91 protein-coding genes and 2 pseudogenes (2 of these 93 cut by a window edge) are annotated in these 115,343 nt (G+C 69.4%); 49 read left to right on the top strand and 44 right to left on the bottom strand.

Translation table 11 applies throughout. The features are described from left to right. Positions 1-1,623 carry the 5' portion of a cache domain-containing protein gene (locus tag NBY65_RS18180; protein WP_150041758.1) on the bottom strand. The gene continues 642 nt to the left of window position 1, outside the view, so the window shows 1,623 of its 2,265 coding nt (coding positions 1-1,623); its start codon is at positions 1,621-1,623; its stop codon lies off the left edge, out of view. A 265-nt stretch (positions 1,624-1,888) separates the two neighbouring features. Between NBY65_RS18180 and NBY65_RS18175 the strand changes: the two genes are divergently transcribed. From NBY65_RS18175 to NBY65_RS18165, 3 genes are all read left to right on the top strand, one after another. Next, entirely contained in the window at positions 1,889-3,328 is a 1,440-nt protein-coding gene (locus tag NBY65_RS18175; protein ID WP_239002847.1) for an FAD-binding oxidoreductase, read from the top strand. A 73-nt stretch (positions 3,329-3,401) separates the two neighbouring features. Then, the gene (locus NBY65_RS18170) at positions 3,402-5,009 is read left to right on the top strand and encodes a hypothetical protein (protein ID WP_150041760.1); all 1,608 of its coding nucleotides are present in this window, start codon (positions 3,402-3,404) and stop codon (positions 5,007-5,009) included. Positions 5,010-5,196: 187 nt separating this feature from the next. Beyond that, positions 5,197-5,745 carry a DUF4337 domain-containing protein gene (locus tag NBY65_RS18165; protein WP_162530625.1) on the top strand — a complete coding sequence of 183 codons (549 nt, stop codon included), beginning with the start codon at positions 5,197-5,199 and terminating at the stop codon, positions 5,743-5,745. Between the two features lie 30 nt (positions 5,746-5,775). Here the strand turns inward: NBY65_RS18165 and NBY65_RS18160 are convergent, their stop codons facing one another. From NBY65_RS18160 to NBY65_RS18150, 3 genes are all read right to left on the bottom strand, one after another. Continuing rightward, positions 5,776-6,828 carry a DUF3616 domain-containing protein gene (locus NBY65_RS18160; RefSeq protein WP_150041762.1) on the bottom strand — a complete coding sequence of 351 codons (1,053 nt, stop codon included), beginning with the start codon at positions 6,826-6,828 and terminating at the stop codon, positions 5,776-5,778. 94 nt (positions 6,829-6,922) lie between these two features. Beyond that, entirely contained in the window at positions 6,923-7,246 is a 324-nt protein-coding gene (locus tag NBY65_RS18155; protein ID WP_239002848.1) for a response regulator, read from the bottom strand. Further along, on the bottom strand, positions 7,155-9,113 hold the full coding sequence (locus tag NBY65_RS18150; RefSeq protein WP_150041764.1) for a sensor histidine kinase: 1,959 nt from the start codon (positions 9,111-9,113) through the stop codon (positions 7,155-7,157). Before NBY65_RS18150 ends, NBY65_RS18155 begins: the two co-directional genes overlap by 92 nt. Positions 9,114-9,444: 331 nt before the next feature. Between NBY65_RS18150 and NBY65_RS18145 the strand changes: the two genes are divergently transcribed. Continuing rightward, positions 9,445-10,941 carry a methyl-accepting chemotaxis protein gene (locus tag NBY65_RS18145; protein WP_150041765.1) on the top strand — a complete coding sequence of 499 codons (1,497 nt, stop codon included), beginning with the start codon at positions 9,445-9,447 and terminating at the stop codon, positions 10,939-10,941. 13 nt (positions 10,942-10,954) lie between these two features. Here the strand turns inward: NBY65_RS18145 and NBY65_RS33845 are convergent, their stop codons facing one another. Further along, entirely contained in the window at positions 10,955-12,010 is a 1,056-nt protein-coding gene (locus NBY65_RS33845) for a hypothetical protein (protein WP_284347515.1), read from the bottom strand. Positions 12,011-12,429: 419 nt separating this feature from the next. Between NBY65_RS33845 and NBY65_RS18135 the strand changes: the two genes are divergently transcribed. Together NBY65_RS18135 and NBY65_RS18130 are read left to right on the top strand one after the other, a co-directional pair. Beyond that, complete coding sequence (locus tag NBY65_RS18135; protein WP_162530626.1) at positions 12,430-13,557, top strand: AraC family transcriptional regulator; 1,128 nt, start codon at positions 12,430-12,432, stop codon at positions 13,555-13,557. Between the two features lie 5 nt (positions 13,558-13,562). Continuing rightward, positions 13,563-14,729 carry an OmpA family protein gene (locus NBY65_RS18130; RefSeq protein ID WP_150041768.1) on the top strand — a complete coding sequence of 389 codons (1,167 nt, stop codon included), beginning with the start codon at positions 13,563-13,565 and terminating at the stop codon, positions 14,727-14,729. A 63-nt stretch (positions 14,730-14,792) separates the two neighbouring features. On the opposite strand, the gene NBY65_RS18125 is transcribed toward NBY65_RS18130, so the two are convergent. After that, complete coding sequence (locus NBY65_RS18125) at positions 14,793-18,515, bottom strand: C2 family cysteine protease (RefSeq protein ID WP_203330535.1); 3,723 nt, start codon at positions 18,513-18,515, stop codon at positions 14,793-14,795. 393 nt (positions 18,516-18,908) lie between these two features. Here NBY65_RS18125 and NBY65_RS18120 point away from each other — a divergent pair, with 393 nt between their 5' ends. After that, entirely contained in the window at positions 18,909-19,688 is a 780-nt protein-coding gene (locus tag NBY65_RS18120) for a hypothetical protein (RefSeq protein ID WP_150041769.1), read from the top strand. Between the two features lie 50 nt (positions 19,689-19,738). Then, positions 19,739-20,218: a hypothetical protein gene (locus NBY65_RS18115; RefSeq protein ID WP_150041770.1), complete on the top strand. Its 480-nt coding sequence runs from the start codon at positions 19,739-19,741 to the stop codon at positions 20,216-20,218. A 56-nt stretch (positions 20,219-20,274) separates the two neighbouring features. Here NBY65_RS18115 and NBY65_RS18110 read toward each other — a convergent pair whose 3' ends face one another. Beyond that, positions 20,275-21,771 carry a CoA-acylating methylmalonate-semialdehyde dehydrogenase gene (locus NBY65_RS18110; RefSeq protein WP_150041771.1) on the bottom strand — a complete coding sequence of 499 codons (1,497 nt, stop codon included), beginning with the start codon at positions 21,769-21,771 and terminating at the stop codon, positions 20,275-20,277. 92 nt (positions 21,772-21,863) lie between these two features. Between NBY65_RS18110 and NBY65_RS18105 the strand changes: the two genes are divergently transcribed. Beyond that, a complete protein-coding gene (locus tag NBY65_RS18105) occupies positions 21,864-22,793 on the top strand; it encodes a LysR family transcriptional regulator (RefSeq protein WP_150041772.1) in 930 nt (309 codons plus the stop codon). Between the two features lie 43 nt (positions 22,794-22,836). Here the strand turns inward: NBY65_RS18105 and NBY65_RS18100 are convergent, their stop codons facing one another. Further along, complete coding sequence (locus NBY65_RS18100; protein WP_150041773.1) at positions 22,837-23,706, bottom strand: isocitrate lyase/PEP mutase family protein; 870 nt, start codon at positions 23,704-23,706, stop codon at positions 22,837-22,839. A 207-nt stretch (positions 23,707-23,913) separates the two neighbouring features. On the opposite strand from NBY65_RS18100, the gene NBY65_RS18095 reads away from it, so the two are divergent. Then, positions 23,914-24,204, top strand: coding sequence for a hypothetical protein (locus NBY65_RS18095; RefSeq protein ID WP_150041774.1), 291 nt, complete (start codon positions 23,914-23,916; stop codon positions 24,202-24,204). A gap of 9 nt (positions 24,205-24,213) precedes the next feature. Here the strand turns inward: NBY65_RS18095 and NBY65_RS18090 are convergent, their stop codons facing one another. The 9 genes from NBY65_RS18090 to NBY65_RS18050 all read right to left on the bottom strand — a co-directional run bounded on the left by NBY65_RS18090 (position 24,214) and on the right by NBY65_RS18050 (position 34,140). After that, positions 24,214-25,125 (bottom strand): bestrophin-like domain, encoded by a 912-nt coding sequence (locus tag NBY65_RS18090; RefSeq protein WP_456312632.1) that lies wholly within the window; start codon positions 25,123-25,125, stop codon positions 24,214-24,216. Continuing rightward, positions 25,055-25,738, bottom strand: coding sequence for a DUF3313 domain-containing protein (locus NBY65_RS18085; RefSeq protein WP_150041776.1), 684 nt, complete (start codon positions 25,736-25,738; stop codon positions 25,055-25,057). The genes NBY65_RS18090 and NBY65_RS18085 overlap by 71 nt, the downstream gene beginning before the upstream one ends. Positions 25,739-25,905: 167 nt before the next feature. Beyond that, positions 25,906-26,277: a hypothetical protein gene (locus tag NBY65_RS18080; RefSeq protein WP_150041777.1), complete on the bottom strand. Its 372-nt coding sequence runs from the start codon at positions 26,275-26,277 to the stop codon at positions 25,906-25,908. A gap of 41 nt (positions 26,278-26,318) precedes the next feature. After that, positions 26,319-26,969, bottom strand: a complete 651-nt coding sequence (locus NBY65_RS18075; RefSeq protein ID WP_150041778.1) for a MarC family protein — start codon at positions 26,967-26,969, stop codon at positions 26,319-26,321. Positions 26,970-27,030: 61 nt separating this feature from the next. Next, positions 27,031-27,711, bottom strand: coding sequence for an RNA-binding protein (locus tag NBY65_RS18070; protein ID WP_162530627.1), 681 nt, complete (start codon positions 27,709-27,711; stop codon positions 27,031-27,033). Between the two features lie 13 nt (positions 27,712-27,724). After that, positions 27,725-28,564 carry a DUF2092 domain-containing protein gene (locus NBY65_RS18065; RefSeq protein ID WP_150041779.1) on the bottom strand — a complete coding sequence of 280 codons (840 nt, stop codon included), beginning with the start codon at positions 28,562-28,564 and terminating at the stop codon, positions 27,725-27,727. Between the two features lie 51 nt (positions 28,565-28,615). Then, complete coding sequence (locus NBY65_RS18060; RefSeq protein ID WP_150041780.1) at positions 28,616-31,141, bottom strand: arylsulfatase; 2,526 nt, start codon at positions 31,139-31,141, stop codon at positions 28,616-28,618. A gap of 282 nt (positions 31,142-31,423) precedes the next feature. Continuing rightward, positions 31,424-33,364, bottom strand: coding sequence for a methyl-accepting chemotaxis protein (locus tag NBY65_RS18055; protein WP_275266309.1), 1,941 nt, complete (start codon positions 33,362-33,364; stop codon positions 31,424-31,426). 287 nt (positions 33,365-33,651) lie between these two features. Further along, positions 33,652-34,140: a MarR family winged helix-turn-helix transcriptional regulator gene (locus NBY65_RS18050; protein WP_150041782.1), complete on the bottom strand. Its 489-nt coding sequence runs from the start codon at positions 34,138-34,140 to the stop codon at positions 33,652-33,654. A 176-nt stretch (positions 34,141-34,316) separates the two neighbouring features. Here NBY65_RS18050 and NBY65_RS18045 point away from each other — a divergent pair, with 176 nt between their 5' ends. Beyond that, positions 34,317-35,087 (top strand): hypothetical protein, encoded by a 771-nt coding sequence (locus NBY65_RS18045; RefSeq protein ID WP_250265692.1) that lies wholly within the window; start codon positions 34,317-34,319, stop codon positions 35,085-35,087. Positions 35,088-35,345: 258 nt separating this feature from the next. Here NBY65_RS18045 and NBY65_RS18040 read toward each other — a convergent pair whose 3' ends face one another. Next, positions 35,346-36,791 carry a hypothetical protein gene (locus NBY65_RS18040; protein ID WP_150041784.1) on the bottom strand — a complete coding sequence of 482 codons (1,446 nt, stop codon included), beginning with the start codon at positions 36,789-36,791 and terminating at the stop codon, positions 35,346-35,348. 446 nt (positions 36,792-37,237) lie between these two features. Between NBY65_RS18040 and NBY65_RS18035 the strand changes: the two genes are divergently transcribed. Next, a complete protein-coding gene (locus NBY65_RS18035) occupies positions 37,238-37,705 on the top strand; it encodes a hypothetical protein (RefSeq protein ID WP_150041785.1) in 468 nt (155 codons plus the stop codon). A 107-nt stretch (positions 37,706-37,812) separates the two neighbouring features. Here the strand turns inward: NBY65_RS18035 and NBY65_RS18030 are convergent, their stop codons facing one another. Then, the gene (locus NBY65_RS18030) at positions 37,813-38,304 is read right to left on the bottom strand and encodes a MarR family winged helix-turn-helix transcriptional regulator (protein ID WP_150041786.1); all 492 of its coding nucleotides are present in this window, start codon (positions 38,302-38,304) and stop codon (positions 37,813-37,815) included. A gap of 176 nt (positions 38,305-38,480) precedes the next feature. Between NBY65_RS18030 and NBY65_RS18025 the strand changes: the two genes are divergently transcribed. Then, complete coding sequence (locus NBY65_RS18025) at positions 38,481-38,681, top strand: hypothetical protein (RefSeq protein WP_150041787.1); 201 nt, start codon at positions 38,481-38,483, stop codon at positions 38,679-38,681. Positions 38,682-38,887: 206 nt separating this feature from the next. Beyond that, on the top strand, positions 38,888-39,184 hold the full coding sequence (locus NBY65_RS18020; RefSeq protein WP_150041788.1) for a hypothetical protein: 297 nt from the start codon (positions 38,888-38,890) through the stop codon (positions 39,182-39,184). A gap of 51 nt (positions 39,185-39,235) precedes the next feature. Here NBY65_RS18020 and NBY65_RS18015 read toward each other — a convergent pair whose 3' ends face one another. Genes NBY65_RS18015 through NBY65_RS18005 form a run of 3 tightly spaced genes read right to left on the bottom strand, consistent with a single transcriptional unit; the run spans position 39,236 to position 43,868 of the window. Then, the gene (locus NBY65_RS18015) at positions 39,236-41,200 is read right to left on the bottom strand and encodes a serine/threonine-protein kinase (RefSeq protein WP_150041789.1); all 1,965 of its coding nucleotides are present in this window, start codon (positions 41,198-41,200) and stop codon (positions 39,236-39,238) included. Positions 41,201-41,215: 15 nt separating this feature from the next. Further along, complete coding sequence (locus NBY65_RS18010) at positions 41,216-42,082, bottom strand: PP2C family protein-serine/threonine phosphatase (RefSeq protein WP_239002850.1); 867 nt, start codon at positions 42,080-42,082, stop codon at positions 41,216-41,218. 16 nt (positions 42,083-42,098) lie between these two features. Then, positions 42,099-43,868: a trypsin-like peptidase domain-containing protein gene (locus NBY65_RS18005; RefSeq protein ID WP_150041791.1), complete on the bottom strand. Its 1,770-nt coding sequence runs from the start codon at positions 43,866-43,868 to the stop codon at positions 42,099-42,101. A gap of 487 nt (positions 43,869-44,355) precedes the next feature. On the opposite strand from NBY65_RS18005, the gene NBY65_RS18000 reads away from it, so the two are divergent. The 7 genes from NBY65_RS18000 to NBY65_RS17970 all read left to right on the top strand — a co-directional run bounded on the left by NBY65_RS18000 (position 44,356) and on the right by NBY65_RS17970 (position 65,206). Next, positions 44,356-48,600 carry a PAS domain S-box protein gene (locus NBY65_RS18000; RefSeq protein WP_150041792.1) on the top strand — a complete coding sequence of 1,415 codons (4,245 nt, stop codon included), beginning with the start codon at positions 44,356-44,358 and terminating at the stop codon, positions 48,598-48,600. Between the two features lie 147 nt (positions 48,601-48,747). Continuing rightward, positions 48,748-51,933, top strand: a complete 3,186-nt coding sequence (locus NBY65_RS17995; RefSeq protein WP_150041793.1) for a bifunctional diguanylate cyclase/phosphodiesterase — start codon at positions 48,748-48,750, stop codon at positions 51,931-51,933. A 249-nt stretch (positions 51,934-52,182) separates the two neighbouring features. Further along, on the top strand, positions 52,183-56,748 hold the full coding sequence (locus NBY65_RS17990) for an EAL domain-containing protein (RefSeq protein ID WP_162530628.1): 4,566 nt from the start codon (positions 52,183-52,185) through the stop codon (positions 56,746-56,748). A gap of 98 nt (positions 56,749-56,846) precedes the next feature. Further along, positions 56,847-60,359, top strand: coding sequence for an EAL domain-containing protein (locus tag NBY65_RS17985; protein WP_150041795.1), 3,513 nt, complete (start codon positions 56,847-56,849; stop codon positions 60,357-60,359). A 255-nt stretch (positions 60,360-60,614) separates the two neighbouring features. Further along, the gene (locus NBY65_RS17980) at positions 60,615-64,100 is read left to right on the top strand and encodes a bifunctional diguanylate cyclase/phosphodiesterase (RefSeq protein ID WP_150041796.1); all 3,486 of its coding nucleotides are present in this window, start codon (positions 60,615-60,617) and stop codon (positions 64,098-64,100) included. 240 nt (positions 64,101-64,340) lie between these two features. Next, positions 64,341-64,628, top strand: a complete 288-nt coding sequence (locus tag NBY65_RS17975) for a PepSY domain-containing protein (RefSeq protein ID WP_150043022.1) — start codon at positions 64,341-64,343, stop codon at positions 64,626-64,628. A gap of 8 nt (positions 64,629-64,636) precedes the next feature. Next, the gene (locus NBY65_RS17970; protein ID WP_203330616.1) at positions 64,637-65,206 is read left to right on the top strand and encodes a cytochrome b/b6 domain-containing protein; all 570 of its coding nucleotides are present in this window, start codon (positions 64,637-64,639) and stop codon (positions 65,204-65,206) included. 55 nt (positions 65,207-65,261) lie between these two features. Here the strand turns inward: NBY65_RS17970 and NBY65_RS17965 are convergent, their stop codons facing one another. Together NBY65_RS17965 and NBY65_RS17960 are read right to left on the bottom strand one after the other, a co-directional pair. Continuing rightward, positions 65,262-66,113 carry an alpha/beta fold hydrolase gene (locus NBY65_RS17965; protein WP_150043024.1) on the bottom strand — a complete coding sequence of 284 codons (852 nt, stop codon included), beginning with the start codon at positions 66,111-66,113 and terminating at the stop codon, positions 65,262-65,264. 254 nt (positions 66,114-66,367) lie between these two features. After that, entirely contained in the window at positions 66,368-66,946 is a 579-nt protein-coding gene (locus NBY65_RS17960) for a CGNR zinc finger domain-containing protein (RefSeq protein ID WP_150043025.1), read from the bottom strand. A gap of 218 nt (positions 66,947-67,164) precedes the next feature. On the opposite strand from NBY65_RS17960, the gene NBY65_RS17955 reads away from it, so the two are divergent. Together NBY65_RS17955 and NBY65_RS17950 are read left to right on the top strand one after the other, a co-directional pair. Then, on the top strand, positions 67,165-67,659 hold the full coding sequence (locus NBY65_RS17955) for a CBS domain-containing protein (protein WP_150043026.1): 495 nt from the start codon (positions 67,165-67,167) through the stop codon (positions 67,657-67,659). Between the two features lie 273 nt (positions 67,660-67,932). After that, a complete protein-coding gene (locus tag NBY65_RS17950; protein ID WP_150043027.1) occupies positions 67,933-68,727 on the top strand; it encodes an SDR family oxidoreductase in 795 nt (264 codons plus the stop codon). 19 nt (positions 68,728-68,746) lie between these two features. On the opposite strand, the gene NBY65_RS17945 is transcribed toward NBY65_RS17950, so the two are convergent. From NBY65_RS17945 to NBY65_RS17935, 3 genes are read right to left on the bottom strand one after another with little or no spacing between them, the layout of a single operon-like run. Then, positions 68,747-70,105: a sensor histidine kinase gene (locus NBY65_RS17945; RefSeq protein ID WP_150043028.1), complete on the bottom strand. Its 1,359-nt coding sequence runs from the start codon at positions 70,103-70,105 to the stop codon at positions 68,747-68,749. A gap of 7 nt (positions 70,106-70,112) precedes the next feature. Beyond that, entirely contained in the window at positions 70,113-70,781 is a 669-nt protein-coding gene (locus NBY65_RS17940) for a response regulator (protein ID WP_150043029.1), read from the bottom strand. Next, positions 70,781-71,125: a PepSY domain-containing protein gene (locus NBY65_RS17935; RefSeq protein WP_203330617.1), complete on the bottom strand. Its 345-nt coding sequence runs from the start codon at positions 71,123-71,125 to the stop codon at positions 70,781-70,783. Before NBY65_RS17935 ends, NBY65_RS17940 begins: the two co-directional genes overlap by 1 nt. Positions 71,126-71,291: 166 nt before the next feature. Between NBY65_RS17935 and NBY65_RS17930 the strand changes: the two genes are divergently transcribed. The 7 genes from NBY65_RS17930 (at position 71,292) to NBY65_RS17900 (ending at position 80,061) form a co-directional block, all read left to right on the top strand. Next, entirely contained in the window at positions 71,292-72,014 is a 723-nt protein-coding gene (locus NBY65_RS17930) for a cytochrome b/b6 domain-containing protein (RefSeq protein ID WP_239002942.1), read from the top strand. A gap of 64 nt (positions 72,015-72,078) precedes the next feature. After that, positions 72,079-72,639: a phosphate-starvation-inducible PsiE family protein gene (locus tag NBY65_RS17925; protein WP_203330618.1), complete on the top strand. Its 561-nt coding sequence runs from the start codon at positions 72,079-72,081 to the stop codon at positions 72,637-72,639. Then, positions 72,636-74,822: a PepSY domain-containing protein gene (locus NBY65_RS17920; protein ID WP_150043030.1), complete on the top strand. Its 2,187-nt coding sequence runs from the start codon at positions 72,636-72,638 to the stop codon at positions 74,820-74,822. Before NBY65_RS17925 ends, NBY65_RS17920 begins: the two co-directional genes overlap by 4 nt. A 96-nt stretch (positions 74,823-74,918) precedes the next feature. Continuing rightward, complete coding sequence (locus NBY65_RS17915; protein ID WP_150043031.1) at positions 74,919-75,353, top strand: DUF1924 domain-containing protein; 435 nt, start codon at positions 74,919-74,921, stop codon at positions 75,351-75,353. Between the two features lie 8 nt (positions 75,354-75,361). Then, a complete protein-coding gene (locus NBY65_RS17910) occupies positions 75,362-75,835 on the top strand; it encodes a diheme cytochrome c (RefSeq protein WP_239002943.1) in 474 nt (157 codons plus the stop codon). 349 nt (positions 75,836-76,184) lie between these two features. Further along, positions 76,185-79,721 carry a bifunctional diguanylate cyclase/phosphodiesterase gene (locus NBY65_RS17905; protein ID WP_150043032.1) on the top strand — a complete coding sequence of 1,179 codons (3,537 nt, stop codon included), beginning with the start codon at positions 76,185-76,187 and terminating at the stop codon, positions 79,719-79,721. A 124-nt stretch (positions 79,722-79,845) separates the two neighbouring features. Further along, entirely contained in the window at positions 79,846-80,061 is a 216-nt protein-coding gene (locus tag NBY65_RS17900; RefSeq protein ID WP_150043033.1) for a hypothetical protein, read from the top strand. Positions 80,062-80,070: 9 nt separating this feature from the next. Here NBY65_RS17900 and NBY65_RS17895 read toward each other — a convergent pair whose 3' ends face one another. The 3 genes from NBY65_RS17895 to NBY65_RS17885 form a co-directional block, all read right to left on the bottom strand. Next, positions 80,071-80,394 carry a hypothetical protein gene (locus tag NBY65_RS17895; protein WP_150043034.1) on the bottom strand — a complete coding sequence of 108 codons (324 nt, stop codon included), beginning with the start codon at positions 80,392-80,394 and terminating at the stop codon, positions 80,071-80,073. 758 nt (positions 80,395-81,152) lie between these two features. Beyond that, complete coding sequence (locus NBY65_RS17890; protein ID WP_162530733.1) at positions 81,153-81,500, bottom strand: rhodanese-like domain-containing protein; 348 nt, start codon at positions 81,498-81,500, stop codon at positions 81,153-81,155. Between the two features lie 147 nt (positions 81,501-81,647). Then, positions 81,648-83,222, bottom strand: coding sequence for a DUF4384 domain-containing protein (locus NBY65_RS17885; protein WP_150043036.1), 1,575 nt, complete (start codon positions 83,220-83,222; stop codon positions 81,648-81,650). Between the two features lie 257 nt (positions 83,223-83,479). Between NBY65_RS17885 and NBY65_RS17880 the strand changes: the two genes are divergently transcribed. Then, positions 83,480-84,184: a Crp/Fnr family transcriptional regulator gene (locus tag NBY65_RS17880; RefSeq protein ID WP_162530734.1), complete on the top strand. Its 705-nt coding sequence runs from the start codon at positions 83,480-83,482 to the stop codon at positions 84,182-84,184. A gap of 45 nt (positions 84,185-84,229) precedes the next feature. Here the strand turns inward: NBY65_RS17880 and NBY65_RS17875 are convergent, their stop codons facing one another. Continuing rightward, the gene (locus NBY65_RS17875; RefSeq protein WP_150043038.1) at positions 84,230-84,676 is read right to left on the bottom strand and encodes a hypothetical protein; all 447 of its coding nucleotides are present in this window, start codon (positions 84,674-84,676) and stop codon (positions 84,230-84,232) included. Positions 84,677-84,905: 229 nt separating this feature from the next. On the opposite strand from NBY65_RS17875, the gene NBY65_RS17870 reads away from it, so the two are divergent. From NBY65_RS17870 to NBY65_RS17850, 5 genes are all read left to right on the top strand, one after another. Next, entirely contained in the window at positions 84,906-85,502 is a 597-nt protein-coding gene (locus tag NBY65_RS17870; RefSeq protein ID WP_150043039.1) for a hypothetical protein, read from the top strand. 97 nt (positions 85,503-85,599) lie between these two features. Next, positions 85,600-86,046 carry a hypothetical protein gene (locus tag NBY65_RS17865; protein ID WP_150043040.1) on the top strand — a complete coding sequence of 149 codons (447 nt, stop codon included), beginning with the start codon at positions 85,600-85,602 and terminating at the stop codon, positions 86,044-86,046. 36 nt (positions 86,047-86,082) lie between these two features. Then, entirely contained in the window at positions 86,083-86,448 is a 366-nt protein-coding gene (locus tag NBY65_RS17860; protein WP_150043041.1) for a hypothetical protein, read from the top strand. Positions 86,449-86,495: 47 nt separating this feature from the next. Beyond that, complete coding sequence (locus NBY65_RS17855; RefSeq protein WP_150043042.1) at positions 86,496-87,008, top strand: hypothetical protein; 513 nt, start codon at positions 86,496-86,498, stop codon at positions 87,006-87,008. 324 nt (positions 87,009-87,332) lie between these two features. After that, the gene (locus tag NBY65_RS17850) at positions 87,333-87,968 is read left to right on the top strand and encodes an OmpA family protein (protein ID WP_162530735.1); all 636 of its coding nucleotides are present in this window, start codon (positions 87,333-87,335) and stop codon (positions 87,966-87,968) included. Positions 87,969-88,013: 45 nt separating this feature from the next. Here NBY65_RS17850 and NBY65_RS17845 read toward each other — a convergent pair whose 3' ends face one another. Both NBY65_RS17845 and NBY65_RS17840 read right to left on the bottom strand, forming a co-directional pair. Beyond that, entirely contained in the window at positions 88,014-89,174 is a 1,161-nt protein-coding gene (locus NBY65_RS17845; protein WP_150043044.1) for a DUF4384 domain-containing protein, read from the bottom strand. Positions 89,175-89,340: 166 nt separating this feature from the next. Then, positions 89,341-90,387 (bottom strand): ABC transporter substrate-binding protein, encoded by a 1,047-nt coding sequence (locus tag NBY65_RS17840; RefSeq protein WP_150043045.1) that lies wholly within the window; start codon positions 90,385-90,387, stop codon positions 89,341-89,343. A gap of 355 nt (positions 90,388-90,742) precedes the next feature. On the opposite strand from NBY65_RS17840, the gene NBY65_RS17835 reads away from it, so the two are divergent. Genes NBY65_RS17835 through NBY65_RS17810 form a run of 6 tightly spaced genes read left to right on the top strand, consistent with a single transcriptional unit; the run spans position 90,743 to position 96,658 of the window. After that, complete coding sequence (locus tag NBY65_RS17835) at positions 90,743-90,988, top strand: 4Fe-4S binding protein (RefSeq protein WP_150043046.1); 246 nt, start codon at positions 90,743-90,745, stop codon at positions 90,986-90,988. Positions 90,989-91,017: 29 nt separating this feature from the next. Then, the gene (locus NBY65_RS17830) at positions 91,018-91,692 is read left to right on the top strand and encodes a corrinoid protein (protein ID WP_150043047.1); all 675 of its coding nucleotides are present in this window, start codon (positions 91,018-91,020) and stop codon (positions 91,690-91,692) included. A 26-nt stretch (positions 91,693-91,718) separates the two neighbouring features. Then, positions 91,719-92,753, top strand: coding sequence for a uroporphyrinogen decarboxylase family protein (locus NBY65_RS17825; RefSeq protein WP_150043048.1), 1,035 nt, complete (start codon positions 91,719-91,721; stop codon positions 92,751-92,753). 3 nt (positions 92,754-92,756) lie between these two features. Next, positions 92,757-94,562: an ASKHA domain-containing protein gene (locus NBY65_RS17820; protein ID WP_150043049.1), complete on the top strand. Its 1,806-nt coding sequence runs from the start codon at positions 92,757-92,759 to the stop codon at positions 94,560-94,562. Beyond that, complete coding sequence (locus NBY65_RS17815) at positions 94,483-95,565, top strand: uroporphyrinogen decarboxylase family protein (RefSeq protein WP_150043050.1); 1,083 nt, start codon at positions 94,483-94,485, stop codon at positions 95,563-95,565. Before NBY65_RS17820 ends, NBY65_RS17815 begins: the two co-directional genes overlap by 80 nt. Before the next feature lie 10 nt (positions 95,566-95,575). Further along, positions 95,576-96,658 carry a uroporphyrinogen decarboxylase family protein gene (locus NBY65_RS17810; RefSeq protein ID WP_150043051.1) on the top strand — a complete coding sequence of 361 codons (1,083 nt, stop codon included), beginning with the start codon at positions 95,576-95,578 and terminating at the stop codon, positions 96,656-96,658. An 86-nt stretch (positions 96,659-96,744) separates the two neighbouring features. Here the strand turns inward: NBY65_RS17810 and NBY65_RS17805 are convergent, their stop codons facing one another. The 5 genes from NBY65_RS17805 to NBY65_RS17785 are packed head-to-tail and all read right to left on the bottom strand — an operon-like array spanning position 96,745 to position 103,286. Further along, on the bottom strand, positions 96,745-98,109 hold the full coding sequence (locus NBY65_RS17805) for an LLM class flavin-dependent oxidoreductase (protein WP_150043052.1): 1,365 nt from the start codon (positions 98,107-98,109) through the stop codon (positions 96,745-96,747). Further along, on the bottom strand, positions 98,088-99,824 hold the full coding sequence (locus tag NBY65_RS17800; RefSeq protein ID WP_203330619.1) for a dipeptide ABC transporter ATP-binding protein: 1,737 nt from the start codon (positions 99,822-99,824) through the stop codon (positions 98,088-98,090). Before NBY65_RS17800 ends, NBY65_RS17805 begins: the two co-directional genes overlap by 22 nt. After that, positions 99,821-100,702, bottom strand: coding sequence for an ABC transporter permease (locus NBY65_RS17795; protein ID WP_150043054.1), 882 nt, complete (start codon positions 100,700-100,702; stop codon positions 99,821-99,823). Before NBY65_RS17795 ends, NBY65_RS17800 begins: the two co-directional genes overlap by 4 nt. Then, positions 100,699-101,691, bottom strand: coding sequence for an ABC transporter permease (locus NBY65_RS17790; protein WP_150043055.1), 993 nt, complete (start codon positions 101,689-101,691; stop codon positions 100,699-100,701). The genes NBY65_RS17795 and NBY65_RS17790 overlap by 4 nt, the downstream gene beginning before the upstream one ends. Continuing rightward, entirely contained in the window at positions 101,688-103,286 is a 1,599-nt protein-coding gene (locus NBY65_RS17785) for an ABC transporter substrate-binding protein (protein ID WP_150043056.1), read from the bottom strand. The genes NBY65_RS17790 and NBY65_RS17785 overlap by 4 nt, the downstream gene beginning before the upstream one ends. Positions 103,287-103,698: 412 nt before the next feature. Here NBY65_RS17785 and NBY65_RS17780 point away from each other — a divergent pair, with 412 nt between their 5' ends. Then, positions 103,699-106,368 carry a PAS domain S-box protein gene (locus NBY65_RS17780; RefSeq protein WP_150043057.1) on the top strand — a complete coding sequence of 890 codons (2,670 nt, stop codon included), beginning with the start codon at positions 103,699-103,701 and terminating at the stop codon, positions 106,366-106,368. A 5-nt stretch (positions 106,369-106,373) separates the two neighbouring features. Here NBY65_RS17780 and NBY65_RS17775 read toward each other — a convergent pair whose 3' ends face one another. From NBY65_RS17775 to NBY65_RS34085, 3 genes and pseudogenes are all read right to left on the bottom strand, one after another. Next, complete coding sequence (locus NBY65_RS17775) at positions 106,374-106,910, bottom strand: response regulator (RefSeq protein WP_239002944.1); 537 nt, start codon at positions 106,908-106,910, stop codon at positions 106,374-106,376. Positions 106,911-107,006: 96 nt separating this feature from the next. Continuing rightward, the gene (locus tag NBY65_RS17770) at positions 107,007-107,561 is read right to left on the bottom strand and encodes an EAL domain-containing protein (protein WP_203330620.1); all 555 of its coding nucleotides are present in this window, start codon (positions 107,559-107,561) and stop codon (positions 107,007-107,009) included. Between the two features lie 85 nt (positions 107,562-107,646). Beyond that, a pseudogene (locus NBY65_RS34085) lies at positions 107,647-108,015 on the bottom strand (diguanylate cyclase domain-containing protein); the annotation flags it as partial. 471 nt (positions 108,016-108,486) lie between these two features. Between NBY65_RS34085 and NBY65_RS34080 the strand changes: the two are divergent. The 3 genes and pseudogenes from NBY65_RS34080 to NBY65_RS17750 all read left to right on the top strand — a co-directional run. Then, positions 108,487-108,762, top strand: a pseudogene (locus tag NBY65_RS34080) (diguanylate cyclase domain-containing protein); the annotation flags it as partial. 25 nt (positions 108,763-108,787) lie between these two features. Then, positions 108,788-109,711, top strand: coding sequence for a putative bifunctional diguanylate cyclase/phosphodiesterase (locus NBY65_RS17755; RefSeq protein WP_150043058.1), 924 nt, complete (start codon positions 108,788-108,790; stop codon positions 109,709-109,711). Between the two features lie 540 nt (positions 109,712-110,251). After that, positions 110,252-110,917, top strand: a complete 666-nt coding sequence (locus NBY65_RS17750; RefSeq protein WP_162530736.1) for a response regulator transcription factor — start codon at positions 110,252-110,254, stop codon at positions 110,915-110,917. Positions 110,918-110,932: 15 nt separating this feature from the next. Here NBY65_RS17750 and NBY65_RS17745 read toward each other — a convergent pair whose 3' ends face one another. From NBY65_RS17745 to NBY65_RS17735, 3 genes are all read right to left on the bottom strand, one after another. After that, a complete protein-coding gene (locus NBY65_RS17745; protein ID WP_150043060.1) occupies positions 110,933-112,039 on the bottom strand; it encodes a transporter in 1,107 nt (368 codons plus the stop codon). A gap of 212 nt (positions 112,040-112,251) precedes the next feature. Continuing rightward, on the bottom strand, positions 112,252-112,971 hold the full coding sequence (locus tag NBY65_RS17740) for a C39 family peptidase (RefSeq protein ID WP_150043061.1): 720 nt from the start codon (positions 112,969-112,971) through the stop codon (positions 112,252-112,254). Between the two features lie 133 nt (positions 112,972-113,104). Next, positions 113,105-113,521, bottom strand: coding sequence for a hypothetical protein (locus NBY65_RS17735; protein ID WP_150043062.1), 417 nt, complete (start codon positions 113,519-113,521; stop codon positions 113,105-113,107). Positions 113,522-113,576: 55 nt separating this feature from the next. Here NBY65_RS17735 and NBY65_RS17730 point away from each other — a divergent pair, with 55 nt between their 5' ends. The 3 genes from NBY65_RS17730 to NBY65_RS17720 form a co-directional block, all read left to right on the top strand. Beyond that, a complete protein-coding gene (locus tag NBY65_RS17730) occupies positions 113,577-114,194 on the top strand; it encodes a hypothetical protein (protein ID WP_250265691.1) in 618 nt (205 codons plus the stop codon). A gap of 314 nt (positions 114,195-114,508) precedes the next feature. Then, a complete protein-coding gene (locus NBY65_RS17725) occupies positions 114,509-115,015 on the top strand; it encodes a hypothetical protein (protein ID WP_203330623.1) in 507 nt (168 codons plus the stop codon). Positions 115,016-115,172: 157 nt separating this feature from the next. After that, a protein-coding gene (locus NBY65_RS17720) for a hypothetical protein (RefSeq protein WP_150043063.1) crosses the window boundary here: on the top strand, positions 115,173-115,343 show its 5' portion. It continues 204 nt past the right edge of the window; only the first 171 of its 375 coding nucleotides appear in the window; it begins with the start codon at positions 115,173-115,175; its stop codon lies off the right edge, out of view.

Here is a 115,343-nt window from a genome sequence, read left to right as displayed (position 1 = left end):
GGTGGAATGCGCCGTCTGGCTGGCCAGTTGCTTCACCTCCCCCGCCACCACCGCAAACCCCTTGCCGGCCTCGCCGGCGCGTGCCGCCTCGATAGTGGCGTTCAGCGCCAGCAGGTTGGTGCGGGCGGCGATGTCGGCGATGATGTCGGCGACTTCGCCAATCTGCTGCACCTGCCCGGTCAATGAGGCAATGGCCGCCCGCGCCTCGTCGCCGGCGGCCACCGCCTGCGCCACCACCGTGGTGGAATGGCCGACCTGGCTGCCGATCTCGCGGATCGAGGCGGCAAGTTGCTCGGCGGCGCTGGCGACCGTCTGGGTGTTGGCCAGCGCCTGCACCGCCGTCGCCGCCGCCGCCTGCGCCGAGCGGTCGTTGCGCGCGGCGGAGGTCCCCATCTCCGCCGCCGTCGCCGCCACCGCCTCGGTGCGGCTGGCCACTTCGCCGAGGGCACGGATGGTTTCGCTCTCCACCGTCTCGGCCATGTGCGTCAGTGCCGCGCGCCGCTCTTCCAGTGCCTGGCGCTCGATATCCTTGCGTTCCTCGGCGCGCCGGTGCACGGCGGCGTTGTCGCGGAACACCGCCATCGCCTCTGCCATGCGCCCGACCTCGGCGATGCGCGCGATGGGCAGCTCGACCGCCAGTTCGCCCCGGGCCAGGTGCCCCATCGCGTCGACCATGCGGTCGATCGGCTGGCTGATGGCGCGGGCAAGCCACAGCCCGGCAAGGCTGGCGGCCAGCGCGCCGAACAGCGCGAAGCCGCCGGTCAGCCAGGCGGCATGGCGCTTCAGCGCGGCGTAGTCGCTGGTGTCCATGATGATCTCGATGGCACCGAGCGGCTGGCCGGCGAAGTCGCGCACCGGCCCGAGCAGGGCGGCGGCCGGTGTCGCGCCCAGGTGGCCGGCGCGGATCAGCACATCCCCCGCCTGCGCCGCCCGGTACCCGGCCGCCGCGAAGAAGCCCGGATTCTCCAGCGTGGAGGCGAAGGTCGAAAACCCGGTCTCGCCGCCGAGGTGGAAGATGACATCGACGCCGCGGTCGCGCTTGAACGCCTCGAAGAAGGCGCGGCCGAAGGACAGGCCGAACTCGACGCTGCCGACCGATTGCCCCGCCGACGCCACCGGCACCACGCCGCGCACGCTGAGCCCGGTGACGCCGGATTCCAGCCCCACCGCCGGCTGGTGCGTCGTGTGGACCTGCACGACGGTCTTGCGCACCCGCGACAGGTCGTCGCCGAAGCGCGCCGGCTCGGTGATGCGCAGGAAGGAAATCGCCGGCGGCACGTGGAAATGGAACTGCTCGACCCCGTACCCCGCCCGCAGCGCGGGATAGCCGGGCAGGAACAGCCGCGTCAGCGCCGCCCGGTCGCCCTGGCGCAGCGCCTCGCCGACCTCCGGCATGCCGGCGACCACCGCGGCCATCGCCCCGGCCTGCCGCGCCTCCTGCCGCAGCGCCGCCTGCAGCGCGTCGTAGTGTCCCCGCAATTCCCGCCGGTTGGCCTGCTCCACCAGGTCGCCGATCACCCAGGCGGCGCCGCCCACCACGAACAGCGCGGTCACCAGCGAGGCGGCGGCCAGGGCCGCGGTGATCAGGGCGCGCAATCCCGGCCGGGCGAAAAGGCGCAGCATCGAAGAATCTCCTTCGGGGCAATCCACAGTATAATAATACCTTCCCGCCCCCGACCGACATGTTGAACATGAGCATTTATAATTGCTTTGTTTGATGCGTTAAGTATACGTAACAAAATTGTTGCCTCATTCATGGCAACATTGCTACTGTTCGCATGACGCCGCGCACGAGGCAGGTGCCGATGCGACCGTAATGCTTCGTGCGCTGCACGTCAGCGCCGGTTCCGTAAGATCGGGCCGGGCAACAACAAACGGGGAAATGACCATGCACGCACGACTCCAGGCCCTTCCGGGCGGCACAGTGGACGTGGCCGAGGACGCCATCGCCACCCTGCGCGGCGCACTGCGCGGCAGCCTGACGCTGCCGGGCGAGCCGGGCTACGACGCGGCGCGGGCGATCTGGAACGCCATGATCGATCGCCGCCCCGCCATGATCGTCCAGGCCCTGGGGGCCGCCGACGTGATCCGGACGGTCGACTTCGCCCGCGAGCGCGGCGCGGTGCTCGCGGTGCGCGGCGGCGGGCACGGCATCGCCGGCAACGCGGTCTGCGAGGGCGGCCTGCTGCTCGATCTCTCGCGCATGCGCTCGGTGCAGGTCGATCCCGCCGCGCGCCGCGCCCGCGTCGAGGGCGGCGCCCTGCTCAGCGACGTGGACAAGGAGACGCAGGCCTTCGGGCTGGTGCTGCCGCTCGGCATCAACTCGACCACCGGCATCGCCGGGCTGACCCTGGGCGGCGGCTTCGGCTGGACCAGCCGCAGCCTCGGCCTGACCATCGACAACCTGGAAGCGGTGGACATCGTCACCGCGGACGGCGTGTTCCGCCGCGCCGACGCCACGCAGCATCCCGACCTGTTCTGGGCGGTGCGCGGCGGTGGCGGCAATTTCGGCGTGGTGACCAGCTTCGCGTTCCGCCTGCATCCCCTGCCGACCCAGGTGACCGCCGGCCTGCTGCTGCATCCGCTCGCCGAGGCCCCGGCGCTGATGCGCGAGTACCGGCGCCTGGTCGCCGAGGCCCGCGAACAACTCAGTGCCTGGCTGGTGCTGCGCCGGGCGCCGCCGGCCCCGTTCGTGCCGGCGGAGTGGCAGGGCAAGGAAGTGCTGATCATCGCGCTCTGCCATGCCGGCCCGGTGGCGGAGGGGGAAGCGGCGGCGGCGCCGTTCCGGGCACTGGGCCGGCCGATCGTCGATCTGGTCGGCCCGCACGCCTTCGTCGACTGGCAGGCGGCCTTCGACCCGCTGCTGACGCCGGGGGCGCGCAATTACTGGAAGAGCCACGACTTCGACGCGCTCGGCGACGCCACCTGCGACGTGCTGCTGGAGGCGGTGCGCCGCCTGCCCGGCCCCGAGTGCGAAGTATTCGTCGGGCATCTCGGCGGCGCCATCAACCGCGTCGCGGCGGACGCGACCGCCTATTCCCGCCGTGACGTCGCCTTCGTGCTGAACGTGCACACGCGCTGGCGCGATCCGGCGCAGGACGAAGCCTGCATCGACTGGGCGCGCGGCCTGTTCCACGCGCTGGCGCCGCATGCCATGGGCACGGTGTACGTGAACTTCATGCCGGCGGACGAAGCCGACCGGATCGGCGGCGCCTATGGTCCGAACTACGCGCGGCTGGCCGAGGTGAAGCGCCGCTACGACCCGCTGAACCTGTTCCGCCTGAACCAGAACATCAACACCGCCGGGCCGGCCGGGGCGAGGACATAGAGCAGCATCGGCCGCAGCGGCGGCCGCCTGCGATGTCGCCTGGCAGCCGGACGACCCGGCCGGAGGATCCCCGATGCCCGTCTCCATCCTCACGCAGCACCAGGACAACAACCGCAGCGGCGCCAACCTGGGCGAAACCCTGCTGACACCCGACGTGGTCGCCGGTCCCGGCTTCGGCAGGAAGGGCAGCTACCCCATCCCCGATGCCATCCCAGGGTCCGGCGGCGCCCAGGTCTATGCCCAGCCGCTCTATGTCCCGGGCGTCAGGATCAACGGCCGGACCTTCAATGTCCTCTACGTCGCCACCATGCACAACCACGTCTATGCCTTCGACGCCGACGGGGGCACCACCGCGCCGCTGTGGAGCAGCGGGCAGCTCGCGCCGCCGGTGCGGCTGCCCGACGCCCGTATCGGCGGCGGCAGCGCCTATCACGACATCGCCAACGAGATCGGGATCATCAGCACGCCGGTGATCTCGCCCGGCCACAACGCCATCTACGTGGTGACCTTTTCCAAAAGCGGATCGACCTATTCGCATGATCTGCATGCCCTGGACCTGACCACCGGGCGGGAGCTGTTCGGCGGGCCGCGGCGGATCGATGCCCCGCCCGGCGGCAGCGACTTCCGCAGCGAGTGGGAGAACCAGCGTGCCGCCCTGACGCTGGCCAACGACACCATCTACGTGCCCTTCGCCTCGTACAACGACCAGGGCGACTACCATGGCTGGGTGCTCGGCTTCAGCGCCTCCACGCTGCAGCCGCTGCCTCGGGGCTTCGAGGTGACGCCGGACGGATCGCAAGGCGGGATCTGGCAGGCGGGACAGGGCCTGGCCGTCGACAACCAGGGCAACCTCTATGCGATGACCGGGAACGGCAGCTTCCGGGCCGGGGGCGGCGATCTTTCCGACTGCGTCGTCAAGCTCGGGCCGGACCTGCTGGTGCGCGACTGGTTCTCTCCCTTCAACACCGCCGATCTCGGCGCGCGGGACCTCGACCTTGGTTCCGGGGGCGTGCTGCTGCTGCCCGGAACCAACCTGCTGGTGGGCGGGGGCAAGGAGGGAAAGCTCTATGTGCTCGACCGCGACCATCTGGGCCGGTTCAATCCCGCCGGCGACACCCAGATCGTCCAGTCGTTCCAGGCGACGATGCCGCGCAGCGACCACCCGGAACTGCGGACGGCGCCGATGTCAAGCGGCTACCACCACATCCACGGATCACCGGTCTATTGGGACGGGCCGGCGGAACCGGCGATCTATCTCTGGGGCGAGGCGGACTACCTGCGCCGCTTCGACTTCCATGCCGGTACCGGCAGGTTCGATCCCACGCCCGCCGACAGCTCGCAGAACGGACCGGGGCTGTACGGCCAGCCGCACAACACGCCGCCCGCCAGCATGCCGGGGGCGATGCTCACGCTTTCGGCCAATGGCGACCGGGCCGGAACCGGGATCGTCTGGGCGTCGCATCCCTATGCCGGGGACGCCAACCACGCCGTGGTCCGGGGCATCCTGCGCGCCTATGACGCCTCGAACCTGGGCCGGGAGCTGTGGAACAGCGCCAGGGACCCGGGCGACGTGTTCGCCTTCGCCAAATTCGTCCCGCCCACGGTGGCCAGCGGCAACGTCTACCTCGCCACCTTCTCCGGCGAGATCAACGTCTACTCGACCTCCGGCCACAGCGTCTGACCCGCGTGCGCGGACGGGGCCGCGACCATCGCAGCCGCAGGCAACACCCCCAGGATTCAACTGCTGGATTCGCGGGCAGGCCTGATTTCGCCCGATGCCGCCGGGCCGCATCAAACCAACGTTCCGCCGGCTGACGAGGGCGGCGGAACGGGATATCAGGCGGATCTTTGCGGAACCGGAGACATCCATGCAGGACACCGCCGACGCCATTACCGAGGCACGGGACAACCGCCGGGTCGCGCTGCTGATCGCGGCGATGGCCCTGGTGCTGGCCCTGACGGAGATGGCGGGCGACGACGCCAAGACCGAAGCGCAGTTGAAGAATGTCGAGAGCGCCAATCTCTGGTCGTTCTTCCAGGCCAAGACCGTGCGGCAGACCATGCTGCGCGGCATGTCGGAGATGCTGCCCGTGCTGGCCGCGAGGCCCGGCCGTGAGGCCGAGGCCGGGCAGTTGCCGGAACGCTGGCAGGCCACCATCCAGCGCTGGGAAAGCGAACCCGGGACGAACGAGGGACGGCGCGAACTGATGGCGCGCGCGAAGCAGGCCGAGGCCGAGCGCGACGAGGCGATCCGGCGCGACAGCCGGCTCGACACCGCCTCCGCCGTGTTGCAGGTGGGCATCGTCCTCGCCTCGGCGGCGATCGTCACCGGGACGGGCGCGCTCGTCTGGGCTGCCGCGGGGCTGGGCGCGGGTGGGGCCTTGCTCTCGCTGGTCACCTGCCTCGGCATCGCATAGGCGCCGGCGGCGGTCCCGGGGAAGGCGGCCTCAGGGAAGATCGAGGATGATGCTGCGGAAACGACGCTCCGCCTCCGGCAGGTCCTTGCAGCGCGTGCCGGGACGCAGCCTGCGGTCACCGTCGTCGCTGAGCAGCAGTGCCTGCCGCCCCGAACGATCGACGATGACCGCCTCGGGGGCGAACCACCCGGCCTGGTCGCGCAACGCCGTCAGCACCTGCGTGGCGGCGGCGACCGGCTCGGGCCGGTCCCCGGCGCGTCCCGACCAGCGGAACAGGCCGAAATGATACCGCGCCCCCTCCCCCGGGTCCCCCCGCGGCCCGGCGGCGATGACGTATTCGGAACGTGCCGGCACGTACTCGATGCTGCGGATCCCCAGGCCGCCGAGGTCCAGCAACAGCGGCGCGCCGAGCCGGGGCTCCGCCCCCCGTTCCACCACCGCTTCGGGATTCTCGAAGGGAATCACGATGGCTTTCCCCTCCCGCAGCGGATTGCGCAGGCCGATCAGCAGCGAGGCCCCGTCCGGCCGCGCCGCCAGCCCTTCGATGTTGAGCCCGTGCCGTTCCGGCGCCAGATCCGGGTCGGCGGCGTCCCCGCCGATGGCCTGCGCAAGCCCCGCCCGGGCCAGGGCGGGCCGCAGGTCGCGCGGGGATCCGAACGGCGCCAGCGCCACCGCGCCATCACCGCCGGGCGTGGCAGTGGTGGCAAGGAACACGCTGCGCCCGGCACGGGGCTTGCCCTTGCTGTTCCGCCCGTGCGAGCCGATCCAGTAGATCCGCCCACCCAGCCAGGTTGCGGCTTCCAGGTCGGCTTCCCGCTGCCGCTCCTGCTCCTGCTGGCCCAGGAAGGCGCCGAGATCGCCGCCCAGCAGGCGTGGGGGGGCCTCGTCCCCGTGCGTGTAGATGCGCAGGCGGTTGTCCTCGTCATTGGCGACGATGAAGGTCGTGAAGCCGTCCTCGGGCCAGGCGACCGCCCCCGAGGGGTCGCACATGCCGGCGTGATGCCGGATCTGGGCCTTCGCTGGGCCCCCGCCGAACACCGGCAGCAGGCACAGCCATGCCATCAACGCGCGCATCCTGGACATGGCCGCATCACGCTCCGGCCCCGGTGCGACCGCAAGACAAGATGAAGTGCATGCGCCGCAGGCCCGGGGCGTGGTCCGCCCCGCACCTGCCGGTTCACGCAGCCGGGGGACCGCCGGCCGCCCTGGCCGAATTCTCGATCGCCTTCGACAGGACGCCGATCTGATAGGGCTTGGTCAGCACCGGCACCGCCGCGAAGCGCCCGGGCAGGTCGCCGGCACCGTAGCCGGTGGCGAACATGAAGGGAATGTCGCGCTCGCGCAGGATATCGCCGATCGCGTAGCTGGGCTCTCCGTTCAGGTTGATGTCGAGGATGGCGACATCGCACTCACTCTCGCGTGCAAGGATCACCGCACTTGGGAAGGTCGCAGCCGAGGCAACGACTTCGTGGCCGATCTCGTTCAGGAATTCCTCGAGCATGTCCGCGATCATCGCCTCGTCTTCCACCACGAGGCAGCGCAGCCTGGTCGCCATGGGACTCTCCGTTGCTGGGCTCGACGACACTGGAGTCGACGACGGGGGTGAACCGGAAGCACGCCACCAGTCCCGACGGCTCGAAGCGCCTGGTCACGGCGGCATCATCGCCGAGGTCACGACGAACCAGCTTTTCCATGAGATGGGTGCCGAAACCCTTGCGCGTCGGCGGGCCGGGGACCGGCGGGCCGCCGCGCTCGATCCACTCGACCGAGGCCTGGGCGCCTTCGACATGCGCCCGCACCTCCACGCTCCCCTCGGGCACCGAGAGGGCGCCGTATTTGGTGGCATTGGTGGCGAGTTCGTGAAAGGCCAGCATCAGGGCCTGCGCCTGCCGCGGCGCGATCACCGGCAATGCGGCCTCGGTGAGGATGATCCGTCCGCCCGCCCCGCCGCCCATCCACGGCGCGAGGCCGGCACTGACCACCTTCTCGATGCCGATCGCGTCCCAGGCATGGGCCGTCAACAGGTCATGGGCGGCGGCGAGCGATCCGAGCCGGTCGGAGAACAGCGCGACGAAGCGCCGCGTCTCCTCGCCGAAGCCGGACCGCGCCGTCTGGTAGGCCAGGGCCTGCACCGTGGTGAGCGCGTTCTTGGCGCGGTGATTGAGTTCGCGGATGACCAGTTGCAGCCGCCGCTCGCTTTGCAGCAGCAGGCGCTGGTCCTCTATGCGCTGCCGCGTCTCGAGGAACAGGGCCTTCGCCACCTCATCGGTTTCCGGCAACCCGGTCACGGTCACCGATGGATCCCGGATGATGCGCTCGGGGGCGGTGGCGAAGCGGCGCAGGCGCATCAGCGGCGCGGTGATGCTGTGCGAGACCGCGGTGGCGAGCACCAGCCCCAGCACGAGGAAGGCCAGGGTCCAGGTGACATCCACCGCCGCCGCCCAGAGCGCGGGCAGGATGACATCGCGCCGCGGCACCGCCGCGGTGACGATCCAGGCAGGTTCGCCGAGATGCGCGAAGGCAACGTAGCCCGGGGTCCCGTCCGCCATGTCGGCCTCGAAAATCCCCTCCTGCTGCTGCTGGATCTCCCTTGGCAAAGGCTGGGGCGCCGCCCGTCCGACCAGCCCCTCCAGGGCCGGCACGCGCGAGATCCACACGGCGTTGCCGTCGAGCACCGACAAGGCCCAGCGCTCGTTGGGACGATACCGGCGCAGGCTCGCATCGAAGGACGCCACCTGCTGGCTCATCGCGAGCATCAGCTCGTCGCCGCCGGCGGTGCGGACCGGAATGCCGACATTGAAGATCGCCTTGCGGGAAACGGTGCCGATGATCAGGTCGGAAATCCGTGGCCGGCCCGATTGCAGCACCGCAGTCAGGAAGGCCGTGTTCCGGGTCATCGGCAGGGGCTTGCCCGCCGGCACGGCGGTGTTGACCAGTTGCTGGCCATCGGCGCGGATGACGAAGATGTCGTCCTGGGCGGTGAACCGCTCGCGCACAAGCCGGATGGCCACTTCGCGGAACCGGTCGAAATTCCCGGCACGCAGGAATTCCATCGTGCCCAGCACCTCCAGCACGCCCAGCCGCCCGCGCAGGTCGTTTTCCACCACCGACGCGACCGTGCGGGCGATGTAGAGCGCCTGCTGCCTGGCCTCTGCGCGGTTGCGCTCGAACAACTGCACGGCACCGACCAGGTTGAACAGCAGCAACGGCGCCGAGGTCGCGAAGACGATCAGCGCGACCCGCCGCCGCAGCGTGAAATGCGGCCATGCCGCGGAAAGCCATGAGGCCGCCTGCAGGATCCTGGCTTTTGCGCGCTCCGGTGCGCCGCCAATCCCGAACCGCAAACCAGTCCGGGGTATCGGCCGCATGATTTCCCCCGTCATGAATATTTGCAAAACGCGAAATGATTTCAACGCAGTATTTACTTTATAATGTATAAGACTATCTGGCAAGCACGATCCATGCTTTAGTCTCGGACGCTTTATTATCGGATGCTTTAGTATCTGATGTGCGGCCCGCGCCGGGGCGGGGAATCCCGGTTCATGCGCCCGTCCGCCCGCCGCGGCGACAGGCTTCGGGGACCTCCCGCCAGGTTCCGGATGAAAATGGTCGGTAACGACTTCTTAAGACATCCGGCGCGACGATTACACATCAGAAACGACCTGTCCGATCGTTAAAAAATCCCCAACCGAGGCTCCGATGCTCACTGAATGGTATCGCCCGCGCCGTGCGCAGGACGACCGGGCGAAGCTGCGCGCCCTCGATCGCTCCCAGGCCATGATCGAGTTCGCCCTGGACGGCACGATCCTCTCGGCCAATGACCGCTTCCTTGCCGTGCTCGGCTACACGCTGGCCGAGCTGCAGGGACGCCACCACAGCCTGTTCGTTCCCGCCGGACACCGCGACAGCGGCGAGTACCGGCGGTTCTGGGAGGCGCTCAATCGCGGCGAGTACCAGGCCGGCGAGTTCAAGCGGCTCGCCAAGGGCGGGCGCGAGATCTGGCTGCAGGCCTCCTATAATCCGGTCCTGCGGGGCGACGGCCGTCCCTGCAAGATCATGAAGATCGCCACCGACATCACCGCGGCGAAGCTGCTGAACGCCGATCACGAAGGCCAGATCAACGCCATTGGCCAGACCCAGGCGGTGATCGAGTTCGACCTCGACGGCGGGGTGCTCACCGCCAACCGGAACTTCCTCGCCGCCCTGGGCTACACGCTCGACGAGATCCGGGGCCGCCACCACAGCCTGTTCGTCGCCGCGGAGGACCGCGCGGGCGAGGCGTACCGGCAGTTCTGGGACAGGCTGCGCCGGGGCGAACACCAGGCCGGCGAGTTCCGCCGCATCGGCAAGGGCGGCCGGGAGGTCTGGATCCATGCCACCTGCACGCCGATCCCCGATCCGGACGGCCGTCCCTTCAAGGTGGTGAAATACGCGACCGACATCACTGCCCAGGTCGAGGACCGCCTCCGCCGCGCCCGGCTGAGCCAGGACGTCAGCATGGGGCTTGGGGAAATCACCCGTGCCATTTCCACCGCCACCGACCAGGCGGCCGGGGCGGCGAGCGCCTCGATGGAGACGACGGCAAGCGTGGAGGCGGTCGCGGCGGGGGCGGAGGAACTGGTGTCCTCGGTGGCGGAGATCAGTCGCCAGACCACCGAGGCTTCCCGCGTCTCCTCCCAGGCGGTGGAGGAAGCGGCGCGCACCAGTTCCATCGTCTCGCATCTCTCCGAGGCGGCCGACCGCATCGGGGAAGTGGTGCGGCTGATCAGCGAGATCGCCGGCCAGACCAACCTGCTGGCGCTGAACGCCACCATCGAGGCCGCCCGCGCCGGAGAAGCCGGCCGCGGCTTCGCCGTGGTGGCGGGCGAGGTGAAGACGCTGGCGGCGCAGACCGCGAAGGCGACCGAGGAGATCGCCGGCCAGATCGCCCAGGTGCAGCGCGTCACCGGCGACGCGGTGGCGGCGATCGACACCATCAGCCGCATCATCGCCCGCCTCCACGACATCTCGGCCGCCATCGCCGGGGCGGCCGAACAGCAGAACGCGGTGGTGAAGGACATTTCGTCCAGCATGCATTCCGCCGCCGACGCGGTCGGCGGCATCAGCCGCAACATGGAAGAGATCGCCCAGGCGACCAGGACCGCCGACGCCTTCACCCGCAAGGTCCAGGGCATGTCGGAGGAACTGGCGGCCTGATTCCCGGCAGCCCTTACGGCAGGTCGAGCACGACGCTGCGCAGGTGCCGTCGCGCCGGCGGCAGTTGCCGGCAGCGCAGGCCGGGCCGCATCTCCCGCTCGGTGTCGTCGCCCAGCAGCAGCGCCTGCCGGCCGGAAGGATGCACGACCAGCGCCGCCGGGACGAAGCCGCCGGGCAGGTCGTGCAGTCCCGCCAGCGCCGGCGCCGTCCCGGCCAGCGGCACCGGCCGTTCCTGCGGCCGTCCCGACCAGCGGAACAGGCCGGAGCGCCGCCGCCCCGTCGCCTCGGCCTCGCCACGCGGCGCGGCGGGATCGGCGCCGGCGAGGATGACGTACTCGCCGCGCGCCGGCGCATGGACAATGGCGCGGATCTCCATCCCGCCCAGGTCGAGCGGCAACGGCTCGCCGAACACCGGCTCCGCCCCCTGCTCGACCACCGCGACGGGGTTCACGAAGGGCAGCAGCGCCGCCCGCCCCTCATGCTGCGGCTGGCGCAGCACCAGCAGCAGCGAGGCCCCGCCCGGCCCTGCCACCAACCCGGCGACGACCAGCCCCTGCAGCTCCGCCTCGGTGGTGTCCGGCTCGCCGTCGTCCTCCCCCAGCCTCGCCCGTGCCAGGGCCGGCTGCAGTTCCAGCGGCAGGCCGAGCGGCGCCAGCACCACCGCCCCGTCGCCGTTGCGCCGCACCGTCGTGGCAAAGAGCAGGTCCGGCGTGGCCTGCTGTCCCCCCTTGCCGCCACGCCTGGCCGCGCCGGCCCGGCCGATCCAGTAGATCCGCCCGCCCAGCCAGGCCCCCGCCCGCAGCCCGGCCTCCTGCCCGCGCCGGCCCTGGCGCAGGAAGGCGCCCAGGTCGTCGCCCAGCAGGCGCGGCGCCGCGCCGCCCGCCGGGGCAAGCAGCCGCAGCCGGCCCTCCGTCGCGCTGGCGACCAGGATCCCCGCGAATCCGTCCTCCGGCCAGGCCAGCGCCACCGAGGCCGCGCACAGGCCGGGATGCTGGCGGAACTCGGCCCGCGCCGGCGTGCCGACCGGCACCGCCAGCAGCAGGCAAAGCCATGCAATCAGCGCACGCATCGACTCCCTTCCCTGTTTCCGGACCGGGATTCATCACGCCCCAGGCATGGAGCAGCCGCAATACAGGGGTACGTCATCGTCGGGCGATGCCGCGGAGCAACCTGCTATGGCGGAAATGCCACTCGTGCCCGCAAAGATCCCCCCGGCCAATTGCCAGACAACCAACAGTATCGCTACAATATCGCGCACGTATTATTTGGTTTCAGAAAGTCAGACTCATAACACCATCGGTTGTTCTCCTGGTCTTCACAAGGATTTCAGTAGAGTTCCTGCGGTTGATCAAAATGACCTGAAAATATCGATTTTCTTCATTCCGTTCCAGAAAACCCAAACACCGAATCGTTACATGACGTTGCCGCGCCTGAAACAAGGAAAGAGGGGCGAACAGCATGCTTGGGTCCGCGGCCTCGCAGCCTGCCGTGCCAGACGCGTCGCCTGGGTTCCCCCCCGTCGGGGCGACGCTGGCGGCCAGCCTCTCCGCCGCGGTCAGCAGCCTCGTCGGCCGGCGGATGAAGCTGCTGTACGGTTGGACCGATCTGGGCCACATCACCCGCATCGATCTGCCGGACGATCACTTCCACCTCGCATTCCGCATCGATTCCGGCGCGCCGGCGCAGGTGGATGGCACGATGCAGCCGCCCGGCACCCTTCTCGCCTGCGGCCGCGCCAGCCACTTCACCCTGCGCATGCCCGGCCCGGGCGGCTGGGCGGCGATCACGCTCGCCCCCGCCCCGTCCTGCCCGGTCAGCGCCATCCTCGCCGCCACCGAACGCGCGGCACCGCGCGACGTCGTGCCGTTCACCCCGCCGCCCGCCGCCCTCGCCGCCCTCGCCGGGCTGCACGCAAGGCTGGTCCCGTCCGGCCCGGATGAGGCCGGCGGCACCCGGCCCCACCTGCCCGAAGCGCCCCTGCTCGCGGCGCTGCAGGCCTGCCTGACCGCACCCGCGCCACCGCCGCTTTCGCGCATCCGCCGCAAGGCCCTCATGGACCGGCTGGAAGCGATCATCCTCACCGCCGCGCACGGCACGCTGACCGCGACCGACCTGGCCGCCGCGACCGGGGTCGCCGGACGCACCCTGCGCGCCTGCTGCCACGCCTTCACCGGCATGGGCCCGACCCAGTACGTGCTGCGCCGGCGCATGGCCCTGGTGCGCCACGCCCTCGCGCGGGCCGATCCGGACCGGCACAACGTCACCGGCATGGCGCTGGCACACGGGTTTTCCGAACTCGGACGCTTCGCCGTGCTCTACAAGACGCTGTTCGGCGAAAGCCCCTCGGTGACCTTGAAGCGTTCCGGCGACGACGCCGAGGCCGAGGGCATCCTGGCCCTGTTCGGGGCGGGCAGTCGCTGCTCCGTCCCGCTCCGGACAAACCCGGCATCGACCGGGACGTTGCCCATCGGCCCGCTTCGCAGCCTTGGTTCGCTTCGCGACCCAAGCCCACCAGGGGGCCTTGCCCCCTGGCCCCCCACCAAGGGCAACGCCCTTGGAACCCGACTGTCACCGCCGCCCGCACCGCTGGCGGCTTCCCCCCTCCGCAGGAGATGAAAACAATGAAGATCCGTGCGGCGCTGCTTGCGAGCTCGCTGGCAATCCCCGTTGCGGCACAGGCACAACCCGCCGAAGGGCTCTATATCTCGGCCCTGGGCGGCGTGAACGTGATGTCCGACCAGACGATCAAGTCGGTCACGGTCGGCCCCGGCGTGGCCATTCCGCTCAGCGGCCAGCGCCTGGATGGCCATATCGGCATGTCCACCGGCGCTTCGGCCCGCGCCGCGGTCGGCTGGGGCTTCGGCCGCCTGACCGACTTCGGCGGCCCGCGCGTCGAACTGGAAGGCGACTACCTCTACAACGCCTTCAGCGGCTCCGGCCTGCGTGACAGCGTCTACCGCACCACGAACTTCACCGGCAACGGCAACGAACAGAAATACGGCGTCATGGTGAACGTGCTGTGGGACTTCGACATCGGCCAGGACTGGATCTATCCGTATCTCGGCGGGGGCATCGGCAATATCTGGTCGGTCTGGAACGCCAATAACGCCAACCCCTCGCCGCTGCTCGGCCTGAACGCCGGGCTTTCCACCAACAACACGCAGAGCAGCTTCGCCTACCAGGCGATCCTGGGCGCCGACTTCCCGATCCGGCAGGTGCCGGGGCTCGCGCTGGTGGCCGATTTCCGCTTCCTCGGGCTGACCGGCCATCGCAACTACGGCGCGTCCTATTCCGGCCCCGCGCTGGGTGGCGGCCTCGCCATCAACCGCCCGCTCGTGGTCGGCACGGCCGAGAACTACAACTACACCTTCAGCGTCGGCCTGCGCTATCGCTTCGGCGCCGCGCCGCCGCCGCCCCCGCCCGTGCCCGCGCCGGTCGCGGCCCCGACGCCGGCGCCGTCGCGCACCTACCTGGTCTTCTTCGACTGGAACCGCGCCGACCTCACCGACCGCGCCCGCCAGATCATCGCCGAGGCAGCGCAGAACTCGACGCGCGTGCAATACACCCGCATCGAGGTCGCGGGCCATGCCGACCACACCGGCACCGCGCAGTACAACCAGGCCCTGTCGCTGCGCCGGGCCGAGAACGTCGCCGCCGAACTGGTGCGCAACGGCGTGCCGCGCCAGGCGATCGCGGTCCAGGGCTTCGGCTTCAGCCGCCCGCTGGTGCCGACCGCGCCGGGCGTGCGCGAGCCGCAGAACCGCCGGGTGGAAATCGTGCTGAAATAATCCTCCGTCCTGACGGGACCGCCTGCACGGGAGGGAGCACACGCCCCCTCCCGCGTGGCGGGGTCAGGTGATCGTGACGTATCCGTTGGCGATGCTGGTGTGCCCGGACCTGAGGATGCTTGCCGTCATGCTGCTGTCGAGGCCGGTCAGCACGACGCCGGCGGTCGGCGAGGTGCCGCCGTAGATCGTCACCGCGTGCTGGCCGTTGACCAGCGTGTCGGCGGTCCTGAGCACGCTGGCGCTGGCGCCGTTGAGGTTGAGCACCAACTGGTCCACCCCGAACTGGAAATTCGCGATCGTTTCAATGCCCCCGTTCGAGGCCAGCGTGTAGTTGATCACCTCGGCGGCACTGCCCAATCTGATGCTGTCGCCGGGAGTGGCGAAGGTCAGGCTTGGTGAACCCAGCCCCGCGCTGACCAGGGCCGTGTTGTTGCCGAGATTGATGGTCGCGGCCACCCTGGAATTGGTCAGGTCCAGCGTGTCGGCCCCGGCCGTGCCGACGATGGTCATTTGTGTCAGCTTGGTATCGGCATTCAGGGCAGGCAGCGCCGCCTTCACGTTTGCCGCCGTGTCGCTGAGGGTGAAGGATGTCACCTTCGCGTTGGCCTGCAGCGCCGCCGCGTTCGTCACCGAGGCGCCGGTCACCACCAGGTCGTAGCTGCTGGTGATCTTCGCCAGCACCGCGCTGCCGGCGCTGTAGGCCGCGCTGGTCAGCGCCAGCGAGGGCCGGCCGGCATCCGTCAGCGTGATCGCGTTCAGCTTGGTATCGGCCTTCAGCGCGGACAGCCCGGCCACCACGTTGGCCGCCGTGTCGCCGATGGCGAAGGACGTCACCTTGGCATTGCCCTGCAGCGTCGTGGCATTCGCCACCGCGACGCCGGTCACCGCGAGCGTGTAGCTGCTGGTGATCTTCGCCAGCACCGCGCTACCGGCGCTGTAGGCCGCGCTGGTCAGCGTCAGCGAGGGCCGGCCGGCATCCGTCAGCGTGATCGTGCCCAGCTTGGCATCGGCCCCCAGCGCGGACAGCCCGGCCACCACGTTGGCGGCGGTGTCGCCGATGGTGAAGGACGTTACCTTGGCATTGCCCTGCAGCGCCGCCGCGGTCCCCACCGTGGCCCCGGTCACCGTCAGGTTGTAGCTGCTGGTGATCTTCGCCAGCACCGCACTGCCTGCGGTGAAGGCGGCACTGGTCAGCGTCAGCGAGGGCCGGCCGGCATCCGTCAGCGTGATCGCGCTCAGCTTGGCATCGCTGGCCAGGGCGGACAGGCCGGTCACCACGTTGGCGGCGGTGTCGCCGACCGTGAAGGACGTCACCTTGGCATTGCCCTGCAACGCCGTGGCAGTCCCCACCGTGGCGCCGGTCACTGCCAGGGTATAGCTGCCGGTGATCTTCGCGATCACCGCGCTGCCGGCGGTATAGGCCGCGCTGGTCAGCGTCAGCGATGGCTGGCCGGCATCGGTCAGCGTGATCGCGCCCAGCTTGGTATCGGCCTTCAGCGCGGACAGCCCGGCCACCACGTTGGCGGCGGTGTCGCCAACCGTGAAGGACGTCACCTTCGCGTTGGCCTGCAGCGCCGCCGCGCCTGCCACCGTGGCGCCGGTCACCGCGAGCGTGTAGGTGCTGCTGATCCTGGCCAGGGCCGCGCTGCCGGCAGCGAAGGCGGCGCTGGTCAGCGTCAGCGAGGGCCGGCTGGCATCCGTCAACGTGATCGTGCCCAGCTTGGTATCGGCCCCCAGCGCGGACAGCCCGGCCACCACGTTGGCGGCGGTGTCGCTGACGGTGAAGGACGTCACCTTCGCGTTGGCCTGCAGCGCCGCCGCGCTTATCACCGTGGCGCCGGTCACCACGAGCGTGTAGGTGCTGCTGATCCTGGCCAGGGCCGCGCTGCCAGCGGTGTAGGCCGCGCCGGTGAGCGTCAGGGAGGGCCGGCTGGCATCGGTCAGCGTGATCGCGCCCAGCTTGGCATCGGCGGCCAGCGCGGACAGGCCGGCCACCACCCTGGCGGCGGTGTCGCTGACGGTGAAGGACGTCACCTTCGCGTTGGCCTGCAGCGCCGCGGCGCCTGCCACCGTGGCGCCGGTCACCGTCAGGGTGAAGCCGCTGGTGATCTTGGCCAGGACCGCGCTGCCGGCGGCGTAGGCGGCATTGGTGAGGGTCAGCGACGGCGTGGTGGCATCGGTCAGCGTGATCGCGCTCAGCTTGGTATCGCCGGCCAGCGCGGACAACCCGGCCACCACGTTGGCCGCCGTGTCCGCGATGGTGAACGAAGCAACCTGCGCATTCGCCTGCAGCCCGGCGGCGGCGGAGACAAGCGCATTCGTCACGACGTTCGATGGGCCGGCACCGCCGCCCACGTTGTCGATGGTAATGACGTCACCCGCGGCAAGCAGGGTGGACAGGCTCACCTCGAACGTCGTGTTCCAGGTCTGGCCGTAGCTGACGCTCCCCCAGGGATTGCGGATCTGCAGCATCTGGGTGCTGCTGTTGTAGCCGTAGACCGACATCGCATGGCTGGCCACCAGGGTCTGCCGGCCGGAGCTGTCATACGCATCGGTATACGAGGACAGGATGACGTCGTTGCCATTGGCCAGGGCAGCCGCAATGGCGGACAGCACCGAGGCCGAGCTCAGATTATACGTGCTGTTCTGCCAGTTCAGAGAGCCATTCAGGACATCCTTTTCCCAGCTTCCATTCCCCGCGTAATAATTGGTGATGCTGGTCGCGCCGGTGATTGCCTCCAGCGCGTTGGCGACGAATCCGCCATTGCCGATCGAGGAAAACGAATTGCCGTAGTTGTAGGCCGAGTTGCCGGTCGTGATGCCGCTGGCCTGGAACTGCGCGAAGGCCTGCTCGACCAGGCTGCCCCAGAGCGCGGTTCCCCTGTTGAAGACCGTTCCGCCGCCCGCGAGCGTGTTGGCGACGGTGACGTACTGGGCGACCCCATTGGCGAAGAACCGGACGCCATACGTGCCGTTGCCGTTGTCGGTGATCATGTCGTTGATGATCGACGGATTCCGGCAGGCCACTTCCGCCAGCGAGGACAGCAGGTAGCAGTCGCCCAGGCGCCCCTGGTTGATGTCGTTCACGCTCGGGCCGCCGCTGCCGTAAAGCGGCTTCTGGACGACCGAATACGTCACGGTGAAGCTGGTTCCGCTGACTGACACGGTACTGCTGGGCAGATCCGTGCCGAGGAACCACTTGCCGGTCAGCCTGGACAACTGGTCGGCCGTGCTGCCGACAGCGAGATTGCCGAGCGTCGTCGCGGTGGTGCCGCCACCGGTCCATTTCGCGTTCGCGGCATTGCCGAGAACCAGCGCGTTGGTGAGGTAGCTCACATAGGACGAGGCGGATTCGCCAACGTTGAGATTGGCGGCAATCGTCCTGAGATCGGCGAACTGGCTGGACGAGAGCGTTGTGTGACTGCTGGCCAATGCGGTCACGAGGTCGGTGAACAGCCGGGCCATCTCGACCTCGGTGACGACGCCGTCGGCGGAGGCCGTCGTCATGTCGGCCTTGATCACCGGGTCACCGAGCGAGACGATCCATGAAGCCGACGTGTAGGCGATGGAACCGCCGCTGGTCGTCAGGGTCGATGACGTGGCAGGGGCGCCGGCCAGGGATGACACGGCAGCGCCGCCCCCCGTCGCCTGCACGGCGGTGGCGGCGGTGAGACCCGCGGGAAGGCCGGCCGCACTGAAACCATCCTGCCACCCCCAGGAAGGATCGTCCGACACGCCTGCCGTCGGGTTGACCGGAATCGAGCGCTCTTCGGTTTGGAACGTCACGCCACCCTCGCCATTGAATAGGGAATGGCACGTTCTGCGCCCGTAGCGAATACATACTGTTACAATTACGTTTTCGTCAAGACGACATAGTAAAAATCTATATTCCTCGCAGGGAAACTTGCTATTCGTGAAATATTTCGCCTGGGCACGGCACGGCGGCTTCAGGCGCCGGCCCTGCACGGGCCGTGGAACCGGCAGCAGGGGAAATCGCGCCGGGCGAATTCCCCTGCCAGCGGGACCAGCTGTCCAGCGCAGGTGGCAGGCGTCCCTCCCGTACCCGTTTGCGGGTCCGGCGTGACCAACCTGCCGGATTTGCATAGTGCGCCCGGCCGCGCCGATCTATGTGCGGACGGTCGAACGATCCATCACCGAGTCCGTCGGAGAGTACCGTTGATGCGCATGCCGCTTCTGCTGGCCCTGGGCCTGGCCTGCGCGGTGATGCCGCGAGAGGCGCGGGCGCAGGCCGCCGCCACGCCCACGGACGGATGGCAGTTCAACCTCACCGCCCTGATCTGGCTGCCGAGCATCAGCGGCACCACCACCATCCGCGGCATCAACGCGCCCACCAACGCCAGCTTCACCGAGATCCTCGGCAAGTCGGATTCGGTGTTCGGCTACATGGGCCATGCCGAGGCCTGGAAGGACAGGATCGGCATCTTCGTCGAGCCCATCTGGATGAAGCTGGAATTCAAATCATCGGGCGCGATCGCGGCGAAGAACGTGGACAACCTGCTGTACACGGAATTCGGCCTGCTCTGGCGCGCGCGCGAGGGGGTCTACGGGCCGCATGCCCGGCCCTGGGAGCTCGATCTGCTCGGCGGCGGCCGCTACACCTACATCGATCCCAGCCTGTCCTTCGCCCTCGGCCCGACCTTCGGCAAGAGCCGCGAATGGGTCGATCCCTTCATCGGCGGACGGCTGCGGGCCGACATGACCGAGCGGATGGAGGTGTCGCTGCGCGGGGATGTCGGGGGCTTCGGCGTGGGCTCGCAATTCTCCTGGAACGTCACCGGGCTGATCGGCTACCGCTTCGAGATGTTTCATGTTCCCAGCACGGTCTTTGCCGGCTATCGTGCGTTCTCGCAGTACTACCGCAGCGGCAGCGGGCGCAGCTTCTTCAAGTGGGACAACCTGCTCTATGGCCCGGTGCTGGGCCTGCAGGCCAGGTTCTGACCCGGCCCCGCCATGAGTCCCCATCATTCGCAGCTGAAAGGGTTCATCCCATGACCAGCCGTGACACCCTGCGCCTGCACCGGCGTGACTGCCTGATCCTGCTTGGCGGCACCTCCCTGCTTTCCGCCTGCAGCGGCGGCGGCATGCCGCCGGAAGCCTATGAGGGGATGATGCCGGACGGCGAAATCCACATGCGGGAATTCCAGGCTGCCTATATCGGCAGCGGCACCGCGGGCAAGGGCACGCTGTTGTACCGTGGCCAGTCCTATCCCTTTGATGTCGGCGGCCTGGGCGTGGGCGGCGTCGGGCTGTCGGAAGTCGAGGCCGAGGGCTGGGTCTACCGCCTGAACAACATCCTTCACTTCCCCGGCGCCTACGGGCAGCTCCGCTACGGCTTCGCCGCCGGCCAGAAGAGCGGTGGCGACCTGCTGCTGGAGAACGAATCCGGCGTGATCATGCGCGTGCGCGCCAAGCGCGAGGGGCTGATGCTCAGCCTCGGCGCCGATGTCATGCGCATCCGCATGACCTGACGTACGCAGGCCGGGCGGATCGATGCCGCCCGGCCTGGGGTTTCCTCCGCGTCCGCTTAGCGCATCGTCGGGATCACGAAGTCGGCGCCGCTCTTGATGCCGGAGGGCCAGCGCGAGGTGACCGTCTTGGTCCTGGTGTAGAAGCGGACTGAATCCGGGCCGTGCTGGTTGAGGTCGCCGAAGCCCGACGCCTTCCAGCCGCCGAAAGTGTGATAGGCGATGGGCACCGGGATGGGCACGTTGATGCCGACCATGCCGACATTGACGCGGGCAGCGAAGTCGCGCGCGGCGTCGCCATCGCGGGTGAAGATGGCGACGCCGTTGCCGTAGAGATGGTCGGAGGCCAGCGCCAGCGCATCCTCGTACTGGCCGGCGCGCACCACCGAGAGCACGGGGCCGAAGATCTCTTCCTGGTAGATGCGCATCGCCGGCGTCACGTGGTCGAACAGGCTGCCGCCGATGTAGAACCCGTCCTCATAGCCCTGCAGCCGGAAGCCGCGGCCATCGACGGCGAGCGTGGCACCTTCCCGCACGCCGAGATCGATGTAGCCGCACACCCGCTCCAGCGCCGCGCGCGTGACCAGCGGGCCGTAATCCGCGCTTTCGTCGGTGGAAGGGCCGATGCGCAGGGCCTGGACACGCGGGATCAGCTTCTCGACCAGCCGGTCGGCGGTGTCGCGCCCGACCGGCACGGCGACCGAGATCGCCATGCAGCGCTCGCCGGCCGAGCCGTAGCCGGCGCCGATCAGCGCATCGACCGTCTGGTCGAGATCGGCATCCGGCATGACGATGGCGTGGTTCTTGGCGCCGCCGAAACACTGCGCGCGCTTGCCGGTCGCGGCGGCGCGGGAATAGATGTACTGCGCGATCGGGGTGGAGCCGACGAAGCCGACCGCCCGGATGTCGGGATCATCAAGGATGGCATCGACCGCTTCCTTGTCGCCGTTGACCACGTTCAGCACGCCCGGCGGCAGGCCGGCTTCCAGGAACAGCTCGGCGAGGCGGACCGGCACCGAAGGATCACGCTCGGACGGCTTGAGGATCATGGCATTGCCGCAGGCCAGCGCCGGGGCGCATTTCCACAGCGGGATCATGGCGGGGAAGTTGAACGGCGTGATGCCGGCCACCACGCCGAGCGGCTGGCGCATCGAATAGACATCGATCCCGGTGCCGGCGGAATCGGTGAATTCCCCTTTCAGCAGGTGCGGAATCCCGCAGGCGAACTCGACCACTTCCAGACCGCGCTGGATGTCGCCTTTGGCGTCGGGGATGGTCTTGCCGTGCTCGCTGGCGAGCAGCTCGGCCAGCGACTGGAAATCGCGCCGCGCCAGTTCGAGGAACCTCATCAGCACGCGGGCGCGCTGCTGCGGGTTCTGCGCCGCCCATCCGGCCTGGGCGGCCCGCGCATTCTCCACCGCCGCGCGCAGTTCCGCGGCGCTGGCCAGCGCCACCCGCGCCTGCACCGCCCCGGTCGAGGGATTGTAGACATCCGCGAAGCGGCCGCTGCGGCCGTCCACGTGACGGCCGCCGATGAAATGCCCGATTTCGCGCATCGTTGCCTCCCTTTGTCGTTTGAGCATGACGTTGCATGGAATTTTGCCCCAGGATATGGGAATTTTGCCACCCCCGCTGTGCATGGATTCGCATGTCGCCGCCCTTTGACTGGGATCTGCTGCAGTCCTTCCTGGCCGTGGCCCGCACCGGCCGGCTGACCGGCGCCGCCCGGCAACTGAAGATCGACCACTCCACGCTGGGGCGGCGGCTGGCGGCACTGGAGGCGGCGCTCGGGGCGAGGCTGTTCGACCGCCGCGTCTCCGGCTACGCGCTGACGGCCCAGGGCGAGCGGCTGCTGCAACAGGCCGAACAGATCGAAAGCACGGTGTTCGCCATCCAATCCGATGTCGCGGACAGCCGGATGCAGGTCTCGGGCGCGGTGCGGATCGGTGCGCCGGACGGGTTCGGCACCGCCATCCTGGCACCGGCCATTGGCCGGCTCGCGCAGGCGCATCCCGATCTCGACATCCATCTCGTGGTCACGCCGCGCAGCTTCAGCCTGTCGCGGCGGGAGGCCGACATCGCCATCGGCCTGTCCTGCCCCGCGCATGGGCGGCTGCACGCGCGCAGGCTGACCGACTATGAACTGGGGATCTATGGCGCCCGCACGCACGCGGCGCTCTGGCGGGACGTGGCCCGGGCCGACGATCTCGCCGGCAGGCCGTTCATCGGCTACATCGAGGACCTGATCTTCGCGCCGGAACTCGACTATGTGCCGTCGATCTCACGGGCCATCGCGCCCCGCATCCGCAGTTCCAACCTGCTGGCGCAGATGCAGGCGACCCGGGCCGGCGCCGGGCTGTGCGTGCTGCCATGCTTCCTCGCCGACGGCGAGGACGATCTCGTCCGCGTGCTGCCGGACGAAGTGCGGCTGCTGCGGACGTTCTGGATGATGATCCATGGCGACATGCGCGACCTGGCGCGCATCCAGGTCACCGCCACCTTCATTGCCGAGGAAGTCCGTCGTGCCTCGGCGCGTTTCCTGCCTCGGGCGGGCCTGACGGCGGGCGACGCGGTCTGACGGCCGGGGCGTCACGCGCCCCGGCCCCGAGGGAAACGCCTTGCTACAGGAAGGTTTTCTCCCGGTCGCGGATGGCCTGCGCCCCGATGAACTCGAAATACGCATCGAAGCTCAGCATATGGGGCAGGAACTCCGTGCTGGTGCCGTGCCGCTTCAGATGCGCGGCCCATTCCCGCAGCGCCTTCACCGCGGTGAACACCGAACCGCAGGGATAGGCGACCACGCTGTAGCCGAGCTGCTGCAACTCGGCGGCGCCGAGCAGCGGCGTCTGCCCGCCCTCGATCATGTTGGCCATGCTCGGCGTGTCGAGCGCGGCCAGCGTCGCATTGACGGCCTTCATCTCCTCGGTCGTATGAACGGCTTCCACGAAGACCATGTCGGCACCGGTCCCGGCGTACAGCCTGGCCCGGTACAGAGCTTCCTCGATGCCGTGCACGGCCAGGGCATCGCTGCGCGCGGTGATGACGAAGTCCGGATTCTCCCGTGCCCACAGCGCCGCCTTGAGTTTCGGCAAGTACTCCTCGACCGTGACCACGGACTTGCCCGCCATGTGGCCGCAGCGCTTGGGATAGGTCTGGTCCTCGATGAACAGGCCGGCGGCCCCGGCCTTCTCGCACTCGCGGACAACGCGGATGACGTTGTTGACGTCGCCGAATCCCGTGTCGATGTCGACAAAGACCGGGATGTTCACCAAGGCGCAGACATTGCGGTACTGGCCGACCATTTCGTGTCCCGACAGCACCGAGATGTCCGGCATGCCGAGCAGGCTTCCGGACAGTCCGTACCCGGCGCAGCCGATGGCTTCGAAACCGGCCTGCTCCAGGACGCGGGCCGACAGGCCGTCATGGCAGCAGGGCAGTTGCAGGATTTCAGGAGCACGGATGAGGCTCCTGAACCGGGCGGATCGGTTCATGGCTTTCTTCTTCGGGTTTCTTGGCTTTTCGCAAACAGGCACTGGACGAACAGGCGCGCCGTCATCCGCCGTCGCATGGCGCCGCAAGATGACCGCCTTGTGTTGGCGGACTGCGTCTGGTTCCAGATTAATTGGCGGCAGAAAACGCCGCAAGCGTACGGTGGATCAGCGCCCGGCCTCACCCGCACCCGTGAAGGAGATGATCGGATGCATGCCCGCCACGCCACGGCCCTGATGCTCGGCCTCGCCGGTGCGGTGATCATGCTGGCAGGCGACAGGGACGGTCCCGATCTGCCGCTCGGGCAGGTCGGGCTGCCCGGGGGCCGTCATGTCACGATGTCCCTGGGCTCCGTTGGCCTTGATCCGCACAGTGGCGCCTCCTACGTGCCACCCAAGGGGGAAAGCCCGTATTACTTTCCGATCCCCGCCGAGCAGCCCGCGCGGAAATCTCCCGGCATCCTGCTGCGGATTCCCTTCGGAACGGGGGGAAGCCGGTAGAGCCCCCGACTACTGCCCCATCTGCATCAGCGCCAGTTGCAGCGGCGCCGCCGAGACGCGGATCAGCCCCTCATAGGGACGGCTCATCTCGTCGATGAGGAACATGGCGCTGGCCACCGACACCGCCCCCATCAGCAGCGCGGCCACGACCGTCGCGTTGGCCGGCGTATAGAGGCCGAAGCCCAGGAAAAGGACGCTGATCCAGAACACCAGCACCAGCACGAAGGGCCAGTTCAGCGAGGCATTGACCTGCTCGCTCATCAACAGGCGGGTGTCGACGATCTCGCCGGCAAGCTGCACGGCGCTGCCGCGCAACTGGCGCTGGGCATCGGTCTCGGCCGGCAGTGCCCGCACCAGTTGCCGCATGGCGATGATCGCCGGCGCCGCCTCCCCGCGCGCGAGGTGGATGCTCGCCGCGTCGGGGGTACCGGCGAGCCGCCGGTAGCCCTCTTCCACCACCCGCCGCAGCTCCGCGCGCGCCGGCCCGGCGGCGGTCCCGTATTCGCCCAGGACGCGGTCGAGACCGACGATCTTGACCGACAGGCTTTGCAGCTCCGCGGTCTGGGTGTCGTAGAAGCTTTTCGTCGATGCGATGAGCAGCCCGAGCACCAGCGCCGCGAGGGTGGCCACCAGGCCCATCACCAGTTTCCCCACGTCGCGGGGGTGGTCCTCGAAATGATGCTCGGGCAGGCGCCGGCGCAGCACCAGGCCGACCAGGGCCGCACCGAAGGCGCTGACGAAGGTCAGGCAGGAAATGATGATCTCGTGAATGCAACGCCTCCTGGCTGAGAAGTGAGCATGAAGCCCCTGCCGCGCCCCCCGGCGGAGGGCGCTTCGTCGCAGGAGACGGTTACGATCCGGTGCGGGCCCGCCCCGAGCGCAGCATCTGGATGCCCTGGGCGAGCTGCGTCGCGCCTTCATCGATGCCGGCCTTGGCGGCGTCGACGGTGGAGAAGGTGGCGCCGATGTTGAGCGCCTCGGGGAACTTCTTGTTCACCGCCGCGGCGATCAGCCGGTTGGTGGTCGAATCGTAGATCAGCGCGGCGTAGGTGACCGAGCCGGAGAAGGATCCGGGCTGGCCGGCGGCCTGGCTGGCGATATTGGCGACCAGCCCGGCCGGCACCAGCCGCGACACGGTGGCGGCGACGGGCACGTTGCTTTCGATCCCCACCAGTTGGAACTGCACGCGGGCCGTGGTCGGGCCGGGCGCGGTCACGATGGGGTACTGCTTGGCGATGGCGCGGGTGAATTGCTGCTGCATGTAGGCGGCCACCGTCGCGCGATCCGCCGGCGAGGTGTCGCCCCAGCTTGCGTCCGCGCCGTCATAGACCGTCACCGGCGGGATGATGATGCTGGTGTACTTGGCAAAGTTGGCATCCTGGGCAATCCAGGTCAGGCGTCCCGCGACACTGCTGCTCGGTGCCATGGCGGACGCCTCGGGGATGCCCGGCGGCGCCTGGGGTCGCGTATTGGCGCATCCGGCGACGAGGCCGAGCACCGAGGCCATGATCACGGCACGGGCGGTAACGCGCATGGGGTTCCCTCATCCTGCAGCATTGGGCTGGCGGCAGGCAGGTGCCGCCGCGCCATAGGACGCTGCCGGCCCGCGCCAGGCTATGCAGTTTTGGCAAGGTGTGGCCTTTGCGCCGCATGCGGTACCAGGCCATCCCACGGGCGTGACGGCACGGACACACCTGCCGGTCACGCGGCGCCGCGTTCCAGCAGGACCTGGTAGCGGCAGACTTCCGTCGGCGGCACGATCATGCTGCCGACGAACCGTCCGTCCTCGAAGCGCCCCATGATCCAGACCTGGCGATTGACCATCTGGACGCTGCCGTCATCGCGGATGGTCCCGTTGAACAGGCCGAACTCGACCTGGTTGCCCACCACCCGGAAATCGGCGATGGCCACGCGGGGCTGGCACACCGGTCCGGGCAGGGCCGCGTCGTTGATGACCGCCTCTCCCGAATAGGTGCCCTGCCAGGCGGCGACCTGCGCCGCGGTCGCCGGCGGCAGGCTGTTGCAGGCGGTGGCGGGCAGCAGCAACGACAGGGTCAGCGCAAGACGCTGCATGGCGGCCACTCCTGATCCTCCTGGCCTGGTCGCTACGGCACTCAGGGCCGCACCAGGCCGTAATCGTGGATCGCCTGGTCCAGGCCATGGAAGATCAGGCCCATGCCCATGGCGGCGACGAAGAAGCCGACGATGCGCGTGACCGCGTCGATCCCGCGCGCGCCGATGCGGTCCACGATGGTCCCCGCATAGGCAAGGAACAGGTAGGTCACGACCATCGTCGCCAGGATCGCGGCGGTGATCGCGCCCAGCGGCAACAGGTCTTCCAGCGGACGCTGCACCTGCGATGCCATGCCGAGCACGGTGGCGATCGCGCCGGGGCCGAACATCAGCGGCATCGCCAGCGGCACGAAGGCGATGTCCTCGTCCTTGCCGGCCGGGCCGCCGGCCATGGCGCCGGCATTGCCCGACGGCATGAACAGCGAGAAGCCGATCTGCATCAGCACGATGCCGCCGACGATCCGCACCATGCTGAGCGGCACCTCGAACAGCTTCAGCATCAGCGTGCCGAACACCAGGAAGAAGAACAGCAGCAGCGTGGCATAGAAGCAGGACAGCCGCGCCACCCGCCGATGCGTGCCCCTGTCCTTGTTCGCCAGCAGCTTCAGGAACACCGGCATCGCCTCGAGCGGATTGATGATGGCCAGCAGGGTGGTGAAGGTACCGACGAAAAGGGCCGTGGACTGGTTCATCGCGTTTCCCCATGAGCGATGATCGGTTGGGGCATCCTGCCCGGATCATATCGGCCCGGCGTCACGGCCCCGGCACGACCTGGTAATAGAGCCCGTTCGCGCCATAGGCCGGGGAAAGCCAGGTACCGCCGCAGGCATAGGCCTGGGCGGAAGCCTGATAGACGCAGCCGGCGGGCAGCACCGCGTAGGTGGCCGGCGGCGCGGCATAAGCGGCCCTGGTGGCCGCGGCCCCCACGGCCGCCCCCGCGGCCACGCCCACCGCCGCCCCGGCCGCGGCGGCACCCCAACCACTGCCGCCGCCGCTGCTGCAGTTGTAGCAGGAGTTGCCGTAATAGTTCACCGCCGCCGGCTGGTGGTAATAGGCACCGGAGGACGAGGTGCTGGTGCCGTAATAGCCGGTGTGAACGGTGCCGCCGGGCCCGGTCGCGGTGCCGTGGTAATAGCCGCCGTAGTCGCTGGCATGGTAGGCGCCGCCCGCATTCGCGGCGCTGCCGTGCCAGGCGCCGCCGTAGTCGCTTTCATGCGCGACGCCGCTGGCACTGACCTGGGTGCTGTGGTTCCAGCCGCCGTAATCGCTGGAATGCGACACGTTGCCGCCGGCCGCGGAGGTGGAATGGCTCCATCCGCCCGCGTCGCCACCATGCGACCAGCCGCCGCCGGAATAGCCATGGAACCAGGCGCGTGCCGGCGGGCACGGCAGGGCGGCGAGGATGGCAGCGCTCGCCAGCAGAACCGCCTTCATGGTGCTCTCCTCTTCAGGGTTTCTGCGTGGGGGCCGCCTCGCCGGTGGGCCGGGCGCGCGCGCCCGGCGGCCGGAACGGCATCTCCCGTGCCTTCTCCGCCCGCGCCGAGGCGAAGGCGCCGGCCCCGACGAGGTGGTTGATGTGCCAGTTGGAATATTCGGTCTGGTACAGCGCGTGCGCCGGCTCGTGCGGATAGACGACGCGCACCAGCCGGGGCAGGTGGTCGTGGGCGCCAATCCAGATCTCGCCCTGCACGTTGTCCCCGGCCACCGCGACGATGTCGGTGGTGGTGCCGGCAACCACCTTCGACTGCCCGACATAGAAGGCGGAGTTGAGCCCGTGCTCCTCGAACACCGCGCAGGGCTTCGACATGATCAGGTCGGCGAAGGGGAAGTAGATGGCGGCGCGGTCCCAGGCGGCGGGGAGCATCGCATCGATGGTGGACGGCGCCTCCGCCCGCGCGGCGAGATTCTCCGAGGGGACATAGGCGGTGATGGTCTTGCCGTCGTAGTAGAATTCATCGGGGATGCCGTCGCCGGGGGTGATCACCCGCAGCTTGTCGGGCCGTTGCAGCGTCACCTGGTTCAGCGTGGTGTAGAACAGCGGCTGGCCGTTGCGCGCCGCCTTCTCGTAGGTGTTGAGCGCGGTGAAGGCCAGCGTCTTCGCCCCCGCCAGCACGTCGCAGGACGCCTTGAGGATGGCGATGGCCTTCGGCTCGATCGGATCCGGCGCCGCCTTGTCGGTGGCGCCGGGTTGCTCCGCCCGCGCGGCCCCGCCCATCGCGCCGGGCAGCACGGCAAGCAGCAGCAGCATGCCGCCGAGGCACGATGACGTCATGAGGGACAGTCTCATCGAAGCGTCTCCCACAGCCCGTGGAGCGGATGTCGCGGCGCAACCGGTCCGTCAGTTCGCGTCCTGGCTGGCGCGCTGGGCGGCCTGCAGCTTCTGCACGTCCTCCGGCGTCAGCTTCGGCGGATCCACCGTGATGGTCAGCGTCTCGATCCGGCCGGTGAAGGCGAAGGGCACCCGGTAGTCACGGTCATCCACCGGCGTGCCGGTATCCTGGCCGATGTCGAAGGTTTCATCCCAGGGCAGCGTCATCGGCACTGTGCGGTCCAGCCGGTGCGTCGCGACCTCCTTGCCGTCCACCTTCAGCGTCCCGGTGCCGGGCCGACCGAGGCCGCTGAGGTTGTTGAAGGCCAGCGTCGCGAAGCCAAGCCCGTCATACTGGAAGTCGTATTCCAGCGTGTGCCGGCCCGGCGCTAGCGCGTCCTTGCCCTCCCAGCGCACGCGCCTGAGGTCGAGCAGGTTCCACAGGAACACAGGCCTGCCCTTCAGCAAATACAGGCCGTAGCCACCGAACCGCCCGCCATCGGTGACGATCACGCCCTCGGCGCCGCCCGGCGGCACGACGATCTCCGCCCGGATGGTGTAGGAAGTGTTCAGCAGGCTCGGCGCCGTGCCGCGCGGGATGCCGCCGACCGGGGCATGGTAGACGAATTCCCGCCGGCCGGCCGAGACGGAGGGGCGCGGCAAGACCATGCGCGTCGCCACCGAGGCATCCAGCGGCAGCACCTGGTATTTCGAGAACTCGGCGAACATCAGGTCGGTCAGTTCCCGCACCTTCTCCGGATTCGATCCGGCGATGTCGGTGGACTGCGTCCAGTCGTGGCGCAGGTCGTACAGCTCGAAGCGGTAGGCGCTGGCCGGATCCTGGATCGCCTTGCCGACCAGTTCCCAGGGCGGGCGGACCGGGATGGCGCTGAGCATCCAGCCGTCGTCGTAGAGGCCCTGCACCCCCATCATCTCGAAATACTGGAGGTGATGCGGGGAGTCGGCCCCGGCCTTGGCCTTGTCGAAGGTGTAGGCCAGGCTGACGCCCTCGATCGGCTTCTGGGCGATGCCGTCCACCGTCTCCGGGGCGGTGATGCCGGTGGCTTCCAGGATCGTCGGCACGATGTCGATCACGTGGTGGAACTGCCAGCGGATGCCGCCCTTGTCCCTGATCTGCGCCGGCCAGGAAATCGCCATGCCCTGTCGCGTGCCGCCGAAGAAGGACGGAACCTGCTTGGTCCACTTGTAGGGCGTGTCGAAGGCCCAGGCCCAGGGCACGGCCATGTGGTTATAGGTCTCCTGGCTGCCCCAGGCGTTGTACCACTTCATCTGCTCGGCCACCGGCAGCTCGACGCCGTTGAACTGCAGCACCTCGCTCGGCGTGCCGTTGGGCGAGCCTTCCGCCGAGGCGCCGTTGTCGCCGCTGATGTAGATGATCAGCGTGTTGTCGAGCTTGCCGAGCTTCGCAACCTCGTCGATGACGCGGCCGATCTCATGGTCGGTATAGGCCAGGTAGGCGGCATAGACGTCGGCCTGGCGAATGAAGAGCTTCTTCTCCTCGGCACTCAGCGTGTCCCACTTCTTCAGCAGATCATCCGGCCAGGGCGTCAGCTTCGCCTCCGACGGGATCACGCCGAGCCGCTGCTGGTTGGCGAAGATCTGTTCGCGCAACGCGTTCCATCCCTTGTCGAAGAGGTGCAGGTCGCTGATCCTCTTGATCCATTCCGGCGTCGCGTGGTGTGGCGCGTGGGTGCCGCCCGGAACGTAGTGCAGGAAGAACGGCAGCGAGGGATTGATGGCGTTCAGCTCGTTCAGCCAGTGGATGGCGTCATCGGCCATCGCGGTGGTCAGGTTCCATTTCGGATTGCCCACGTAGGGATAGATGGCCGTGGTGTTGCGGAACAGGTTCGGCTGCCACTGGCTCGCGTCGCCGCCGACGAAACCGTAGAAATACTCGAAGCCCATTCCCGTCGGCCACTGGTCGAACGGACCGGCCTGGCTCGCGGTCCAGGTCGGCGTGTTGTGGTCCTTGCCGAACCATGACGTGCGGTAGCCGTTCTCCAGCAGGATCCGCCCGATCGTCGCGCTGTCCCGGCCGATCAGGCTGTCATAGCCGGGGAAGCCAGACGCCGCCTCGGAAATGACGCCGAAGCCCACCGAATGGTGGTTGCGCCCGGTGATCAGCGCCGCCCGCGTCGGCGAGCACAACGAGGTCGAATGGAAATTGGTGTAGCGCAACCCTTCGTTCGCGATGCGGTCGAGCGTCGGCGTCGGGATCACCCCACCGAAGGTCGAAGGCGCGGCAAAGCCGACATCGTCTGTCATGATCAGCAGGATGTTCGGCGCGTCCTTCGGTGGCACCACCCGCGCCGGCCAGGCCGGCTTCGACTGGGCAGCGTTCAACTGGATCTCGCCGATGAAGGGCTGGGGCGGCGGCGGCAAGGTGCGGCCGTCGATCGTGGTGGTCGTGTCCGGCGCGCCCGGCACGCCGGTGATCTGCTGCGCCTGTGCACCGGCAATCAGGAAGAGGCCGAGCAACCAGGCGAGGAGAAACCACGCGGGCCGAAGACTCGGCCCGGCAGCGGCAACTGCCATGGGAATGCCTTTCCACGGTTACGTTCCTGGCGGCAGACCGTGCGGGGCCGGGGGCGTGGCTGTCTATGCAGTTCCGGCATTACGGCGGACGCGATGAAGCGAGGAAGGAAAGGCCAGGGCTTTGCCCTGGACCCAGCAGGGGCCACAAGGCCCCCTTGGTCCGCTTCGCGGCCCAAGCCCAAAAGCGCTGCGCGGCACTGAAGAAATCGGGTTCCAAGGGCGAAGCCCTTGGCGAGGTCCAGGGGCGGAGCCCCTGGCGGGGGCGGGGCAGCGCCCCGCGCGTCAGGCCGCCCTGCCCAGGCCCAACCGATCCAGCACGCCACGCAGCGTTGCCGCCGTCGTGTCATCGCGATCGAACGCCAGGTGGATCCCCGTCTCGTCGGCCGCAAGCACCCGGCAGGACAATCTGATGCCGAAACCTTCCAGCCCCAGCGTCCCATGCGCACCGGCCGCCACCGATGGCCCGCAGGCCAGGCTCGCGCCCCCCATCGAGATGTCCACCACCTGCACCGGCAGCCCGGCCGCGCCGCCGACGGCGAAGCGGGCCGGCAATTCCACCTTGAGACGGGGATCGCCGCGGCGATCGACCTCCGCCGTCGAGGTCCGCACCGCGCGGATGACCGAATGACGCAGTTCGCTCATCGCCACGGCCAGCGCGCCCGCGTGGCCCTGCACCGCCGCGGCGCTGCGATCGGTCTCGGTGGCCTCGGTCGAGACCTCCGCGGCCCGCCCCGACATCGCGTGCGCCGCGGTCGCGGCATTGCCGACGTTGCGGGCGATCTCGGCCGTGGCCGCCCCCTGTTCCTCCACCGCCGCGGCGATCGATCCGGCGATGTCCTCCACCTCGCGGATGGTCTGTTCGATGCTGCGCACCGCCGTCATCGAGGCATCGGTCGCCGTGCGGATCTCGCCGAGCTGGCTGGTGATCTCCTCGGTCGAGCGGGCGGTCTGCAGCGCCAGTTGCTTCACCTCGGCGGCGACCACGGCGAAGCCACGGCCGGCCTCGCCCGCGCGGGCCGCCTCGATGGTGGCGTTCAGCGCCAGCAGGTTGGTCTTGGCGGCGATGTCGGTGATGATCCCGGCGACCGCGCCGATGCGCTCGACCTTCTGGTTCAGCGTCTCCATCGAGCCACGGGTCGCATCGCCGGCCTTGACCGCGCGGGCGACCACCGAGGTCGACTGGGCCACCTGTTGGCTGATCTCGCGGATCGAGGCCGACAACTGCTCGGCGGCGCTGGCCACGGTCTGGGTGATGCCGAGCGTCTCGCTGGCCGAGGCGGCGGCGCCGCTGGCGGCGGCCCCGGTGCGCGCGGCGGAGGCCTGCATCTCGCCGGCGGTGCCGGTCATCGCATCGACGCGCCGGCCGATTTCCACCAGCGCCGTGGAAGTCTCGGCCTCGATCGTGTCGGCCATCCCGGTCAGAGCGGCGCATTTTTCCGCCTCGGCGCGCACGCGTTCCTCTGCCTGCGCCGCGCGCAGCCGTTCGGCTTCCTCCAGGCTGTTGCGGAAGGAGGTCAGGCTGCGGGCGATGTGACCGATTTCATTGCGGTACGTGGTGAAGGGGATCTCGGTGGCAAGATTGCCGCCCGCCAGCCGGTTCATGGCCTCGCACAGGATGTCGAGCGGCCGGGAGATGCCGCGGCCGACGCCGAGCGCGATCAGCCCGGCGACCAGCAGCCCGGCCAGCCCGCCCACGGCCACCCAAATGGCGATGCCGAACACCGTGGTGTCGATGTCGTCGGTATAGACGCCGGCCTGGATGGCCAGCCGCCCCTCGCCGTCGCCGAAGGCGCCCACGTAGGACAGCTTTTCCAGCTCCGCCCCGCCGCCCGCGCGCGGCACGGAATAGGTGACATAGCCGCCGCCGGCGCGGGCCGCCGCGACGATGTCACGGACCACGAACCGGCCCTGGCCGTCCTTGAAATCCCAGCGGTTGACGTTGATGAATTTCGGGTTCGCATGCACGTAGGTGACGCCGGCATCGCCGCTGCCTGCCCCATAGATGCCGACATAATCGTTGTACTGCCCCCACCTCATCGCGCCGATCGCCTCGAAGGCAAGCTGCCGCGCTGCCTCGGCGGGGATGGCACCCGTTTTCGCCCTCGCAGCGAAGGCGGCGAGCATCGACCTCGTCGCCTCCACCATTTCGCGAACCTTGTCCTGTCGTTCCGTTATGACCGTGTTTCGCAGGACCAGGAGCTGGGTCCCCCCGACCACGACCATGGCAACGGACAGAATGGAAATGATCAGGGCAAGCCGCTGGAGAACGTTGAGATTTCGCAGAAACATCGTCAAACGAACCCATCTGATTCAAAATCGTAATGAAACGTGCACAGCCTTGCTTTCGCAAGGCACATCCACGGTGCCGCGCGGATCGCGGCGCCCCAAACTTAACGAAATAAGGATGATTTTCGCAACTATTGATGGAATGGCACCCATCGCGATTCGCCCGGACTCGCGACCTCGCCCCTTCCCGGGGGCACCGGCAGGGCAAGGTCGGTGGCACGGCGCTACACTGCCTGGCAGGCCAGGACACGGTCGCGGAGGGCCAGGATCTGGCGGCGCAATTCGGCCGAGGCCTCCGGATCGTCGAAGACCTGCCGGTGCCAGGCCGGCTTGAGCCCGCAGGCCTGCCGGCGCAGCGCCCGCCCCTGCTCGGTCAGACGGATGCGCACCTGCCGCTCGTCGGCGGCGTCGCGGGCCCGGGTGACGAACCCCGCCGCCTCCAGCCGCTTCAACAGCGGCGTCAGCGTGCCGGAATCGAGAAACAGCTTCTCGCCGATCGCACTGACCGTGCGGTTGTCCTCGGCCCAGAGCACGATCATCACCAGATACTGCGGATAGGTCAGGCCCAGCCGGTCCAGCATCGGCTTGTTCGCCCGCCCCACCGCCTGCGCGGTGGAATGCAGCGCAAAGCAGAGCATGTCATCAAGCACCAGCGGCGCCTCCGGCGGGCATGCCCCGGCGGCGGCGGGCGAGGCAAGGACGGTCTGGGACATAAGGAATTCTCCTGATCACCGTGTCATCTGAATTTAAATAGTGCGCAATTCAATTGGCCACCATTTTCTGTGAGGGCTGCCATGCGTCCTATGCAGTATCGTCCAATTTGATTGTGCGCTATTTAATTGGCCATCAGATCACAGCGCCACTCCGGTGGCCCCAGGAGTTCCAACCGATGAAAACCCTTCTGCTCGCGTCCGTCACGGCTTTCGCCCTGTTCGCCACCGCCCCGGGCTTCGCCAGCACCTCCACGTCGGACCTGCTCGCCGACGGCGGTGATTTCGTCATCACCAACGAGGGCCGCCAGCTCGCCGATGGCGGTGATTTCGTCGTCACCAACGAGGGTCGCCAGATCGCCGACGGCGGTGACTACATCGTCACCAACGAGGGCCGCCAGATCGCCGACGGCGGTGATTTCGTCGTCACCAACGAAGCCCGCCAACTCGCCGATGGCGGTGACTTCGTTGTCACCAACGAGGCCCGCCAGCTCGCCGACGGCGGCGACTACGTCGTCACCAACGAGGATCGCCAGATCGCCGACGGCGGTGACTACATCGTCACCAACGAGGGTCGCCAGATCGCCGACGGCGGTGACTACATCGTCACCAACGAGGGTCGCCAGATCGCCGACGGCAGTGACTACATCGTCACCAACGAGGGTCGCCAGATCGCCGACGGCGGTGACTACATCGTCACCGACGAGGCCCGCCAGCTCGCCGACGGCGGCGACTACGTCGTCACCAACGAGGGCCGCCAGATCGCCGACGGCGGTGACTACATCGTCACCAACGAGGGTCGCCAGATCGCCGACGGCGGCGACTACGTCGTCACCAACGAGGGCCGCCAGATCGCCGACGGCGGTGACTACATCGTCACCAACGAGGGTCGCCAGATCGCCGACGGCGGTGACTACATCGTCACCAACGAGGGCCGCCAACTTGCCTGAACCCGATGCCGCACCGACCTTCAAAGTACAGCAATCAATGTAGGGCGGACGCAGTCCGCCAACGCAAGCCAGCTGCCTCGTGGCGTCTTGCAATGGCGGATTGCGCTACGCTTATCCGCCCTACAGTTATCCACATTGCATTTGCGACCGTTGCTACGCTTGCACGGCGACGTGACATGATCCGGGGGCCGACTGTCGCAAGGCGTCGGTCCTTCGTCGTTGCGGATCCTGCCGCGTCCGGCCCGATCCGGCGGAGGCTCACGGCGTGCGCACCCGCAGCCGCCGCGCACTGCGCGGACCGGCCAGCAACGTGACCTCCTTGTGGTTTTCCGCCAGGTCCTGGTGCATCAGCCGCGTGTTGCGCGCCTGGATCTCCTGGCGCGGCGTCGTTGCCTTCAGGCCAAGCACCCGCGCGATGGTGGCTTCCACAATCCGGGTCTCGTAGGGCTTCTCCACGTCCCAAACGTCGTAGCTGTCGGACGGCATCACCTCCAGCCGCGCCCGCACCCAGCGCGCGTTGGAGAAGCGCTCCACGTAGACCACCTCCACCCCCATGCGCCGGGCGAGATCGGTGCAGACCTGCAGCAAGGTATCGAGCAGCGCGTCCTTCACCTCGTACAGCGCCCGGTCGCGCATCGGGTTCTCGGACCCGTCCTTCAGCTCGCGCAGTTCCGGCACCGCCTCGATGGCATCGACCATGAACACCGGGCGCTCGTCGATCACCAGAGGCAGGACATGTCCTTTCAGCGCGGGCTTGCCGTCGCTGAAGACCTCGATCACCCGGTAATAGGGATCGAGCAGCCAGGCGCAGACGGTCCAGTGAATGTTGGCGATGTCCTCGTCCACCTGTGCCCGCACCCGGCTCGCCGTGCAATCGCCGTAACGGTCGCCCAGCGTGAGGAAGGCCGCATTGCGCGGTGCGAAGGCAAGCTCGATGCCGCTGCCGCGCGGCCGGTGCAACGCGGGGTCCCCGGCCCGGCCACAATCCGGGGCCAGCCAGGCGACGATCTCGTCGGCGAACAGCGTCTCGAAGGCCCCGGGATGCCCGGCGAGCCAGGGATGACGGTGGAAGCGCCGGACCAGCAGGCCGGGCTGGCGCAGCCGCGCCAGCGCCTGGCGCACCGCCGACGCCTCCGTGGCTTTCGGATGGCCGGGCGGCAGGCGGCCGACCTGCCGGTCGAGCAGATCGACGGTGTGATCGAACAGCCAGGCAAAGCCTGTGTCGTCGGTGTGCCACAGCCGCTCCGCGCAGGCGCCGAAGCTCTCGTCGCGGTTCGCCCGTGGCACGTAGGCCAGCTTCGGCACGGTGTTCTCGCCAAGCAGGGTGCCGCGCCGGATCGCCTCCAGCGCCTCGGCCAGCCCGGCCACGGCCGGGTCGGCCGGCAGCGGCCAGACCCCGAAGAACGCGTCCAGCAGCGCCCGCGCGGTTGCCGGCGCGTTGAAGCCCCAGAGCGGACGCGGATCGATGCCGAAGTCCCGGCGCAGGTCGAAGCCGCCTTCCAGCACCGGGCGCATCACCACCGGCGTGACATCGTCGCAGAGCGACAACAGCGCCATCGCCGCGCAGATCGCCTGGTGGTTCACGCCCTGGTCGCGCGGTGCGTCGAGCACCTGGTCGGGCGGCGAGGCCGGGGCGATCTCGTCCCAGGCGCGGCCATGCAACGCGGTGACGGCGGCGGCGATGCGGCTTCTCAGGTTGGTCAAGACGTCGGGTCCGGTCGTGGTGCGGCGGCAGACCGGCCAGCATAGGGGCAAAGCCCGTCACCAACCATGACCGGATGGCAGCGCCCTATCGCCATGGCCGGCGTGTTACTCGTTCCGGCCGGTCGCGGACGGACCATCCCATGCCGTCCCGCCCCGGTTCCAAGGCCATCGACACCACTGATAACAATCATATTATTTGCGCGAAACGTCCTGCGGCATATATCGATTTTACATTATGCAGCGCAATATGCTCGACGCATCAAAATTCAAATGCATCTTCTGGCAATTGTAATGGCAATGCTCAAAAATTTGTTTAAAAATGACAAATTCACCTTATTATACACTTTATTAATTATCGCAGCATTTCTTCTGGCAACAACAAAAACTGGATCGTTAATAGCTCGATTATCCTGTTTCCAACCGCAATATCCCCGGTTTTTCTGATAATGCTTTTTGTCACAAATGCCTTGCGAACAAACTGGAAGCGGATGGCTTCAGTTTTTGTCAGCCCCTTTATTGCATGGTCATTCTTTTCCCTGTTCGGCACTATTGGAATCACGACGGATCTCATCCGCCTGGAAGTGTCGAAATATTTTTATGACAGCGAAGTCGCTCAAATGCCCGCCACAAATACTGGAATCAGGCTGAAAATATGGGACTGGGGCGGCATAGGCGGAGCGGGCGTTCCCAACGACTTTTATTATTTGGTATACGACGATTCTGACCAGATAGCCTTGCCACTCGCCTCCAGGTCGGCTGACTGGATGGTGCAGGCCGAAGAAGCCGCGCAAAACACCGGCTTTTATTCAGTTATTCATCCGGAGTCCTTCACGCGCGATACACAGGCGTATCTGAAAAACATCAGCGTCACAAAGCTGGATGGGCATTTCTTCCTTGTCATTCAGACACTATAGCCCGGATTGATCACGGCCATTCAGCGCGGCCGACATGCCACCGTGAATCCAGGACAGACCCGGCCCCTTCCACGGTGGCGCCCTTGCCGTTTCAGGCCGCACCGCCCCTACTCCGTCCCCTGGCAGGCCAGGACGCGGTCGCGGAAGGCGAGGATCTGGCGGCGCAGCTCGGCCGAGACCTCCGGATCGTCGAAGACCTGCCGGTGCCAGGCCGGCTTGAGCCCGCAGGCCTGCCGGCGCAGCGCCCGCCCCCGCTCGGTCAGGCGGATGCGCACCTGCCGCTCGTCGGCGGCGTCGCGGGCCCGGGTGACGAACCCCGCCGCCTCCAACCGCTTCAACAGCGGCGTCAGCGTGCCGGAATCGAGAAACAGCTTCTCGCCGATCGCACTGACCGTGCGGTTGTCCTCGGCCCAGAGCACGATCATCACCAGATACTGCGGATAGGTCAGGCCCAGCCGGTCCAGCATCGGCTTGTTCGCCCGCCCCACCGCCTGCGCCGTCGAATGCAGCGCAAAGCAGAGCATGTCATCGAGCACCAGCGGCGCCTCCGGCAGGCATGCCCCGGCGGCGGCGGGCGAGGCAAGGACGGTGTCGGTCATGGGGGGTCTTCCTGGTCAGCGCATGCCCCAATTTAGATCACACAAAATTCAATTGGTCACCACTTTCCGCAGGGGCCGCCATGCGCCCTATGCGGTATCGCCAAATTTGATTGTGCGCTATTTAATTGGCCATCAGATCACAGCGCCCCTCCGGTGGCGCCAGGGAGCCCCAACCGATGAAAACCCTTCTGCTCGCGTCCGCCACAGCTTTCGCCCTGTTCGCCGACGCCCCGAGCTTCGCCGATGCCTGGACGCTGCACCACCTCGGCCGTGGCGGCAACGCGGTGCCGGCCGTCGCCAGCGTGGCGGTGACACAGGACCTGCTCGCCGATGGCGGCGACTTCGTCGTCACCAACGAGCCCCGCCAGATCGCCTGAGCCTATCGCCTGAGCCTGATGACGCGCTGCTTTTCGAAGCGAAGCAGCGAACCCTCTCCCCGCCTTGTCATCCGGTGTCGTCGGGCATTTCTTCGCTTGGCGCATTTCCGGGGCACGGGCAAAATATTGCGGGCGGGAACGATGCGTGCGACGGACCTGCCGACAGATCGTGCCCGCATCCAGGCGTGACCGGGAAGGCAGCGACGATGTTGACCGCACAGGTAGCCGTGCTGGCCTGTACCGTGGTCCTGGCCGGGTGCTCGCACGCCCTGACCACTCTGCCGAAGATGGCTGGCCGGACGATCGGCCATGCTGCCGCCCGCAATTCCGCACACACGCCGCCGCAGCCGCCCAAGACTGCGGTCAGCCAACCGGCGCCGGTTATCGCGCCGGTAAGCGCAGGGCCGATGCCGTCCACGTCCGGTATGAACGAAGAGAACAGTGACATCGACGAGACCCTGGGCGTGAAGCCGGGCATCCGGCGCATCGCCGTGCCGCATTAGAGCATGATCGCGCGGGCGACCCGACCATGCCATGCCGGCCAACATCGCCGGTCAGCGCGTGCAGCTTCGGCCGGACAGTTGGGCAAGCCCCCGCAAGGCCTGTTCCCGTTCCTGCGGATTGCCGCCGTCAGCCGCCTTCTGGAACCAGTGCCGCGCCATGTCGAGGTCGCATGGCACGCCCTGGCCGTCCCGGTACAGCAGGCCCAGGCCGATATAGGCCCCGGGCACGCCCTTGTCGGCGGCCTGCTGGTAGAGAGTGCGGGCCTGGGCATAGTCTTTCGGCACTCCCCGGCCGATGCGATAGCGCCTGCCCAGGGTGACCATCGCGCCGGGCTCGCCCGCCGCCACGGCACGACGATACCAATCCACTGCCGCCACCTCGTTCTTTGCAAGACCGCCGCGGCCTTCCTCGTGCATGTAGCCGAGCCCGTACATGCCGGCAGGGTCCTCGCGCGCGGCCGCTTTCTCGAACCAGTTCCGCGCCTCGGTGTCGCTGGCGGGCACACCATCCCCCGCCAGGTACAGCTCCGCCAGTTGCGACATTGCCGCGGCATGGTCGTGCTCCGCGGCACGCCGGAACCATTCGGTGGCCGTGGTCGGATCCTGCGGCACACCATGCCCCCCCCTGTAGCTCAGGCCCAGAGCGTACATCGCCCCGGGCTCGCCGCGCTCCGCCGCGCCACGCAGGGCCCATGCCTCGTCCGAGACTGTCGTGGCGGAGAGGGACCCGGTGGCGAGCCGCGACAACGCGACCGGTTGCACCGACGAGGTTTCCGTGCCGCCGCCCCCCCCTGGCAAGGGCGGAAACACGCCGGTCACCGGCCGGGCTTCAACGGGAATCGTTGGCACGAAGGGGAGCACAGCCCCGGCCCCGGGGTCCGCCCACGGCGCGGCAGGACCGTCCGGCGAAGGCACGACAGACGCGTCGACGCCGGTCGGACCGGTGCCGCCAAGCTCCCAGACCGCAACGCCGGCCATGGCAAGGAGGCAGGCCAGGGCGCCGCCGGCCAGCAGCGCCGCCCGCGGCAGGCGCAGGCCGGTGTCACGCAACGCCTGCCGCAGCGATTCCATGGCCCGCGCCGGCTCAGCCGCGGTCGCGACGGAGACGGTCGCCCCGGCCATCACGGCCGGTCGTGAAACCGCCGGCAGCATGGCGACGATCCGCTGGCGCACAATCTCCGCCGCCTGCTGCTGCAACGTCGCCGCCCCCAACGCCTCGCTGAACGCCTCGACGCCCGGGAAGCGCCCGGCCGGGTTCTTCGCCAGCGCCCGCGACACAGCCGCCTCGATCCGCGGGTCAAGTCCCGGCAGCCACGTCCGCAAGGGCCGTGGTGCCAGTTCCAGGTGGCCGCGCATGATTTCCGCCTCGCTCCCGGCGTCGAAGGGAATGCGGCCCGAGAGCATTTCGTAGACCATGCAGGCCAGGCTGTAGAGATCGCTGCGCTCGCTGCCCTCGGCACGGCCGAACTGTTCGGGGGCGAGATAGGCGTATGTACCGAGCAGCCCGGCCCGGGTCAGGCGCTGCGTGCCACGGATACGGGCGATGCCGAAATCCATGATCTTGACCACACCCGCGTCGGTGAGCATCAGGTTGGCTGGCTTGATGTCGCGATGGATCACCCCCATGCGGTGCGCGTAGCCGAGCCCGGCCGCGATCTGCGCCACCACCGCCAATGTCTCCACCACCCCCAGCCGGCCCAGTTGCCCGAGCACGTCTTCCAGCGTGCGGCCTTTCACCAGCTCCATGACCAGGAACAACAGGTCGCGCCTGTCCCGCTGCAACGCGTACAGCGTGGTGATATTGGGGTGGTTGAGCCGTGCCAGACTGACCCCTTCGGCGCGTAGCCGCTCGACCAGGGTCTTGTTGCCGCCGATTTCCGGCCGCAGCGCCTTGATCGCCACCCAGCGCCCGAGATCGGGATCGACGGCGGCGTAGACATGGCCGAATCCGCCCGAGCCCAACAATTGCCGGATCCGGAAGGGACCGATGGTGGCGGGGATGGCGGCTGTGGTCATGGCGGGTGCACTTGTTCAAGGGGCAATCCGGCGGGTCGGCCGTCCGCAGACGGCGGGCACGGGCCGCTCGGCGGCTTCCTCGACGGCGAAGACGCCAACCGAAATATTGTCGTGGCCACCTTCACGCAGGGCGGCCTCCACCAGCGCCTCGCAGGCCGCATCGGGGGCAAGCCGGCCGACGGACCGGACGATCTCCGCCGCGTCAACCAGGTCGTGCAGCCCGTCCGAGCACAGCACCAGCCGATCGCCCGGCCGCAGCGCCAGCCCCTCGGCCCACACCAGCGGCGCCACCACCGGTCGCGTGCCGAGCGCGCGCACCAGCACGTTGCGCTCCGGGCTGGCGGCGGCCTGCGCGGCGGTCAGGCGGCCCAGGCGCACCAGCTCGGCCACCAGCGTGTGGTCCTCGCTGAGCTGGCTGAGCGTGCCGTCGCGCAGCAAATAGGCGCGGCTGTCGCCGACATGGCCAAGCCAGGCGCGGTCCTGGCGGATCGCCAGCACGGTGCAGGTGGTGCCCATGCCCTTGCATTCCGGCGCGCCGCGGGCATGCCGGCGAATGGCGTCGTTGGCGGCGACGAAGCACTGGCCCAGCACGTCCGGGACCGGGCCTTCGGCGGCATAGAACAGGCGGTGCACGGTCCGGGCCGCCAGCGCGCTGGCCACCTCGCCGGCGGCGTGCCCGCCCATGCCATCGGCGACCAGCAGCAGCGCGCCGCGCCGCGCCTGCGGGGTGGACGGGGACGGCAGATCGAACAACATCGCGTCCTCGTTGGTGCCGCGCGTCCGGCCAGGGTGGCTGCGCATTGCCCCGGTCACGGCCAGCCGTGCCGCCGTGGCGGTGCCAGCCGGCGCCAGGGTGCGCAGGAACCGGCGCACTGCGGTCATCACCGCCACGGCAGCGTCAGCGGCGCTGCAGCAACAGCAACTCGCGGCCATAGCGGATCGGCACGGCGAAGGTGACCGCCTCGTTCTCGCTGCTGCCGTAGGTGAACATGCCGATGACCTTGCCGGAGCCATCGAACACCGGTCCGCCGCTGTTGCCTGATGAGGTCGCCGCAGTGAGCTGGTAGACCGGGCCCATGGGGTTGAACACGCGGCCGCCCACCATGGTCGTCCCGGCCACGCCAGGGGCCTCCCGGGACACGCTCACCAGTGAAAGCGTCCCGGGCGTCACCGTCGGCTCCGGCACGATCTCGTAGGTGCTGCGGAATTCCCCGTTCTCGAACACGCGCACCTCGGCGATGCTCTTCGCGGAGGCAACGGGATAGCCGAGCACGGTGACGGCAGTGCCCTTGCGGACCTCGTCGGTGGGCGCCAGCTCGACTTTCGCCAGCTTTTGCGTCGGGTCGATCCGGATCAGAGCGACGTCGGCATCGGTGGAAGCGCGCACGAGGCGAGCTGCTATCCCGAGACGGCTGCCGGGGAAGCGGACCTCCAGCCGGTCGTTGCGTCCCTCGAAGACACGCTGCCGCCGCCCGCTCACCACCATCGGCCCCTGGTGATGGAAGATCACGCCGCCCAACTCGGGATTCCAGGCCGGGTGCAGGCCCTGGAGCACCTGGGGCTTGAACTCGAAGGCCTTGCCTGGCCGTGCCTCATCGACCACGAGTCCTGCCTTGGAGGAATCCGCATAGGGCAGCATCCAGGCCGCGGCGACGTGCTTGTTGGTCAGGATGAACCCGTCCTCGGTGATGACGAAGCCGCTGGCCTCGCCGGCCCCGCCGATCTCGTAGTTGCTGTGCCCCTCGTCCTCGGTGGTCAGCCAGCGCACGATGTTGCCCTCGGCGAGACGGACATAGCATGGCAACGCCGGGTAGTCCTTGTGGCAGCCGTAGCGGTGGTACAGCCCCTTGCCGGTCTCGCGATCATAGAGACGCCAGCGGACCCCGATAAACACTGTCGCATTGCCGTAGGTGTCGACGATATCGGCCGGCGACATCACCTTCTGTTTTTGGTACTGCTCGCCTATCTTGTTGATGGTGGCATTCTGGGCGTCGATCATCGTGACGGTCTGGCGATATCCATCCGCCACTTGCTTCTGCGCGTGTTGGCCCGATCTGTAGACGACCACCCCCCCCACGGCGAAGCACGCCAGCATGCCGGCGACCGTGTAGAACCAGACACGGCTGGTGCTGCGGCGTTGCGCCGTCAGCATGCCCTCCACCGTCTCGCGCCCGAGCCCCTTCCTGGCCGGCGGCACCGGTCCGGTCATCGGGGGGGAGCGCATCGCCGACGAAGCCGGGGGCTCGGCAGGTTCGGGATTGGAATCGGTGATGCGCGTCGGCTTCGCCGCCGGCAGGTCGATCAGCCGGGTGCGTGCGGGCACCTGGGTCGGTCGCGGATCGAGGTCGAACAGAAAGCATGGGCCGTCCACGCCGAGCTGCACCATGTCGGTTGGCAGCAGCTCCGCCTCACCCTGGAGGCGCTGGCCATTCACGAAGGTGCCGTTACTGCTGCCCAGGTCGACGATCCGAAAGCCGGGTGGGTCGCCACTGCTCACCCGGATGGCGGCATGGCGACGGCTCACCATGTCGTCGCGCTGCGGGTCGAAGGTGATGTTGCAGGCTGGATCGCGGCCAATGGTCAGTTCCAGGCCGCCCTGCAACGGGAACTGCTCGATCTGGTGAGCCTTGGCGCCGCCTTGGTGCTGAATGATGATGCGCGTCGACATGAGCAGGCCGTTTCCGCCATTCGGAGCATGGCGCGATATAATATTAAATTAGTAATAAAAATTGCTCGGAAAAATGATGCAGGTAAAAATAATTTGATGGGGCCCCATACTTTTCCGATAAGTTGATTTCTACCCAGAGCAGGTTCGTTCCGGTCGGGTCGGATTGTTCATCCGACTGCCTTGCGTCGGTCGGGGCTGCAACCCTGGCGACGCTTCCCGGACCGCAGAGGCGATCCGCCAACAACAGTGCGCCCGGTCGGTTCGACCCGCGGCAAAGCGGGGGCCTCCCGCTGACGCCGGCACTATTGAAAATCTTTCACAAATAAAAGTATAGTGAAAAATGATGCATAATATTCCATTGCCGCGCAAATGAAATATAGAAATATTCAGGAAAATTCCTCACACCTAGAAGTATTTTGATGCAGTCAAGAACACCCTACAACGTCCGGGCCACCACACCACAGAATGACATATAATTGTATATCAAATGCCAAGCATCCAGGCCCGGCTGTTACTGGTCGCCCTCGCAGCCCTGATTCCGGCCATCGCTTTCCAGGCATGGACCGAAAGCGAGGCGCGTGCCGTCCGGCAACGGTTGATCGAAGACGAGGCATTGCGCCTGGTGCGTCTGGTCGGTGCCGAACAACAGCGGATCGTCGAGGGCGCAAGCCAGATGCTGGGTGCGATCGGCAGCATGCCCGACATCCAGGACCGCCATCCGGAGGCATGCCGGCGTTTCCTGACCACCCTGCTCCGCCAGCAGCAGCGCTACGGCGATGTCGCCATGCTTGACCGCCACGGCGGCGTGCTCTGCGCCGCCGGGCCGCCCCCCGGCCCCGCCAGCCAGGACCATATCCGCCGCGCCCTGGACGGGGACGGACTCGCCATCGGCGAATATGCCGCGACGGGAAGCGCCGGGCCGCCGGGCCTGCACCTGGCCAGGGCGTTCAGGGACCAGGACGGGGCGGTCGCGGGGGTGGCCGTGGTCGGGCTCAACCTCGACTGGCTGGGGCAACAGTTGAGCCGCCTTGCCCTGCCGCCGGGGGCTGGCGTGGTGGTCGCCGACCGCACCGGCACCGTGCTGGCGCGCGGCGGCGTGGCGCCGTACGCGGTGGGCGCGCCGATCCCGGCCGGGATCCGTTTCATGCTGCAGGGGGATGCGGAACGGGTGGTGTCGTGGCAGGAGGGCGCCGGCAGCCCGCGCATGATCGGCTATTCGCCGCTCGGCACCGCCCCGCGGGACCTGCTGGTCATGGTCGGGCTCGACCAGGAGGCCAGCTTCGCCACGCTGCGGCAGGCCGACCGCTTCGGCCTGCTGCTGATCGTCGCCAGCTCCGCCCTGGCCGTGGGCATCCTCGCCCTGCTCGGCACCGTTCTGCTCCGCCGCCCGGTCAACCAGCTGCTGCAGGTGGCCGATGCCTGGCGCGGCGGCAATTTTGCCGTGCGCACCGGGCTGCCGCACCACCGCTCCGGTTTCGGGCAGCTGGCGCGGGCCTTCGATGCCATGGCCGAGGCCACCCAGGCGCGGGAGCGGGCGGTGCGCGAGAGCGAGGCCCGGTTCCGCGCCCTCGCCGAGGCGGTGCCGAGCATGCTGTTCGAAACCGACGCCGCCGGCACCAGCACATGGAAGAGCCGGGCCTGGCTGGACTATGTCGGCATGACCGCGACGGAGGCGGCCGGCAGCGGCTGGACCGCCTGCATCCATCCCGATGACCTGCCCGGACTGGTGCCGACATGGCAGGCGGCGGTGCGGACCGGCCGGGGCTATGTCCACCGCCACCGCATCCGCCGCGCCAGCGACGGCGCCTGGCGATGGCACCTCGCCCGCGCCGTCCCGGCGCGCGACGCGGACGGGACGGTGCTGCGCTGGCTCGGCGCGGTCACCGACGTGCACGACCTGGTCGAGGCGCAGGCCGCCCTGCACGAGCGCAACGAGATCCTGCAGCTCTTCGCCGAGCGTGCCCCGGCCGGCATCGCCATGTTCGACACCGCGATGCGCCACCTCGCGGTCAGCCGCCGCTTCCTGCACAACCACTGGCCCGACGCGGACATCCCCCCGCCGCAGACGGTGATCGGCCGCAGCCACTACGAGGTGTTCCCCTGGATTCCCGAGCACTGGCGCGAGGCGCATCGCCGCGTGCTGGCCGGGGAGACGCTCTCGGCCGAGGAGCAGTGCTTCACCGGTGCCGATGGGCGAACCGAATGGGGGCGCTGGGAAATGACGCCGTGGTACCGCGCCGATGGCGGGATCGGCGGGGCGGTGCTGTTCACCGAGGTGGTGACCCAGCGCCGGCAGGCCGAGGCGGCGCTGCGCGAAAGCGAGCAGCGCTTCCGCCAGATCGCCGACGCGGCGCCGGTGATGATCTGGATCTCCGACACCACCGGCGACTGCACCTGGTTCAACCGGCCCTGGCTTGCCTTCACCGGCCGCACCATGGAACAGGAACTGGGCGATGGCTGGGCGGACGGGGTCCATCCCGAGGACCGCGACGTCTGCCTTGCGGTCTACCGGGACGCCGTCGCACGGCGGACATCCTTCCGGATGGAGTACCGGCTACGGCGCGCCGACGGGAAATGGCGGATCGTCGACGACACCGGGGTTACCCGCCTGGGCGAGGACGGCGCCTTCCTCGGCCATATCGGCTCGCTGGTGGATGTCACGGAGGCGCGGCGGGCCGAGGCAGCGCTGCGCCAGACCAATGAAAGCCTGGAAGCGCGGATCGCGGCGCGCACCCTGGAACTGCAGGCCGCCAACCACCAGCTCGCCGCGCGCATCGCCGAGCGCGAGCAGGTCGCGGCGGAGCTGCGCCGCACCAGCGCGTTGCTGCGCGCCATCGGCACCTGCGCGCCGGACCTGATGTACGCGAAGGACCTCGACGGCTGCTATCTCTTCGCCAATCCCGCCGCCCTGGACGTCTATGGCCGGCCGGCCGGGGCGGTGCTCGGCCACACCGACCTGCAATGGCACCACGACCCCCTCGAGGCCACCGCGCTGATGCGCAACGACCGATGGGTGCTCCGCAGCGGGCGCACGCAGATCATCGAGGAATCCTTCGCCTCCCCCGGCCGGGCCACGCGGCTCTACCGCTCGGCCAAGGCACCGCTGCGCCTGGACGACGGTACGGTGATCGGCATCGTCGGCGTCTCCGGCGACATCACCCAGATCAAGGCGACCGAGGCGGCGCTGCGGCGGAGCGAGGAGCGGTTCCGCGCCATCTTCGAGCAGGCCGCGGTCGGCATGGCCGTGATCGGGCTGGACGGCAGGTGGCTGCAGGTCAACGACAAGCTCTGCGCCATCACCGGCTATTCACGGGAGGAATTCGCGACGCTGACCGTGCGCGCGATCACCCATCCCGACGACATCCCGCAGACGGTGGCGCTGAAGGAGCAACTGGTGGCGGGCACGATCGCGCTGCACCAGTTGGAGAAGCGCTACCGCCGCAAAGACGGCAGCCATGTCTGGATCAACGGCTCGGCGGCGCTGCTGCGCGACGCCGAGGGGCGGCCGGAAGCGCTGGTCGCCGTCATCGAGGACATCACCGAGCGCCGGCGCGCCGAGGCGGCGCTGCGGCAGGCGCAGAAGATGGAGGCGCTCGGCAACATCGCCGGCGGCATCGCCCACGACTTCAACAACCTTCTCGCCGTCATCATCAGCCATATCGAGCTGCTGGAGATCGAGGACTCCCCGGCGTCCCGCCATGACCTGGCCGCGGAGATGCTGCGGGCGGCGATGACCGGTGCCGAGCTGACCCACCGCCTGCTCGCCTTCGCCCGGGTGCAGCCGCTGCGCACCGAATGCATCGCCACCGCCGAGGCGATCGGCTCCATCGCGCGGCTGCTGCGGCGCGTGCTCGGCGACCATATCAGCCTCTCGCTCGATCTCGCGCCCGGGCTGTGGCCGATCCTGGCCGACCGGGCGGAGCTGGAGACCTGCCTGCTCAACCTCGCCACCAATGCCCGCGACGCCATGCCCGAAGGCGGCCGGCTGCGCCTGGCCGCGGCCAATGCCAGGCTGGGCGCGGAGGATCCGGCGCGCGAGGCGGCGCTGCCGCCGGGCGACTACGTGCGGCTCGCCGTGGCCGACAGCGGCCAGGGCATGGATGCGGCCCTGCTCGGGCGCATCTTCGATCCCTTCTTCACCACCAAGGGGCTGGCGCAGGGCACCGGGCTGGGCCTCTCCACGGTGTTCGGCTTCATCCGCCAGCTCGGCGGCCACATCGCCGTCGCCTCCGCCCCGGGCGAGGGCACCACCTTCACCCTGTTCATCCCGCGCGCCGACGAGCCCGCCCCGCCCCGCGCCGGGCACGCGGCCCAGGCCGGCCTGCCCGCCGGGCGGGGCGAGACCATCCTGGTGGTCGAGGACAACGCGGCGCTGCGCCGGATCGCCGTGCGCCACCTGGAAGCGCTGAACTACGCCGTGCTGGAAGCCGCCGACGGCCCCTCGGCGCTGGCGCTGCTGCGGCGGCGGGACGTGGCGCTGTTGTTCTCCGACGTGGCCCTGCCCAATGGCATGACCGGCATCGCCCTGGCCCGGCAGGCGCAGGCCGCCGTCCCGTCGCTCAGGGTGCTGCTCACCTCCGGCTTCCCGGGCACGGCCGGGCCGGGCATGGCGGGCACCGCCTCGACCGGCTTCCCCCTGCTGGCCAAGCCCTATCGCCTCGCCGCCCTGGCGGAGGCCGTGGATGCGGCGCTGCAGGGAAGCAGCGCGACGAAACTGCGCATGGGGACCTGACACACCGGGGCACGGGGGTTCTGGCAAGTGGAAATCTACCATTGGTTTCTGATATAGCCTGAAATAACGGCAATTTGGCTCATCATTTCCGATGAATAACCTGTTGCCATTTCGTATGCAGGCTGAATCTTCCGTGGTTTATTGAAAATGATCCGGTTTGCCCATGGTTTTCACTTCCCATGGAGAAGCCTGGACCGCCTGCGCGCCGCCTGCCGTGCCCTCGCGCGTGCCGCCGCACGGCCCGGCAGCCCCCCTCTTCCGCCGGGCCGGCCGGAACAAGGGAGACTGTCCTGGCTTGCGCTGCTCGGGGCGGTGTTCGGTCTCGGCCTTGCCGTCGCGACCGGGGTCTATCTCGCCCGCGAGCGGGACGACATGCTTCGCAATGCCGGGCGCGAGACCCGGAACACCGCCCTGGTCCTGGCCAGCTGGGTGGAGTCCGGCCTCCGCGCGATCGAGGTGTTCGAAGCGGCCACCGTGGCCTGGATCGGCAGCCAGGGCATCGATACCCCGGAGAAATTCCGCGCCAGGCTGTCGGGGCAGGCGGTCCACGACAACCTGGTCGCCCGCGTCGCCGGCCTGCCGCGCGTGCGCACCCTCTTTTTCGTCGATGCCGAAGGCCAGTACGTCGCCGGCACCGGCGCCTGGCCGCCCCCGCTGCTGGATGTGTCGGATCGCGACTATTTCGCCGCGCTCCGTGACGATCCCAGCCGCGAGCGCTTCCTCGGCGGCCCGCTGCGCGCCCTGACCGACGGGCGCTGGGTTGCCCACATCTCCCGCCGGATCAGCGCGCCCGACGGCAGCCTGCTCGGTGTCGTCGCCGCCAGCATCGACCTCGTCGATTTCGATGATCTGTTCGAGAACCTGGCCCTCGGCCTGAACAGCTCGGTCACGCTCAGCCGCCAGGACGGCCTGATGCTGGCCCGCTACCCGGGGCCGGACGCCCATATCGGCACGCGCTTCGAGCCGAGCGAGGCGCTGCGGCGGATCCTGTCCGCCGGGCCAGGCGGCACCCTGCACGTCCGCAGCCCGGTGGACGGCATCCTGCGGGTCGCGGGGGTGTGGACGGTGAAGGCCTATCCCCTGATCGTCGTGGTGAGCCGCGCCGAGAGCGAGGTGCTGGCGCCCTGGCGCCGGCTGGCCGGACGCCTGGGCCTGGGATTGCTGCTGGTGGAAGGAATGATCCTCGGCGGCGTCCTGCTCACCCGGCGCCTGGCCATGGCCCGCGCGCGGGTGCGGGAGGCGCGGCTGCGCGAATACCAGGCAGCGCTCGATGCCGTCTTCGGCAACAGCACGGCGGCGCTCAACGAGGTGGAACTGCCCTCGGGACGCTTCCTGCGCGTCAACCACCGCTACTGCGAGATGACCGGCCGGACGGAAGCCGAGCTGTGCCAGGGGCTCACCCCCGCCGATGTCGTGCACCCGCAGGACCGCCAGGAGATCATGCGGCAATGGCGCGCCGCCATCGCGGCCGGCAGACACTGGGATACGGAGCTGCGCTACCTGCGGCCGGATGGCACGGTGGTGTGGGGCCGCATCAGCCTCGCCATCTCCGCCCGCGACGAACAGGGCCGGCCGACGCGTGGCCTGACCGTCGTGCAGGACATCACCGAGCTGCGGGCGACCGCGGAGCGGTTGCGCCACAACAAGGCCCTGCTGCGGCTGGGCATGCAGATCGGCAAGATCGGCACCTACCGCCGCGACATCGTGGCCGGAAGCTATGAATGCGGGCCCGAAATGCGGGCGCTGCACGGCCTGCCCACGGGGGACGCCCCCCTCTCCGACGCGGCATGGCTCGACACGCTGCTGCCGGAAGACCGGGAACGGCTGCGCGACGAGATCCGCGAGGCCCTGGCCCGGCGCCTGCCGGAAGCCGCTTTCCACTATCGCGTCCGCCATCCGGTGGACGGCACGGTGCGGCATATCGAGGCGCGCGCCCGCTACGAATACGACGCCCAGGGGCAACCGCTCCGCTCGGCCGGCGCCGCGATCGATGTCACCGCCAGCCGCGAGGCGGAGGCGCGCATCGCCCATCTCGCCCGCCACGACGTGCTCACCGGCCTGCCCAACCGCATGCTGTTCGGCGAGCGGCTGGACGAAGCGCTGGCGCGGGCGAAGCGCGGGCAGGGCTTCGCCTTGCTGCTGGCCGACCTCGACGGCTTCAAGGAAGTCAACGACACGCTCGGTCACCCGGTGGGCGACGCGCTGCTGCGCGAGGTCACCGCGCGGCTGCGGGCGGAGCTGCGCGAGACCGACACCCTCGCCCGGCTCGGCGGCGACGAGTTCGCCGTCATCCAGTCGAGCGTGGACCAGCCCCAGGCGGCAACCGCCGTGGCCCGCCGGATGGTCGAGGTGATCGGCATGCCCTTCGATCTGGACGGCCGGCAGGTCCGCATCGGCACCAGCATCGGCATCGTCCTCGCCCCCGCCGACGGCCTGGACCGCGAGCGGCTGGTCAAGGCGGCGGACATGGCGCTCTATCGTGCCAAGGAGGAAGGGCGCAATTGCTGGCGCTTCTTCGAGCCGGAGATGGATGCGCGCATGCAGCAGCGCCGGGCGCTGGAGAACGAGCTGCGCCGGGCCGTCGCCGGCCAGGAGTTCGAACTGTTCTACCAGCCGATCGTCGACACCGCCTCGCGCCGGGTCAACGGGCTGGAGGCGCTGCTGCGCTGGCGCCACCCCGAACGCGGGCTCCTGCGGCCGGCGGCCTTCCTGCCGCTGGCAGAGGACATCCGCCTGATCGCCCGCATCGGTGAATGGGTGCTGGCACGGGCCTGCGCCGATGCCACCACCTGGCCCGATGTCCCGAAGGTCGCGGTGAACCTCTCGCCCGCCCAGTTCGCGCATCGCGGCCTGGTCGACGCCGTCACCGCCGCGCTGGAGGCATCCGGCCTCGATCCGGGACGGCTGGAGCTGGAGATCACCGAGGCGGCGATCCTGCAGGAGACCGAGGCGACGCTGGTCACGCTGCGGCGGCTGCGCGCGCTCGGCGTGCGCATTGCCCTCGACGATTTCGGCACCGGCCGCTCCCTGCTGAACCTCCTTCGACATTTCACCTTCGACAAGGTGAAGATCGACCGCTGCCTGACCTGCGATCTCCGGCGGGCATGCGAGGGCAATGCCATGGCCATCCTTCGTGCCATGACCGGGCTGTGCACCGATCTCGGCATGACCGCGACCGCCGAGGGGGTGGAAACCGAGGAACAGGTCCGGCTGCTCTCGCGCGAACGCTGCGCCGAGATGCAGGGCCGGCTGTTCGGCGAGCCATGCCCGGCCGGCGAGGTCCCCGGCCTGCTGCAACGGTTGGCCGTGGTGGACGGAACCGCCACCGGCTGAAGCCACGCGCAGGCGGGATTGCAGAAAAGAAAATGTGGATATCTATTATAGGTTTCTGTTATAGGCGCGCTTGCAGTCACTTTAGTTTAAATATCGAAACGATATTTATATTACTCAAATACACTATTATCGAAATCAACACGGTTTCCCGACATGATCCGGTCCGGCCATTTCCCTGATTTCCTACGGAAAGCCCTGGCTGGGCTGCGCGCCGCGTGCCGCCTTCTGCTCCGGCAGCAGGCGGGCGGAGTGGCGGCATCCTGGCCCGTGCTCATCGGCGCGGCGCTGGGCCTCGGCCTCGCCGTCGCCACCTGGGCGTATCTCGCGCGGGAGCGGGAAGAGGCATTGCAGGACGCCGGGCGCGAGACGGAGAACATTTCCCTGATCCTCACCAAGTGGGTGGAGGCCGGACTCCGCTCGGTCGAGGTCCTCGAAGACGCCACCGCGGACTGGATCGGCAGCCAGGGCATCGACACCCCGGAGGCATTGCGGGCCAGGATGGGCGGGCTCGCGGTCCATGCCGACCTGGTCGCGCGCACCGCCGCCCTGTCGCGCGTGCGCAGTCTTTTCCTCGTCGATGCCGAGGGCGGGATCATCGCCGATTCCAGGTCCTGGCCGCCCCCGTCGTTCAACGTGACGGGGCGCGCGTATTTCGACCCGCTGCGCAACGATCCTGGCCACGCGCGTGTCCTCTCCCCCCCGATGCGCGGCCTGAACGGCGGCCAGTGGGCCGTCTACCTCGCCCGCCGGATCAATGCCCCGGACGGCAGCTTCCTTGGCGCCGTCGCCGCCAGCATCGACCTTGCCTATTTCGAGGATCTCTTCGGTGACCTCGCCCTTGGCCCGGGCAGCTCGATCACGCTGTTCCGCCGCGACGGCACGCTGCTCGCCCGTCATCCGAAGCTGGAGTCGATCGTCAACGCCCGCTTCGATCTGAGCGAGCCGGTCCAGCGGCTCGTTCCGGGTGGGCCGGGCGTGACCCTGCAGCGCCACGGCCCGGTGGATGGCATCGAACGCATCGCCACCGTCCGGGCCGTGGCAGGCTATCCCCTGCTGGTCACGGTGACGCGCACAACCGACGCGGCGCTGGTGCCCTGGCACCGGCAGGCCCAACAGCTCGGCATGAGCCTGTTGCTGATGGAAGGCATGATCCTGGGTGGCGTCCTGCTGGCGCAGCGCCTGACCCGGGCGCGGGCGCGGGCGCGGGATGCGCGCCTGCGCGAATACGCGGCGGCGCTTGATGCCGTCTTCGCCAACGGCACCGCGGCGCTGAGCGAAGTGGAGATCCCCTCGGGACGCTTCCTGCGCGTCAACCGCCGCTACTGCGAGATCAGCGGCCGCACCGAGGCCGAGTTGCGCCGGGACCTCACCCCGGCCGACGTCGTGCATCCGGAGGACCGCCCGAAGATCAGCCGGGACTGGCGCGCGGCGCTGGACGGAAACGGCAGCTGGGACGCGGAAGTGCGCTACCTGCGCCCGGACGGCGCGGTGGTGTGGGGCCGGCTCAGCCTCGCCGTCTCCGCCCGCGACGAACAGGGCCGTCCGACCCGCGGCCTCGCCGTGGTGCAGGACATCACCGAGCTGCGGGCAACCTCGGAGCGGTTGCGGGCCAGCGAATCGCTGCTGCACCTGTGCATGCAGATCGGCCATATCGGCACCTACCGGCGCGACATCGTGGCCGGCGTGTACGAATGCGGGGCCGAGATGCGGGCCTTGCACGGCCTGCCGGCCGGGGACGCCGTCGTGCCAGACGCGGCCTGGCTCGCCACGCTGCTGCCCGAGGACCAGGATCGCCTGCGCGCCCAGATCAGCGAGGCCACGGCGAAACGCCTGCCACAGGCCGCGTTCCAGTACCGCGTTCGCCATCCGGTGGACGGCACGGTGCGGCACCTGGAGGCACGCACGCGGTATGAATACGACGCCACCGGCCGGCCGTTGCGCTCGACCGGCGTGGTGATCGACATCACCGAAAGCCACAAGGCCGCGGAACGCCTGCGCCTGTGCATGCAGATCAGCCGGATCGGCACGTACACGCGCGATCTCGTCACCGGGGAGATCTGGGCCGGGCCGGAGGCGCGGGCGTTGCACGGGCTGCCGGAGGACGATGCCCCGCTTCCCACCGGGACCTGGCTGGCCACGCTGCTGCCGGTGGACCGGAAGAAGGTGCAGGCGGCGATCGACGACGCCATGACCGGGCGATATCCGGAGATGACACTGGCCTATCGCATCCGCCATCCGGCGGACGGGAGGGTACGGCACATCGAGGTCCGCACCCATTTCGAATTCGATGCCGAGGGGCGGCCGGTGGTCGATCGCGGCGCGGTCATCGACGTCACCGCCAGCCGGGAGGCGGAGACGCTGCTGCGGCTGTGCCTGCAGGCCGGCCGTATCGGCAGCTTCCGCCACGACTTCACCACCGGGCTGGTGCAGTGCGGGCCGGAGATGCGGACCATGATCGGCCTGCCCCCCGGCGACGGGCCGATCACGGAGCAGGACTGGTTCGCCAATTTCCTGCCCGAGGAACTCGCGCGCCTGCGCGTCCACATCGCGCAAAGCGAGCGGCTGCAACTGCCGGAGAGCGTCGACACCTTCCGGCTCCGCCATCCCGGCGACGGCCGCCTGCGCCATTTCGAGACCAGGGTGCACGTCGACTACGGCCCGGACGGAAAGACGGACAGCGTACATGGCGTCTTCATCGACGTGACCGAGCAGCGCGAGGCGGCGGAACTCCTGCGCATGAGCCTCGCGGTCGGCCGCATCGGCAGCTTCCGCCATGACTTCACCACCGGACTGGTGCAGTGCAGCCCGGAGGTGCGGGCCATGTACGGCCTGCCGGCGGACGAGACCCCGCTCACGATCGGGCAATGGTGGGCCGCGCTCCAGCCCGGCGACCTTGACATGCTCAAGGCCCACATCGCCGGAATCGTGGCGAGGCAGGCCCCCGAAAGCGTGGTGCTCTACCGCATCCGTCGCCTGACCGACGGCAGCCTGCGTCATTTCGAGGCCCGCACCCGCTGGGAGTACGACGGCGCGGGACAGCCGCTCAGCACGCTCGGCGTCGTCATCGACGTGACGGAGCAGCGCGAGGCGGCGGAACTCCTGCGCATGAGCCTCGCGGTCGGCCGCATCGGCAGCTTCCGCCGCAACTTCACCACCGGGCTGGTCGATTGCGACCCGCAAACCCGGGCCATGGTCGGCCTGCCCCCCGGCCATGATCCGGTTCCCGAACGGGACTGGCTCGCCTGTTTCATCGAAGAGGACAGCGCGCGCCTGCGCACGGAGCTCGGGAAGGCCGTTGAACTCCGGCTGATGGAGGGCAACGCGATCTTCCGCGTCCGTCCGCCCGCCGATGGCCGGATACGTCACCTCGAGGCGCGGGTGCACCGGGATTACGACGCCGATGGCCGGCTGCTTGGCGTGCTCGGCGTGTTCATCGACGTGACCGAGCAGCGCGAGGCGGAAGTGCATATCGCGCACATGGCGCGCCACGACGCGCTGACCGGCCTGCCCAACCGGGTGCTGTTCCGCGAGCGGCTGGACGAGGCGCTGGCGCGGGCCCGGCGCGAGACGGGCTTCGCCCTGCTGCTGATCGACCTCGACCGCTTCAAGGAGGTCAACGACACGCTCGGCCACCCCGCCGGCGACGCGCTGCTGCGCGAGGTGACCGCCCGGCTGCGCGCCGAACTGCGCGAAACCGACACGCTGGCCCGGCTCGGCGGCGATGAGTTCGCGGTGATCCAGGCGGGCGTGCACCAGCCGCAGGACGCGACCACGCTGGCCCGGCGCATGGTCGAGGTGCTCGGCACGCCATTCACGCTGGAGGGCCAGCAGGTCTGCATCGGCACCAGCATCGGCATCGCCCTTGCCCCCGGCGACGGAGCCGAGCACGAGCAGCTGTTCAAGGGGGCGGACATGGCGCTGTATCGCGCCAAGGAAGAGGGGCGCAACTGCTGGCGCTTCTTCGAGCCCGAGATGGATGCGCGCATGCAGCGCCGCCGCGCCCTGGAGACCGACCTGCGCCGGGCGGTGGCGCGGGGTGAATTCGAACTGCTCTACCAACCCATCGTCGACGTGCGCGCGCGCCGGGTCGGCGGGGTGGAGGCGCTGCTGCGCTGGCATCGCCCCGGCCACGGGCTGGCCCAGCCGGACAGCTTCCTGCCGCTGGCCGAGGAAATCGGCCTGATCGTCCCGATCGGGGACTGGGTGCTGGCGCGGGCCTGCGCCGATGCGGCCGCCTGGGCCGCCACCTGCCCCGATGCCCCGAAGGTAGCGGTGAACCTCTCGCCGGCGCAGTTCGCGCATCGCGGGCTGGTCGATGCCGTCGCCGCCGCCCTGGAACGATCCGGCCTCGATCCGGCACGGCTGGAGCTGGAAATCACCGAGACGGTGATGCTGCAGGAAACCGAGGCGACGCTGGCCACGCTGCAACGGCTGCGGGAGCTGGGTGTGCGCATCGCCATGGACGATTTCGGCACCGGGCGCTCGCTGCTGACCTGCCTGCGGCGCTTCGCCTTCGACCGGCTGAAGATCGACCGCCGGCTGACCGACGGCCTCGGACAGCCACGCGCGGACAACGCGCTGGCCGTCATCCGCGCCGCCACCGGGCTGTGCGCCGGGCTCGGCATGACCGCGACCGCCGAGGGCGTGGAGACCGAGGACCAGCTGCAGGCGCTGGCCCGGGAAGGCTGCGAGGAGATGCAGGGCCACCTGTTCGCCAGGCCCTGCCCGGCCGGGGACATCCCCGCTTTGCTGCGGGATCTGGCGGGCACGGACGGCCTCGGCGGCCGCTCGAAATTTCCGAAGGAAATATGGTAATCAACCAAAGGCTCCTGATAATAGGCGTGCTCTTTCGGTAATTTGGTTGGTTCTTTCAGGGGCGGAACGATCGTTCAAGTATATCCCCGGCGAAACCGATGCGATCTCCTGACATGATCCGGCCCGGCCCGCTGGCCGGTTGGTTGCTGAAAGGTCTGGACCGGTTGCGCGCTGCCTGCTCCCCGGAGCCTGCGGGTGACGGGGGGACGCCCTGGCCCGTGCTCGTCGGCGCGGTGCTGGGGATCGGCCTGGCCGTCGTGACCGGGGTGTATCTCGCGCAGGAGCGGGAACACGGCCTGCAGGACGCGCGGCGCGAGACGCAGAACGTTTCCCTGCTGCTCGCCAGATGGCTGGAAGCCGACTTCCACGCGATCGAAGTGCTGGAAACCGCGACCGCGGACTGGATCGCCGCCCAGGGCATCGACACCCCGGAGCAATTCCGCGCCAGGCTGTCCGGACATCCGGCCTACGAGAACCTGGCCGCCCGCATCGCCGGCCAGCCGCGCGTGCGCACCCTCTTCCTCGTCGATGCCGAGGGCCGTTACATCAACGGCACCGCGGCCTGGCCGCCCCCGTCGCTCCATGCGGCGGGGCGCGAGTATTTCGATCGGCTGCGCGACGATCCCGGCCGCGACCATTTCCTCGGCGTCCCGGTACCAGCCCTGAGCGACGGACGGATGGTCATCCACCTCTCCCGCCCGATCCGCGCATCGGACGGCAGCTTTCTCGGCGTCGTCGCCGCCAGCATCGACCTCGCCTATTTCGATCGCCTGTTGGACGCCATCGCCCTCGGCCCGCAAAGCTCGATCCTGTTCAGCCGCCGCGACGGCGTGCTGCTCGCGCGCCATCCCAGGCCGGGCCCGACCGGCAGCCGCTTCGAGCCGACCCCGGAGCTGCAACGGATCCTGTCCGCCGGGCCGGGCGGTTCCCTGCACGGCCGCAGCCCGGTGGACGGCCAGGAACGTGTCGCGGGGGTGCAGGCGGTGGAAGGGTATCCCCTGTTCGTCGTGGTGGGGCGCGCCGACAGCGAGGTGCTCGCGCCCTGGCACCGGCTGGCCGGGCGCATCGGCCCGGCACTGGTGCTGGTGGAAGGAATGATCCTGGGCGGCGTGCTGCTCGCGCGGCGCATGGCCCGGGCGCGGACTGCCCGCCTGCGCGAATACGCGGCGGCGATCGAGGCCGCCTTCGCCAACGGCACGGCCGCACTGAGTGAAGTGGAGATCCCCTCGGGGCGCTTCCTGCGCGTCAACCGCCGCTACTGTGAGACCACCGGCCGCACCGAGGCCGAACTGTGCCACGGACTCACCGTGCACGACATCGTGCATCCACAGGACCGCCGGAAGATCACCGGGGACTGGCGTGCGGCGATGGACGAGAACGGTCACTGGGACACGGAACTGCGTTACCTGCGGCCCGACGGCACGGTGGTGTGGGGCCGCATCAGCGTCGCCGTCTCCGCCCGCGACCAGCGGGGCCGGCCGATGCGTGCCCTTGCCGTGGTGCAGGACATCACCGAGTTGCGCGCCACCGCGGAGCGGCTGCGCCTGTGCATGCGGATCAGCCGGATCGCCACCTACACGCGCGATCTCGTCACCGGTGAAATCACCTGCGGGCCGGAGGCACGGGCGCTGCACGAGGCCCCGGCGACCAACGGCCCGCTCACCACCGAGGCCTGGCTCGCCAGGATGCTGCCGGCGGACCGCAGGACAGTGGAGGCGATGATCGCCGACGGGCTGGCCCGGCAGTGCCCGGAGATGACCCTGGCCTATCGCATCCGCCACCCGGTGGACGGAACGATACGGCATATCGAGGTCCGCACCCATTTCGAATTCGATGCCGACGGGCGGCCGGTGGTCGATCGCGGCGCGATCATCGACGTCACCGCCAGCCGTGAGGCGGAAGCGCTGCTGCGGCTGTGCCTCGCGGCCGGCCGCATCGGCAGCTTCCGCCACGACTTCACTACCGGCCTGGTGCAGTGCGGGCCGGAGCTGCGGGCCATGATCGGCCTGCCCCCCGGCGACGGGCCCATCGCGGAGCAGGACTGGTTCGCCAATTTCCTGCCCGAGGAGATCGCGCGCCTGCGCGCCAACATCGCGCGGGGCGAGCAGGTGCAACTGGCGGAGGGCAGCGATACCTTCCGGGTCCGCCATCCCGGCGACGGCCGCCTGCGCCATTTCGAGGCCAGGGTGCGCGCCGAGTTCGGCCCCGACGGACAACTGGACAGCATGCATGGCGTCTTCATCGACGTGACCGAGCAGCACGAGGCGGCGGCGCATATCGCGCACATGGCGTGCCACGACGCCCTGACCGGCCTGCCCAACCGGGTGCTGTTCCGCGAGCGGCTGGACGAGGCGCTGGCGCGGGCCCGGCGCCATGCCGGGTTCGCCCTGCTGCTGGTCGACCTCGACCGCTTCAAGGAGATCAACGACACGCTCGGCCACCCGATGGGCGACGCGCTGCTGCGCGCGGTGACCGCCCGGCTGCAGGCGGAGCTGCGCGAGACCGACACGCTGGCCCGGCTCGGCGGCGACGAGTTCGCGGTGATCCAGTCGGCGGTGGACCAGCCGCAGGACGCGACCACGCTGGCCCGGCGGATGGTCGAGGTGCTCGGCACGCCGTTCACGCTGGAGGGCCACCAGGTCTGCATCAGCACCAGCATCGGCATCGCCCTCGCCCCCGGCGACGCAACCGAACGCGAGCAATTGTTCCGGGGGGCGGACATGGCGCTGTATCGCGCCAAGGAAGAGGGGCGCAGTTGCTGGCGCTTCTTCGAGCCCGAAATGGACGCGCGCATGCAGCGCCGCCGCGCCCTGGAGACCGACCTGCGCCGGGCGGTGGCCAAGGGTGAATTCGAGCTGCTCTACCAACCCATCGTCGATGCCCGCTCCCGCCGCATCAACGGGCTGGAGGCGCTGCTGCGCTGGCACCGCCCCGGGCACGGGCCGACCCTGCCGGACAGCTTCCTGCCGCTGGCCGAGGAAATCGGCCTGATCGTCCCGATCGGAGAATGGGTGCTGGCACGGGCCTGCGATGATGCCGCCGCCTGGGCCGCCACCTGGGCCACCACCTGGGCCGATGCCCTGAAGGTGTCGGTGAACCTCTCGCCGGCGCAGTTCGCGCATCGCGGGCTGGTCGAGGCCGTCGCCACGGCACTGCAGCATTCCGGGCTCGATCCGGCGCGGCTGGAACTGGAGATCACCGAGGCGGTGATGCTGCAGGGGACCGAGGCGACGCTGGCCACGCTGCAGCGGCTGAAGGGCCTGGGCGTGCGCGTTGCCATGGACGATTTCGGCACCGGCCACTCGCTGCTGACCTGCCTGCAGCGCTTCACCTTCGACCGGGTGAAGATCGACCGCCACCTGACCGGCAGCGTCGGACAGCCGCACGCGGGCAACGCGCTGGCCGTCATCCGCGCCGTCACCGGGCTGTGCGCCGGGCTCGGCATGACCGCCACCGCCGAGGGAGTGGAAACCGAGGACCAGTTGCAGGCGCTGGCCCGGGAAGGCTGCGACGAGATGCAGGGCCATCTGTTCGCCGGCCCCTGCCCGGCCAGGGATGTCCCCGCCCTGTTGCGGCATCTGGCCACCACGGACCACCCCGCCGGCCCCTGAGCCAACCACCCGGCCCAGATTCCTGTAACAGAATATTTCGGTTTGCCGTGCCAGGATCCTTGCGCCCGGTTGCACTCATATGCGAAACGGAGTGCTTCAAGATGATTGAAGGTTAAGAATTTTCCAGCATTCCCTGAGGCGCGCGCCGTCCCCGGTCGTGGCGATGCGGCAGGCGGAAGGAGTGGTCCCGGGCGCCTCCACAGCCACATCGGATGCCCCCCGCCCGTGCTCCGCGCCGAGGCGGGAGGATGATGCATGGACCGGCCCCGCCCACCCGCGCCGCCAATGCCGCAATTGACCTGGCGCGATCTCCTGCGCGGCCTGATCCGCCGGGTGCGGCGTGGCAGCGCCCGCAGGGGGCTGTGGCGCGCCCTGATCGGCGGGGCGCTCGGCCTGGTCATCGCGCTGGGCACCGGCCTCTACCTCGTGCAGCAGCGCCAGGCACTGCTGCACGACACCGAGCGCGAGATGCGGAACCTGGCGCTGGCGCTGGGCAACTGGGTGGAGGACAGCTTCCACACCATCGACCGGCTTGAAACCGAAATCCTCGCCTGGATGGCCGCCGAGGGCATCAACACGCCGCGGGAATTCCACGACCAGCTCGCCTCCCGCGCCACGCAGGAGATGCTGCGCGCGCGCATCGCGGCGCTGCCGCGGGTGCGGCGACTGCTGCTGATCGACGCCACCGGCCGGCTGGTCGGCAGTTCCATGATGTGGCCCGCCCCGGATGTCATCATGGCGGGACAACCGCCCTTCGACGCCGCGCGCGACCAGCCCGGACCGGACGGCATCCTGACCGGCCCGGTGCGCAGCCAGATCGACGGGCGCTGGACCGTCTATCTCTCCCGCCGGGTCATCGCCACCGACGGCACCTTCCTCGGCGTGGTCGCCGCCGCCATCGACCTCGGCTTCTTCGAGGATTTCTTCGCCCGGCTGACGCTGGGCCCGCAAAGCACGGTGGCGCTGCATCGCCGCGACGGCGTGCTGCTCGCGCGCCATCCCTGGATGGAACACGTCGTCGGCGTGCCCTTCGGCGAGACCCCGACGTTCCGCCGCGTGCTGGCAGCCGGGCCGAGCGGTGCCCTGCGGGAACACAGCATGCTCGACGGGGTGGAGCGCGTCATCGGGGTGCGGGTCGCCTCGGATTTCCCGCTGGTGCTGGTGGCGACCCGCGGCACCGAGGAGGTGCTGGCCCCCTGGCGCCGCGATGCCTGGCACTTCGGCACGGGCGTGCTGCTGCTGGAGGCGCTCACGCTGGGGGCGGTGCTGCTGGCCAACCGGCTGGCGCGGGCCCGCGAGCGCGAGCGTGCCGCCCGCGCCCTGGAATACCGCACCGCGCTGGATGCCGTCTTCGCCAACAGCATGGCGGGACTGACCGAGGTCGATACCGCCACCGTCCGGTTCCTGCGGGTCAACCGCCGCTACTGCGAGCTGACCGGCCGCACCGAGGCCGAGCTGTGCCACGGCATGACGCCCTTCGACGTCATGCATCCGGCGGACCGCGCCCGGATCATGGAGCTGCGGCGCAGCGCCCAGGGCAACAGCGACCGCTTCGAAGCGGAGCTGCGCTATCTCCGCCCGGACGGGACGGTGGTGTGGGGACGGCTCAGCGTCGGCGTTTCCGCCCGCGGCCCGGACGGCCAGCCGCTGCGCCATATCGGCATCGTGCAGGACATCACCGCGCTGCGCGCCGCCACCGAGCGGGTGCGCGCCAGCGAGGCGCTGCTCCGCCTGGGCATGGAGACCAGCCGGATCGGCACCTACACCCATGACATGGCCAGCGGCGACATTTCCTGCGACGCCGGGGTGCGGGCCCTGCACGGGCTGCCGGTGGACGAGACGCCGGTCTCGCTGCGGAGCTGGCTTGGGACCCTGCTGCCGGTGGATCGCCGGCGCGTGCTGGCCGCCATCGCCGATGCCATGTCCCGACGGCAGCCGAACCTGACCCTCGGCTATCGCATCCGCCATCCCGCCGACGGCAAGCTGCGCCACATCGAGCTGCGCACCCATTTCAGCTACGACGCGAACGGACGCCCGGTGAGCGACATCGGCGCGGTGATCGACGTCACCGACAGCCGCGAGGCCGAGGCATTGCTGCGCCTGAGCCTGGAAATCGGCCATATCGGCAGCTTCCGCCACGACTACGTCACCGGCCAGGTCCATTGCAGCCCGGAGGCGCGGGCCATGATCGGCCTGCCCGCCGGAGAGGCACCGCTGACGGTCGCGCAATGGTGGGGTCCGATCCTGCCCGAAGACCTGGAGACCATCCGGGCCCATCTCCACGCCGCCCTGGCGTTGCGCGCCAGCACCACCACCGCGACCTTCCGCATCCGCCGCCTCTCCGACGGCAGCCTGCGCCATTTCGAAACCCGCTCCCGCTGGGAATACGGCGCCGAGTGGCAGCCGCTCGGCGCGCTCGGCGTGATCATCGACGTCACCGAGCGGCGCGAGGCGGAGGCGCATATCGCCCATCTCGCCCGCCACGACCCGCTGACCGGCCTGCCCAACCGGGCGCTGTTCCACGAGCGGCTGGAAGAAGCGCTGGCGCGCGCGCAGCGCGGCGAGGGCTTCGCGGTGCTGCTGATCGACCTGGACCGCTTCAAGGAAGTCAACGACACGCTCGGCCATCCGGTGGGCGACGCGCTGCTGCGCGCCGTCACCGCGCGGCTGCGGACGGAGCTGCGCGAGACCGACACGCTGGCGCGGCTGGGCGGCGACGAGTTCGCGGTGATCCAGTCGGTCGTGGACCAGCCGCAATCCGCGACCACCCTCGCCTACCGGCTGGTCGAGCGGCTCGGCATCCCCTTCGAGCTGGACGACCACCAGGTGGTCATCGGCAGCAGCATCGGCATCGCGCTGGCCCCCGCCGACGGCTGCACCGCCGACCGGCTGGTCAAGGCGGCCGACCTCGCGCTGTATCGCGCCAAGGCCGAGGGGCGCGGCTGCTGGCGCTTCTTCGAACCCGACATGGACGCGCGCATGCAGCGCCGCCGCACCCTGGAACTCGACCTGCGCCGGGCCCTGCTGACCGGCGGCTTCGAGCTGTTCTACCAGCCGGTCATCGACCTGGCCTCGCGCCGGATCAGCGGGCTGGAAGCGCTGCTGCGCTGGCAGCATCCGGAGCGCGGCCTCGTGCTGCCCGCCGCCTTCATGCCGCTGGCCGAGGAGATCGGGCTGATCGTCCCGATCGGCGAATGGGTGCTGGCGCGCGCCTGCGCCGATGCCGCCGGCTGGCCGGGCCGGCTGCGGGTGGCGGTGAACCTCTCGCCCACGCAGTTCGCCCATCGCGGGCTGGTGGATGTCATCGCCGCGGCGCTGGACCGCTCCGGGCTCGATCCGGCGCGGCTGGAACTGGAAATCACCGAGGCGGTGATGCTGCACGACACCGGGGCGACACTGGCCCGGCTGCACCGGCTGAAATCACTGGGCGTGCGCATCGTCATGGACGATTTCGGCACCGGCACCTCGTCGCTGAGCTACCTGCGGCGCTTCCCCTTCGACAAGGTCAAGATCGACCGCAGCTTCACCCGCGAGCTGGAACAGTCCCGCCAGAGCCACGCCATCGTCCGCGCCGTCACCGACATGTGCAGCGCGCTCAGCGTGGTCACCACCGCCGAAGGCGTGGAGACGGAAGCGCAATTGCAGACACTGTGCGAGGATGGCTGCGGCGAGGCACAGGGGAACCTGTTCAGCCATCCGTTGCCGGCGGCGGAGATCATGGGGTTGCTGGCGCGACAGTAAGGAAGGCCAGGGCTCTGCCCTGGACCCGGCAGGGGCCACAAGGCCCCTGCACCCCGGGTGCGCTGCGCGGCAAGGAATGGGTTCCAAGGGCGAAGCCCTTGGTGGAGGTCCAGGAGGCGAAGCCTCCTGGTGGGGCTTGGGGCAACGCCCCAACACCTGACAATTCGCTGACATCTCCGCACAGCGTGGCGTCAGCGCGGTTGCGCCAGTCTGTCGCCTGTCTGAAACAGGAGAGATCCCATGAGCCGCATCGTCAAAATCCTCGCCACCGTCGCCGGGGCCGGCATCGTCGCGCTGGGGGCCGCGGGCGCGCATGCCAGCAGCTTCGGCCGCCCCTGCACCACGGCGCCGGAGAACACCTACCTGAGCGCCGCGGAGCTGCAGGCGAAGGCAGAGGCGCAGGGCTACCAGGTTCGTCGCGTGAAGATCGAAAAAGCCTGCGGCGAGATCTACGTCACCGACAGGAACGGCGTGAAGGGCGAGTTGTTCGTCGATCCCACCAGCGGCGCCGTTCTCGGCTCGAAGTGATGACAGCCATGGACAGCACCTCGTCCGCCGGCAGCGCTCCGCTGCCGGCCCCCCCGCCGGAGGTGGAGGTCTGGGACCCGTTGGTCCGTGTTTTCCACTGGAGCCTGGTGGGATTGTTCGCGCTCGCCTATGCCACCGGCGACGATGCCGAGCTGCTGCATCTGGTGGCGGGGTACGGCATCCTGTCGCTGCTGCTGCTGCGCGTGCTGTGGGGTTTCATCGGCCCGCGCCATGCCCGCTTCGCCGATTTCGTCAAGCCGCCGCGGGTAGTGCTGGACTATCTGGCGCTCTCGCGCGCGGGGCGGGCGCCGCGGCACCTGGGCCACAACCCCGCCGGCGGGGCAATGGTGGTCGCGCTGCTGGTGGTGCTCGGCGGCATCTGCCTGAGCGGCCATCTGCTGATGACCGACAGCTATGGCGGCCTGCACGGGCTGGAATCGCTGCACGAGCTGCTGGTGAATCTCGCGCTGGGGCTGGTGGTGCTGCACGTCGCCGGCAACCTGTTCAGCAGCCGCGCGCATGGCGAGAGCCTGACATGGTCAATGATCACCGGCCGCAAGCGCGCAGGCACGCCCTGAGCCTGAGGACTGTTCCTTCATCCGCGCCCACCTGAAGAGGCGGGCGCGGACCGGCTCAGGCTGCGACGGAGCCGCCCTGCAGGAAATCGAGGATGCGGCGGACCAGACGCCCGGGGGCATCCTCGGGAAGAAAGTGGCCCGCCTGGTCGAGAATGGCGAGCCGGGCGCGAGGCATCGCCCTGGCCAGCCTCTGGCCGAAGTGGAGTGGCTGGAACACGTCGTCCTCGCCCCACACGATCAGGGTCGGGACATCAAGCCGTTCGATCTCGTCCATCCGCGAGGCCAGTTCCTCGGTGCGCAGGGCGCGGGCGGCGCGCAGATAGGCCCGCCGCCCCTCGATTCCAGCAAACGGACGTTCGTAGGCGTCGATCAGCGCCGGGGTGACGCGGTCGGCTTGCACCACACCGCGCCGCAAGCCCTTGGCGAAACCTTTCTTCAAATCGAAATCCGGCGCGCCGAGGATGGCGTCCCAGGCCGGGTCCTTCAGCCGGGCGATGCCGGGTTCGGGAAAGGAATCGTAGAGAACGGAATCGACCAGGACCAGGGCGGTGACCAGATCGGGATGATGCAGGGCGATCAACTGCGCCACGCCACCGCCGATGTCGTGGCCGATCAGGGTTCCCCCCGGCCAGTCCAGCCGGGCGAGAACGCCGGCCACCCGTTCGGCCTGCGCCGCCAGTCCCAGATCCGCCGCCTCCGGCTTGTCCGACCGGCCGTAACCGAGCAGGTCGATGGTGATGGTTTCGAACCCCGCCGACACCAGGGGCGGGACCACCTCGCGCCACAGATAGGCGCTGGTCGGAATGCCGTGCAGCAGAACGATCGAGGGGCCACTGCCCCGTCGCGTCACCGACAGGTGGTGCGGACCGACCGCGATCGTTCTGGTTTCCTCCGCCTGGATCGTCATGCCTCTCCCTTTGGCCCGGTCCCGGAGCCGGTGCGGTTCTGCATTATGGATCGGACCGTCGGACGCTACCCGCCGCGCGGCCCGTGCAAACCATATAAACCGGTTTGTCTGGTTTGTAAAACGACCGGACAATCCGGTGGCGGCAGCCCCGGCATGGCGGGGCCGCCGCCCGGGGCGGTTCGGAGGCGCGGCTTCGGATGCCGGGACAGGCAGGGCAAAGCTCCCGGGATGAGCGGGATTGCTATTTCCCGTTCTTATTCAGGTAGTTGATGGGATTCTTTCAGGCGCTGGCGGAACGCGCCGCCCTTGGCCCGGCTGCCGCAGCGGTCCATCGAGCACCAACGCCGCCGCATGCTGGGCGAGGTGTCGAGAAACAGCATCCGGCAATCCGGCTGGCAGCAGGCTTTGATCCGGGTTCGCAGCGGTCCCCCGAGCAGATCGACGGCATCCTGGGCGATGGTGGCCAGCGCCGCCTGGACCGGATCGGTGGCGATCCGCAGGATTGTCGCCGAGGCCGCATCGAGTTGGGGAACAGGCACCGGACAGGCGGCGACGGCATTGAGGTAATCGACCGCTTCCGCTGGCAGGGCGCGCCCCTGTGTCACCGCGTCGGCCAGGGTCCAGATGGTTTCGCGCAACAGCCGCACCCCCGCTTCCTGCGCCACGGACAGAGCGGACAGGTCGTTCAGCAGCGCCGCATCCCGCAGCCAGCGCGCCGGCGCACCCGGCGGAGCCAGCACGTCGTGGGGCAAGGACGCGCGTCGCCGCACCGTCGCGACAAGATCAAGTGCCAGACAGCCGGAATTAAACCGGAATTCCTGCGGGGCCTTCATTGCAACTTAATCAACCGGTTCATATGGTTTTGTCAATGGCCATCACCGGAAGTGACGGTTTCCAGGCCGGTTTGCGCCTGTGGCACCGGTTCGGGAGAACGCCTTCGGGCAAGGCCTGTCCGAATTCGGGTGACAAGCGTCATCCAATGGACGGTTGTGCGTTTTTTCTTTGTTGACCCCTGGTCGTGGCTCAAAGTTATTTCGCGGGGTTCCACCCAATGGCCATGGCGCCTGCCGGTGGTATTCGACCTGGAAGCAAAGGTAGTGTTGCAATGACAATTGCTGCAATCCTGAAAAATAAACCCAATAATGTTGTACTCGTCGCTCCGAAGGACGAACTCCGGACGGTGGTCCAGGGCCTGGCCAGACAGAAAGTGGGTGTGGCGCTGGTCATGGAAGGCGACCGCATGATTGGCATCATCAGCGAGCGCGATGTGATGCGTGTCCTCGCGGCCAATGGACCGGCCGTATTGGAAACGGCCGTCGAGTGCCACATGATCAGCGAGGTCAGGACATGCACGCCGGCCACCACGGTTGACGAAGCCACCGCGATGATGAACGCAGGCCGCTTCCGGCACCTGCCGGTCATCGACGAGGCCAGGCTGCTCGGGGTGATCAGTATCCGTGACCTGCTGAACGCCAAGGTTGCAAAACAGGCAACGGATGTGAACTCGCTGTGTGGCTATGTCGCGGGGGCTTACACCAGGAGCTGAATATCAGTTCATTTCTTTAAAATAACATTTGCCCTGTCAGTCGGCGGCGGCGAACATCTGCGTCTGTGCCGTCGCTGGCATGTGCTTTGACAGGTCGACGGTTTTTCCGGCGGCCACCTTGCCGTGGACGTCCCGGAGAACCTCGGCGGACACGATCTTCGCGGAAGGCTTAACCCGCCTGATTCATGGGCCGGATCGCCGGCCTGGCGCCGATGCGATATGATCCGGTGCCAGCGCTGAATCCGCCAACCGGACCTTGGGGTCAGGACGACCGTGCAGAGATTGAAAGACAAGACCTGCGTCATCACCGGCGCCGCGCGCGGCATCGGTCGCGCCATTGCCGCCCGCTTCCATGACGAAGGCGCCATCGTCATCGTCACCGATCTCGACGAAGTCGCCGGTGCGGCCACCGCCGCGGCGATCGGATGCCGGTTCGAAAAGCTCGACGTGCGGGAAGAAACCGACTGGCTGCGCCTGTCCGGCGGCGTCCCGACAGTTGATGTCGTGGTCAACAATGCCGGCGTGACAGGCTTCGAACGCGGCGCGGTGGCCCACGATCCCGAACATGCCAGCCTCGCGAATTGGCGGGAGGTCCACAGGGTCAACCTCGACGGCACCTTCCTCGGCTGCCGCTATGCAATCCGCGCCATGAAGGCACGCGGCACCGGCTCGATCATCAACATCTCGTCGCGCTCCGGGCTGGTCGGCATTCCCCTTGCCGCCGCCTACGCCTCGTCCAAGGCCGCCATCCGCAACCACACCAAGTCGGTTGCGCTCTATTGCGCGCAGAAGGGCTGGAAGATTCGCTGCAACTCGATTCATCCCGCCGCCATCCTGACCGGGATCTGGGAGCCAATGCTCGGCACCGGTCCCGATCGCGAGGCCAGGATGCGGGCCCTTGTCGCCGACACCCCATTGCAGCGGTTCGGCATGCCCGAGGAAGTCGCGGCGATTGCGGTCATGCTCGCCTCGGACGAAGCAACCTACGTGACGGGCACGGAGGTGACTATCGACGGCGGATTGCTGGCCGGGTCCGCGGCGTCCCCCGGCCGGCAGAACTCCAGATGAAGCTTCGCCGCAGGCCCCTTCACCCCTGCCGCCCCGGCAGCAGCAGTTCGGCCGCCAATCCCCCCGCCTCCGCCCGCCCGAGCGTCAGCGTCGCGCCATAGGCCTCCGCCAGATCACTGACGATGGCGAGCCCCAGCCCCGTCCCCGGCCGGGTCTCGTCCAACCGCCCGCCGCGCAACAACGCCGTCGCCATCTCGGCTTCCGCGATCCCCGGCCCGTCATCGGCGACCAGCAGCCGCACCCCCGCCCCGCCCGCCGCCGCCGACACCCGCACCGCGCCACGCGCCCACTTCACCGCGTTCTCCACCAGGTTGCCGAGCATCTCCGCCAGATCCTCGGCCTCCACCGCGACCGCGAGCCCGTCCGGCACCACCACCTGCCAGTCGAGCTCCTGCCCGCGCGGGGTTCGCCGCAACACCCCCAGCACGCGCGCGATCACCGGCGCCACCTCCGCCGCCGGGGCACGCCGCCCCGGCAACCCGGCACGGGCGCGCGCCAGTTCCCGTTCCACATGCCGGCGCATGCCGTCGGCGATGCCGCCCAGCTCCTGCGCCACCGCCCCCTCGCCGGCCTCGCGCAATTCCTCCGCGATCGCCGCCAGCACGGTCAGCGGCGTCTTCAGCCCGTGCGCGAGATCGGCGGCGCGGGTGCGCGCCCGCGCGATCGCCTGCTCCTGCGCTTCCAGCAGATGATCCACCTCGGCGGCGAGCGGGCGCACCTCGTCGGGGAACTGCGCCCCGAGCCGCGCCACCTGCCCCGCCCGCACCTCGCCCAGCCGCCGCCGCACCGCGTCCAACGGGCGCAGCCCCACCGTCACCTGCAGCCAGGCCGCCGCCGTCAGCACCAGCGCCAGCACCCCCAGCGCCGGCAGCAGGTCGGCACCGAAGACCCGCGCGGCGGCGGTGATCTCGGCGCGGTCGACCGCCACGGCCACCCGCACCTTCCCCCCGCCCGGGCTGCCGGGCAGCCCCACCGAGCGTTCCACCACCAGCAGCGACGCCCCGGCCGGCCCCGGCAGGATGTGCTGGTGCAGCTCGCTGGCGCGCAACGCGTCGGGCGAGATATCGAGCGTGTCGTCCCACAGCGATCGCGAGCGCAGCAACGGCCCGTCCGGCTCGCCGATCTGCCAGTAGCGCCCGCTCAGCGGTTCCTGGAAGCGCGGCTCGGCGGGCTGGCGGGAGATCTGCAACGATCCGTCCGGCGCCCGCACCAGCCCGCCGACCAGTTGACGCAGGTCGGATTGCAGCTCCAGCGCCACCCGCCGCTCGACATGCCGCTCGAACAGCCACATCAGCCCCAGCGCCGCCACCGCCAGCGCCAGCGCGACCGAGACCGCCCCCGCGCCGAACAGCCGCAGCCGCAGCGAGCCGCGCTTCATGCCGCTGTCATGCCTGTCGCGGATCGGCGATCAGGTAGCCGAAGCCCCGCCGCGTCTCGATCAGCTCGACCCCCAGCTTGCGCCGCAGCCGCCCGATCAGCACCTCGACCGCATTGGGGTCGCGATCGTGGTCATGCGCATACAGGTGCTCCATCAGCTCGGTCGGCGGCACCACCCGCCCGGCATGGTGCATCAGGTAGCTGAGCGCCCGGTACTCGAGCGGCGACAGCGACAGCGGCACCTCGTCCACCGAAACCCGCATCTGCCGTGTGTCCAGCATCACCGCGCCGATGCGCAGCACCGGGTTCGCCCGCCCGGCGGCACGGCGCAGCAGCGCGCGCACCCGCGCGAGCAGTTCCTCCATGGCGAAGGGCTTGGCCAGGTAATCGTCGGCACCGGCATCGATGCCTTCCACCCGCTCGGCCCAGGCGCCGCGCGCGGTCAGGATCAGCACCGGGAAATCCCGCTGCCCGGCCCGCCATTTCTTCAGCACGCTGAGCCCGTCCAGCTTCGGCAGGCCCAGGTCCAGCACCGCGACGTCGTACTCCTCGGTGTCGCCACGGAACCAGGCCTCGGCGCCGTCGGCCACGGTGTCCACCGCATAGCCCGCCGCCTCCAGCGCCGCCGCCGCGCGGCGGGCGATGCGGTCGTCGTCCTCGACCAGCAGCACGCGCATCACCGCGCCTCCCGCCGCAGCACCTCGGCGGTGGCGGCATCCACGTCCACGTCGATCACCTGACCGTCCGGGGCGATGACACGAAATTCGTAGATCCAGCGGTCATGCTTGCGTTCGAACTCCACCTCGACCACCTCGCCGCCCAGCGCGCCCTGCACGCGGCGCAGCAGCACCGCGAGCGGCACCACCTCCCCGCGCGCCAGTGCCTGGCGGGCGCGGTCATGGTCACCGCCGTGGCGGTCGCGGTCGGCCCGGCCCGGCATGGCGACGGCCAGCCCCACCACCAGGGCGATCCCCGGCAGCGCACGTCGGCCGAGCCTGGCACCGAAGACGGCGCGCCTCATTCCCGGGGTTCCCCTCTTCCGCCTGCCGCCCCCATGGGCCGGCACGACGAGGCCCGCACGATGCGCCGCCCCCGCTGACAGTTCGCTGACATGGGTCAACAGCGCCGTGACACCATGCCAGGCGCAGCCTCGGCGGCGTCGTGGAAACGGACACACAGGAGGCCGCATGTCGGCGAATGCAGGCGAAACCGCGGCCGGTGCCGCGCAGGGCGGGGCCATGGCGCGGGTGTGGAGCCCGCTGGTGCGCCTCGCGCACTGGACCCTGGTCGGCGGCTTCGCCGTCGCCTGGCTGACCGAGGACGACCTGCTGCAGGCGCATGTCTGGGCCGGCTACCTGGTGGCGGCGGCGGTGCTGGTGCGGCTGGCCTGGGGCATCGTCGGCCCGGAGCAGGACCGGCTGCGGCATTTCCTGCGCCCGCCCGGGGAGGTGGTGGCCTATCTGCGCGAGGCGCTGACGCTGCGCAGCCGCCGCTATCCCGGTCACACCCCGGCCGGGGCGGTGATGGGGCTGGCGCTGCTGCTCTCGATCGGCGCCACCGCCTTCACCGGCATGGCGACGCTGGCGGAGACACGCAACGCCGGGCCGCTGGCGCCCTGGTTCGGATCCGGCGCCAGCGCCGTCCTTCCCGTGCTGATCAGCCCGGCGCGCGCCGACGAGCACGGCCACCGGACCAAGGGCGAGCACGGCGAGTACACCCTGGGCCGTGATGGCAGGGCGGTCGGACACAAGGGCGAAGACAGCGCCTTCGAGGACCTGCACGAGTTCTTCGCCAACCTGACCCTGGTGCTGGTGCTGCTGCACGTCACCGGCGTGCTGCTGGCCAGCTACGCCCATCGCGAGAACCTCGTCCGCGGCATGATCACCGGCCGCAAGCCGGCGGGCGACTGAGGCCGACCACACCACCGGGACCGGCCGCAGCCCCGCGTCGCGGCCCCACCAGGGAACCTTCCGCATGCCAACCGAAACCGCCGCGAACCACCTTCCGGCCGGGCTGCCGGGCAGCCTGTTCCGTTCCGTCGAGAACGCCGTCTATGCCGCGCTGGGCGGGCTGCTCTGCGTGACCGCGCTGCTCGCGCTGGGCAGCGCGGGCATGCAGCTCTGGGGCGCGATGCGCGACTGGAACACCCATTCGGCCATCTTCGCGGTGATCGAGCGGCTGCTGCTGGTGTTCATGCTGATCGAGATCCTGCACACCATCCGCACCTCGATGCAGTCGCACACGCTGACCTGCGAGCCGTTCCTGATCGTCGCGCTGATCGCCTCGGTCCGCCGCGTGCTGGTCATCACCCTGCAATCCGCCGAAGTCACCGGCGACGCAGTGTGGACGCCGGAGCACGACATCGTCTTCCGCGCCACCATGATCGAGCTCGGCGTGCTGAGCGTGCTGATCCTGGTCATGGTCGCCTCGATCTGCCTGCTGCGCCGCAGCCGTCACGCGACGCCGCCGGCCGTCGCCGCCCCCGGCGGCTGCCTGACCCTCCCGTCGCATCGTTGCAAAGCCCCCTCTCCATGATCGTCTCCCTGCTGCTGCGCCTGCATCGCTGGATCGCGCTGGCGCTGACCCTGCCCTTCGCCGTCATCGTCATTTCCGGCGGACTGCTCGCCCTGGAGCCGATCCTCGGCCAGGGCGAGGCGGCACCGCGCAGCCCCGCCGACGCCGCCGCGCTGCTGGCGGCGGCGGAGCGGCCCGAAGCGGCGACGGCGCGCCGGATCGCGCTGGCCGCCGACGGGCGCAGCGTCAGCGTCGCCACCGCCCCCGGGGCGCCGGCGCTGCGCATCGACCTCGCCACCGGCGCGACGCTGCCGGCCGCCGGAGGCGATTTCTTCGGTTTCGTGCGCGCGCTGCACGAGACCCTGCTGACCGGTGGCAAGACCGTGGTCGAGGCGGCGACCTGGGCGATGCTGGCGCTGCTGTTGACCGGCCCGCTGCTGGCCTGGCCACGGCTGCGCAACAGCCTGGGCGGCTGGCACCTGGGCATCGGCTGGATCCTGTTCCCGCTGGTGCTGCTGCCGGTCGGCACCGAGGCGCTGCGCACCCTCGGCGTCGGGGCGGTGCCCATGGCGGCCCCGGCGCCGCAGGCCCGGCCGGCCAGCCTGGGCACGGCCCTTGCCACCGCGCAGGCCGCCGGGGTGGATCTCGGGCGGCTCGACCAGGCGCGGCGGATGGGCGGCGGCGCGGTGCTGCTGCGCACCGGCCAGGGCGCCGGCACGGAACTGTGGCAGGTCACGGCGACCGGGGCGCAGCGGATCGGCGCCGGGCGGAACTGGCTCAGGGACCTGCATGACGGGCTGTGGGCGCCGCCCTGGTCCGGCTGGGTGGCGCTGGCCTCGGCGCTGGCGCTGACCGGGCTGCTGGGCACCGGCGCGCTGGCCTGGGCCCGGCGCTGGCGGGCGGCGCGGCGGCGGCAGGAAGACGCGGGCGCCGAATTCCTGGTCGCCCATGCCAGCCAGACCGGCCGCGCCGCCCGCACCGCCGAGGCTACCGCCGCGGCGCTGCGCGCGGGCGGCGCCAGGGTGGCGCTCGCCTCGCTGGCGGCGCTGCAACCGGGCGACCTCGCCCGCTACCGGGCGACGCTGCTGGTCGTCTCCTCGACCGGCGAGGGCCGGATCGCCGATCCCGGCCAGGGCTTCCTGGCCGCGCTCGCCGGTGCCGAACTGGACGGGGCGCGCTATGCCCTGCTCGCGCTGGGCGACCGCCGCTACCCGCATTTCTGCGCCGGCGGCGAGGCGCTGCGGGCGGCGCTCGGCCGCGCCGGCGCGACCGAATGCGCCCCCTTCGCCTGCGCCGACGGCGACCCGGCGGCGGCGTGGCGGGACTGGCTGGCCACGCTGCAGGCGCCGCTCGGGCTGCGCCTGGGGGACGCGGCAGCGCCGGAGGCGGACCCGGTGGTGTCGCTGCGCCTCGCCGCCCGGACGCGGCTCGACGACCCGGCGGCGGGAGAGACGCGGGAAGTGCATGCGGTGGTGCTGGAAAGTGCCGAGAAGCTGGAATGGTGCCCCGGCGACCTGGTGCTGCTCGCCCCTGCCCCTGGCGCACCGGAGCGCTGCTATTCGATCGGCAGCGCGCCGGGCCAGGACGGGCGGCGGCTGCTGCTGACGGTGGCGCTGCGCCGGCAGGTAGACGCGGACGGGCAGGAACGGCTCGGCACGATGTCCGGGCCGTTGTGCCGCGGGCTGGAGCCGGGGGCGATGCTGACCGCGCGGCTGCGGCGCCATCCCGCCTTCAACCCGCCGGAGGATCCGGTGCGCCCTGTCATCATGGTCGCCACCGGCTGCGGCATCGCGCCCTTCATCGGCTTCCTCGGCGAGCGGGCTTTGGCCGGCAGCCGGGATGCGTCGTGGCTGCTGTTCGGCAACCGCCACCAGGACGGCGACTTCCTGTACGGCCCACGGCTGCAGGGTTGGCTGCGCGAGGGCGTGCTGGCGCGGCTCGACACCGCCTTCTCGCGCGACGGCGCCGCGCCGGTGCATGTGACCGACCGGCTGGTGGAGCAGGCCGCTGGCATCTGGGAGTGGATGACAGGGCGCGAGGCCGTGCTCTACGCCTGTGGCGGCCTGTCCACCCTGGGGCAGTCGCTGGAGGGCGCGCTGCATCAGGTGGCGATGCGGGCCGGTGGCCTCTCCCTGGCGCAGGCCGAGGCCGAAGTCGCGCGCTGGCAGGCCGAAGGCCGGCTCCGCCGTGACCTGATCGACTGAAACACCTGACAGGACGCTGACATCCTCGCACAGCCGCGTGTCAGCCGCCCTGTCCCATTCTCCCCGGCATCGAAACCACTTCCTGCGAGGTCCTCGATGCCGAAACGACTCATCCCGCTGCGCGCTGCCGCCGCGCTGGTTGTCCTGCTGCCGGCGCTCGGTCACGCGGCCATGCCGGAGCCGCGGCGGGATGCCATCCTTGCCGACGCCGCCGCCGCGGCGAAGGCCGCCGATCCCGCCTTCGCCGGCTTCTCCGCCGAGCGTGGCCGGGCGCTTTATGTTGGCCCGCACCAGGCCAATGCCGATGTCCCCGCCTGCGCCACCTGCCACACCCAGGATCCGCGTGGCCGGGGCCGGCATGTCCGCACCGGGCGGCCGATCGAGCCGCTGGCGGTTTCGGCCAACCCGGCGCGCTTCACCGACGCCGCCGCGGTGGAGAAGCATTTCGTCCGCGACTGCAAGAACGTTCTCGGCCGTGCCTGCACCGCCCAGGAGAAGGGCGACGTGCTGACCTTCCTGATCGGCCAATGAGCCCCGCCATGCCCCGTCCCGCCGCGCGGCCGCGCCGGCCCCGGGCGATGCTGCCGGCGATGTTGCTGGCGATGCTGCTGGCGACGCTGTGGGCGCTGCCCGCCGCCGCCGACCACGACTATCTGGGCCCGGTGACCCATGCCCCCACCCGCAAGGAATGCGGCACCTGCCACATGGCCTTCCAGCCCGGGCTGCTGCCCGCCGCGAGCTGGCAGCGGGTCATGGCCGGGCTCGACCGGCATTTCGGCGAGGATGCCAGCCTGCCGGCGCCGGTCGCCGCCGACATCGAGCGGTATCTGGTGACGCATGCCGGCGGCCGTCGCGTCGATGCCAGCCGCGACCGCATCACCGAACAGCCCTGGTTCCAGCGCAAGCACCGGCGGATCACCCCCGCCACGCTGGCGCGCCCGGACATCCGTACCGCCTCCAACTGCACGGCCTGCCACCCCGACGCGGAACGCGGCCTGTACGACGACGACTGAAGACAGGACGACTGCACAAAGGGCACGGCCGGGGGGCGGGACCACCCGCCCCCCGGCCGTGTCGCGTCGCAGGCCGGCCGGGAATGGCAATCGATGATGTAGAGGAATGTTGCGGAAAGCCAAAATATTGTTTGGCCCGAAACAACATAGCCTTGCATTCATGCACTTCGCATGCGAAACGTTGACACACTTGATAAATCGAAGTGGAAGAACTCCTCCGCGGCTCCCGGAACATGCCCCGCTCCCCATGCACCCGGGCGGAACGTCGGCAATTCGGGACCGGCGCTTCGGCAGGCAGAACTGAGGCCAGTCCACCCGGTCCGCGGGCGGCCGGGTGCAGGAGTGACGGATGGGCTGGCAAGGCGTGCCGGTGGTTCTTTCCAGGCTTGACCTGACGGGCCGGACCCTGTTGCGCGACACGGTCGGGAAACTGCGGGCCGGAAGGCTGCGGCTGTCCCGGCCCGGCAAGCCGGCACCGCGGGAGGACCGGGGCGCGCTGTGGCGTGCCCTGATCGGCGGGGCGCTCGGCCTGATCATCGCCGCCGCCACCGGGATCTACCTGGCCCAGCAGCGCGAGGAATTGCTGAGCGACACCGGGCGCGAGATGCAAAACCTGGCGCTGGCGGTGGGCAACTGGGCCGAGGACAGTTTCCGCACCATCGACCTGGTCACGGCCGAGCTCGCCGCCTGGATCCGGGCCGAGGGCATCGACACGCCGCAGGAATTCCACGAACGGTTGCGCACCCGCGCGGCGCACACGGGGCTGCGGGCGCGCATCGCGGCGCTGCCGCGGGTCCACGAGCTGATGGTCGTCGACGCCGACGGGCGAATGGTCGCCACCTCCGCCGCCTGGCCCCCGCCGGACGCGACGCTGGCGGGGCAGGAGGTGCTGGAGGCGTTGCGCGAGCGGCCCGGCCCCGACACCGTCCTCGGCACCCCGGTGCGGGACCGGGAGGGGCACTGGGCCGTGCCGTTCTCCCGCTGGGTCGGCGATGCGGACGGCACCCTGCTCGGGGCCGTCGTCGTCATCATCGACCTTGGCTTCTTCGAGGATTTCTTCGCCCGCCTGACCCAGGGACCGGGCAGCACGGTGGCACTGTATCGCCGCGACGGCATGCTGCTGGTGCGCTATCCGCGCCTGGAGCACCTCATTGCCACCTCCTTCGGCGAGACCGCGAAGTTCCGCCAGGGGCTGACGGTCGGGCCGAGCAGCGCCGTCCGGGGGCCCAGCCTGCTGGATGGCGTCGAGCGCATCAGCGGGGTGCGGGTCGGCACGATCACCCCGCTGGTGCTGGTGACCAGCCGCACCCTCGAGGACGTGCTGGCGCCCTGGCGCCGCGACGCCTGGCATTTCGGCCTGGGCGTGCTGCTGCTGGAGGCGCTCACGCTGGGGGCGGTGCTGCTGGCCAACCGGCTCGCCTCCGCGCGGCAGCGCGAGCGCAACGCCCGCGCCCTGGAATACCGCATGGCGCTCGATGCCGTCTTCGCCAACGCCACCGCGGGGCTGGTCGAGGCCGACACCGCCACCGGGCGGTTCCTGCGCGTCAACCGCCGCTACTGCGAGCTGACCGGCCGCACCGAGGCCGAGCTGTGCCGGGGCATGACGCCCTTCGACGTCGTGCATCCGGCGGACCGCAACCGGGTGCTGGCGTTCTGGCGGGCCGCCCAGGTCAATGCCAGTCGCTTCGACGCGGAGCTGCGCTATCTCCGCCCGGACGGGACGGTGGTGTGGGGACGCGTCAGCGTCGGCATCTCCGCCCGCGGCCCGGGCGGCAAGCCGCTGCGCCATATCGGCATCGTGCAGGACATCACCGCGCTGCGCGCCGCCACCGAGCGGCTGCGTGCCAGCGAGGGGCTGCTGCGCCTGGGCATGGAGACCAGCCGGATCGGCACCTACATCCACGACCTGACCACCGGCGCCATTTCCTGCGACGCCGGGGTGCGGGCCCTGCACGGGCTGCCGGCCGGCGAGGCGCCGATCTCGCTGCGGAGCTGGCTTGCGACCCTGCTGCCGGTGGATCGCCGGCGCGTGCTGGCGGCCATCGCCGACGCCCTGGTCCGGCGACGGCCCGACCTGACCCTGGCCTACCGCATCCGCCGCCCCGGCGAGAGCAAGCTGCGCCACATCGAGCTGCGCACCCATTTCAGCTACGACGCGAACGGGCGCCCGGTGAGCGACATCGGCGCGGTGATCGACGTCACCGACAGCCGCGAGGCCGAGGCGCTGCTGCGCCTGAGCCTGGAAGCCGGCCATATCGGCATCTTCCACCACGATTTCGTCACCGACCTCGTGCATTGCAGCCCGGAGGCGCGGGCCATGATCGGCCTGCCCGCCGGGGAGGCGCCGCTGACGGCCGCGCAATGGTGGGGCCCGATGCTGCCCGAGGACCAGGAGAACCTGCGCGCCATCATCGCCGACAGCATCGGGCAGCACGCGCCGAAAGGCATCTCGACCTTCCGCGCCCGCCACCTCGGCGATGGCCGGCTGCGCCATTTCGAGGCCCGCGTCCGCTGGGAGTACGACGAGACGGGACAGCCGCTCGGCGCGCTCGGCGTGATCATCGACGTCACCGAGCGGCGCGAGGCGGAGGCGCATATCGCCCATCTCGCCCGCCACGACCCGCTGACCGGCCTGCCCAACCGGGCGCTGTTCCACGAGCGGCTGCAGGAGGCGCTGGCACGGGCGCAGCGCGGCGAGGGCTTCGCGGTGCTGCTGATCGACCTCGACCGCTTCAAGGAAGTCAACGACACGCTCGGCCACCCGGTGGGGGATGCGCTGCTGCGCGCCGTCACCGGGCGGCTGCTGGCGGAGCTGCGCGAGACCGACACGCTGGCCCGGCTCGGCGGCGACGAATTCGCCATCATCCAGTCGGACGTGGCCCAGCCGAAGGCGACCCTGCCGCTGGCCCGCCGCCTGGTCGAGATGCTCGGCCACCCCTTCGAACTGGACGGCCATCAGGTGGTCATCGGCAGCAGCATCGGCATCGCGCTGGCCCCCGTCGACGGGCGCGACGCCGACCGGCTGGTCAAGGCCGCCGACCTCGCGCTGTATCGCGCCAAGGAAGAAGGCCGCGGCCGCTGGCGCTTCTTCGAGCCCGGCATGGACGCGCACATGCAGCGCCGCCGCGCCCTGGAACTCGACCTGCGCCGGGCGCTGCAGGCGGGCGAATTCGCGCTGTTCTACCAGCCGGTGGTCGATGCCGCCTCGCGCCGGATCAGCGGGCTGGAAGCGCTGCTGCGCTGGCAGCATCCCGGGCGCGGCCTCGTGCTGCCCGCCGCCTTCATGCCGCTGGCCGAGGAGATCGGGCTGATCGTCCCGATCGGCGAATGGGTGCTGGCGCGCGCCTGCGCCGATGCCGCCGGCTGGCCGGGCCGGCTGCGGGTGGCGGTGAACCTCTCGCCCGCGCAGTTCGCCCATCGCGGCCTGATCGATGCCGTCGCCGCCGCGCTGGAACGATCCAGACTCGATCCGGCGCGGCTGGAGCTGGAAATCACCGAGACGGTGATGCTGCAGGAGACCGAAGCGACGCTGGCCACGCTGCACCGGCTGAAGTCGCTGGGCGTGCGCATCGTCATGGATGATTTCGGCACCGGCTATTCCAGCCTGAGCTACCTGCGGCGCTTTCCCTTCGACAAGGTCAAGATCGACCGCAGCTTCACCCGCGAGCTGGAACAGTCCCGCCAGAGCCACGCCATCGTCCGCGCCGTCGCCGACATGTGCAGCGCGCTCAGCGTGATCACCACCGCCGAAGGCGTGGAGACGGAAGCGCAATTGCAGACGCTGCTGCTGGACGGCTGCGACGAGGCCCAGGGCAACCTGTTCAGCCGCCCCCTGCCCGCCGACGAGATCCCCTTCCTGCTGGAACAGGCCCGCCTGTCGGCATGAGGGGCGCGCGGCACGCAACCGTCCCTTATGGCAGCCTGCCGGGGCGTCACGCCATATACATACAATTGTATTGAAGCTTCGGCGGCAGACCGCGACACCGGTGGCTTGAACAGGAGCCAGCGCAATGATCGCCAATGACCCGGCCTCGCCGCAATCCGATCCGGTCCGTGCCGTCGCGATCGCCCGGTTCCGGATGGCCCTGCACGAGGCGGGCGCGACCTGGGCGACGGCGGTGGCCAGGGAACATGGCACCGACCTGTCCGGCCTGTTGTCCCTGCCCCTGCCGAAGTTGCAGGCCCTGACCGCCAGGGCCCAGGCCGCCGCGTCCTGGGAGGAATAGGCCGCCCGCTCAGCCCCCGTGCCGGGCGGGAGGATCCCAGTTCCGGCGCGGCCTTTCGCCGGCGATGCCGAGATCGGCCAGCACGCAGGCGAGCGCAGCCAGCGGCCCGATGACCAGGCAGAACACCAGGAATTGCAGCCACAGGCTGCCGACCCCGTACAGCAGCAGGCCGCCGCCGAACATCATGCCCGCGAGCAGCACGGTTTTCAGCAGGCCCCGCAATTCGCTGCGGCCGGAAGGCGGATCATGATCGCACCGGCAGGCATCGGCATCCATGGCGAAGCCCGTCAGGCACCAGCGACAATCCCTGGTCTTGTGCGTTGCAGCGTCCATTGTCCGTTTCCCCCGTTTGCTGCGGGGTATTGGTGCACGCTTCCACGGCGGTCCCTGGGTAAACCCGCCGCGATGGTAGCGTTGCCGTCGCCGCCTGACCGCGATGTGACCGGTTTCCCTCCCTGCCCAAAATCACAGGACACCAATTATGGGAACGCAGTTACCTGCATGACCGAAACGGCGTAAGATCCGTCCTTTCGGACAGAAAGGCAGGCAAACCATGCGACGCGCCATCTTCCTCGCCATTTTCGTTGCGGCGGCGTTGGCGGCCGGCGCAGACGCCTCGGCCCATGGCCCGTCCGGGGGAAACTTCCCCCTGCCTCCGGCCCCCGGGTATCCCGGAGGCTTTCCCGGCGGCTTTCCCGGCTACGGCCCCTTCTTCCGCCCCCCCGAAATCGTTCTTCATGGGGGAATTCCTGCCGACATGATCTTCGGCCCCTCCCAACGGGCGCAAGGACCGGTGGCCGCGCCGCGGCCCGAAGCCCCAGTCTCGGCCCCGGCCAGCCGCTCCTTCCCCTTCGCCATCAGGTCGGCGCGCCCCCTGTTCACGCCGACGCTCGGCCCTGCCCCAGGCCCGCGCCGCAGCGTCTCCGGCCCGCAATGACGCCACCCGCGCGCACCGGATCACCGGGATCCAGCTTCGTTTTCCGCTGATCCCCCGGGCGTTCCGCCCCTCATACCAGCCTGCGACAGGTCTGACTTTCGCAGGCTGGCGTGGTCTTTGTCTGGCGCGCCGCCCTCGGCCAACCCGGGCGGTATCAGTGCTCCGTCGGCAGGCCGGCCTTGCGCCACCGGGCCGTCCCGCCCGCGAGCACGAGAATCTCCGAACGCAGTCCGGCGCCGAGCAGCACGTCCGCCGCCTTGAGCGCGCGCTTTCCATGCTCGCAGGCAATGACGATCCGGCGTCCTTCGGAGAGCAGGCCGGCCGCCTGCGCGGCGATCGCGCCCAGCGGGACATTGCGCGCCGAGGGCACGTGCCCGCCCAGGAACTCGCGCGGCTCACGCACGTCGAGCACCAGGTCATGGCTGGATTCCAGCTGCACCCAGAGTGCCTCCGGCTCGATTTCATGAACCACGCCGGATGCCGTGGCGGCGGTTGCGGACATGCAGGCCTCCATGCCCCGGACGAGCGGGGCGTTCATTTAGCGAAATGACAACGTATATAATAGATACTACCGGAACGCGAAATGCGCCAGCCACTTGATGGACGGCAGATCAACGCTTTTTAAATGTTGTTTTCGTGCCGCGCCGCCCTACCGCGTCACCTCGATCGGCAAGCGGGTCTCGGCCACCGCCGCGCCGGGAATGGCGCGGAAGCCGGCGGTGACCTGATCGAGCGCCTGCACGGGCAAGGGCTCCAGGTCCTGCCGCTTCAGCGCATCGGGCAGGCGCAGCCCGACCTCGTGGCCGGCGGCGAGGCACAGGATGGTTTCCCGGCTGCCGGCATGATCGAACCGGATCCGGAAGCCGCTCTGCCCGGCCGGCGGGACCGACACTGCCTGATTGGCCGGAATGAAGGCATCCGGCTGGAAGCGGTTGGGGAAGATCCGGGCGACCGTCCCCGACGCGTCCTGGTAGTAGCAATACACATAGGCATCGGCGTCCGGCTGGACCCGCAACGTGATGCTCTCGCCGACCCGGTAGGCCGGCTGCGGGCCGCGCCCGCTGTCGAGCCCGACCCGTGGCGGCAAGGCTGGAGAGGGCGGGGCCGGGGATTGCGCGGGCATGGCCGGATCGGGCGCGGGCGGCGCGGCGGCGGAGGGAACGGCTGCGGGCGCGCCGGAGGGGCGCTTGTCACTGGCCAGCAGCCGGTAATAGAGATCGAAATCGATGCGTCCCGTGGGAATCAGGTCGCTGTCGGCCTGGTAGTGCCCGATCGCGGCGGCAAGGTCGGCACCATCGCCGGCCAGATAACCTGCGCGGGCCAGCCCTGTCCGCACGAAGCGCTCGCGTTCGCCGCTGCCCATCAGGTCGAACCACTGCCGGGCCTCGGTGCGGAAGGCGGGGTTGGTGGCGTCGATGTGCAGGCATTCCCAGTACGGCACCCGGGCCAGCTTCCCGAGCACCTCGATGGTGGACAGATCGATCAGGTTGCGCACCGCCTGCGCATATCCCTCGGAACGATCGAGCGAGACGCTGAAGGTCAGCCCGGCCTTGCCGATCAGCCCGCCGGTGTCGACGCCCTTGCCGACCTGCACCACCGCGATCGTGTTGTTCGCGGAAATGCCCGGCAGGATCTGCCGCGTGACCAGCTTCCCGACATTGAGATCGACCGAGACGATCGAGATGATGCGGTCGGCCGAGGCCGCGATATCGAACCCCGGCATCGACACCGAGCCACCGACCGAAGACGCGAGTACGCCGCTGTCGAGTTGGGTGATGGCGCCGCGGACATAATAGCTTGGCGCCACGAAATCCGGGCTCAGGCCGAGCAGTTTGTGAAGCTCGTGCACGTCGATCTGGGTGGGGTCGAAGTCGACGAAGCGGAAGGCGTTGCTGCGGGCGGACATGTGCGAGACGGCGCTGATGAACATCTCCTTGGTGCCGGCGGCGATCAGCCCGGTCGCGTCGGGAATGCCGGCGGTGGTGATGAAGATGTCGCGCTTGCCGTTGGCTGCGAACATGTCGTCCATGCAGCGCAGCGCCTCGTTGAAGTTGCTGAGCGTGCGCACCGGCGCGGTGCGCGGCTGCGCGGCGTCGAGGGCCGCCTGCGGCCCGGCCTGGCAGGCCCCGAGCAGCAACGGCAGGGCCAGGCACAGGCGCGCCATCCGCTGCACGCCCCGGCGCGAGTGCCCCTGTGCGCCCCATCCCCACAGCCCAGGCTGCATCCTGCATTCCTTCCATGCCGGCATCGCGTCACCGCCCCACATCCTCTGGTTCGGGAACGGATCGACCGCATGAGAAATGACGCATCGTTCCGGTTCAAGCTATGAACCGCACAACATGCGGCCGGCGCAATCAGCCGAGGCGATGGAGATCAATCCGATAAGTTGCTTTTTATGTCTTGAAATTCCTCTTTCTTGAAAAATTCGGCATCCGGTATGTTCCACCGGGCGTTCGGCGATGCATGCGTGGGAGAGCGGGCATGGCTCCGGGGCGGGGCGAGTGGGAAAGCGTGCTGGCAGGGCATTTCCTGCTGCGGCATCTGCAGCCCGAGGAACTGCGCCGCCTTGTCGCCGGCCTGACCACGGCACGGCATGCGCGCGGGGCGACGATCTTCCAGAAAGGCGATCCCGGCGACAGCATGATGGCGGTGTTGCGCGGGCGGGTGAAGATCTGCACCATCTCCTCGGAAGGGCGGGAGCTGGTGCTCAACCTCATCGACCAGGGCAGTCTGTTCGGCGAGATCGCCTTGCTCGACGGCCGCCCGCGCACGGCCGATGCGGTGGCGATCGAGGATTGCGAGGTGCTGGTCCTGCCACGCAGCCGCTTCATGCCGTTCCTGATGGCCAGCCCCGAGCTGGTGGCGCGGCTGTTCTCCGTACTCTGCCAGCGCCTGCGCCAGACCAGCGCGCATCTGGAAGACACGCTGTTGCGCGACGCGCCCTCGCGGCTCGCCGGCGGATTGCTGCGGCTGAGCGAGACCTTCGGACGCCCGGGTGCGGGGGGGATGCTGCTCGACATCCGCCTCTCGCAACGCCAGATCGGCAACCTGATCGGCATCTCCCGCGAAAGCATCAACCACTATCTCGGGGAATGGCGGCAGGCCGGCCACATCGCGATCGAGGGCGGGATGATCACGATCCGCGATTGCCATGCGCTGGAGAGTATCGCGGCCCTGGATGCCTGACCCCATCCGGGCACACGCGGCCCTGTCTCACCACATGCCCCTGTCTCACCACAGGCCCCTCCCCCACATGTCTGTCATGGGCCAGCATCCGCGCCGCCACAGGCAGACAGGACCAGGAAAGGCAATGGCGGGGCCATAGAGAGCGGGCGACTGCCATCCGGGTGGCCAGCGCGGGATCACCGGGCGCAGGACGATGCCCGGCATGCCAGGCCCGTACCATCGCGCTGCCCCGCCACGCGCCACGGGCCGGGGATACCACGACCAGGCGGGAAGCGGGGATGCGAACAAGGACGGCGAGCAAAGCAACACCTCGCGGGCGCGCCCTGGGTGGCTGATCCGCACCCCGCCGCGCTCGGGCATGGCCTGTTCCGTCGGCCGCCTGTCTGCTTCTTTCACGACCGCCGCCGTGGCCGGTGCCGGCGGGATCCCACCACCGAGCAGGACGACGGCGATGGCGATCAGGCCCGGTCGTGCACGGCGGAGGCGCGGCATGGCAGGGTCCTCCCTCTCGGTCTGGGGGATCCAGCATAGGATGATGCGGCTTCCCCGGCTGTGAACCCGACCACAGCGCCGGCCCCGCACCGCGACCGGCGAAAAAACCGTTGCGCCTGTGGCCCGCTTCACAGCGGCCGCGGCGCGATCGGTCCAGGATCCCTGCCATCGAACGCATCACCGGTCCCGGCAGGGGCCGGCCGCAGACAGAACAGGGAAGGTCCCGACAATGCGCAGCATGTTCCTCTCCGGCTTCGCCGCTCTCGGCCTGATCGTCGCCATCGCCCCCCCGGCCGCGGCCCAGGATGTCGGCGGCATCTCGATCACCCGCGGCGGCGGCAACGTGAACACCGCCGCAGGGGTGCGGAGCCAGGCCGGCCAGGCAATCACCACGGTCGGCGGCGCGGCGTTCGGGCGGGGCCAGGCGATCACCAATGGCGGCTTCAACCGCAACGTGGCGGCCGGCGCGCTCAGCCTCGCGACACAGGATGTCACCACCACCGGCGGCACCGCCTACGGGCGTGGACGGGTGATCGCCAATGGCGGCCTGAACAGCAACGTCGCCCGCGGCTTCGGCAGCACCGCCAGCCAATCGGTCACCACCCTCGGCGGCACGGCGTTCGGTCGCGGCCAGTCCATCGCCAATGGCGGCTTCAACAGCAATCTCGCCGCCGGCCGGTTCTCGCAGGCCGACCAGCAGATCCTGACGATGGGCGGTGCCGCCGGGGCCGGGCGCACCCTCACCGCCGGTGGCGCCAACCGCAACGCCGCGCTCGGGCGCGGTTCCTACGCCGGCCAGCAGGTCGTGACGATCGGCGGGCAGTGACCCATCCCGACGGCCCTGTCCCCGCCCCGGCGCCAGGGCCGCATCCGGCCCGGACACGCAGAGGAATGCACGCAGTGGACACGAAGAGGAATGCGTCATGTTCCGTGCGATGACCGCCCTCGTCGCGCTCGGCCTGCTCGCCACCCCCGCCCCCCCGGCCACGGCGCAGGAAGCCGGCGGCGTGCGCCCGCGCGGGATCGGCATGGGGCCGGTCACGACGATGGAGCGGATCGGTTCCCTCGAACGCGGTTGCCCGCTTTCGAAAACTAATGTCGCGGTCGGGGTGAACCGTGCCCTCGCCACCGGCGCGCAGGCCCGCCAGCAACTGGTATCGCAGGACACAGGCTGCCGCCCCCTGGTCAGCACCCAGGTGACGGCCGGGGTCAATCTCGGGCTCGGCAACGGCTCGGTCGCCGAGCAGAGCATCAGTGCCCGCATGCCATCCGGCCTGCTCGGCTCCACCAATGTCGTTCGCGGCGTCAATATCGGCGCCGGGACACGCACGGCGGCGACCCAGCGCCTGCTCGGCCAGATCGGCCGTTGAGACCATGCCGCCGGTGATGTTCCAGAGGAGGCATTCATGACGGCCTGCTTGCGCGTTCTCTGCCTCGTGCTGCCCGCCGCGTTGGCCCTGCCGCCTGCCACGACGGCGACGTCGCTGCGCTGCAGCGCGGTCAACGGCAACGTGAACTGCGTGGGATCGGGTGGCGTGAGCTGCCAGACCATCAACGGCCGCACCGTCTGCGCGAGCGGCGACGGCGCCGTGGTCCAGTCCTTCGGCACGACAGGCGGCCAGGGCCGGCTGCAGCCCCGCGACACCGATGCGGATGCCGATGACGCGGGACCGGACATCGACGACCAGGACGGGCCGCCGACGCCCCCGCCACCGCGGCGCGACCGGCCCTGGACGCCACGGCTCGACAGGACCCCACTGCCGCCACGCTGATCTCACCTTGCCGCGACGCCCGCTGATCCCGCCTGGAGATTCATCCGATGTGCCGGCTGCCGATCACCATCCTTGCCTGCCTCGCCATGGCCCTTCCCGCCGCCGCGCAGGAAACCGGCGGGCTGTCCCTGGGCCGGTCGCTGCCCTTCAGCCCGATGACCATCACAGCGCGCGACGTGCAGCAGGCCCACGCGGCCACCCTGCGTGGCCAGCGCCACCAGGGGATGATCACGCGGGTGCGCGGGGATGCGGGCTACCTGGCCGGCTTCAGCTTCGGCGTACCGCTCGCGGCCAGCGTGCAGCCGCGTGGCGGCGACGGGGGCGTCGCCTTCGGCCGGCCACGTCCGCGCATCGTGGTCAACCGCTTCGAGGGACCGGTCGCGATCACCGAAGGCAGCGGCAACGTCATCCAACTGCAGCAGGGGATCTCCGGCAGCGGCCCGGTCGCGTTGCAGCAGGTCACCAACGGGCAGCCGACCCCCGGAAGCATCGTCAACGTCGTCGATCCCTCCGGAAACGTGGTGCAGCGGACGGGACGGGCGCGGTCTGCCGGCCAATGAGACAGTGGCCCGGATGATGCGCCCGGCCAGGGCAGAAACGACAACGGCCGGGGAGCTACCCCGGCCGGGACCGATCCTGCCGGGCCGAAACGACCCGGAAGCACGTCTTCTTGCCAGATGCTGATCAGGCGGTTGGCGGAGCCCGTGCACAGAAAACATGCGCCCGCATCCGTTCCGCTGTCAACCGAAAGCTCGGGCCGATGCGGGGACGGAGGACAGGGCCTGCCCGCGCCGCATGTATTGTTCCCATGCCGGTGCGTTTCCCCGTCCCCGCCCCCCGCACCACGGCTATCATCACGACGGCGCAAGGAAGGAGATCGCGGGATGACCACCCGACACGGCCGCCCCGGGCCGGCGAGGCTGCCGATATTGCTCGTGGCGGCCGCCACGCTTGCGGGCATGCCGGCGGCCCGGTTGCACGCCGGACAGATGGTCACCTTCGACCAGCCGCCGAGCGTCCAGGACCTGGCCACCGCCCTGGGGATTCGTCTGCCGTCGAGAACGCGCTCCATCGTCCTCACGCCCCCCGAGGCCGCCGCCCCCGCCCGCCCCACCCGCCCGGCGCAACCGGCCCAGGCCGCCGCGGCACCGCCGGCCGAGCCCTCACCGCGCCAGGACATCGAACGCGCCGTCGGCATCCGCATCCCGTTCGATCTCAACTCCGCGGCGATCCAACCGAGGCTGCTGGACTTCATCCGGCCGGTCGCGGACCTGCTGGCGCAACTGCCGCAGATGGAGCTGGTCATCGAAGGCCACACCGATTCGACCGGTTCGCGCGGCTACAACATGCAACTCTCCCAACGCCGGGCGATCGCGGTGCGGGACGCCCTGGTCGCGCAATACGGCATCGCCGCCAGTCGCCTCAGCGCCGTGGGCAAGGGGCCGACCCGGCCGCTGCTGCAGGATGATCCGGCCAACGGCGCCAACCGCAGGGTCGAGTTCCGGTTCCGCAATATCTGACGCCGGGGCGCGCAAGGATCCGCGCGCCGGCCGCCATTCCCTCCGTCACTGCACCCGCAGCGTCAGCTCCGCCTTCAGCGCCGGCCGCCCGTCGAAGCCGCTGAACACGGCATCGGGATCCGTCGCCAGCGGGCCGGACACCAGATGCGACCATTCCGGCCAGCGGTCGCGATCGGTCAACCAGCAGGTGATCCACGTGGTTCCCGCCACGCCCGCCCGCAGTTGCGGACCGGATGGCCCGCCCGGGATGGACAACGCCACCCCGGCCCGCAACGGCGCGCTTTCTGCCCCGCCGCCCCTGGGCAGGATCGGCACGACGCTGCGATCGTCGGAACGGGCAAGGCAATAGAGGAAGCCATCGATGTCCGCCTGCGCCTGCAACCGGATCGACTCCCCCGGCCGATAGCTCGGGCTGCGGCCGCGCGTGCTGGTCAGCCAGAGTTCGGGTGGGATCGTCGCGCGCGCGAGCTGGCGCAGCCGGGCATCGAACTGCTCCTGGCAGCCTGCCAGCACCCCGGCGGCGATCCAGGCCGTCTCCGACACGAAATCCTGATCGAGCCTCCGCAGGCCGATGGTGGCCTGTGGCACGCCATTGGCGGTGAAGGCGAAGCGATCGCCGTCGCGGATCGGCACATCGTCGGGCCAATCGATCTGTTCGGCATTCCCCGGCCAGGCGAGCGCCCGCTGGCCGGTGCGGAACTGCAGCCGGTAGGCCCTGCCGTCATCCGGCGGGCGGCCGATCCGCACCGGGTCGGCGCGACCGAGGCAATAGGTCGCCGATCGTCGCGGATCGATCCGCACGATCCCCGGCCCGCCGGCCCGCCATGTCCGGGTGCCGCCGATCACCGTGGCATCCACGCCCTGCAGCCGGAACAGGTCGGCGAGGGTGAAGGCATCCAGCTTGTCTTCCGGCCGCTGCACCCGTTCGAGCGATCCCGTGAACGGCCCGCGCAACCTCAGCATCTGGCCGGAGCGGAACAGCAGGGTCATGCTCGCCCCGTCCGGCAGGACGAGCACGGCGGTGGCGGCGATCACCATCCCGGGCCGGTAGCCGGGCGCGGTAGTGCCCAGCAGCACTGCTTCTTCCGCCCGCGCGGCGCGCCCCGCCCCCGCCAGCAGCAGGAACAGCGCCAGCGCCCCGAGGGATGCGACACGACACCCGCGCCGGCGGGGATGCCGGGCCACGGCCCAGGGAAAATGACCCACCGGCAACCCACCGCAAAGTTGCAGGACAATCGTGACTCTTCACCCTTTTGAACAGGGCTCGTTCAATGAAACGTTTGATAAATACAATAAAGAACAGCGTCAAGATTTTGCCGCGATCCGGATATCCGGACGGGATCCTCCCCGCAGGCCCGGCCGCCCGAAGTGATCAGCCGGCCAGCACGTCGACGGTGACGCGCTCGGTGAAGCGGGCCGGATCGGTGCCCGGCTTCAGCACGCCGGTCTCCTTCAGCCCCTGGGCGTGATAGAGCACGTGCCGGCGCAGCGCCGCGCCGGTGACCGCCAGTTGCTCGGTGTGCGGATAGCCGGCGATCATCTCCCCGAGTTCCTCGGGCTTCGCCTGCTTGGGCGAGAATTGCTGCGCCGAGGCCACCGCGGCCGGATTGTCGCGCCCCACCAACAACGCCGCCTCGGTCAGCGCGCGGGTCAGCGCGGCGGCGACCGGCCGCCGCTCGCGGATCAGGCGCCCGCTCAGCAGCAGGCCGCAACAGGCATGGTTCGCCAGCTCGCCGCTGCCGTTGGCGGCCAGCACGAACAGCTTCCCCCGGCTGCGCCGCACCGCGTAATAGGCGTTCGGATCGACATCGGCGAAGGCATCGATCTCGCCCTTCTCCGCCGCGATCGCGAACACGTCGGAGGGGAACTGTCGCCAGGTGATGCTGTCGAGCGGCACGCCGTTGCGCTGCAGGTGGATCTCGAACAGCATCTTCATCGGGCTGCCGAGATCGGCCATGCCGATGCGCTTGCCGCGCAGATCCTGCAACGTGCCGATGCCGGCCTCGCGCGAGGCCACCAGGAAGAAGCAGCCGGCATGCAGCCCCGCGGTCAGGCGGGCATCGAACCCCGCCTCCAGCGGCTTCATGAAGCGCAGCAGGAAATGCGAGGTGGCATCGGCCTTGCCCATCGCCAGCGCCTCCAGGATCGGCGCGATGTCACCGCCGGCCTGCAGGAATTCCACCTCCAGCCCGTTGCGCTCGAACAGCCCCTCGCGCTGCGCGACCCCGATCGCCACCAGGCACAGCGCCGCCTGGAACCAGACGAAGGTGATCTTCTCGCGCTTCGTCACCAACGCCGGCGCGGCCAGTGCCGGCGCGGCGGGGACCAGCACGGGCAACAGCCCCGCCGCGCCGCGCAGCAGCGCACGCCGCCCCGTGAATGGAATCCGGCTGTCGCTGCCTGGCGAAATCCCGGTCATCGTGCTGCCTCGTGATCGAGCGGAAAAGCTCCGGTCCCTGGCCACGCATTCGCGCAAGGGGGGCCGAACGACGGGTCGCATCCTGATCGTGCGGACCGGCAATTTCATACATTCCAGAATCGGAGTCAATCGCTTTACACGTTCATAATATGTGTTTTCGATCCAGTCTCGCGCCATGGGCGACATTCACCACGGTCATTCGTGCGCATTTATGATTGACCACTCATGTTGATCGTTTAATCTGACACCGACCGTCGGCGCCACTCCCGTTCCGCGCCGGCCGCCACGCGACGGCAGTGGCAGTCCCCACACCCACCGCCCCCGCGCCGACCCGCACTGCAAGGACCCCTGCCCCATGTCTCAAGCCATTTTGCCGTCCGGCCGCGCCACGCCCGCCACACCGCAACAGGCCGCCGGCACGGGCTGCCCCGCCTGCGACGCCGAATGCGCCAATTCCTGCTACAACGACGCCATCCGCTACCTTGGCGCCTCCATCGCCATCGCGCCCGATGACTGCGGCGGCTGCGGCGCCTGCATCAGCGCCTGCCCGCATGGCTGGATCACCCTGGCCGACGGCATCGCCAGTTTCCGCCCCCGCTGATCCCCTTCCCCCCGTCCCCGGATCCCGCCATGCCCGACAGCCTTCCCGCCTCCCCGCAGGCCCTGCACGAGGCCCTGGCGACCGCCGTGCTCGAGCTCGACGAAGCGCTCACCGTGCAACTGGCCGAACAGGTCATCGCCCGCGGCCTCGATGCCTGGACCGCCATCGAGGAAGGGCTGATCGCCGGCATGAACCGCGCCGGCACGCTGTTCGATGAAGAGGAGTATTTCGTCCCGGAACTGCTGATCGCCTCGGATGCCATGTATGCCGGGCTCGCGGTGCTGCGCCCGCATATCCGCAATGAACAGGCCGGGCATGGGCGGCGCGTGGTGATCGGCGTGGTGCAGGGCGACACCCACGACATCGGCAAGAACCTCGTGCGCATCATGCTGGAAGCCGCGGGCTTCGAGGTGTTCGACCTCGGCCGCGACGTGCCGGCGCAGAATTTCATCGATCGTGCCGTGGAAGTCCGCGCCGACCTGATCGCGCTGTCCACGCTGATGACCACCACCATGGAGCAGATGGCGCAGGTGGTGCGGCTGCTGGAAGCCGGCCACATCCGGGAACGCTTCAAGGTAATCGTCGGCGGCGCGCCGATCTCCCAGCATTTCGCCGAGCGCATCGGCGCCGATGGCTACGCCCCCCGCGCCGCGCAGGCGGTGCAACTGGCACGGCGGCTGACCGGCCTGGTCGCCGCCGCCTGATCCCCCCACCCGGGAGAGCCGCCACGATGCATGACCTGGCCCCGAAGGAACGCCTCGACCGGGTGCTGTCCGGCCGGACGGTCGACCGTCCGCCGGTGATCTGCACCGGCGGCATGATGAACGCCGCCGTGGTGGGCGTGATGGAGGAAAAGGACGCGCCACGCCTGCCGGCGGCGCATTTCTCCGCCGAGGCCATGGCGACGCTGGCCGGACGCGTGCACGAAGCGACCGGATTCGAGAATATCGGCGTGCCCTTCTGCATGACCGTCGAACCCGAGGTGCTGGGCAGCCGCATCGATCCCGGCACGCTCGCCTGCGAACCGAAGATCGCCGCCGAGGCGCACGCCTCCTGCACCGAGGTCGAGGTGCAGGACGTGCGCCGGCTGGTGCAGAGCGGGCGCATCGGCACGGTGGTGCAGGCGGCCTGGCATCTGCGCCGCCGTCATCCCGACATCCCGGTGATCGCCAGCCTCTCCGGCCCGGTCAGCACCGCCGCGGCGGTGGTCGATCCGCTGGGGTTCCTCAAGGAATTGCGCACACGGCCCCGCGAGGCCCATCGCGTGCTCGACTACGTCACCCGCCTGCTGGTGGCCTACGCCGAAGCCGTGAGCGAGGCCGGCGCCGACGTCATCGCCATCGGCGATCCCACCGCCACCGGCGAGATCCTCGGCCCGACGCTGTTCCGCGGTTTCGCTGTGCGCTACATCAACCAGCTCTGTGACGCCGTGCATGCGCGCGGGCTGCCGGTGATCGTGCATATCTGCGGCGACATGAGCCGCAGCCGCGCCGCGCTCGCCGAGATCCGGGCCGATGCCATCAGCGTCGATGCCAAGGTCAGCCTGCCGCGGCTGAAGCAGGATTTCCCGGGCATCACCACCATGGGCAATGTCAGCACCGCGCTGCTGGAATTCGGCGACCCCGGCAAGGTGGCACGCAATACCGAGCACCTGGTGCGCGACGGCGTCAACATCATCGCTCCTGCCTGCGGACTTTCCACCTCGACCGGGCTTGCCAACATCCAGGCCCTCACCGGCGTGGTGAAATCCGTGCGGACCGCCTGAGCCATGCCGGTCGTCACCTTCTCCCCCGCCGGACTCCATGCCGAGATCGCCCCCGGCGACAGCCTGCTCGATGCCGCGCGGCGGGCACGGGTGCGGCTGGAGGCGCCATGCAACGGATCGGGCACCTGCGGCAAGTGCCGGGTGCAGCTCACCCCGGCCAGCCGCGCGCGGGCGCGCCTCGTCACCACGCGCGACCTCACGCCCACGCAACTGTCGGACGGCTGGGTGCTGCTGTGCGGCACCCTCGCCGAGGGCGACCTGGAGGTGGTGCTGCCCGGCGCCGGGGAGCGCGGCCTGCGCATCCTGGAAGACGGCGTGCGCCGCGACCTGCCGCTGCGCCCGCCGCTCGACAAGCAGTTCGATCCGGTGCGCCGCGTCACCATGGTGACGCTGGAAGGCCGTCCGCTCGCCGAGGAACCGGGCGACAGCACCACCCGCAGCTACGGCGTGGCGGTGGATGTCGGCACCACCACGCTGGTCGCCTCGCTGCTCGATCTCGGCACCGGGGCGCGGGTGGGTGCGGCCTCGGCGCTCAATCCGCAGGTGCGGCATGGCCAGGACGTGCTCTCGCGCGTGCAGTTCGCCAGCCGGCCGGACGGCCTGGCCCGGCTGCACGGCGAGCTGACCGCCGAGATCGATCGCCTGATCGGCCTGCTCGCCGCCGAGGCGCGCATCCCGCGCCGGCGCATCTACGAAGTGGTGGTTGCCGGCAACACCTGCATGATGCACCTCGTCGCCGCCGTCAGCCCGGAATCGCTCGGCCGCTTCCCCTACACCCCGGCACTGAAAGGCGACGAGCACCGCCCCGCCGCGGATCTCGGCCTGCGCGTCGCCGGGTGCGGACAGGTCTATTTCCCGCCGCTGATCTCCGGTTTCGTCGGCGCCGACATCACCGCGGGGCTGCTCGCCACCGACCTCGCCGCGTGGCCCGGCACCACGCTGTTCGTCGACATCGGCACCAACGGCGAAATGGTGCTGGCGCGCGACGGCCGGCTGCAGGCCACCTCCACTGCCGCCGGTCCTGCCTTTGAAGGCATGAACATCACCTGCGGCATGCGCGCCGCCGCCGGCGCGATCGAGCGGGTGCGCCATGTCGGCGACGACATCGCCATCGCCACTATCGACGACGCCGCCCCGGCCGGGCTGTGCGGCAGCGGCCTGCTGGACGCGGTGGCGGCAATGGTGGAGCTGGGCGTGGTCGACGGGTCCGGCCGGCTGGCGCGCGATCCCGCCGCGCTGCCGCCGCCGCTGCGCGCCCGCCTGCGCCCGCGCGCGGTGCGGCCGGCCTTCTTCCTCGCCGACGAGGTCTGGCTCAGCCAGGGCGACATCCGCCAGGTGCAACTGGCCAAGGCGGCGGTGCGCGCCGGCATCGACACGCTGCTGCGCCGCAACGGCCTGGTCGCCGCCGATCTCGACCGCGCTTTGGTGGCCGGCTCCTTCGGCGCCCATGTCAGCCCGCACAGCCTGATCGCGCTCGGCCTGTTCCCGCCCGAACTCGAAGGCCGCATCACGCATGTCGGCAACACCGCGCGCACCGGCGCCGAGGCGCTGCTGCTCAATGCCGAGGCCCGCGCCGCGCTGCGCGCCGTCACCGCCAGGATTGAATCGGTGGAGCTGGCCACCGACCCGCATTTCACCGACAGCTTCGTCCGCGCCATGGCCTTTCCCGCGCCCCGCCGCCCTCCGCCCATCCCCGCCGCGGCGGGGATCACCCTGGTCGAGGATCCGCATGAGCGATACCACCTTCCCCGCCGATACCCTGACGCCGAAGCAACGGATGGCGGCGCTGGCCGCCGGCAGGCCCTTTGACCGCATCCCCTGCGTGCCGATGCTCTCCGAGCACGCGGCGCTGGTGCTGGGGGTAAGCACGGCGGAGTACAACCGCTCGGGATCGCTGCTGGCGCGCGGCCAGATCGCCGCCTATCGCCGCTATGGCCATGACTCGGTGGGCGTCGGGCCGGGCTCGACCGGGCTGGTGGAAGCGGCCGGCAGCAAGGTGGTGTTGCCGGAAGCGAGCACGCCCTATGTCGCCGAGTACGTCGTGACCGAAAAATCCGACCTCGACCGCCTTGCCTTGCCCGATCCCCGCCGCGACGGACGGCTGCCGCACTACCTGGAGGCGTTGGCCCGGCTGGTCGACGAACTCGGCGACGAGGTGCCGGTCTCGGCCGGGGTGGGCGGGCCGGTCAGCACCGCGAGCAACCTGCGCAGCCCGGACCGGTTTTTGCGCGACCTGCGCACCGATCCGGACTTCGCCCACCGGCTGCTGGAGTTCGCGCTGTCGCTGATCCTGGCCTTCGTGCGCGAGGCGGCGAAGCTGCCGGTCGGCTTCACCATCACCGACCCGATGTCCTCGGGCAGCCTGATCAGCCCGGCGCTGTATCGGGATTTCGCCTTTCCCTACCAGCAACGCCTGATCGACGGCATCGTCGCCGCCTCCGGCCGGCGGCCGGTGCTGCATGTCTGCGGCAACAGCACGCGCAACTGGCAGGCCATGGCGGAAACCGGCGCCGGCGCTCTCTCGCTCGACGACGTCATCGACCTCGCAGAGGCCCGGCGGCAGGTGGGCGACCGGATCACGCTGACCGGCAATATCCGCCCCACCGCCACGATGCTGCTCGGCACGCCACGGACCGTGGAGGACAACGTCAAGGAATGCCTGCGCCAAGCCTGGGATACGCCGAAGGGCTTCGTCCTGGCCATGGGCTGCGGCCTGCCGATCCGCACGCCCCCTGAAAACCTGCACGCCCTGGTCGCGGCAGCCCGGCGCTACGGGCAATGGCCCTACGACCCGGAACGCTTCGCCGCCTGAAGGACCCGCGATGACCGACTCCGCTCCCCCGCGCGACAGCATGACCCCGCTCGAACGGCTGCGTGCCTTCCGGGCCGGCGAAGCCTATGACCGGATTCCCTGCAGCGCCATGCTCAGCGACCACGCGGCGCTGGTGCTGGGGGTGAGCACGGCCGAATACAACCACTCCCCCGGGTTGATGGCGCGCGGCCAGATCGCCGCCTATCGCCGCTACGGCCATGACGGCGTCGCGGTGGGACCCAGCCTGCCCGGATTCGCTGAAGCCGCCGGCAGCAAGCTGGCCTTTCCCGAAGCCTCCAACCCCTTCGTGGCCGAACCCGCGGTGAAGCTCCCCTCCGATTTCGAGCGGTTGCCGCAGGTCGATCCACACCGCTCCGGCCGCCTGCCGCTGTTCCTGGAAGCACTGGCATTGCTGGTGGAGGAGGTGGGTGCCGAAGTGCCGGTGGCGGCGGCGATCGGCGGGCCGTTCACCACCGCGGCCAACCTGCGCGGCACCGAGCAGTTCCTGCGCGACATCACCCGCGATCCCGATTTCGCCCGGCAGTTGCTGGAGTATTCGCTCGACATCATGCTGGGCTTCGTGCGCGCGGCGGCATCACTGCCGATCGGCTTCAACCTCGCCGACCCGGTGGCCTCCGGGACCGTGGTCAGCGCGCGGGTGTACCGCGAATTCGCGCTGCCTTATGAACGGCGGCTGATCCAGGAAATCGTGGCACTGACCGGGCGGGCGCCGGTGTTGCATATCTGCGGCAAGACCAACCGTATCTGGCAGGACATGGCAGAGACCGGCGCGGGGTCGCTGTCGCTCGATGACGTCATCGATCTCGCCGAAGCGAAGGCGGCGGTGGGCGACCGCATTACCCTCTCCGGCAATGTCCGGCCTACCGACAGCATGTATCTGGGAACGCCACAGATCGTCGAAGAGAACGTGAAGGAATGCCTGCGCAAGGCCTGGGATACGCCGAAGGGATTCATCCTCTCGGTCGGCTGCGGGCTGCCGGTCAACTCACCGCCGGCCAATGTCCACGCGCTGGTGAACGCGGCGCGGGTGTATGGGCGGTACCCGCTGGATCCGGCACGGTTCGCCGCCTGATCCGGGGCGCTGCCCCGGCCCCGGCAGGAGGCTTCGCCTCCTGCACCTCCACCAAGGGCTTCGCCCTTGGAACCCGCCGTGCATCTTCAAACCTTCCGAAACGAAGCTCCGACGTGTTCCGCCGGCAAATGCGCCCGCCCCGGCCCCTGCAGCTTCTCCCGCAACGTCCCCGGCGCGTACTCCGTCTTGAAGACCCCGCGGTTCTGCAATTCCGGCACCACGAGATCGACGAAGGCTTCCAGGCTTTCCGGCGTCACGGTGCGGCTGAGATTGAAGCCGTCCACACCGGTCTCGGCAACCCAGGCCTGCAGCTCGTCCGCAACCTCGACCGGCGAGCCGACGATCGGCCGGGTGCGGCTGCCCAGCACCATCTGGTCGATCAGCCGGCGCAGCGTCCAGGGCTCGGCGCTGCGGGTGGTGATCGCCTCCAGGGCCGAGACGTTCGCGTCGGTCGGCCGGTACTGGATCGGCTCGTCGAGGTCGTAGCGGGAGAAATCCACCCCGGTGGAGCTGGAGAAATGCGCCAGCGCGCCTTCGACGCTGGCATAGGAACGGTATTCCTCCAGCAGATCGCGTGCTTCCGCGCCGGTGGGCGCGACCACCACGGTGGCGCCGGCGAAGATGGTGATGCCGGCGGGATCGCGGCCGAATCCGGCGGCGCGCTCGCGGAGATCCGTGACCAGGCCGCGCGTGTTGGCGCGGGTCTGTCCGCTGACGAACACGCATTCGGCATGGCGGGCGGCGAAGATGCGGCCGCGCGTGGAGGACCCCGCCTGGTACAGCACCGGCGTGCGCTGCGGCGAGGGCTCGCTCAGGTGGACCGCGTCGAGGGTGAAGTGGCGGCCCTGGTGCACGATGCGGTGCAGCTTCTCGGGGCGGGCGAAGACGCGCGCGGCGCGGTCACGCAGCACCGCGTCCGCCTCCCAGCTGCCTTCCCACAGCTTGTAGACGACCTCCATGTATTCGTCGCCGACGTCGTAGCGGCTGTCATGGGCAGGCTGGACGGTGAGTCCCAGGCCACGGGCGGCGCTGTCGAGATAGCCGGTGACGATGTTCCAGCCGACCCGGCCGCCGGTCAGGTGATCGAGCGTCGACATCCGCCGCGCGAACAGGTAGGGCGGCTCGTAGGTGAGGTTGGCGGTGACGCCGAAGCCGAGGTGCTGTGTCACCGCCGCCATGGCGGGCACCAGCAGGGTCGGGTCGTTGAGCGGGATCTGCACGGCGTTGCGGATCGCCGCGTCGGCGCTGCCGCGGTAGACGTCGTAGACGCCGAGGATGTCGGCAAGGAAGATGCCGTCGAACAGGCCGCGCTCGGCGGTGCGCGCCAGGTGCTGCCAGTAGCCGAGCGTGTTGTATTCGTCGGAGCGGTCGCGGGGATGCGTCCACAATCCGTGTTGGATGTGGCCGACACAGTTCATGTCGAAGGCATTCAGTCGGATATGGCGGGCCATGGACGTTCCTTGCTGCGGTGGGGAGAGTGATCCGCCGGCTGCACCCGCAGGCGTGGCACCGCGGCGACGAGCTGGCGGGTGTAGGGGTGCTGCGGGCGGAGGAACACCTCGTCGACTTCCCCCGCCTCGACCACCTGCCCCTCGCTCATCACCAGCACCCGGTCGCTGAGGTGGTGCACCACGCCGATGTCGTGGGAGATGAACAGGTAGGACACGCCAAGTTGCGCCTTGAGATCGGCAAGCAGATCGAGGATCTGCGCCTGGATCGACACGTCGAGCGCCGAGACCGGCTCGTCGCAGACGATCACCGCCGGGCGGGGCGCGATGGCGCGGGCGATGGCAACGCGCTGGCGTTGCCCGCCTGACAATTCCAACGGGCGCCGCGCCTGCGTGGCGGCAGGCAGGCCAACGAGATCGAGCAGGTCCGTGATACGCTCCTGCCGGGCCGCCGCCGTCGGTTCGGTGAAAGGCAGGGCGTCGTCGAGGATCCGTCCGACCGTCCAGCGCGGATCGAAGGAGCTGAGCGGATCCTGGTAGACGAAGGAGATGGTGCGTCGCCGCGGCCGCCGCTCGCGTTCGCTCAGCCGCGTCCAGGGCTGGCCGTGTAGCGTCACCGCGCCTTCGTCGGGCAGGTCGAGGGCGAGCGCCATGCGGGCGACGGTGGATTTGCCTGATCCGGATTCACCGACGATGCCCAGCGTTTCGCCGCGCTGCAGCTCGAAGGAAACGCCGCGCACCACGGTGCGCAGGACGCGGTCGGGACCGCGGAAGCGCTTGACCAGGCCCTCGGCGCGCAGCAGCGGGCCATCCGGCGCGGGATCGGGCGGCGCGGGCGCACGGCCCATCGCGGTCGCCGCCAGCCGCCGCGCCGAGGCGGGGGCAAGCCGGGCGCCGCGCGCATGCGCCGAGGGCACGGCGTCGAGCAATTGCCGTGTGTAGGGATGGCGTGGATCGGCGAAGACCTGCGCGGCGGGGCCGCGTTCCACCACCTCGCCATGGCGCATGACCAGCACGTCGTCGGCCATGCGCGACACCACCGCGAGGTCGTGGCTGATGATGATCAGTGCCTTGCCGCGAGCACGCGTCTCCTCCAGCAGGTCGAGCACCTGGCGCTGCACGGTCACGTCCAGCGCGGTGGTCGGCTCGTCGGCGACCAGCAGGCGCGGATCGAGCGCCAGCGCCGCCGCGATCAGCGCACGCTGGCGCTGCCCGCCGGAGAGCTCGTGCGGCAATTGCCGGGCCTTCAGCTCCGGCTCCGGCACGTGTACCAGGCGCAGCAGCGCGGTCACCCGCTCGGCCAGTTCGGCGCGGTCGCGCACGGCGCCGTGCAGCAGCAGCCCTTCGCCGATCTCCTGGCCGACCGGGCGCAGCGGATCGAGCGAGACCAGCGCGTCCTGAAGCACGAAGCCGATCTGCCGGCCGCGCAGGCGGCGCCAGTCGCGCTCGGCGAAGCGGGAGACATCCTGGCCGGCGAAGCGGAATCCATCGGTGTGGACGAAGGAATTGCGCCCGGCCAGCCCGACCAGGGAGCGCGCGGTGACGCTTTTGCCGGAACCGGATTCGCCGACGATGGCAAGGCAGCGCCCCGGCGCGAGGGAAAAGGACACGCCCTTCACCGCCGTGCCCGCCGGCACGTCGCGGCCGAAGGAGACGCGCAACCCGGATACGCGCAGCAGCTCGCTGGCGGACGCCGCGACCGGATGGGACGCGGTCATGCCAGCGACACCTTGCCTTCGAGCCGGTCCTGCAGGTGCCGCCCGATCACCGTGACCGAGAGGGCGAAGGCGACGATGGCCAGGCCCGGCATCAGTTCCAGCCACCAGGCGCGGGTGACATAGGCGCGCCCGGCATCGAGCAGCGCGCCCCATTCCGGCGAGGGCGGCGCCACGCCGAGGCCGAGGAAGGCAAGGCCGGAGGCCCAGATGATCGCCTGCCCGACGCCCAGCGTCATCATCACCACCAGCGGCCGCATGGCGTTGGGAAAGATGTGGCGGCGGACGATGCGGTGATAGGGATGGCCGAGCGCCACCGCCGCCTCGACATAGCCCGAGCCGCGCACCGCCAGCACCTGGCCGCGGATCATGCGCGCATAGCCGGGCGCGGTGCCGATGCCGACCGCGAGCATCTGCGTGGTCACGCTGGTGCCGAACACGGCGACCAGCAGCAGCGCCAGGAACAGCGTGGGGAAGGACAGCAGCACGTCGAGGCAGCGGCTGATCGCGGTGTCGGCCAGTCGCCCGGCCAGCCCGGCAGCGACGCCGAGCAGGATGGCAATGGTCATGCTGACCGCGGTGGCGCCGAGGCCGATGCTGAGCGACTGCCCGGTGCCCTTGATGATGCGCGAATAGAGGTCGCGCCCGGCCTGGTCGGTGCCCAGCAGATGCGCGAAGGAGGGCGGCTGCAGCGTGGCGCCGAGATCGAGCCTGAAGGCGCCGTGGGTCTGCAGCAGCGACGGCGCCAGCGCCGCCACCAGGAAGAAGGCCACCACCGCGGCGGCGGCGTAGACGCTGATGGGGACGCTGCCGGTGATCGCGATCGTCGTGCGCAGCCGCGGCACGACGACGCCGTGCAGGATCGCGAGGGAACCGCTCATGCCAGTTTGATCCTCGGGTCGATGACCAGGTAGGCGCGATCGACCAGCAGGTTGGCGACGACGAAGATCGCCGCCGAGAGCACGACGATGCCGGTGACCACCGGGATGTCGCGGGCCGAGGTGGCGGTGACCAGCACCCCGCCGAGGCCGGGGCGGGCGAACACCGCCTCGACCAGCACCGCGCCCGAGAACAGCTTGCCGATCGCCCAGCCCGACAGCGTCACCCCGGGCAGGATGGCGTGGCGCAGCACGTGGCGCAGCCGCACGCCCAGGTCGCTCATGCCGCGGGTGCGCGAGGAGGTGACGAAGGGCTGTTCCAGCACGCGGGTGAATTCGGCCTGGATCACCTCGCCAATGAAGCCGGCGAGCGGGATCGCCAGCGACACCGCCGGCAGCACCAGCCCGATCAGCGTGCCGCTGCCTTCCACCGGAAACAGCCGCAGCGTCACCGCGAACAGCACCAGCATGATGGTGCCGATCCAGTAGGGCGGCAGCGTGGCCATGACGATCTGCAGGTTGGCGGCGCCGCGCGAGACCGGGCCGTCGCGCCCGGCGGTGAGCACGGTCAGCCCGATGGCGATCACCCAGGCGATGCCGAGGGCGGCGAAGGACAGCTCGATGGTCGGGCCGATCTGGGCGGCGATGATGCGCAGCACCGGCACGTGCTGCTGGTAGGAAACGCCGAAATCGCCCTGCAGCAGGCCCAGCATGTAGCGGGCGTACTGCACGATCAGCGGATCGGAGAATCCGTATTGGGCGTTGACCAGGTCGATCTCGGCCTGGGTCGGGTTGGTGAGGTTGCCGGAGGCGATGTTGATGATGATCAGCGCCCGGTCGCCGGGCAGCAGCGTCTGGATCAGGAAGGCGAAGCTCGCCGCCGCCCACAGCACGGCGACGCCGCCGAGCAGGTTGCGCGACGCCCAGGCGAGGTTGCGGCGCAACCTCGCCGCGGCCCTGGCCGGCGGGGGCTGGTCCGGGGCCGGGCTCATTTCACGAACCAGGCGTCGTGGAACACGGGCTCGCCGACCGCGGAGGAAATCCACACGTCGCGCAGCCGGTGCTGCGAGGCGATCGAGACCGGCAGCACCGAGAAGCCGACCACCGCCGCGCTGTCCACCAGCAGGCGCTGTGCGTCCTGGTAGAGTTGCCGGCGCCTGGCCTCGTCGGCGGTGGCGTCGGCCTCGGTGATCAGGGTCCACAGCCGCGGATCCTGGAAGCGCGAGATGTTGTAGGGGTTACGGGTGATGCCGTCGTCTGGGCGCCAGACGATCTTCAGCACCTCGGCCGAGGTCGCGGTCCAGTAGGCCGGCTGGATCTCGAACTCCTTCGGCCCGCGGTTCTTCCCGCCCAGCCAGTCCGCCTGCGTGGTCGGCCGGAGCACGACCTCGAAGCCGACCTCGCGCGCCTGTTCCTGGATGATCTGCAGCGCCTGCGCGCCGTCCGAGGTGATGTTGTAGCCGGCGCCGTAGGCGATGCGCACCGTCAGCTTGCGGCCGTCCTTGAGACGGATGCCGTCGGCGTCGCGCGCGGTCCAGCCGGCCTCGTCCAGCAGCCGCCCGGCCAGCGCCGGGTCGTAGGGATAGGCGTCGGCGAGGTCCTTCGCGTAATCGGGGGCGCTCTGGCTCAGCGCGGCGTTGCCTTCGAAGGGCGCGGCGCCGAGGAAGGACACCTCCACCGCCCGCCTGCGGTCGGCGGCATGGGCGAAGGCGCGGCGGACGCGGATGTCGTCGAAGGGCGGGAATTCCGTGTTGAGCTGCAAGCGCAGCGGCGTGCCGCCAGTGAGATGGCGGATGACGTGGAAGCGCTTGTTGGCTTCCTCCCACGCCACCGCGGGCACGTCGTAGATCACGTTGGATTCGCCGCTGAGCAGCGAACCGTAGCGCAGCGTCGGATCCTTGAGGAACTTCCACACCAGCCGCTCGGCATAGGCCGGTCCCTGGTGGCGCGCATTCGCCGGCGCGGAGTTGTAGGCGGGATTGCGCCGGAACTGCACGTTCTGGCCGCGGTTCCACTTATCGACGATGAACGGCCCGGAGCCGATCGGCTGCTCGCAGTTCGCCGCCACGCCGCGCGCGAGCGCGGTGGGCGAGAGGATGCCGAAGGTGGCGTGCGACAGCACCGTCAGCAGCGGCTCGTACGGGGCGTTCAGATCCAGTTGCAGGGTCAGCGGCGCGGTGGCGCGGGCGGAGACGAAGCGGTCCTTGAAGTAGAAGGTGGCGGCGTTGTTGCGCCGCGCCGGATCGGCATCGAACCAGATGGCGATGTTGTCCACCACCGCCTGCGCGTCCAGCTTGGTGCCGTCGGTGAAGGCCACGCCGGGGCGAAGCTGGAAGGTGTAGGTCCTGCGGTCGCCGGAAATCGTCCAGGAGGTGGCGAGCCAGGGCACGATGCGGCCGTCGGCATCGCGCGAGACCAGGTTGTCGGCGTATTGCCGCTGCAGGTACCATTGCTGGATCCAGCCGCCCAGCAGGCACGGACCCTCCTGTTCATGCCCGTACTGGATCGTGCCGCCGTGTGCCGGTTCGGCGGCCTGCGCGGCCGCGCCGGCGCCGATCGCCGCGACCAGCCCGAACAGGGCCGCCATCCTCCGGCTTCGGCATCCTTCCGGCGCCCGGGCGCGGTGCTGCGAGCCGTGCGGGTCACGGGGATGCCAGGCATGGGGGAACGGGGCCACGATCTTCTCCGGGATTCGGTCAGGGCACAGACAGGGGCACAGGCGCGCGACGGTTGCGGATAGCTAAATACGTTGTATTATGTATAATTCTAAATTCCACGTATGTCTATCGTGTTGGTTGCCCCATCGATCGAAATTGCGCCGCTTGCCCGCTTTTTCCAGGGGCGGCAGATCGTGATTTTTGCAAAGATTTTGGCAAAAATAAAAATATACCTTATCATCAGGTATTTTCCGGCACCTCCCTGCCCTGGCCGGCTTCGGGCTAATAATCGGGGCCCAGAAACCGCCGGGCAGCATCCCGGCAAGTCGGGAGTCAGCGGGCATGGATCGGACCGCCGAGGCAGCCCTGCTGGGCTCGGCGCCGGCAGGCCGGTCGGACCGACGGGGCGCGGCGGCGATGGCGGCGGCGCTGCTGCTTGCCTTCGCCGCCACCGCGCCGTTCGCCGGGCAACAACTGGCTGCCGTGCCGGCCTTCGTCCCGACCTGCAACGCGGCGATCGTGATCCTCGACCTGATCACCGCCGCACTGCTGCATGGCCAGTATCGCGAACTGGGCGAACGCTCCTTCCTCGCACTCGCCTGCGGCTATGCGTTCTCGGCGCTGCTGGCGGCGGTGCACGGGCTCAGCTTCCCCGATGCCTTCGTCCCGGGCAGCCTGATCGGCGGCGCGCAAACCCCGGCCTGGCTGTGGGTGGGCTGGCACGGGCTGTTCCCCGGCTTCGTCGCCGCCTATGCCGCGCTGGCGTGGCGGGAACGGCACCCGCGGGGGGGCACCGTGGCAGGCGCGTCGCCGCGGGTCACCCGCCGGGCCATGCTGACCATGCTCGGGCTCGCCGCGGCCGCGATCCTGGCCGCCACCGCGGGCATGTCCCTGCTGCCGGAGTTGATGGCCGGCAGCGTCTATCGCTCGCCGGCGACGCGGGCCTTCCTGCTGGGCGCCTGGGCGGGGCATCTGACGGCGCTGGCGCTGCTGGTGCTGTCCACGCGCGGACGGCGGGTGCTGGATCTCTGGCTCGCGGTGATGCTGCTCTCCGCGCTGATCGACCTCGCGATCAGCGCCATCCTGGTCAACGGCCGCTACCAGCTTGGCTTCTATGCCGGCCGCGTCTACGGGCTGCTCACGGCCGGCGTCGTGCTGGTGATCCTGCTGCGCCAGGCCATGCGCCTGCAAAGCGGCCTGGTCCGCACCCTGGCGGCGCTGCGCGAGAGCGAGGCACGGCTGGCCCTGATCTTCGAGGTCCTGCCGATCGGCCTCGGCGTGATGGACACGCGCGGGACCCTCGTCCTCTCCAACCAGGAGATGCGCCGCTTCATGCCGGGCGGGGTGATGCCCTCGCGCGACGAGGCCCGCCAGTGGCGCTGGCGCGGCTATCACCCCGACGGGCGCCGCCTCGCGCGGGAGGAGTTCCCGGGGGCGCGGGCGCTGCGGGGAGACACCGTACGGCCGGGAATCGAAATGCTGTACACGCAGGATGACGGCCACGAGACCTGGACCCGCGTGGCCGCGCAGCCGCTGCGCGACGCCAGCGGCCGCATCACCGGCGCCTGCGCGGTGGTGGCCGACATCGACGCCTTCAAGCGCACCGAGGCGGCCCTGCGCGCGAGCGAGGAGCGGCTGCGGCGCGTGCTGGAAACCGAGGCCGTCGGCGTGCTGTTCTTCGATTGGACCGGCACCCTGGTCGGCGCCAACGACGTGTTCCTGCGCATGACCGGCCACGACCGCGTCGAGATCGTGACGCGCCGGCTGACCTGGCGGCACATGACGCCGCCAGAATGGATCGGGGAAAGCGAGCGGCAACTGGAAATCCTCGCCGCCACCGGGCGCATCGGGCCGTACGAGAAGGAGTATTTCCTCAAGGATGGGTCACGGCGCTGGATGCTGTTCGCCGGACGCGACCTCGGCGACCGCACCATCGTCGAGTACTGCATCGACATCGACGACCGCAAGCGCGCCGAGACGGCGCTGCGCGCGAGCGAGGCGCGGTTCCGCACCCTGGTGGAAGGCGTGCCGCAACTGGTCTGGCGCGCCGGCCAGGACGGGGGCTGGAACTGGACAAGCCCGCAATGGACCGCCTGGACCGGACAGGACGCCACGGCGAGCCTCGACCATGGCTGGCTGCGGGCGGTGCATCCGGACGACCGGGACGCGGTGCTGGCGGCGTGGCGGCAGGCCGCGGCGTGCGGCGGCTTCCGCGCCGAGCACCGGCTGCGCCATGCCGGCGAGGACCGCTATCGCTGGATGCAGACCCAGGCGCTGCCGCTGCGCGATGCCATGGGGAAGATCGTCGAATGGCTGGGCACCTGCACCGATGTCGACGACCTGCGCCGGCTGCAGGAGGAACAGAAGCTGCTGCTCGCCGAGCTGCAGCACCGCACCCGCAACCTGCTCGCGGTGGTCGGCGGCATTGCCGGGCGCACCCTGGCCACCAGCGCTTCGCTGGAGGATTTCGAGACGCGCTTCGACGAAAGGCTGGCGGCGCTGGGACGGGTGCAGGCGCTGCTCTCGCGCGAGGCGCGGCCGGGGGAAGAGGCGCGGCCGGGGGAAGGCGCGCTGGCGGTGACGCTGGACGAGCTGGTGCGGCTGGAGCTGCTGGCGCATGGCGTCGATGCGGCGGACCGGCGGGTGCAGGTCGCCGGCCCGCCGGTGCTGCTGCCGGGGCGCAGCGTGCAACTGCTGGCGCTGGCGCTGCACGAGCTGAGCACCAACGCGGTCAAGCATGGCGCGCTCGGCCGGGCGGGAGGATCGCTGGCGGTGTCCTGGACGTTGCACGTGCCGGAGAACGGCGGCGCGCAGCACTTGTGCCTGGAATGGCGGGAGGACGGCGTCCCCCTGCCCGCCGCCGCCGGCACGCATCGCGGCTTCGGTCGCGAGCTGATCGAGACCAGCCTGCCCTATGACCTGGGCGCCGAGAGCCGGCTGGAGTTCGGGGCGGATGGCGTGTGCTGCCGCATCACGCTGCCGCTCGCCACCGCCCGCGTGGCAACGGACTGACCAGCCTATTGCGGCTCCGTCCGGTTCACCTCGCGCAGCACGCGTGTTTCCATGACGATGTTGCGGCTTTGCCGGATCGTGTCCCAGGCGCGCAGGGCGATATCCGAACTGGTCTCGCGGCAGGCTGTCTCTTCCACCGGCGCCGGCTGGCCGGCGCGCAGGCGCCCCAGCGCCGCGAGCAACACCGCCGGTTCGAAGGGCTTGGCGACCAGCGGCACCCCTTGCCAGGCCTGCGGGAGGGCCGCCTGGCCATAGCCGGTCAGGAACAGCAGCGGGACCCCATGCCGGCGCAACAGCTCGGCCAGCGGGTAGACGGCCTCGCCACGCAGGTCGATGTCGAGCACCGCGGCATCCAGCCGTTCCGTGCCCACCAGCGCCTCGCCGGCCGCCAGGGTGGGCATGGGGCCCACCGGGATGCAGCCGGCCGCCTGCAGCACCCGCACGACCTTGCCGGCAATCAGGCTGCGATCCTCCACCACCAGCACACGCCATCCGGCAGGCATCGCCTTGTCGGCCGGGCCAACCGTCGTATCGAATGCCATGGAACCGCTCCCCATTGCGATGACGGCGCCCCACCGGTGCCGTTCGGGCGCCTCCTGCAGATGGTTGCGAGTGAGCTTATTGTCGAGATTGCCGTTTCAGGCGGATGATGGGTCGGACTCCAGCCGGGCCAGCAGCGCCGGGATCTCGGCGCCCGGGCACGGCCGGCTGAACAGGTAGCCCTGCGCCTCGCCGCAGCCCTCGCGGAACAGCACCTGGAACTGTGCCTTGGTCTCCACCCCCTCGGCGGTGGTGGTCATGTCGAGCCCGATGCACAGCCCGGTCACGGCGCGGACGATGGCATTGCTCTGGGGTGACTCCTCCAGCCCGCGGGTGAAGCTGCGGTCGATCTTGACCTTGTCGAAGGGAAAGCGCTGCAGGCAGCTCAGGCTGGAATAGCCGGTGCCGAAATCGTCCATGGCGATGCGCACGCCCAGGCCCTTCAGCCGCTGCAGCGTGGCCAGCGTCACCTGCGTGTCCTGCAGCATCACCGTCTCGGTGATTTCCAGCTCCAGCCGCGCCGGATCGAGGCCAGAGCACTGCAACGCCACGGCGACGGCGTCGACCAGCCCGCGATGCGCGAATTGCGCGGGAGACAGATTCACCGCGATGCGGGGGCAGCCCGGCCAGGTGGCGGCGCTGCATGCGCGCATCCATCTCGGGTTCGAAGAAGCGCCAGCAGCCACGCCCGTCCTCCTTGGCCCAATACAGCGCCATGCCCGCCCCCTTGAGCAGCGCATCGGCATCGATCCCATCCGCCGGCGCGAGGCTGATGCCGATGCTGGTGCCGATGACGACCTGGTGGCCCTCCAGCTCGAACGGCGTGCCGAGCGCCTCGACCACCCGGCGGGCCAGGCCGGTAGCGTCCTGCGGCTGGTCCACGTCGGACTGGATGACGGCGAACTCGTCGCCACCGAGCCGCGCCAGCGTGTCGGTCTCGCGCAGCAGCTCCTGCAGTCGGGCGGCAACGGCGCGCAGCAGCGCGTCGCCCACCGGATGGCCGAGCGTGTCGTTGACTTCCTTGAAGCGGTCGAGGTCGATCAGGCAGACGGCGCAGCCCCAGCCACGACGCGCCAGCGCCTCGTCCAGCCGCTCGCGGAACAGCACCCGGTTGGGCAGGCCGGTCAGCGCGTCGTGGTGGGCGAGATGCGCGATATGGGCATCGGCCTCGCGGCGCTCGGTGACGTCGATGACCACCCCGTGGGCGCCACGCGCCCGTCCCTCGGCGTCGTACTCCCAGCGGGCCCGCGCCTCGAAATGGCGCAGCGTGCCCTCCACCACGTGGCGGACGCGGTAGGTCACGTTGCCCTCGGCGGCACGCTCCGCCGCGGTGGCGGCAAGCTCCGTCTTCAATCGCTCCAGGTCCTCGGGCAGCAGCGGGCCTCACCATTGCTCCGTGGTCAGCGGCGCCTCACCCGGCGGAAGGCCGTACATGGCCCGTGCCTCGGCGCTGCAATGGACAAGGCTGCTCTCCAGGTCGTAGGCCCGCATCCGCCACATGGCGCACCATGACGCGCTGACCGGCCTGCCCCCAACCGGACATTATTCCGCGACAGGCTGCAGGCGGCGCTGGCGCGGGTGCCGCGCGGCGAGGGCTTCGCCGTGCTGCTGATCGACCTCGATCGTTTCAAGGAAGTCAACGACACGCTCGGCCACCCGGCCGGCGATGCGCTGCTCCGCGCCGTCACCGCCCGGCTGCAGGCGGAATTGTGCCAGACCGACACCCTCGCCCGGCTCGGCAGCGACGAGTTCGCCGTGATCAAGGGCAAGGTGCAGCAGCCGCAGGAAGCAACCGGCGTCGCCGACCGCCTGATCGCCGCCCTCGCCAGCCCCTTCGACCTGCAGGGCCACTCTCTCGTCATCGGCGGCAGTATCGGCATTGCCATGGCGCCCGGCGACGGGCGACGGGCGCGACGCCGACGAGTTGGTGCGCGGCGCCGACATCGCGCTCTCTCGTGCCAAGGCGGACGGGCGGGGCTGCTGGCGCTTCTTCGAGCCGGAGATGGATGCGCGCATGCAGGCCCGCCGCGCCCTGGAGACGGACCTGCGCCATGCCGTCGCCGCCGGCGAGTTCGAGCTGTTCTACCAGCCGATCGTCGACATCCGCACGCGCCGTACCGGCGGACTGGAAGCGCTGCTGGGCTGGCGCCACACCGGACGCGGCCTGGTGCCACCCGATGCCTTCATCCCGCTGGCCGAGGAAACCGGCCTGATCGTCCCGATCGGGGACTGGGTACTGATGCGCGCCTGCGCCGAGGCCGCCACCTGGCCGGGCGCCCCGAAGGTCGTGGTGAACCTCTCTTCCGTGCAGTTCACCCATCGCGGGCTGGTCGATGCCGTCGCCGCCGCGCTGGAACGCTCGGGCCTCGATCCGGCGCGGCTGGAGCTGGAAATCACCGAGACGGTGATGCTGCAGGAAACCGAGGCGACCCTGGCCACGCTGCGGCGGCTGAAGGGGCTTGGCGTGCGCATCGCCATGGACGATTTCGGCACCGGCTATTCCAGCCTGAGCTATCTGCAGCGCTTTCCCTTCGACAAGGTCAAGATCGACCGGGGCTTCACCCGCGAACTGGAGACCTCGCCGCGCAGCATCGCCATCGTGCTGGCGGTGATCGCCCTGTGCACCGACCTCGGCATGACCACCACCGCCGAGGGGGTGGAGACGGAGACGCAGTTCGCCGTCCTGTCGCGGGAAGGCTGCGCCGAGGCGCAGGGCTACCTGTTCAGCCGGCCGCGCCCGGCCGGGGAGATCCCCGCCCTGCTGGCCCGCCCGGCCGGGGACGCGGCCGCCCCGCCCGCCTGATACGCCCGACGATCGCCCGTGCAATCTTGCCCAGGTGTCGCCCCCGGCGAGGGCAGCGCCACCCTGTTCAACTTGCTTTTCGTCCCCAGGCGTTGAACGGCCGTGATCTCCTTTGGGTGTCCATCGCGCCGGCTTCACTTGCGTATAGTTGAGGAATATTAATCCACAAGAAAAATAGATTTACCTGCAGTTGATTGACTGAAATCGTAGATAATTTTGTTGCAAACATCTGTACTATACGTGAACAGTCGCAACACAAACTGCGCTTGCTGGGGAAGATTAAAAATATTATTTCTGCTGGAGATTCATTGCGTTTTTGGTGAGTCTCTCGAATGCAGCAATAAATGCGCCGTCACATAATGATGTGGGAGAAAATCCCGCACCGCTCAGAGAGCCGCCCGTTAGAAAAATAACCGGGAGCACGGCAGGGTGAATATGTTCGATATGACCCAGCTTCAATCTTGGCCACGAGCGATTTCTATTTCAGCGCAGCAACCAAACAGAGGCTCATGCGAGACGGAGTGTCCTACAATTCTTGTCGTGGACTCCATCGCCATCACCCGCGAATGTCTGCTTCACATGGTCGCCAGCCGCCCAGGCGGCGCCAGAGTGGAAGGCGTGCCGGATGCGAGTATCGCCGTGATGGAGCAGCCCGACCTCGTGCTGGTCTATGCCAGGGCCACGCCGGTCGATAAGGAGCCGGTGATACGCCAGTTCGACCTCATTCGTTCCCGATACGGACCTGCGCCGATCGTCGTGATTGCCGATCTCGACGATCACGAATGCATGCTGGCGGCGTTCCGGCATGCGGCGCGAGGCTACGTGCCCACGACGCTGCCTCGTCTGGTCGTGGTGGCGGCGATCGAACTCGTGCTGGCCGGCGGCACCTTCGTGCCGGAACAGATCATCAGCCGCCACCTTGTTCCATCCGTCGTGCCGGTCGATCCGCCTCCCTCGGAACCGGCCAGCCCGGCCACCGGCCCCGACATGCTTCTCACCACCCGCGAGACGGATGTCCTTCAGCTCCTGCGCGAAGGCAAGCCGAACAAGGTCATCGCCTACGCGCTGCAGATTTCGGAGAGCACGGTCAAGGTCCACGTCCGCAACATTATGAAGAAGCTGCGTGCCACCAACCGCACCCAGGTGGCCCTGTTCACGCACGTGAGCTGCGCGGGGTCCGCCGCGGTTACCGCGGTCGGAACCTGATCCCACGGCGTTGCCTCAGAATCGGATTGGCATGGAGAGCATCACCCTGAAATCGGGCGTGTCCTGCGTCAATCCGATCCCCACCGACGCGTCAAGGAAGACCCTTGGGCTCAGCACCACGCCCGCCCCGATCTCCAGCCACGAGAACACCTGATCGGACCCGGGAATCGGCCGTCCGGCCGACTCGCCTTTCGACTGGAAGACCGTATCGAAGGCAAGCCGCAGCGACGTTTCGGGGCTCGCCGCCAAAAGCGTCGAGACCCGCGCGCCCACCGAATCACCGAGCGAGGTGCTGATACCGTTGAACTTGCCCGGAAAGTTGTGCGTGTAGAAAATCTGGCCGAGAAACACCAGGGGGTCCTGGCGCTTCAGCAGGGTCATGCTTCCCTGCAGGCTGTCAAAGCCGGTGCCCGTTCCCACCGCGAAGGGAAAAGTCGCGATCTGGTTCTGCGAATAGGACGAGCTTCCGGTGCCGGCATAATAAAACAGGTTCAGCAGCACATCCGGCAGCAGGCCGTGTTCGTGCAGCACCTGCTTGGAAAGACCGATGGAGACGTCGCCGATCCCGGTGTGGGTGCTGTGCCGCGTGATGCTGCCCCCGAACGTCGCCTGGCCGCTGTTCCAGCCGTACGGAACGCGAATTTCGAACTGCGATTCCCAGGGCAGCCCGATGCGCAGACCGAGGCCGGCCTGCAACATGTCCTGCCGTACCCGCTGCGTCACCGGCGCCGGCAGAATGCCGGTTCCCAGGTTGACGTAGCTGAGTTGGGTCAGGCTATGGTACGAATAGCGTAGGTCCGGGACGATCTGCATCGTTCCTGCCGGCAGAAGCTGGCCGCCCTGATCGACCAGGGTATTTTCCAGGGCACGGGCGATCATCTCTTCCTGGGTGTCGTCCGGCTTCGCGCGATCCTGCGCCGCTGCCGGTTCCGCGGCTGGCGGGGCGGGTGGGGGCGCGGGGGGCGCCGTGGCGGTGCGCGGCTTTCCTCCGTTCGGCGGGGGGCGGGCGGGCGCGGCGGCTGTTGGCGCGGCGGCCGTGGCCGGGCGCGCCCGTTCGAGTGCTTCGACCCGACGGGTGAGCTGCTCGATGAGGGCGTCACGCCGCTGGATTTCACGCAGCAATTGCTCTGGTGTCGATTGGGCGCCTGCCATAACCGGCCAGAGCAGTAACGCAGTGGCAATTCCACCAGTATATCTTCGGACCATAGAATTGGTGATTCCACCCGGGTCGAAGTATTATTACGGCCCTGCCAACCATAAGCGGGCAGTAATTAATCACCAACTTATATTGGCGGCACAATTTCGTGAATGGGCTGCCCCGCTGCCGGATCCGGTCAGCCCCCCGGGGCCTGCGGCGTGGGATGATCCGGCCTTGCCCTGGCGCCCGCCGCGGTGGCCAGAGCATCGGCGGGGGCCGTCTGCACCGGCTTCGGCGATGCCACCCGCAGCGGGCCGCTGGAGGCCCAGAAATCCGAAGGCCGGGCCGCCAGCAGGTTCGGCGAAGGATGCCCGTCGGTGCGGCGCAGCAAAAAGCCGATCCTCCCCTGCCAGATATCCTCGAACCTGGCGATCGGCATCGTGCGGTTGCCGAAGGCCGGGTCGGCCAGCAGCACCCGATCTCCCTGCACGCCGCGGAACACGACGAAGTGGTTGAACCCCCGCAGCTTCACCGGCACGATCGCGGCGCCGAAGTCGATGAGATCCGAAAGGGTGAGTTCGGCGTAGCCGTCCGCCTCGAACCCGCGCGTCTGCGCGAAGCGCTTGAGGTCCAGCAACGAGAAGCCGAGACGCTGCTGCACCAGCGCGATGCTGGTCCGCCGCAACATGCCGGCGGCGGCATCGTGCTCGGTGACATCTTCGCCATGGCCGTATTTCAGCAGGGTCGCGAGCGCTGCCGCGCCGCAGCTGAGGTCGTATTTCTGAATCACCACGTTCTGCTGGCGCGCTTCAAGCAGGCTGCGCACGGCCTTCGCCTGCGGCACGGCCTCGCCGCCATGGCATCCCGCGAGCAGCGCGAGGGGAAGGGCACGGATCATCCAGCGTCGCATTGTCATGGCAATCGGACACCCGCGGCAGGACACGTTTCCGTCCATCGCGCGGCCGCACGGCGATGGCCCGTGCATCTTCCCCGCCGGCACGGGCAGCGTCACATTCCCAAAAAGGCGTACTACCAGCCGGCCGGCCCCGTCACTGGACGGGCGTCGCCACCACGTTGCCCCCGAACGCCGCCTGGAACCGGCGTGCGTCCTGTTCCGACTGGAAGCGAAAAAGGTAGCTGCGCTCGCTCGTCTCCTCGGCCGAAATCACGGCGCCGATCATCTGTGCCGCGAGCCAGGCGTGATGCCGCCACAAGGCGGTCATCATGACGGTGCGCAGCAACTCGGCCAGTGTTTCGGACGGAAGCGATTCGACCTTGTCGCAATAGGGCGCGATGGCGATCGCCGACGCACGGACCGCCTCGTTCCACTCCTCCGGTGAAAGCACAATCTTGACTGTGTGCGTCATCGGCTCTCCCCCAGCCACGCTGGCGGTGCCGCCGTCCGGGCGCAGCGCCGTGGCGGTGTGCGATGAATGCAGCGGCCGTTCAACCGCAAACGATGGCATGCCGGAGGACGTCAGGCCACCTGGCAGGAGTGGGTAGCATGCCGCGCACCGGACGATGGAATCACTGACCGGGACGGCGGGGTCATTGCCAGTTTTATTTACGACTATTGTGGAATTTCCACGCCGCGTCGCAGCTGACACAGTCATGGCGTTACGCCAAGGTTGCGATCATCACGCCAATTCTGCGGAGCGCGGCCGGAAATCTGCCTTGAGTTGGCGTAATGGCAGCATAACGGGTCGCCGCCGCATTCAGGATGAGGAACATACCGGAATGAAGAAAGCTCCGTTCACCAAGCTGGCCCTGTTCGCGGCCGCTGCACTCTTCTCTTTCGCCACTGTCGCGTCGGCAGCTCCGCTCAAGCTGAACGACACCCAGCTTGATCAGTCCACTGCGGGCGCCATCGGCAGCGGCAACGGCAACGGCAACGGCAATATCGGCGTCGGCAATGGCAACGGCAACGGCAACGGCAACAGCGGCGCGCTCAACGGCAACGGCAACGGCAACTTCAACATCGGCTACGGCAACGGCAACGGCAACGGCAACCTCAACTGGGGCCTGCTGAATGGCAACGGCAACGGCAACGGCAACTGGGGCGGGCTGAACGGCAACGGCAACGGCAACGGGAATATCGGCGCCGGCAGCGGCAACGGCAACGGCAACGGCAACCGATAAGGCAGGCACGCGCATGTCTGCATAGGCGACGGCGCGGCAAAGCCGCTTTCCGACCAGATCGGGGGCGGCCTTGCCCGTGCCGCAGCAGCCTGTTGGCTGGTCCGGTTGGCCATTGCCCCTGGCACGGTGGACCCCTGACAAGGACGACAGTGAGGGGAACTCCCGGGCCCGAGATGTTCGCAGGACCATCTACCACTTTTCGCCGAATGGTCAGGACCAAAGCACATTCAATAGTATTCTGGACCCGATTGGGAGCGGTCACGGCACCCGTGCCGAACCTGGCCAAACCCGATGGCTCCGATAAGGGGTGATGCATGAGGGCGATTGTTATCTCCGTTATCGCGCTTTGGGCCGGTTCCGCCGCCATGGCGGTTCCCTTGAAGCTCCCCGACGGCGCCCTGGATCAGATTGCCGCGGGTCTCAGCGTTGGCAGCGGCAACGGCAACGGCAACGGCAATACCGGCGCGCTCAACGGCAATGGCAACGGCAACGGCAATACCGGTGTCGGCAACGGCAACGGCAACGGCAACGGCAATGTCGGGACCGTGAACGGCAACACCAACGGCAACGGCAATATCGGTACCGGCAACGGCAACGGCAACGGCAACGGCCTGCCGGATGCGAATGGTAACATGGGCTACGCCAATGGGGGCAGCAACAACATCGGCGCCTTCAATGGACAGGGAAATACCAGCCCGACCAGCGGCAACGGCAACATAGGTGCCTTCAATGGCAACATTAACGGCGGGCTATACAACGGAAATGGCAATATCGGATCTTTCAATGGCAATGCGAACGGCAATGGGAACAGCCATCCCTGATCCGTTTTGACGCCGCTTCAACCGCCGCCGCCGGCGGATGTCCCATCTTGTGGCCTGGCAGGGCGGTATGCCTGGCATCGGCGCAGGAGGTCGAGGCTTGAACAGGGCGTTTCTTTGCGGTGTCGCCCTTCTCGGGTGGTCCGCAAGCACTCTCGCCATGGCGGACGCGGCGCAGCGCCTGAGCGACGTACAACTTGGCCAGGTCCAGGGCGGAGCCGGCAACGGCAACGGCAACGGCAATGTCGGCAATGGCAACGGCAACGGCAACCGTGGCGACGGCAACGGCAATGCCAATTACGGAGACAACAACGGGAACTACAATTCAGGC

It is taken from the genome of Rhodovastum atsumiense, from assembly GCF_937425535.1.
Classification (GTDB): Bacteria; Pseudomonadota; Alphaproteobacteria; order Acetobacterales; family Acetobacteraceae; genus Rhodovastum; species Rhodovastum atsumiense.
Note: the sequence above shows the minus strand (reverse complement) of the source record. Positions and strands in the feature narration are given on the sequence as shown.

Excerpts from the sequence above, each read along its gene's own strand:
- NBY65_RS18175 (WP_239002847.1), top strand. The coding sequence starts at position 1,889 with ATGCACGCACGACTCCAGGCCCTTCCGGGCGGCACAGTGGACGTGGCC.
- NBY65_RS18170 (WP_150041760.1), top strand. The coding sequence starts at position 3,402 with ATGCCCGTCTCCATCCTCACGCAGCACCAGGACAACAACCGCAGCGGC.
- NBY65_RS18165 (WP_162530625.1), top strand. The coding sequence starts at position 5,197 with ATGCAGGACACCGCCGACGCCATTACCGAGGCACGGGACAACCGCCGG.
- NBY65_RS18160 (WP_150041762.1), bottom strand. The coding sequence starts at position 6,828 with ATGTCCAGGATGCGCGCGTTGATGGCATGGCTGTGCCTGCTGCCGGTG.
- NBY65_RS18155 (WP_239002848.1), bottom strand. The coding sequence starts at position 7,246 with ATGCTCGAGGAATTCCTGAACGAGATCGGCCACGAAGTCGTTGCCTCG.
- NBY65_RS18150 (WP_150041764.1), bottom strand. The coding sequence starts at position 9,113 with ATGCGGCCGATACCCCGGACTGGTTTGCGGTTCGGGATTGGCGGCGCA.
- NBY65_RS18145 (WP_150041765.1), top strand. The coding sequence starts at position 9,445 with ATGCTCACTGAATGGTATCGCCCGCGCCGTGCGCAGGACGACCGGGCG.
- NBY65_RS33845 (WP_284347515.1), bottom strand. The coding sequence starts at position 12,010 with ATGCGTGCGCTGATTGCATGGCTTTGCCTGCTGCTGGCGGTGCCGGTC.
- NBY65_RS18130 (WP_150041768.1), top strand. The coding sequence starts at position 13,563 with ATGAAGATCCGTGCGGCGCTGCTTGCGAGCTCGCTGGCAATCCCCGTT.
- NBY65_RS18120 (WP_150041769.1), top strand. The coding sequence starts at position 18,909 with ATGCGCATGCCGCTTCTGCTGGCCCTGGGCCTGGCCTGCGCGGTGATG.
- NBY65_RS18115 (WP_150041770.1), top strand. The coding sequence starts at position 19,739 with ATGACCAGCCGTGACACCCTGCGCCTGCACCGGCGTGACTGCCTGATC.
- NBY65_RS18110 (WP_150041771.1), bottom strand. The coding sequence starts at position 21,771 with ATGCGCGAAATCGGGCATTTCATCGGCGGCCGTCACGTGGACGGCCGC.
- NBY65_RS18105 (WP_150041772.1), top strand. The coding sequence starts at position 21,864 with ATGTCGCCGCCCTTTGACTGGGATCTGCTGCAGTCCTTCCTGGCCGTG.
- NBY65_RS18100 (WP_150041773.1), bottom strand. The coding sequence starts at position 23,706 with ATGAACCGATCCGCCCGGTTCAGGAGCCTCATCCGTGCTCCTGAAATC.
- NBY65_RS18095 (WP_150041774.1), top strand. The coding sequence starts at position 23,914 with ATGCATGCCCGCCACGCCACGGCCCTGATGCTCGGCCTCGCCGGTGCG.
- NBY65_RS18090 (WP_456312632.1), bottom strand. The coding sequence starts at position 25,125 with ATGAAGGCGCGACGCAGCTCGCCCAGGGCATCCAGATGCTGCGCTCGG.
- NBY65_RS18085 (WP_150041776.1), bottom strand. The coding sequence starts at position 25,738 with ATGCGCGTTACCGCCCGTGCCGTGATCATGGCCTCGGTGCTCGGCCTC.
- NBY65_RS18080 (WP_150041777.1), bottom strand. The coding sequence starts at position 26,277 with ATGCAGCGTCTTGCGCTGACCCTGTCGTTGCTGCTGCCCGCCACCGCC.
- NBY65_RS18075 (WP_150041778.1), bottom strand. The coding sequence starts at position 26,969 with ATGAACCAGTCCACGGCCCTTTTCGTCGGTACCTTCACCACCCTGCTG.
- NBY65_RS18070 (WP_162530627.1), bottom strand. The coding sequence starts at position 27,711 with ATGAAGGCGGTTCTGCTGGCGAGCGCTGCCATCCTCGCCGCCCTGCCG.
- NBY65_RS18065 (WP_150041779.1), bottom strand. The coding sequence starts at position 28,564 with ATGAGACTGTCCCTCATGACGTCATCGTGCCTCGGCGGCATGCTGCTG.
- NBY65_RS18060 (WP_150041780.1), bottom strand. The coding sequence starts at position 31,141 with ATGGCAGTTGCCGCTGCCGGGCCGAGTCTTCGGCCCGCGTGGTTTCTC.
- NBY65_RS18055 (WP_275266309.1), bottom strand. The coding sequence starts at position 33,364 with ATGGTCGTGGTCGGGGGGACCCAGCTCCTGGTCCTGCGAAACACGGTC.
- NBY65_RS18050 (WP_150041782.1), bottom strand. The coding sequence starts at position 34,140 with ATGTCCCAGACCGTCCTTGCCTCGCCCGCCGCCGCCGGGGCATGCCCG.
- NBY65_RS18045 (WP_250265692.1), top strand. The coding sequence starts at position 34,317 with ATGAAAACCCTTCTGCTCGCGTCCGTCACGGCTTTCGCCCTGTTCGCC.
- NBY65_RS18035 (WP_150041785.1), top strand. The coding sequence starts at position 37,238 with ATGCTTTTTGTCACAAATGCCTTGCGAACAAACTGGAAGCGGATGGCT.
- NBY65_RS18030 (WP_150041786.1), bottom strand. The coding sequence starts at position 38,304 with ATGACCGACACCGTCCTTGCCTCGCCCGCCGCCGCCGGGGCATGCCTG.
- NBY65_RS18025 (WP_150041787.1), top strand. The coding sequence starts at position 38,481 with ATGAAAACCCTTCTGCTCGCGTCCGCCACAGCTTTCGCCCTGTTCGCC.
- NBY65_RS18020 (WP_150041788.1), top strand. The coding sequence starts at position 38,888 with ATGTTGACCGCACAGGTAGCCGTGCTGGCCTGTACCGTGGTCCTGGCC.
- NBY65_RS18015 (WP_150041789.1), bottom strand. The coding sequence starts at position 41,200 with ATGACCACAGCCGCCATCCCCGCCACCATCGGTCCCTTCCGGATCCGG.
- NBY65_RS18010 (WP_239002850.1), bottom strand. The coding sequence starts at position 42,082 with ATGACCGCAGTGCGCCGGTTCCTGCGCACCCTGGCGCCGGCTGGCACC.
- NBY65_RS18005 (WP_150041791.1), bottom strand. The coding sequence starts at position 43,868 with ATGTCGACGCGCATCATCATTCAGCACCAAGGCGGCGCCAAGGCTCAC.
- NBY65_RS18000 (WP_150041792.1), top strand. The coding sequence starts at position 44,356 with ATGCCAAGCATCCAGGCCCGGCTGTTACTGGTCGCCCTCGCAGCCCTG.
- NBY65_RS17995 (WP_150041793.1), top strand. The coding sequence starts at position 48,748 with ATGATCCGGTTTGCCCATGGTTTTCACTTCCCATGGAGAAGCCTGGAC.
- NBY65_RS17985 (WP_150041795.1), top strand. The coding sequence starts at position 56,847 with ATGCGATCTCCTGACATGATCCGGCCCGGCCCGCTGGCCGGTTGGTTG.
- NBY65_RS17980 (WP_150041796.1), top strand. The coding sequence starts at position 60,615 with ATGGACCGGCCCCGCCCACCCGCGCCGCCAATGCCGCAATTGACCTGG.
- NBY65_RS17975 (WP_150043022.1), top strand. The coding sequence starts at position 64,341 with ATGAGCCGCATCGTCAAAATCCTCGCCACCGTCGCCGGGGCCGGCATC.
- NBY65_RS17970 (WP_203330616.1), top strand. The coding sequence starts at position 64,637 with ATGGACAGCACCTCGTCCGCCGGCAGCGCTCCGCTGCCGGCCCCCCCG.
- NBY65_RS17965 (WP_150043024.1), bottom strand. The coding sequence starts at position 66,113 with ATGACGATCCAGGCGGAGGAAACCAGAACGATCGCGGTCGGTCCGCAC.
- NBY65_RS17960 (WP_150043025.1), bottom strand. The coding sequence starts at position 66,946 with ATGAAGGCCCCGCAGGAATTCCGGTTTAATTCCGGCTGTCTGGCACTT.
- NBY65_RS17955 (WP_150043026.1), top strand. The coding sequence starts at position 67,165 with ATGGCCATGGCGCCTGCCGGTGGTATTCGACCTGGAAGCAAAGGTAGT.
- NBY65_RS17945 (WP_150043028.1), bottom strand. The coding sequence starts at position 70,105 with ATGAAGCGCGGCTCGCTGCGGCTGCGGCTGTTCGGCGCGGGGGCGGTC.
- NBY65_RS17940 (WP_150043029.1), bottom strand. The coding sequence starts at position 70,781 with ATGCGCGTGCTGCTGGTCGAGGACGACGACCGCATCGCCCGCCGCGCG.
- NBY65_RS17935 (WP_203330617.1), bottom strand. The coding sequence starts at position 71,125 with ATGAGGCGCGCCGTCTTCGGTGCCAGGCTCGGCCGACGTGCGCTGCCG.
- NBY65_RS17930 (WP_239002942.1), top strand. The coding sequence starts at position 71,292 with ATGTCGGCGAATGCAGGCGAAACCGCGGCCGGTGCCGCGCAGGGCGGG.
- NBY65_RS17925 (WP_203330618.1), top strand. The coding sequence starts at position 72,079 with ATGCCAACCGAAACCGCCGCGAACCACCTTCCGGCCGGGCTGCCGGGC.
- NBY65_RS17920 (WP_150043030.1), top strand. The coding sequence starts at position 72,636 with ATGATCGTCTCCCTGCTGCTGCGCCTGCATCGCTGGATCGCGCTGGCG.
- NBY65_RS17915 (WP_150043031.1), top strand. The coding sequence starts at position 74,919 with ATGCCGAAACGACTCATCCCGCTGCGCGCTGCCGCCGCGCTGGTTGTC.
- NBY65_RS17910 (WP_239002943.1), top strand. The coding sequence starts at position 75,362 with ATGCCCCGTCCCGCCGCGCGGCCGCGCCGGCCCCGGGCGATGCTGCCG.
- NBY65_RS17905 (WP_150043032.1), top strand. The coding sequence starts at position 76,185 with ATGGGCTGGCAAGGCGTGCCGGTGGTTCTTTCCAGGCTTGACCTGACG.
- NBY65_RS17900 (WP_150043033.1), top strand. The coding sequence starts at position 79,846 with ATGATCGCCAATGACCCGGCCTCGCCGCAATCCGATCCGGTCCGTGCC.
- NBY65_RS17895 (WP_150043034.1), bottom strand. The coding sequence starts at position 80,394 with ATGGACGCTGCAACGCACAAGACCAGGGATTGTCGCTGGTGCCTGACG.
- NBY65_RS17890 (WP_162530733.1), bottom strand. The coding sequence starts at position 81,500 with ATGTCCGCAACCGCCGCCACGGCATCCGGCGTGGTTCATGAAATCGAG.
- NBY65_RS17885 (WP_150043036.1), bottom strand. The coding sequence starts at position 83,222 with ATGCAGCCTGGGCTGTGGGGATGGGGCGCACAGGGGCACTCGCGCCGG.
- NBY65_RS17880 (WP_162530734.1), top strand. The coding sequence starts at position 83,480 with ATGGCTCCGGGGCGGGGCGAGTGGGAAAGCGTGCTGGCAGGGCATTTC.
- NBY65_RS17875 (WP_150043038.1), bottom strand. The coding sequence starts at position 84,676 with ATGCCGCGCCTCCGCCGTGCACGACCGGGCCTGATCGCCATCGCCGTC.
- NBY65_RS17870 (WP_150043039.1), top strand. The coding sequence starts at position 84,906 with ATGCGCAGCATGTTCCTCTCCGGCTTCGCCGCTCTCGGCCTGATCGTC.
- NBY65_RS17865 (WP_150043040.1), top strand. The coding sequence starts at position 85,600 with ATGTTCCGTGCGATGACCGCCCTCGTCGCGCTCGGCCTGCTCGCCACC.
- NBY65_RS17860 (WP_150043041.1), top strand. The coding sequence starts at position 86,083 with ATGACGGCCTGCTTGCGCGTTCTCTGCCTCGTGCTGCCCGCCGCGTTG.
- NBY65_RS17855 (WP_150043042.1), top strand. The coding sequence starts at position 86,496 with ATGTGCCGGCTGCCGATCACCATCCTTGCCTGCCTCGCCATGGCCCTT.
- NBY65_RS17850 (WP_162530735.1), top strand. The coding sequence starts at position 87,333 with ATGACCACCCGACACGGCCGCCCCGGGCCGGCGAGGCTGCCGATATTG.
- NBY65_RS17840 (WP_150043045.1), bottom strand. The coding sequence starts at position 90,387 with ATGACCGGGATTTCGCCAGGCAGCGACAGCCGGATTCCATTCACGGGG.
- NBY65_RS17835 (WP_150043046.1), top strand. The coding sequence starts at position 90,743 with ATGTCTCAAGCCATTTTGCCGTCCGGCCGCGCCACGCCCGCCACACCG.
- NBY65_RS17830 (WP_150043047.1), top strand. The coding sequence starts at position 91,018 with ATGCCCGACAGCCTTCCCGCCTCCCCGCAGGCCCTGCACGAGGCCCTG.
- NBY65_RS17825 (WP_150043048.1), top strand. The coding sequence starts at position 91,719 with ATGCATGACCTGGCCCCGAAGGAACGCCTCGACCGGGTGCTGTCCGGC.
- NBY65_RS17820 (WP_150043049.1), top strand. The coding sequence starts at position 92,757 with ATGCCGGTCGTCACCTTCTCCCCCGCCGGACTCCATGCCGAGATCGCC.
- NBY65_RS17815 (WP_150043050.1), top strand. The coding sequence starts at position 94,483 with ATGAGCGATACCACCTTCCCCGCCGATACCCTGACGCCGAAGCAACGG.
- NBY65_RS17810 (WP_150043051.1), top strand. The coding sequence starts at position 95,576 with ATGACCGACTCCGCTCCCCCGCGCGACAGCATGACCCCGCTCGAACGG.
- NBY65_RS17805 (WP_150043052.1), bottom strand. The coding sequence starts at position 98,109 with ATGGCCCGCCATATCCGACTGAATGCCTTCGACATGAACTGTGTCGGC.
- NBY65_RS17800 (WP_203330619.1), bottom strand. The coding sequence starts at position 99,824 with ATGACCGCGTCCCATCCGGTCGCGGCGTCCGCCAGCGAGCTGCTGCGC.
- NBY65_RS17795 (WP_150043054.1), bottom strand. The coding sequence starts at position 100,702 with ATGAGCGGTTCCCTCGCGATCCTGCACGGCGTCGTCGTGCCGCGGCTG.
- NBY65_RS17790 (WP_150043055.1), bottom strand. The coding sequence starts at position 101,691 with ATGAGCCCGGCCCCGGACCAGCCCCCGCCGGCCAGGGCCGCGGCGAGG.
- NBY65_RS17785 (WP_150043056.1), bottom strand. The coding sequence starts at position 103,286 with ATGGCGGCCCTGTTCGGGCTGGTCGCGGCGATCGGCGCCGGCGCGGCC.
- NBY65_RS17780 (WP_150043057.1), top strand. The coding sequence starts at position 103,699 with ATGGATCGGACCGCCGAGGCAGCCCTGCTGGGCTCGGCGCCGGCAGGC.
- NBY65_RS17775 (WP_239002944.1), bottom strand. The coding sequence starts at position 106,910 with ATGGCATTCGATACGACGGTTGGCCCGGCCGACAAGGCGATGCCTGCC.
- NBY65_RS17770 (WP_203330620.1), bottom strand. The coding sequence starts at position 107,561 with ATGCGCGCATGCAGCGCCGCCACCTGGCCGGGCTGCCCCCGCATCGCG.
- NBY65_RS17740 (WP_150043061.1), bottom strand. The coding sequence starts at position 112,971 with ATGACAATGCGACGCTGGATGATCCGTGCCCTTCCCCTCGCGCTGCTC.
- NBY65_RS17735 (WP_150043062.1), bottom strand. The coding sequence starts at position 113,521 with ATGCCATCGTTTGCGGTTGAACGGCCGCTGCATTCATCGCACACCGCC.
- NBY65_RS17730 (WP_250265691.1), top strand. The coding sequence starts at position 113,577 with ATGGAATCACTGACCGGGACGGCGGGGTCATTGCCAGTTTTATTTACG.
- NBY65_RS17725 (WP_203330623.1), top strand. The coding sequence starts at position 114,509 with ATGAGGGCGATTGTTATCTCCGTTATCGCGCTTTGGGCCGGTTCCGCC.